The organism is Mesorhizobium sp. B2-3-7 (assembly GCF_006442695.1).
GTDB lineage: Bacteria > Pseudomonadota > Alphaproteobacteria > Rhizobiales > Rhizobiaceae > Mesorhizobium.
In genome coordinates, this window is the sequence record NZ_VFVV01000001.1 from 223,279 (window position 1) to 333,418 (window position 110,140).

Consider the following 110,140-nt stretch of genomic DNA (forward strand, 5'->3'; position numbering starts at 1 on the left):
TCCGGCAAGCGCGGCCAGGTGCTGAAGGGCGACGTGCTCGACGCCATCTCCAAGGGTGCGCCGTCGCAGCCGGCCGAAACGCCGAAGGCGGCTCCGGTCTCGGCGGCGCCTGTCTCTGCCCGTGCGCCGTCCTCAGGCGACGATGCGGCGCGCGAGGAGCGCGTGCGCATGACCAAGTTGCGCCAGACCATCGCGCGCCGGCTCAAGGAAGCGCAGTCGACCGCCGCCATGCTCACCACCTTCAACGAGGTGGACATGTCAGCGGTGATGGCGCTCAGGACCAAGTACAAGGACGTGTTCGAGAAGAAGCACGGCGTGAAGCTCGGCTTCATGGGCTTCTTCACCAAGGCCGTCACCCATGCCTTGAAGGAAATCCCCTCGGTCAACGCCGAGGTCGACGCCACCGATATCATCTTCAAGAACTACGCCCATATCGGCGTCGCCGTCGGCACCGAGAAGGGTCTGGTCGTTCCGGTGGTGCGCGATGCCGACCAGATGTCTATCGCCGAGATCGAGAAGGAGATCGGCCGGCTCGGCATCGCCGCGCGCGACGGCAAGCTGTCGGTCGCCGACATGCAGGGCGGCACGTTCACGATTTCCAATGGCGGCGTCTACGGGTCGCTGATGTCCACGCCGATCCTCAACGCGCCGCAGTCGGGTATTCTGGGCATGCACAAGATCCAGGACCGGCCCGTGGTGGTCGGCGGCCAGATCGTGATCCGGCCGATGATGTATCTGGCGCTGAGCTACGATCACCGCATCGTCGACGGCAAGGAAGCGGTGACCTTCCTGGTGCGCGTCAAGGAAAGCCTGGAGGATCCGGAACGGCTGGTGCTTGATCTGTGAGGCGGTCGGATGGCGGCTCGCGGTCGGAGTAGCCAATAATGGCCCTGTTCCCTGGGCCTGCCAGACCGATAGCGCTGGCGGCCGGTATGGCATTCGCCGCTGTCCACGCTAATGCCGCATGCCCGGCCGAACTCGCCGTCTACGGCGATGCCCAGAGCGGCAGTGAGATCAATTTTACGCCGACCGGCACGTCGGCGACCGTCACCAACACGTTCCGCTTGATCCTCGACAACGATGTGGTGCTGAACGGCATCGTCCAATGGAACGAAGGTGTTTCGCGACCGAACGGGGCGCTGATGTACAAATGCCCGGGAGGCGACGTTACCGGCACCGAGCTTGCCGCCTGCACCTTGTGGAACGGCGTCATCTATACGTCGGATGAAAAGGGCAGCATCGGCCTGTTGCCGGCCGAAGGCGTCGAAGCACCGAAGACGCTGATCCTGCCCGATCTCGGTCCGGTGTTGCATCAATCCACCGCCTATGGCGGCGCCGGGTTTTCGAAAGTGCCGTCGGACGTGTTTGCCTTGAAGGGATGCCAGGAATGAGCGGGACGCAAAAGGTGCTGCTGGTCACCGGCGGCAGCCGCGGCATCGGCGCCGCGATCTGCCGGCTCGGGTCGAAGGCTGGCTATCGCGTAGCGGTCAACTACACCTCCCACCAGACCGCCGCCGAGGCACTGGTCGGCGAAATCAAGGCCGCAGGCGGCGAGGCCTTTGCGGTCAGGGGCGATGTCGGCGTCGAATCCGATATCGTTGCCATGTTTGAAGCCGTCGACCGCGGCTATGGCCGGCTCGATGCTTTCGTCAACAATGCCGGCATCGTCGACGTCAAGGCGCGGGTCGATGAGATGGATGTTTCACGGCTGGAGCGCATGATGCGCATCAATGTCGTGGGGTCGTTCCTCTGCGCCCGCGAAGCGGTGAAGCGGATGTCGAGCCGTCACGGTGGGTCGGGTGGATCCATCGTCAACATCTCGTCGGCTGCGGCAGTTCTGGGCTCGCCGGGCGAATATGTCGACTACGCCGCGTCCAAGGGCGCGATCGACACCTTCACCATGGGGCTCGCCCGCGAGGTGGCGCTGGAAGGCATCCGCGTCAATGCGGTGCGGCCGGGCATCATCGATACCGAAATCCATGCCTCGGGTGGACAGCCGGACCGGATAGAACGCTTCCGCGATCTTCTGCCGATGAAAAGAGCCGGCACCGCGGATGAAGTCGCGGGCGCGGTTCTCTACCTGTTGTCCGATGCCGCGTCCTATACGACCGGCGCGATCCTGAACGTCAGCGGCGGCCGCTGAGCGCCCCAAGAAAAAGGGAAACAAACATGGCTTATGACGTCGTAATCATCGGCTCGGGACCGGGCGGCTATGTCTGCGCCATCAAGGCGGCCCAGCTCGGGCTGAAGGTCGCGGTGGTCGAGAAGAACCCGACCTTCGGCGGCACCTGCCTCAACATCGGCTGCATTCCGTCCAAGGCGTTGCTGCATGCCTCCGAGATGTTCGCCGAAGCCGGCCACTCCTTCGACACACTGGGTGTCGAAGTGACACCGAAGCTCAATTTGAAGAAGATGATGGCGCACAAGGACGCCACGGTGACGGCGAACGTCAACGGCGTCGCCTTCCTGTTCAAGAAGAACAAGATCGATAGTTTTCGCGGCATCGGCACGGTGGTCGCGGCGGGCAAGGTGTCGGTGACGAGCGAGGACGGCAAGGTCGAGGAAATCGAGACGAAGAACATCGTCATCGCCACCGGCTCGGATGTCGCCGGCATTCCTGGCGTCACGGTCGACTTCGACGAAAAAGTCATCGTGTCCTCGACCGGCGCGCTGTCGCTGGACAAGGTGCCCGGCCATCTCGTCGTGGTCGGCGGCGGCGTCATCGGGCTCGAGCTCGGCTCGGTCTGGGCGCGGCTCGGCGCCAAGGTCACCGTGGTCGAATTCCTCGACACCATCCTCGGCGGTATGGACGGTGAGGTCTCCAAGCAATTCCAGCGGCTGCTCTCCAAGCAGGGCTTCGAATTCAGGCTCGGCGCCAAGGTCACCGGCGTCGCCAAGGCCAAGAAGGGCGCCAGCGTCACTTTCGAGCCTGTGAAAGGCGGCGCGGCCGAGACGATCGAGGCCGACATGGTGCTGATCGCCACCGGCCGCCGCGCTTTCGCCGACAGCCTGGGCCTGAAGGAAGCGGGCGTCGAGGTCGATGAGCGCGGCCGGGTCAAGACCGACGCGCACCTCAGGACCAACGTACCAGGCATCTATGCCATCGGCGATGTCATCGCCGGGCCGATGCTGGCGCACAAGGCCGAGGATGAGGGCGTGGCAGTGGCCGAGACCATTGCCGGCCAGGCCGGCCATGTGAACTATGACGTCATTCCGAGCGTCGTCTACACCAGCCCGGAGATCGCTTCGGTCGGCAAGACCGAGGAAGAATTGAAGAAGGCCGGCATCGACTACAAGGTCGGGAAATTCCCGTTCACCGCCAATGGCCGGGCGCGCGCCATGCTGCACACCGACGGCTTCGTCAAGATCCTGGCCGACAAGGCCACCGACCGCGTGCTCGGCGTTCACATCGTCGGCTTCGGCGCCGGCGAGATGATCCACGAGGCGGCGGTGCTGATGGAATTCGGCGGCTCGTCGGAAGATCTCGCCCGCACCTGTCATGCCCATCCGACCATGTCGGAAGCAGTGAAGGAAGCGGCATTGGCGACGTTCTTCAAGCCGATCCATATTTAGAACGATCCAGGAAAATCATGAAACGGTTTTCCCGGGCAAGCGCGTAACGCTTCCCTTGAGGGAATTGCCTCCTTGCCTGCCCCAAACAGAACGGCCCACCGGAAGGCGGGCCGTTCTTCGTTGAAAGCCGTGGCCCGATTACTGGGCCGGTGCGGGAGCTGGGGCCGGCGCAGGAGCCGGTGTCGCCGGTGCAGGGGCCGGCGCGGGTGCTGGGGCAGGGGCAGGGGCAGGAGCCGGTTCGGCGGGCTTCATCGGCTCCGTGGGCGCTGGCGCCGGGGCCGGTGTGCTCGCGGCGGGCGGTTCGGTCGCCGGATGCTCACCACTTCTTCCGAAAACATAATACGCGACAATCGCCAGAATAACGACGACCAATGCAATCAGCCAAGGGCTGCCGCCGCCACCTGATCTGGGCGTGTCGTTTGATGGATTCGCCATAAAAGTGTCCTCCGTGGATGAAAATGATCAATCAACAGCCATCAACGCGCAACCGTTGATGGGGTTTCACGCTAGGGAAGGAAAGCGCCGAAAACGCGGCGCCTGATTCCTCCGCTGCCCACGCGACTCAATCGACAGCGGTGACAGTATAGCCGGCTTTGCGGAAATCCTCGACCAGGCCCTCGGGACCGGGCAGATGCAGCGCGCCGACGGCGATGAAGGCACTGCCTTTGGCGAGGAATGGTCCGGCATGATCGACCATCGCCTTGTTGCGGCTGGTGATCATGGTCTGCTCGAACGCCGCATAGCCTGTCGCGTCGCCCGTCTCGCCGGGCAGCACGGCGCGAAACAGCGGCCAAAACATGCCGGTCTCGCCGCGCTGGTAGAGCACGATCATGGTTTCGTTGACGTCGTTCATCTTGTCGCCGAGCTTCAGCGTGTCGACCAGTCCCTTCATGTGGAACGCCATCGGCAGCGAAGCCATGGCGCGCAGCTGGTCGACGACGGTTTCCAGCCCTTCGACGGATTTGCCGGAGGCCTTGGCATCCTCGGCAAGCTTGACGTCGAGCACCGGCGCGCCGCCCGCCTTGCGGGCGAGCTCGCAGGCTGGAAGCGCCACCATGGCCGACAGCATCCACGGCTTCATCTTGGCGACGGTTGCCGACGGGATGCCGCGTTCGTCGAGCGCCTTGTCGACCGCCGCGGCGTCGTCGGGCGACAGCAGCGACGACAGCGTGGTGCTGTCGGTGAACATCATCAGCTCCGGCTGCTTGAGCAGGGCCGCCATCATCTTCTGCTGGTCGAGCACTTCGGTGGTCTCGATGACGATGGTGCCGGCGCCGTCATAGGCCTTCTGCGCCGCCGGCGGCAGCGCTGTGACGCGCGGGTCGGTCATATGCATGGTGCCGAACAGGAAGGACGGCTGTTCGCCCGTCTTCTCCAGCTTCCACAGCAGGCCCTTGCCGTTCGGCGTTGCGGCGGCTTCCGCCTCGATCTTGCGGTAGGTGGACGGGTCACTTTTCTGCAACGCCGACAGCATGTCGGCGCCGGTGCAGGACGGGATTTCGGCATGCGCTTTGCCCGCCGCAAACAACAGGACGGCGAGCAGAGACAGGAAGAACAGCACATGGAACGCCAGGAGCAGCTTCAGCGAGAAGAGCGCAGCGCGGTCGGCGATGACGATGACCCGTTTCATGGTCCTTTCCTAAGCTGGAAAAACGGCAAAACGGTTAACCCGGAGAACGAAATTGTCTTCGGTTCAATCAGTTTTGACTATCGCTCGAATTACTGAACGGCTTGCGGTTGGTTGAGCCGCCCACCCCTCATCATCCCGTGGCGAAGTCCGGAAGCCTCGCGCAACCCCAATACTTCACGCCCTCGGGTGAGCCGATTCATAGATCTCCAACAGCCTCGACGTATCGACGCCGGTGTAGATCTGCGTGGTCGACAGGCTGGCATGGCCGAGCAGTTCCTGGATGGTGCGCAGGTCGCCGCCGCGGCCGAGCAGATGCGTGGCGAAGGAATGGCGCAAGGCGTGCGGCGTTGCGGTGTCCGGCAGGTTGAGCGCCGAGCGCAGCTTGGCCATCTCGCGCTGGACGATGGCCGGGTTGAGCGGGCCGCCGCGCGCGCCGCGAAACAACCGGCCCTTGGGGTCGAGATGGTAGGGGCACAGCCGGCGGTATTCGGCAACCGCCCTGAGCGCCACCGGCAGCACCGGCACCAGCCGCGTCTTGCCGCCCTTGCCGGTGACGCGCAGCACCGTGTCGGCCTCCGACGCCAGTTCGGCGCCGGCAAGGCCGAGCGCCTCGGAAATGCGCAGGCCCGAGCCGTAGAGCAGCGTCAGCACGGCGGCGTTGCGGGCGGCGATCCAGGGTTCCTCCGCCAATTGACCCTCGACGGAAACGACATGTTTTGCGTCACTGGCCGTCAGCGGTTTCGGCAGTGACTTTGGTTGGCGAGGCGCGCGCAGGGCCGCCGCGCCCGCTGCGTTGGCGAGACCACGCCGTTCCAGAAAGCGCAAGAGTGAGCGAATGCCGGCCAGCCCCCGGCCGAGCGTGCGGGCGCCTGCGCCTTCATTGCGGCGGGCGGCGAGAAAGCCGCGCAGGTCGGCCGGGCGCAGATCGGCGATGTCGGCTATGCCGGGCGGGCCGCCATTATGACCCGTCAGGAAATGCAGGAACTGCCTGGTGTCGCGCTCGTAGGCTTCCACCGTCTCGGGCGACAGCCGACGTTCTCGCGCGAGCATCTTGAGCCAGCTTTCGCGCGCCGCCTGGAGGTCGGGCTTTGCCGGGATAAGGAATTCCTGCATGGCGTCGTTCCGGTTCGCCGTCATTTTCCGGCAGCCGGGTTAGGAAGCGGTGAAGAGGCGTCATTGAAATGACAATCCGGTGGGGCTAGGAGTCGACCGGCGGCAAGTCAAAACCGTGGTGATTGGCCAAACGGGGTATCCGCAAATAGAGAGTTGCAGGAACGAAACCCGTGAGCCTTTCTGAACTGCCGTGGGTTTGATCACCGTAACGAATGGGTCCTCGGGTCTGCGCAGTCGCTTCGCGCCTGCTCCGCCCGTGGATGACGAAGGTAAAAGCGCGCCATGAGCAAGCCCCAGAACCCTGTCCAGATGGCCGTGATCGGCGCCGCTCACGGCATCAAGGGCGAATTGCGCGTCAAAACCTTTACCGGCGATCCGCTGGCGCTCGCCGATTACGGGCCGCTTTACGCAAGGGACGGCCGCGCCTTCCAGATCATGGACATAAGGCCCGCCAACACCGTGGTCGTGGTGCGCTTCAAGGGTGTCAGTGACCGCAACGCGGCCGAGGCGCTGGCCGGCACGGAGCTGTTCGTCGATCGCTCCATGCTGCCCGATGACGGCGAGGAGGACGAATTCTATCATGCCGACCTGATCGGTCTGGAGGTTCGGGACGATACGGGAGCCGTCCTTGGTAAGGTCGTCGCCGTGCACAATTTCGGCGGCGGCGACATCCTCGATGTGACGCTGGCCGGACGCAAGGGCGTGTTGATCCCGTTCACGCAGGCCGCTGTGCCCGAAGTGTCCATCGCCGAGGGTTTTGTGCGCGTCAACCAGGCGGCGGCCGGACTGGTCGAGGACGAGGACGGCGAAGCGCCGCGCGAGGAAGGCTTCGACCCGAAGGGCAGGCCGCGCGGCCCGAGGGACGCCGGGGGCAACCGGTGAGCTTCTCCGCCTCCGTGCTTACGCTCTACCCGGAAATGTTTCCGGGTCTGCTTGGCCTGTCGCTGGCCGGGCGGGCGCTGGAGGCGGGTACATGGTCGCTGCAAGCAATCCAGATCCGCGACTTTGCAACCGACCGCCACCGCACTGTCGACGACACGCCGGCCGGCGGCGGCGCCGGCATGGTGATGCGCGCCGATGTCTTGGCCAGGGCGATCGACCATGCCTCGCCCGAAGGCGATTTGCGGCCACGGCTGCTGATGAGCCCGCGTGGAAAGCCGCTGACGCAGGCGCGCGTGCGCGAACTGGCCGCCGGGCCGGGCGCCGTCATCCTGTGCGGCCGCTTCGAAGGCATCGACCAGCGGGTGATCGACGCGCGAGGATTGGAGGAAGTCTCGGTCGGAGACTTCATTCTGTCCGGTGGCGAGCCGGCGGCGCTTGTGCTGCTCGACGCGGTCGTGCGGCTGCTGCCCGGCGTCATGGGCAATGCCGTGTCGGGTGAAGAAGAGAGCTTTGAAAACGGCCTGCTCGAACACCCGCATTACACGCGGCCGCAGGATTTCGAGGGCCGGCCCATTCCCGAGGTGCTGACCTCGGGCAACCACGGCAAGATCGCGGCGTGGCGGCGGGCACAGTCGGAGAAGCTGACTCGAGAACGGCGGCCGGACTTGCTCGGCTCTCCTCAGCCCTTGGCGAAATAGTAGAAAGCCAGGAACAGCCCGACCGCGACGACGAAGCCACGCACCACGTTCTGCGGCACGCGCTTGGCGATCCACACGCCGGCATAGCCGCCCAACGCGCCGCCGGGGATCATGACGATCGCTTGCGGCCAGGCGACGACGCCACCCGAGACGAAGACGATGATGGCGACCGCTGCGATGACCATGGCCAGCATGTTTTTCAGCGCGTTCAGGCGGTGGTAGTCGCCGGCCTGGGTCAGGCCGAGCGTCGCCAGCATCATCACGCCCATGCCGGCCCCGAAGAAGCCGCCATAGATGGCGGTGACGAACTGCGCCAGCGAGCCGGCCAACGAGCCCACAGAAGCCTCATGCCCCGGCTTGGGTGCGGGCTTCAGCCACGGCCCGGCGGCGAACAGCGCCGTCGCGGCCAGCAGCAGCCACGGCACCAGGACGCGAAATGACGGATTGTCCAGCGCCAGCAGGATAAGCGCGCCGGCCAGTGCGCCGAGCGCCGATATCAGGCAGAGCAGCAGGGCGCCACGCCAGAAATGGCGGATGTCGTCCCGGTAGGCCAGCGTCGAGGTGATGTAGCCGGGAAATTGCGTCACCGAGGAGGTCGCGTTGGCGACGATCGGCGGCAGGCCGACCAAGGTCATGGCACCGAACGTGATGAAGGTGCCGCCGCCCGCGACCGCATTGGCGGCGCCGGAAAGAAAACCCGCCATGAATAGCAGGACCGCGTCGAAAAAGGACATGAGGATGCCGCCCGAGAACTATGGTTGCCTCGCCTTAGGCAGCTTGAAGGGCCCTTGCAACCCGGCAGTGGACAGATACGATGGTGCACGCGAGCAAAAAAGACGCGGCCAAGACGTGACAAAGCGTCGAAATAGCTGTATGTGCCCGCCGAACCGGGAGAAATCTGCCGGACCCGTCAACAATGGCGGTGTAGTCGCCCCTGCCCGATGTTTTCGAACAAAGGGCATAGCCGAGCGGTCATTGGAACTGCAAGGCGAGCGCCGGGCGCTCTGACTGTCGGAAGAACAAGAAGTGGATTATTGAGATGGATCTCATCCGTCAGCTCGAGGCCGAACAGGCCGCCAAGATCGAAGCCAAGCGCAAGCTTCCCGAATTTCAGCCCGGCGACACCGTGCGCGTCCAGGTCCGCGTAACCGAGGGCACCCGCACCCGCGTCCAGGCCTATGAAGGCGTCGTCATCGCCCGCGCCGGTTCGGGCTTCCAGGAAAATTTCACCGTCCGCAAGATCTCCTACGGCGAAGGCGTCGAGCGCGTCTTCCCGGTGTTTTCGCCAATGGTCGAAGGCGTCGAGATCGTGCGTCGCGGCAAGGTGCGTCGTGCCAAGCTCTATTATCTGCGCGACCGTCGCGGCAAGTCGGCCCGTATTTCGGAGAACACCGGCGTGCGCGCCCGCAAGCTCAACGATGAGGAGCGCGACGCGCTGAACGCCGAGAAGGCGCGCATCGAGGCCGAGAAGGTTGCCGCCGCGCAGGCGCTGGCCGCCGAGACGGCCGCCAAGGAAGCCGCCGAGAAGAAGGCCGCCGACGAGGCCGCCAAGGCTGCGGAAGCCGCTGCCGCCGAATAAGGCTTTCGACAGAGACTTCTGAAAAAGGCGGCTTCGGCCGCCTTTTTTTCGTTTCGGAGCCCGCCCTTTGCCACATGCGGGCTTCCAAAGCGGGATTGACTTCTATAATACGGTACACTAATTAATCGTGTACAAATTAATTTTGGAGACTTGATATGACCGCACTCTATTCGACCCAGGCGCGTGCCGTCGGCGGCCGCGCCGGCCACGTCCAGACCGATGACGGCCTGCTCAGCCTTGATCTCGCAATGCCGAAGGAGCTTGGCGGCAAGGGTGGCGCCACCAATCCCGAACAGCTTTTCGCCGCCGGCTATGCCGCTTGCTTCGAAAGCGCCATGCGGTTTCTCGCCGGCAAGCAGAAACTGCCGCTGCGCGATGCCTCGGTGACGGCCACTGTCAGCCTCCATCCCAACGGTCAGGGCGGTTTCCTGCTCGGCGTTTCCCTGGCGGCCGAGACGAAAGGTCTTGATCAGGCGGCCGCCGAAGCGCTTGTATCGGCAGCGCACCAGATCTGCCCCTACTCCAACGCAACCAGGGGCAATATCGAGGTGGCGATTTCGGCAAAGGCGACATGACGGCGAAAACCAAAGACACGGCCAACCAGGTCCCGGCGGGTGACGCCGGGACAAGCGCGGTCCCAAGGCTCAGCGACCAGCTCTGCTTCGCGCTCTATTCGGCGAGCGGATTGATGACGAAGCTCTACCGGCCGTTGCTCGATCCGCTTGGCCTGACCTATCCGCAATATCTGGCCATGCTGGCGCTGTGGGAGCGCGCGCCGAGCACGGTGGGCGAGCTCGGCGAGGCGCTGGGCCTCGATTCGGCGACGCTGACGCCGCTGCTCAAGCGGCTCGAGGCCGGCGGCCTGGTTACGCGCCGGCGCGATCCTGCCGACGAGCGCCGCGTGCTGGTCGAGCCGACAGCCAAGGGCCAAGCCTTGCGCGAGCGCGCCAGGGACATCCCCGCCGCCATGCTCTGCAGCATGCCGCTCGACCCAGCCGAGTTGAAGTCGCTGCATGGCACGCTGACCCGCTTCGTCGCCGGGCTGCGCGAGGCCGATGCCGGAGCGCCGCAGCGCGGCTGATCGGCCACGGCAAGGATCGTTTCCCAAAATCCCGGCCGAAAGTATCTATTTGCGTTTTTCGCCGGCCGTGGCGCAGCGGAGCGTCTTGCATGGCGCTTGCGGAGAGCTAAAGTCGGCGCCGGATTCCTTTGCAAGCCCGGCCCGTGTCCGGGCGCTTTCACTTCCGGGGAGTGTGTCATGACAAAATCGAAACTGCTGCTGGCCGGCCTGCTTGCCGTCATGCTTGCGCCCGTTGCCGCCTTCGCCCAGGCGCTGCCCGATCTCGGCGGCAAGAAAGTGGTGGTGGTGACGGAAAACGCCTATCCGCCGCTACAGTTCATCGATGCCAAGACCGGAAAACAGATCGGCTGGGAATATGACGCGATGAACGAGATCGCCAAGCGGCTGAATTTCACCGTCGAGTACCAGAACACGTCCTGGGACGCGATGATCCAGGCGGTTTCCGACAACCAGTATAACATCGGCATGACCGGCATCACCATCAAGGACGACCGCAAGCAGAAGGTGGATTTCTCCGACCCCTATATGCGCTCGGAACAGTTCATGTTGGTGCGCGGCGACGAGAGCCGCTTCACCGACGCCAAGACCTTCGGCGCCTTCAAGGACGGGCTGATCGGCGCGCAGGCCGGCACGACGCCCTTCTACACCGCTGTCTACAGCGTGCTGGACGGCAATGAGCAGAACCCGCGCATAAAGCTGTTCGAGACGTTCGGTGCCACCGTGCAGGCGCTGAAGACTGGCGACGTCGATGTGGTGCTCACGGACGGCACTGCGGGCAAGGGCTATGTCGACGCTTCCGAGGGCAAGCTGAAGCTGATCGGCGGCCCGCTCGGCACCGAGGATTTCGGCTTCATCTTTCCCAAGGGCTCCGACCTGGTGAAGCCTGTCAACGCCGCGATCGCCGCGCTCAAGGCCGACGGCACGTTCGATGCGCTGAACAAGAAATGGTTTCTTGATTACAAGATGGGGCAGTAGTTCGTCTTGATGCGGGCGGTGCGCGTGCGGGAACTCGCGCTGAGTTTGCGCTTGAACGCCCCCCTCTGCCCTGCCGGGCATCTCCCCCTCAAGGGGGGAGATTGGCAGCTTGGCCTTCGTCCCACATGCAGCATCGATGAAGATTGGCGAAGGTCGATGAGACATCTGATCTCCCCCCTTGAGGGGGAGATGTCCGGCAGGACAGAGGGGGGCGCCTTGGCGCCTGCCTTGCGCACTATGCACCTCGCCGGCCACGCCTGATGGCCCCCCCACCATCCTCCGTCAAACCTGAATTCCCCTGGTGGCTGGCCGCCGCCCTTGTCCTTGCCTTGGCCGCCGCGCTCGCCATCGCCGCCAGCGATCTTTATGCCCAGGTCTTCGCCACTGTCGCCAAGGGCATCGGCGTCACCGTCTTCGTCACCATTGTCGCCTTCGCGCTGGCCTCGATCATCGGCCTCGGCATCGCGCTGATGGGATTGTCGGGTTCGCAGTGGCTGCGGCAGATCGCGCGTTTCTATGTCGAGATCATCCGTGGCGTACCGATCCTGGTGCTTTTGTTCTGGATCGCGTTTGCCGGCGCACCGGCTTTCGTCGCAGCCTGGAACGCGCTGACCGCGCCGCTGCAGAGCACCGGCTATCTCGGCGAGTTGCAGGTGCGCGACGTCTCGCTCTTGTGGCGCGCCGTCATGGCGCTGACCATCGGCTATTCCGCCTTCATCTCCGAAGTGTTCCGGGCCGGCATCCAGGCGGTCGAGAAGGGCCAGATCGAAGCGGCCAAGGCGCTCGGGCTCACGCGGGCGCAACGTTTCCGGCTCATCGTCTTTCCGCAGGCGATCCGTACCATCCTGCCGCCGCTCGGCAATGACTTCGTCGCCCTGGTCAAGGATTCCTCGCTGGTCTCGGTGCTCGGTGTCGCCGACATCACGCAGATGGGCAAGGTCTATGCCGCCGGTTCCTTCCGCTTCTTCGAGACCTATTCGATAACAGCCTACATCTATCTCATCCTGACCGTCGGCTTGTCTTTGGCGCTCCGGGCGCTGGAACGGCGGCTGCGCCGCCAGCATCAGGAATAGTGTTTCGGCAAGGACGGCGTTACGCTCCGGTTGCGCACTGGAGGAGGAGCATGCCCATGAACGTCGACAAGGCCAATGCTGCGCTGGATTCGGTCTATACGGCCGATACGCCCGAAACCCTGGCGCAGGCCTATGCCGCATGGGCCGCGACTTATGACAGCGAGACCGCCTCGCTCGGTTATCTCCTGCCGTTCCTCATCACCGCCTGGGTGGCGCGCCACGTGCCTGCGGGCGAAGGGCCGCTGCTCGACGCCGGCTGCGGCACTGGCCTGTCCGGGCCGTCGCTGAGGGCGCTGGGCTACGGCGATATCGCCGGGCTCGACCTGTCGGACGACATGCTGAAGATCGCCGGCAGCCGCAACGCCTATGGCGAGCTGAAGCAGGGAATGCTGGGCGGCCCGCTGCCCTGGCCCGACGGCCATTTCCGCGCCTTCTTCTCGACCGGCGTGTTCACCATCAGCCATGCGCCGGCTTCCGGCCTGCACGAACTGGTGCGCATCACGAAGAAAGGCGGCCACGCCATCTTCACCGTGCGCGACCAGGTGTTCGAGAGCGGTGGTTTCCAGGCCGTCTTCGACGAGCTGGAACGCACGGGAAAATGGCGGCTGATGGAGCAAAGCCCGTGGTTCCGCTGCTATGCGATTGCCGAGCCGGATGCGCTGGTGAAGACGTTTGTCTTCGAGGTGCTTTGAACCGCGGGTCCGCCAAGCTTGGTGCGCATCCCCCGGAGGCGTGGACGCGAGGACGAGGAACCCAGGTCCCGCGCAGCCACCGCCAATTGCCGAAAAGCCAAAACATTGCTATCTACCCCGCCATGGAAGAGCTTTTTGGCGATCCGGCCTACAAGGGGTTCGTGCTGCAGGACAGAAAACGCCTGCCGTCGCGCTTCTCCGCGCGCGTCTGTGGCGCGCCGACCAGCCGACTTACGCGGGCCGACTGATCAACTCGTTTCGCCTGACATCTCGGCGTCTGCCCTTCCCTTTCTCATATCGACGGATTTACGCACATGAGCGCACCGCGCACCCTCTATGACAAGATTTTCGACGACCACGTCGTCGACCGCCAGGACGACGGCACCTGCCTGCTCTATATCGACCGCCACCTCGTCCATGAGGTGACCAGCCCGCAGGCCTTCGAGGGCCTGCGCATGAGTGGCCGCAAAGTCCGTCATCCCGAAAAGACGCTGGCCGTGGTCGACCACAACGTCTCGACCTCGCCCGAGCGCAAGTTCGGCATCAAGAACGAGGAAAGCCGCATCCAGGTCGAGGCTCTGGCCAGGAACGCCAAGGATTTCGGCGTCGAATATTATTCCGAGAATGACATCCGCCAGGGCATCGTCCACATCATCGGGCCGGAGCAGGGTTTCACCTTGCCCGGCATGACCATCGTCTGCGGCGACAGCCACACCTCCACCCACGGCGCCTTCGGCGCGCTGGCGCACGGCATCGGCACGTCGGAGGTCGAGCACGTGCTGGCGACGCAGACGCTGATCCAGCGTAAGGCCAAGAACATGCTGGTGCGCGTCGACGGCCAGTTGCCGGAAGGCGTCACCGCCAAGGACATTATCCTCGCCATCATCGGGGAGATCGGCACCGCCGGCGGCACCGGCTATGTCATCGAATATGCCGGCGAGGCGATCCGCTCGCTGTCGATGGAAGGCCGCATGACGATCTGCAACATGTCGATCGAGGGCGGCGCGCGCGCCGGCCTGATCGCACCTGACGAGACGACCTTCGCCTATGTCAAGGACAAGCCGCGCGCGCCCAAGGGCGCCGCCTGGGACGCCGCGCTCGCCTACTGGAAGACACTGCAATCCGACGAAGGCGCGCATTTCGACAAGGTGATCGTGCTCGATGCGGCCAAACTGCCGCCGATCGTCTCCTGGGGCTCTTCCCCGGAGGATGTTGTCTCGGTGCAAGGGATTGTGCCGAACCCGGAAGACATCACCGACGAAAACAAGCGCACCTCAAAGCAGCGCGCGCTCGACTATATGGGCCTGACGCCGGGAACGAAGATCACCGACATCGCCCTCGACCGTGTCTTCATCGGCTCCTGCACCAACGGCCGCATCGAGGATCTGCGCGCCGCCGCCAAGGTGGTCGAGGGCCGAAAAGTCAATCCGCGCGTCAACGCCATGATCGTGCCGGGCTCCGGCCTGGTCAAGGAACAGGCCGAGGCCGAAGGGCTGGACAAGATCTTCCTCGCCGCCGGCTTCGACTGGCGCGAGCCGGGCTGCTCGATGTGCCTTGCCATGAACGACGACCGGCTGAAGCCGCATGAGCGCTGCGCCTCGACCTCGAACCGCAATTTCGAGGGCCGGCAGGGCTTCAAGGGGCGCACCCATCTGGTGTCGCCGGCCATGGCTGCGGCGGCGGCGATCGCCGGCCACTTCGTCGATATTCGCGACTGGAAGTAAATCGCGGCTGGTTCGATCGAAACGCAAGGGCCCGGATCGCGATGCGATTCGGGCCTTCTGCTTGAGCGTTCAGAGCATGTTTGGAGCTTCACCGGTCGTCGCGGCGGATGATCTCGTGGAACTGCTCGCGGCGCCCGGGTTCTTCGGCGGCGACCACCAGGGCCAGCCCGCGTTCATCGAAGAGTTTGAACCATTCGTCCCACTCGACCAGCTCATAACCTCCGGCATTGATCGGGCGCTCCGGCTGGTCTTCGTCCTCATAGGCGTGCTGGCCGAATACCAGCCGCAGCATCGCCTGCGTGCCGGCTTCGGGCGACACGTCGACAATGGCCGGAAAGCCGGCGCGCGACGCGGCCCACGAACGGATTGCCTCGTGATCGGTCAGGGTGATTGTATTGGCCATTATCGGTTCCTCTTCTGCGCTGGACAAACGCAGGTCCGGCGCGCCGGTTCCACGTCACGCTCCGCACCAGCGTGACGCATATTCGCTTTCGCTTAACCGCTTGTTTGGGCTTGCGCCCTAAGGTCTTCCCTGACGTCAAGCGAGGGGAAGTCACGGTCTTTTGGACACCGGCCTGCTGATAGCGTTGTTAAACCCGACGATCGCGCTGGCCCTTGGCGCGGCGTTCCTCGTGCTTTGGTTCTATCAGCGCCACCGTCCCTATCTGGCCGTGCTGGCGGTAAGCTATTCGCTTGCGGCGGCCGGGTTCCTGTTCCAGCATTTCACGCTGCCCGTTGGCCTGGCACCGTCGAAGCTGCTCTCCAACCTATGCTTCTGCGTTGCCGGATCCTGCCTGGCCGGCGCGATCGTGGCGCGGCATGGCCAGCGAGTGCCCTATGCCGGGCTTTGCGTCTTGGCGAGCGGCGGCATGGCCGCCTTTTGCTGGTTCCTGTTCGTCCAGCCGGACCTGACATGGCGGGTCCTCGTCATCAATTTCGCGCTCGGCGGCATCAGCCTGGTGGCGGCCGCCGAATTGCGCAAGGTGCGTGGCAATGGCCCGACGGAAAATATCCTGTTCGTCCTGGCGTTGCTCGCGGGGCTGAATTTCTTCGTGCGCACCCTTGCCGTCATCGTCGCGCACGGGCCTTTCGCGACTTATGACGAGCTCTATACATCATCCTATTGGACGACGGCGTTGCTGTCGCATGCGCTGCTGTCGCTGCTGATCGCGCTTTGCCTGTTCTCCGCCGCCGCGCTCGACGTGATGAAGGCGTTGAAGGTCGAAACCTACACCGATCCGCTGTCTCGCCTCCTCAACCGGCGCGGCTTCGAGCAACGGGCGGCCCTGCTCTTGCAACGCTGCGCGGCGGCGAAATTGCCGGTGGCTCTTGTGTTGGCCGATCTCGACCACTTCAAGACGCTCAACGACCTCCATGGGCATGCCGCGGGCGACCGGGTGATCGCCGACTTCGCCGCCAAGCTTCGCGCCGCCGCCGGTACGCGCGGTGAGGCCGGACGTATCGGCGGCGAGGAATTCGCGGTGCTCCTGCCCTTGACCGATCTTGCCGCCGCGCGGCTGCTCGCAGAGGCCGTGCGCGTGGCCTACTCGGCCGGCGGCGTCGACGGACTTCCGCCCGGCACCAAGGTCACCGCCAGTTTCGGCGTGGCGGCGCGCAGCGGCGACGAAGCTCTGGAGCCGTTGATGCGCCGCGCCGACGAGGCCCTCTACAAGGCCAAGAAGAACGGCCGCGATAGCGTGCGCCTGTCCTATGAGCGGCCGGAAACGCTGTTCGTGCCGGAGCCGCTCAAAGCCGGCTGAAGGCGATCGGCCGACGCCTTCATCATCCAGGACCCGCGCCGCACCGCTTCGTTCCTTGCTTCGCCCTGAAGGGCGATGGCAACCATCCTTCGGCCAATCTCCGAGGCGTGCGCGAGCCTTCCGATATGACCTGACGTTAACTTCTTTTTCGCCCGTCGATGGTTTGCTGCCGTCAGGGGCTTGGGAAATCATGGGCGGCGCGGACTTCATCCTTGTCATCAATCTGTTCGTTGCCGGGCTGCTGGCGGCGGCCTTCATGGCGATTGCCGTCTATGACATCGGACGCGTCTCGGCACGCTGGCTGGCGTTCGGTTATGTGCTGGGCATGGCCTATTTCGTCGTGGAATTCAGCATCCCCGCCTTCGACAATGCGCGGCTGGTGGTCGTCGCAGCCTTTGCCGTTTTCCTTGGCGCCACCATCGCCTTCAACGGCGGGCTTGCGCATAGATACGGCGTGACGCCGCCCTGGTCGGCGATGCTCCTGATCCTGGCCGTTGCGTCTGTCGCGGTCTATTTCGCCCAGGATCTGCCGCGCCAGTCCCTAGTCAGCAAGATGGCCTACCAACTGCCCTACGCCGTCATGCAGCTTACCGGGTTCGGCATTGTCTGGTCGTCCAGGCAAAGGCGTGGCCGGCTCGATCGGATGCTGATGGCGGTGCTGGCGGCCAGCGCCATGCAGTTCGCCAGCAAGCCATTCATCGCCGATGCGCTTGGCGGCCGCGGCGCCGCCCCACAATCCTATCTGCAGACCAGCTATGCCCTGGTATCGCAATCGCTCGGCACCGTGTTCGGCGTGGCGCTGGCCTTGCTGGCGCTGGCCATACTGGTGCGCGACGTGCTCGCCGAGGCGACGTCGAAATCGGAAACGGACACGCTGTCGCGGCTCCTCAACCGCGGCGGCTTCGAGCATCACGCCGAGAGGGCGCTGGGGGAAGCGGCGCGCCGGGGCGTCCCAGTCGCGCTGGTCATCGCCGATCTCGACCGCTTCAAGTCCATCAACGACAATTACGGCCATGCCTCGGGCGACCGGGTCATCGAGGCCTTTGCCCGCTTCCTGCGCGAGGCCGCGGCCGACCACCATGTCGCCGGTCGTATAGGCGGCGAGGAGTTCGCCATCATCCTGCCAGGCACCAACCTTGCCGCCGCGCGGCTGTTCGCCGAAGGCGCGCGCAGCGCCTTCGGGACGCTGCCCATCGACGGGCTCCCCGCCGACAATCGTTGCACGGCAAGCTTCGGCGTCGCCGAGCTTCATGCCGGCGAGCATTTTTCCGATCTGATGCGGCGTGCCGATGAAGCGCTCTATCAGGCCAAGGATGCCGGGCGCGACTGCGTGCGCGCTTCCGCCGGGCCAGCCAGGCCAGAGGCCGTGGCGCTGTTCAGCGGCAGGGGCTGAGCTCGGGCATTTCGCCGTCGGAGAGGCCATACATATAACTGCGCCCCTTCACGAACACCGGCGGCCGATAGCAGTCGCCATAGCCCGACATCTCCTCAGCCCCGTTCTCGTAGATCACCTTGGGCTGGCCGGCGCTGGTATAGTCGGACAGCTGCTTGGCGAGCTTGCCTTCGCCGACGAGGATGCGCTTGTAGCCGGCGGCACTGTCGATGACGAGATTGCCGAAGGAATCGGCGTAGACCCGATCCTGGTGGCGTCCGTCCGCCAGCGCCGGCGCGGCGAAGCCGACGGCCAATACCGCCACTGTGAGCGCCGCAAGGCGCGATCTGCCCGAATTCGAACGCATGGCGTCCTCCATGTTGGAGACAAAGCCTCCTCGAATCGGAAATTAACCTTTTCTTAACCTTTGTTAAGAGGCTGGCGCGGTTCTCACCCATGTCTTGATAAACATGGTTAACGAGGCACATGACGCGATCGTGATCGACGGCCGCGAGGCGCTGGTGATGAAGGCGGGCTCGGCGCCGCTGACCTGCCGCTGAGCCGAAGCCCGCGCCGCCACATATATGCTGCACCGCAGCGAGAACGGGCCGGCTTGGCATCGTCACGCCTAATCGATTGAAGCCCGGACCTGCCTTTTAATCAGACTAAATTACGTTTTCGAAACGGTTTTCCGGCTTTGACGCGGTGCAAAAAGAGCATTAGAAACCGGCTGTCCGAAGTCGCAACCGGAAGCGGCAATGCCGCATTTCCACCTGAGGCTCCAGGAACGCCGAACTGGGGGAGCCATGAGCAAATCACCAGCCACCCGCGAATTCGCCAGACGTGAACGGCCGCTTTCGCCGCACCTCAGCGTGTATCGGCCGCCGATCACCATGACGATGTCGATCATCCATCGCATCACCGGCGGCGCGCTCTATTTCGGCACGCTCCTAGTCGCGATATGGCTGATGGCGGCGGCGAGCTCGCAAGCCACTTTCGATTGGGTGAGCTGGGCCTTCGGAACCTGGCTCGGACGGCTGATCCTGTTCGGCTACACCTGGGCGCTCATGCACCACATGCTGGGCGGCGTGCGCCACCTGATCTGGGATACCGGCGCCGGTCTCGAAAAGCATACCGCCTCCAAGATCGCCTGGGCGACCCTGGCCGGCTCGGTCCTGCTCACGCTGCTGATCTGGATCGCCGGCTATATGGCGCGAGGAGCCTGACCATGAGCACTGGAAAGACCGACATGCGCACGCCGCTGGCGAAAGTCCGCGGCCTGGGGTCCGCCCGCGAAGGCACCGGGCATTTCTGGCGCCAGCGCCTCACGGCAATCGCCAACATCCCGCTGATCCTGTTCTTCACCGGGTTCCTGGTCGCGCTCAACGGCGCCGGTTATGCGGAGGTGCGGGCAGCGCTCGCCAACCCGTTCGTGGCGCTGATGATGGCCCTTGTGCTCATCTCGCCGCTTTATCACATGCGGATCGGCATGCAGGTGATCATCGAGGATTACGTGCATGGCGAAGGCATGAAGCTGGCGCTGATCGCCCTCAACACTTTCTTCACCGTAGCGGTCGGCGTGGCTTCGCTCTTCGCCCTGCTCAAACTGGCATTCGGAGGCTGACGTTTTGGCCAAGAACGCGAAAGAAGCCAATACGGCAGGCTATACCTATGTCGACCACAAATTCGACGTCGTGGTCGTCGGTGCCGGAGGTGCGGGACTGCGCGCTACGCTGGGCATGGCCGAACAGGGCCTGCGCACCGCCTGCATCACCAAGGTTTTCCCGACCCGCTCGCACACGGTGGCGGCGCAGGGCGGCATTGCCGCTTCGCTTTCCAACATGGGCCCGGACTCCTGGCAGTGGCACATGTACGACACCGTCAAGGGTTCGGACTGGCTGGGCGATGTCGACGCCATGGAATATCTGGTGCGTGAAGCGCCGGCCGCCGTCTACGAACTCGAGCACTACGGCGTGCCGTTCTCGCGCACGGAAGAGGGCAAGATCTACCAGCGGCCGTTCGGCGGCCACATGATGAATTACGGCGATGGCCCGCCCGTGCAGCGCACCTGCGCGGCCGCCGACCGCACCGGCCACGCCATCCTGCACACGCTCTACGGCCAGTCGCTGAAGAACAACGCGCAGTTCTTCATCGAGTATTTCGCGCTCGACCTGATCATGGAGCCGGACGGCACATGCACCGGCGTCGTCGCCTGGAACCTCGACGACGGCACCATCCACCGCTTCTCGGCCAAGATGGTTGTGCTGGCGACAGGCGGCTATGGCCGCGCCTATTTCTCGGCGACCTCGGCGCACACCTGCACCGGCGACGGCGGCGGCATGGCCGCGCGGGCGGGGTTCCCCTTACAGGACATGGAGTTCGTGCAGTTCCACCCGACCGGCATCTACGGCGCCGGCTGCCTGATCACCGAGGGCGCGCGCGGCGAGGGCGGCTATCTCGTCAACTCCGAGGGCGAGCGCTTCATGGAGCGCTACGCGCCGTCGGCCAAGGACCTCGCCTCGCGCGACGTCGTCTCGCGTTGCATGACGCTGGAAATCCGCGAGGGCCGCGGCGTCGGCAAGAACAAGGACCATATCTTCCTGCACCTCGACCATCTCGATCCGGCGGTGCTGCACGAGCGGCTGCCCGGCATCTCGGAATCGGCAAAGATCTTCGCCGGCGTCGACCTCACCAAGGAGCCGATTCCGGTGCTGCCGACGGTGCACTACAATATGGGCGGCGTGCCGACCAATTACTGGGGCGAGGTACTCAACCCGACGATCCTTAATCCGGATCAGGTCTCGCCCGGCCTGATGGCGGTAGGCGAGGCCGGCTGCGCCTCGGTGCACGGCGCCAACCGGCTGGGATCGAACTCGCTGATCGACCTGGTCGTGTTCGGACGCGCGGCGGCGATCCGCGCTGGCCAGGTCATCGATCGCAAGTCGGCGATCCCGTCGCCCAACCAGGCCTCGGTCGACAAGATCATGGATCGCTTCGACCGGCTGCGCCACGCCAACGGCTCGACGCCGACGGCGGTTCTGCGCGAAAAGATGCAGCGTGCCATGCAGGAAGACGCGGCGGTGTTCCGCACGCAGGAATCGCTGGAGAACGGTTGCAAGCGCATTTCGCAGATCTGGGGCGAGCTCAAGGACATAAAGGTTTTCGATCGCTCGATGATCTGGAACTCCGACCTGGTGGAGACGCTGGAGCTGGAAAACCTGATGGCCAACGCCATCACCACGGTCTACGGCGCCGAGGCCCGCAAGGAGAGCCGTGGCGCGCACGCGCGGGAGGATTTCTCGGCCCGCGACGACGCCAACTGGCGCAAGCACACGCTCGCCCATCTGAGCGAGACCGGTGAGGTGACGCTCTCCTATCGTCCGGTGCACACCGAACCGCTGCTGGCCGAAAAGGACGGCGGCATCAGTCTCGCCAAGATCGCGCCCAAGGCCAGGGTGTATTGAAATGACGTCCAGCCGCGTCATCCGAAAGGACCTGAGGTAATGGTCGAACTCACGCTCCCCAAGAACTCGAAGATCCAGCAGGGCAAGACCTGGCCGAAGCCGGAAGGCGCGACCAATCTCAGGGAATATCGCATCTACCGCTGGTCGCCGGATGATGACGAGAACCCGCGCATGGACACCTATTTCGTCGACATGGACGATTGCGGGCCGATGGTGCTGGATGCGCTGCTCTGGATCAAGAACAAGATCGACCCGACGCTGACCTTGCGCCGCTCCTGCCGGGAAGGCATCTGCGGCTCCTGCGCCATGAATATCGACGGCTCCAACACGCTCGCCTGCACCAAGGGCTGCGACGACATATCGGGTGCTGTCAAGATCTACCCGCTGCCGCATATGCCCGTCATCAAGGACCTGGTGCCCGACCTCACCAATTTCTACGCCCAGCACGCCTCGATCGAACCGTGGCTGAAGACGGTCTCGCCGCAGCCCGCCAAGGAATGGCTGCAGAGCCATGAGGAGCGTGAGAAGCTCGACGGGCTCTACGAATGCATATTGTGCGCCTGCTGCTCGACCTCTTGCCCGAGCTATTGGTGGAACGGCGACCGTTATCTCGGCCCGGCAACCCTGCTGCAGGCGTATCGCTGGCTGATCGACAGCCGCGACGAGGCCACGGGCGAGCGGCTCGACAATCTCGAGGACCCCTTCCGGCTCTATCGCTGCCACACCATCATGAACTGCGCGCAGACCTGCCCCAAGGGCTTGAATCCGGCCAAGGCGATCGCGGAAATCAAGAAGATGATGGTGGAGAGAAGGGTTTAGGCGCTCGCTCGCGGCAGTCTTGAACGCAGCGATCCTTCGCGCCCCCTTTCTCCGGCAGGACAAAAGGGGCGCTGTCTTGCCAGCTTCAAAAAGGATTGCAATCCAATGACGGACCTCCCCATCCTGTCTCCTCCCGAAGCGCGTGTGCTCGGCTGCCTCATCGAGAAGAAGGAGCTGACGCCGGACGTCTATCCGTTGACCCTCAACGCAGCGCTTGCCGCCGCCAACCAGAAGACGGCGCGCGAGCCCGTCATGGCGCTGGAGCAGACAGAGGTGCACCGGGCGCTGAAGCTGCTCGAGCAGAAGGGGCTGGTGCGGCAGATGTTCGGCTCCCGCGTCGAGCGCTACGAGCACCAGATGGCGCAGCGCTTCTCGCTGACCACGCCTCAGACCGCCTTGGTCGGTCTGCTTTTGCTGCGCGGGCCGCAGACGGCGCATGAATTGTTGGCACGCAGCGAGCGCATGGCAAGGTTTTCATCGATCGAGGATTTGCGCGGTGAACTCGATATGCTGATCGGCCGTCGACCGCCGCTCGTTCAGGAAATCCCGCGCGGTCCAGGCCAACGCGAGGACCGCTATGTGCATCTCCTCGCCGGGCCGGTTGACGTTGCCGCCCTGTCGGCGCAGCGCACTGCATCGGCCGTGCCCGCTTCCGACCTTGAAGCGAGAGTGGAGGCGCTGGAGCAGGAAGTCGCAGCCCTTCGCGCCCGGCTCGACGCGCTGGGCGCCTGAGCGGTCGGGCGTGTCCGGCGCGACCATGCGCGCCGGGATGCCGGGGTCTCAGCCGAGCCTGGCGTCGAGCGATACGTTGATGGCGCCCAGCGCTTTGGAAACAGGGCATTCGGCCTTGGCCTTCTCGGCCAATTCCTTGAACTTCGCCGCGTCGATGCCGGGCACCTTGCCGACAAGGGTGATCGCGCTGCCCGTGATGCCGGTGCCGGGAACCAGCGTCACCACGGCCTTGGCGTCGAGCTCGGCCGCCGGGGTGCCGTTCTCGGCCAGGAAATGCGACAGCTGCATGGCGTAGCAGCCGGCGTGCGCGGCCGCGATCAGCTCTTCCGGATTGGTGCCGGATTTGCCGCTCTCGTCCTCGAAGCGTGCCTTGAACGAATAGGGCGTGCCGTTCAGGGTCCCGCTCTGGCTGTCGAGCGTGCCTTTGCCGTCCTTCAGATTGCCCTTCCAGACGGCGGTTGCGGTGCGGTCCATGAATTCCTCCTTGGTTGTCGTGAACTTGTCCAGGTGAGCCCAGCGTCCGGCCAACTATAACGCGGGCATGCGCGAAGACCACTGCGCTGTTTGGACCACGGCGTGATGACGGTTCATTCCTTTAGAAAAAAAAACCGCGTGCAAAAATGTCGGCTTCCATTCGGCCCGGCCGTCCTGCGGGCGACCACGGGATTGTGGCCGGATGGAGGTTCACATGGACAATCTGTTTTTCGCAATATGGAAGACCCCGGGCCGCAAGGCTCAACGACGGCAGGACTTCTGGCTGGAGCCACCGCCGTCCGGTGTCCGCAGGCTGCTGGCGGCTGTCGCCATCATCGCGGTCGCGGCATGCCTTCTCGACCATGCGGCAGCGGTCGAAGGCAAGGCTGACACGCTCGTCACCGCATCCTATGATTCATCGCAGCAAGGGAGCGCGAAATGAAATATGTCTGCCTGGTCTATGGTGAGGAGAAAGACCTCTACGCGCTCACCCCGGAAGGATCGGCCAAGCTCGACGCCGATTCGCTGGCCTATGACCGGTCCTTGGACCAACAAGGCAAGCTCATCGTCGCGCAGGCGCTGCAATCGGTGAAGACCTCGAAAACCGTGCGCCGTCGCAAGGGCAAGCGGCTGGTCACCGACGGCCCGTTCGCCGAAACCAAGGAGCAGTTGCTCGGCTTCGTCATGATCGAGGCGAAGGACCTCCAGGAGGCACTGGACATCGCCGGCGGCATTCCGCTGGCCGAACTCGGCACGATCGAGGTCCGGGCGATCTATGACGTGCCCGGGTCATAAGCGGCGCGGCGGGTCAGATCGCCTCGCCCTTCAAAAGGCGCGGCGTGCCGGCTGAAAGCCCCGACGCCTGGCGGATGAAGAATTCCTTCAGCCGTGGCATGCGCTCGACCAGGCCGAGGCCGATGTCGCGCACCGCGCGCAGCGGGCCGATATCGTTGGAAAACAGCCGGTTCAGCACATCTGTCGTGACGCCCATCTGCACCGTGTCGAAACGGCGCCATTGCTGGTAACGCTCGAGCACGTCGAGCGCGCCGATATCCTGGCCCAGCCGGTCGGCTTCGACGATCACCTCGGCCAGGGCGGCGACATCCTTGAAGCCGAGATTGAGGCCCTGGCCGGCGATCGGGTGGATGCCGTGGGCGGCATCGCCGGCAAGCGCCACGCGCGGCGCGACGAAGGCGCGCGCGATGGTAAGACCCAGCGGCCAGGCGCGCGGCTTGTCGGCGACGCGGATCTCGCCAAGCTTGAGGCCGAAACGCTGTTCCAGTTCGTGCTCGAAGAGGAGGTCGTCGCCGGCGACCAGCGTTTGAGCATCTTCCGACCGCTCGACCCAGACGATCGACGAGCGGTTGGAGCCGTCCGCGCCCGGCTTCAGCGGCAGCGTGGCGAAGGGTCCGGCGGGCAGGAAATGCTCTTCGGCGCGGCCATTGTGCGGCCGTTCATGTGCCACGGTGCAGACGATGCCGGACTGGCCGTATTCCCATTTCACCGTCTTGATGCCGGCCATGTCGCGCAGCTTCGAGTTGACGCCGTCGGCGGCGACCAGCAGCCGCGCCTTCAGCGTCGCGCCGTCGGCCAGATGCACGGTGATGCCCGCACCATTGGTTTCGAACCCTTGCACGGCAACGCCTTCGATGATGTCGACGCCGAGCTTTTCGGCGCTGCGGCGCAAGGCGCCGTTCAGCACCCGGTTGGCCACCATATGTGCGAAGGGCTCGCCCGGCGCCACCTCGCCGTCGAAAGTGAGGAAGACCGGGCGCACAGGATCGGCGGCACGCGAATCGGTGATGATCATCTCGGTGATTGCCTGCGCTTCCGGCGCGATCTCGGCCCAGACGCCGAGCCGCTCGAGCATGCGGCAGGCGGCCGCCGCAATGGCCGAGGCGCGCCCGTCCCTTTGCCAGGAGCCGGGGGGTGCGGCATCGACCAGGGCCACGGCAAGCTCCGGTTGCGCCTGTTTCAGCGACACGGCGGCAGCCAGGCCGACATAGCCGGCGCCGGCGACCAGAACATCGAGCCCGGACCTGGTTTTCGCCTCTGCCTTGCCTTCCATGGTCTTCGCTCCTTGCAAGCCAGCCTGCCATCCGCCCTTGACGGCCCGTCCTTCCTGTCGGAAACCCGCCGAGGAAATCTTGAGGCGAGGTCACGACACATGACGGCGGCCATGGACGAGCTTCTGCGCATTCTCGACCTCGAGAGGCTGGAACACAATCTGTATCGTGGTCGCAGCCCCCAGGTGGAGTGGCAGCGCGTGTTCGGCGGCCAGACCATCGCCCAGGCGCTGGTGGCGGCGCAGCGGACCGTCGAGCCCGACCGCTACGTGCATTCGCTGCACGGCTATTTTATGCGGCCTGGCGACATCAAGGTGCCGATCATCTACGAGGTCGACCGCATCCGCGACGGCGGCTCCTTCACCACCCGCCGGGTGCTGGCGATCCAGCACGGGAACGCGATCTTCTCGCTGGAAGCCTCGTTCCAGGTCGATGAGAAGGGGCTGGAGCACCAGTTCGCTTTGCCCGACGACGTGCCGCCGCCGGAAGGGCTGAAGACGCAGCGCCAACTGCTCGAAAAGGCCGACCGGGTGCCGGAAGCGGTGCGACGCTTCTGGGCGCGCGAGCGACCGCTGGAGCTCAGGCCGGTCAATCTCCAGCACTATGAAAGCCGTGACAAGCTGCCGCCCCGGCAGAATGTCTGGATCCGCCTCGCCGGTCCCGTCCCAGACGACCGCGCGCTGCAATCGGTGTTGCTCGCCTATCTCTCCGACATGACGCTGCTCGACACCTCGACCTTCGCGCATGGGCGCGGGCTGTTCGATCCCGACATCCAGGCGGCCAGCCTCGACCATTCGATGTGGTTCCACCGCCCGCATTCGCTCGACGGCTGGCTGCTCTACGCGCAGGACAGCCCCTCGAGCTCGGGATCGCGCGGATTCAGCCGCGGCACGCTTTATGCCCGCGACGGCACGCTGATCGCCTCGATGGCCCAGGAAGGCTTGATCCGGCTCAAGCGTTGAGCAGTCCTTTCGCCCAAAGCCTTCCAAATAGGCGTTTTCAGAAAATTGCTTAATTATTGAGCAGAAGCTGTGCCGCGCCCATCGGCACGGTGCGGTTGCGGGCGCGTCAATTCCTTTATTTACAACAGGTTAACACGCTGCTTCGGCAATTGGCACGGAGCTTGAATCCTCGTCGGCACTCTCCGGCTCCTCGGGATCGGTGAAGGTGTGCAAACGCGGGGGACCGCAACAGCAAAAGGGTGAAACCTTATGAAAATCGTGATGGCAATCATCAAGCCGTTCAAGCTCGACGAGGTACGCGAAGCGCTTACCGCCGTCGGCATCCAGGGCCTGACCGTCACCGAAGTCAAAGGCTACGGGCGTCAGAAGGGGCACACGGAAATCTATCGCGGGGCGGAATACGCGGTCAGTTTCCTGCCGAAGATCAAGATCGAGGTCGCGGTCAGCGCCGACATGGTCGACAAGGCCGTGGAGGCCATCACCGCAGCCGCCAAGACCGGTCAGATCGGCGACGGCAAGATCTTCGTTTTCGGCATCGACCAGGCGGTGCGCATCCGCACCGGCGAAACAGACACCGACGCGCTCTGAAGCGGCGAACACGTATTCCAATGGAGAGTTCAATGAATATTCCTTCCACCTTGAAGAAGACGGGACGCGCCGCCCTTTTTGGCTCGCTCGCTCTCGCAGCGTTGGGCAGCGTCGCCGCCCTCGCGCAGGAAGCGGCTCCGGCCGCGGCTGCCGCCGCCCCGGCCGCTCCCACCCCGGTGCTCGACACCGGCAACACCGCCTGGATGCTGACTTCGACGGCGCTGGTGCTGATGATGACCATCCCCGGCCTGGCACTGTTCTACGGCGGCATGGTGCGCAAGAAGAACGTGCTTGCCACCGTCATGCAGAGCTTCGCCATCACCTGCCTGGTGACGGTGCTGTGGTTCATGTTCGGCTATTCGCTGGCCTTTTCCGACGGCGGCGGCATGAATGCCTATCTCGGGGGCTTCTCGAAGTTCTTCCATCACGGCATCACCACCTCGACGCTGTGGGCGCCGGGCGTGGCCAACATTCCTGAATTCGTCTTTTCGATGTTCCAGATGACCTTCGCCATCATCACCCCGGCCCTGATCGCCGGCGCCTTTGCCGAGCGCATGAAGTTCTCGGCCCTGCTGATCTTCATGGCGCTGTGGCTGCTGGTCGTCTATGCGCCGATCGCGCATTGGGTCTGGGGCGGCGGCTTCCTCGGCGCTGCCGGCGTGCTCGACTTCGCCGGCGGCACGGTCGTCCATATCAATGCCGGTGTCGCGGGTCTCGTCTGCGCCCTGGTCCTTGGCAAGCGCGAAGGCTACGGCACCACCAACATGGCGCCGCATAACCTGGTCTATTCCGTGATCGGCGCTTCGCTGCTGTGGGTCGGCTGGTTCGGCTTCAACGCCGGTTCGGAACTCGCCGCCGACGGCCTCGCCGGTGCCGCGATGCTCAACACCCAGGTTGCCACCGCGGCAGCGGCGCTGGCCTGGATGTTCGCCGAATGGATCGTCGCCAAGAAGCCCTCGGTGCTCGGCATCATCTCCGGCGCCGTCGCCGGCCTTGTCGCGGTGACGCCGGCTTCCGGCTTCGTCAACCCGACGGGCGCCTTCATCGTCGGCATCGTCGCCGGCGTCGTCTGCTACATCTCGGCGGTCAAGGTAAAGCACATGTTCGGCTATGACGACTCGCTCGATGCCTTCGGCGTCCATGGCGTCGGCGGCGTGGTCGGCGCATTGCTGACCGGCGTGCTCGCCGACCCGGCAATCAACAGCCTGTCCTCGGGCGCGTCGATCGGCAAGCAGCTCTACGGCATCGTCTTCACCATCCTGTGGACGGCAATCGCCACCTTCGTCATCCTCTACATCGTCAAGGCGCTCGTCGGCCTGCGTCCATCGACCCAGGAAGAGGTCGAGGGTCTCGACATCAGCCAGCACGGCGAAGTGGTGCCGTAAGGCCTCTTTGCCATGGGACCGGCGGACCTCCTCCCGCCGGTCCCATCTCTTTCTGTAATCGCGTACGGAAAACCGCTGCACGTCTTCTGGAACTTGAAATCCCGTCGTGACGCTCCGCAAGGTGCTCACGCCTTGAGGCCCGGATCGCTCCGGGCCTCTTTTTTGGAGCCCGTTTGATTGAACGAGCGCAATCACGTTCGCGTGATTGAGATTTTCGAGGAAACATCGGACGTCTTGGCATCGAACTCCCGGGCACGACCACTGTTCGGCGGTCGTTGCAAACAATAGGGAAGGAAACTATCCAATGAACGTCAAGAATATCTGTCTCGGCGCGCTCGCTCTTTCCATGGTCAGCGGCATGGCATTTGCCGGGGCTCTCGACGAACCCGACAATATGGCCCCGTTCTTCACCGATTCCAGCATGAAAACCATGAAGCCGATGGCGGAATTCAAGACCGCTTTCATGGCCATGCCAATGGAAAAACAGGATACGATGAAGAAGGAATGCCAGGACGCGGCGATGAGCAAGCCGCACGCCGAGTTCTGCGCCAACGTCCAGGCGCTCGGCGGAGCCAACTGAGACCGCAGCGGATCAGGCCCACCGAGCCTGATCACCCTGCCGTTGCCGATGCAGAAATGGCGGGCCGTGAGGCTCGCCATTGTTATTTGCGGCAGGCGGGTGGGGCCCTTGCCATGGTTAATGCGGCCTTAACCTTCCCACGCATAGTCTGGCAGCCAAATCTGCCGAAGTGCGTCACGCGCTCGGGCCAGGCAATCACTGACGGGGAAGAGCATGCGTTCAGGGGCTTCAGCACCGCTCGCGCTGACCGATACGGGGCACGGCATCCAGGCATTCGCGCGACGCCAGGTCGGCCGGCTTGTCGGCGCCGGCATGTTCGCGTTCACCGCTTTCGGCGTCGCCAGCCTGGCCACCTGGAATGTCGCCGACCCGAGCTTCTCGCACGCCACAGCCAACACCGTCACCAATGCCATGGGCTATGCGGGTGCTGTCTTCTCCGACATCGCCATGCAGTTCTTCGGCCTTGCCGCCGTGGCGGCGCTGGTTCCGGCCGTGATCTGGGGATATCTCCTGTTTTCGGCGCGTGGCGTCGACAGGCTGCCCAGGCGCGGTCTGTTCTGGTTCGGCTTTGCCCTGCTGGCCGCTGCGATCGCCGGCTGCGTGGTGCCGCCCAAGACCTGGCCGCTGCCGACCGGGCTCGGCGGCGTGTTCGGCGACATGGTACTGAAGATTCCGGGCGTCGTCATCGGTGGCTATCCGACCGGGCTGGTGGCCAGCGTGCTCGCCATTCTGATGGCCGGTCCGGCGCTATGGCTGTTCGCCTACGGTTCGGCGCTGATCGCACGCAAGAACGGTTTCGCCGTCATGGAGGAACCGGCCGCCGCCGATCCGCGTGAGGATGAGCTGCTGTTCGACAATGACGAGGATGAAGGCGACGAAGGCATGCTGGCGCTCGGCGCAATGACCCATTGGTGGCTTTCGTTCCGCGCGTGGATGCACCGCCGCGCCGTGCGCCGCAGGCAGCGGCGGGACGAATTCGAGCCGGGAATGGAGCCGCGCGCCAGCGCCTGGCGGCGTGCCGCCGAACGGGTCGAATCGGCCGAGTTCGCCGAGCAGCGGATGAGCCCGGATGGCCGTGCCCGCGTCGAACCGGAATTCTTCGCCGCCATGGTCAACGACCGCAGCGTTTCCGTCGATCCGGACGATGACGTCTTCGACGATCGCTTCGACACCGGCGATGACGATGTCGATTTCGACGATGAACCCCTCGTCCAGCGTCGCGCGGCTTCCACCGCAAAGGTCCAGCCGTTCCGCTCGGATGCCGCCACGCGCGTTGAAGCGCCGGCGCCGCGCCCGGCTCCGGGTGCGCGCGTCCAGCGCGAGGCGCAGGCCTCGTTGATCGGCTCGGAAAAATTCGAGATGCCGTCGCTGCATTTCCTGTCCGAACCGAAGAACGTCGCGCGCGACCCGAGCCTCTCGAAAGACGCGCTGGAACAGAACGCCCGCCTGCTCGAAGGCGTGCTGGAGGATTTCGGCGTCAAGGGCGAGATCATCCATGTCCGCCCCGGCCCCGTCGTCACGCTCTATGAGCTGGAGCCTGCGCCAGGCATCAAATCATCGCGCGTCATCGGCCTCTCCGACGACATCGCCCGCTCGATGAGCGCCATCGCCTGCCGCGTCGCCGTGGTGCCGGGCCGCAACGCCATCGGCATCGAATTGCCGAACGCCAAGCGCGAGACGGTGTATCTCAGGGAAATCATGGCCAGCCGCGATTTCGAGACCACCAAGGCCAAGCTGGCGCTGGCGCTGGGCAAGACCATCAACGGCGAGGCGGTCATCGTCGATATCGCCAAGATGCCGCACGTCTTGGTCGCCGGCACCACCGGCTCGGGCAAGTCGGTCGCCATCAACACCATGATCCTGTCGCTGCTCTACCGGCTGACGCCGCAGGAATGCCGGCTGATCATGATCGATCCCAAGATGCTGGAGCTCTCGGTCTATGACGGCATCCCGCACCTTTTGACGCCTGTCGTCACCGACCCGAAGAAGGCGGTGGTTGCGCTGAAATGGACCGTGCGGGAGATGGAAGACCGCTACCGCAAGATGTCGAAGGTCGGCGTGCGCAATATCGACGGTTTCAACGCACGCGTCCAACAGGCGGAGAAGAAGGGCGAAAAGATCTCGCGCACGGTGCAGACCGGCTTCGACCGCCAGACCGGCGAGGCGATCTACGAGACCGAGAATCTCGACCTTGAGCCGATGCCTTACATCGTCGTCATCATCGACGAAATGGCCGATCTGATGATGGTTGCCGGCAAGGACATCGAGGGTGCCGTCCAGCGCCTGGCGCAGATGGCGCGCGCCGCCGGCATCCATGTCATCATGGCGACGCAACGTCCGTCTGTCGACGTGATCACCGGTACCATCAAGGCCAACTTCCCCACCCGCATCTCCTTCCAGGTAACGTCGAAGATCGACAGCCGCACCATCTTGGGCGAGCAAGGCGCCGAGCAGCTGCTCGGCATGGGCGACATGCTCTACATGGCCGGCGGCGGCCGCATCCAGCGCGTGCACGGCCCGTTCGTCTCCGACGACGAGGTCGAGAAGATCGTCGCGCATCTGAAGCTGCAGGGCGTGCCGGAATATCTCGACGCCATCACCGAGGACGATGATGAGGACGAGGACGAGCCCTCCGGCAAGGGCGGCTCGGGCGGCGGCGGCGGCAATTTCGAGGATTCCGACGATCCTTACGACCAGGCGGTGTCCGTGGTGTTGCGCGACGGCAAGGCCTCGACCAGCTACATCCAGCGGCGTCTGGGCATCGGCTACAACCGCGCCGCTTCGATCATCGAGAAGATGGAAAAAGAAGGCATTGTCGGCCCCGCCAACCATGCCGGAAAACGCGAGATCCTGGTGCCGACCGAAGAGGACAAATTCTGATCGCGACAAATACCGGCGGCAACTTTGAACCTTCTGGCGCGTTCAAGCGGTCAAGCAGTGTTCGCGCCGTCAAACTTCAGCCCAACTGGGGGTTCAGGACAACAACAAATCAGGACTCAAGATGAGAGTGACCGACATGAAAAACGATCTTTCCGCGCTCGGCGATCTTGCCCCGACGCGCCGTCAGTTGCTTGGCCTCGGCCTGGTGCTCGCGGGCGCTGCCGCCCTCAACGTGGTGCCCGGATTCGAGCTGCTGGCATCCGCGCAGGCGGCCGTGCCGGCGGCCGCGCAGAAGATCGCCGATCATTTTTCCTCGGTTAAGTCGATGAGCGGCGAATTCGTGCAGTTCGGCCCCAAGGGCGAACAGACCGGCGGCAAGTTCTTCCTGGAAAGACCGGGCAAGATCCGTTTCAATTATGACGGATCCTCGAATTTCCGGGTGATTTCGGACGGCAAGTCGGTGGTCATCCTCAACAAGAAACTGAACACGTCCGATCTTTATCCCTTGTCGAAGACGCCGCTGAAACTGTTGCTCGACGACCGGATCGATCTCTCCGGAAACCGCGTCAAGAGCGTCAAGGAAGAGGACGATCTCACCACCATCCAGCTCTCGGACAAGTCTGTGTTCGGCAATGCGCGTATCACCATGATGTTCGATCCGAAGACCTATGATCTGCGCCAATGGACGATCACCGATGCGCAGGGCAAGGACACCACGGTGATGATCTTCAACACCAAGGAAGGCGTGAGCTTCGCTCCCGACACGTTTGCCATCGATTATACCGCCAACCGTGAGCTGAATACGAAGACCAGATAGCTTTCCTGGCGAAGCCTTTCGTGCGGTTTCGGCGGCGCGGCGCCGACCTCCGCAACTGCTGCAATGCTTGTCTTTATGGCGCGGGGCTGGCAGTAGTTCGGCGATCTTTCGCCGGACCCGCCAAATGCCCTTTTCCATCGCCACCTGGAACATAAATTCCGTTCGCCTGCGTATGCCGATCATCGAGCGCCTGCTAGATGAATACGCACCCGATGTGCTTTGCCTGCAGGAAACAAAAGTTCCCGACGAGCTGTTCCCCGAAAAGGCCTTCCGCAGGCTCGGCTACGGGCACATCGCCTTTCATGGTCAGAAGGGCTATCACGGCGTGGCGACGGTCGCGCGCCGGCCGATCGCGGTGGTCGAGAAGCGCCGCTTCTGCGACATCGACGACAGCCGGCATTTGTCGGTGACCGTGCGGGCCGGCGGCAAGGCGATCCTGCTGCACAATTTCTACGTTCCGGCGGGCGGCGACGAACCGGACCCGGAAGTCAACCGCAAGTTCAGGCACAAACTCGATTTCGTCGCCGAGATGGCCGCAATCCGCGCCGAACACAGCGAAGTGTCCGCCTCGGTCCTGGTCGGCGACCTCAACATCGCGCCGCTCGAACACGATGTCTGGTCGCATAAGCAATTGCTCAACGTGGTCAGCCATACGCCGGTCGAGACGGAGAGTTTCGAGGCCATGCGGCTGGCCGGCGACTGGGTCGACCTGATGCGGCTCAACGTGCCATCAGAACAGAAGCTCTACACTTGGTGGAGCTACCGCGCGCAGGACTGGGAGGCATCCAACCGCGGCCGGCGGCTCGATCATGTCTGGTCGTCACCGAACCTGGTGCCTGATTTCACCGGCTACGAAATCCTGCGGGCGGCGCGTGGCTGGGAACGCCCCTCGGACCATGTTCCGGTCATCGCGCGGTTCAACCTGGACTGATCAGCCGGGCCGGCGCTTTTCCCACTCCGGCGACAATTGCGTCAAGCCGCTCGGTCGCCATGATGAAGGGCAGGTCATTTTCGGTGGCGCGAACCAGCCGGAACTCCACCTGTCTCTCCCGTTCACTCGGAAAAGCGCGGCGCCAGCTTCTCGATGCGGTGGATCATTGCCTGAAAGTCTTCCAGGATGCGCTGGTGGAGCTGTGCCGCCAAATCCGGATATTCCTCCAGGATGCGGCGGAACATCTTTCGGCTGAGCCGGATCACCTCCGAATCGACCGCGGCCGATGCACTGGTCAGCCGGTTGGTGTCGGCGATCAGCGCCAGTTCGCTCAGCATGGTGCCGGGGCTGGCCGTGCCGATAGGGATGCGTCCGCCTGCCTGTTCGCGGTAGAGCACGATCTCTCCGCTGACCACGATATAGGCCGAATCAGCCATATCGTCCTCGCGATAGAGCTTGTGGTCTGCCTGCAGCAGCATGGTCTCGGCGCCGAAGGCGAGCAGGCGCAATTGTTCCTGCGTGAAGCCCTCGAAAAGCCTCACGGCTGACAGGATGCGGATGTCGTCATCCAGCGCCATCTAGCTGTGTCCCCGAACGGTCAGTCCAATCCCTCCTCTGCGGTGCGATCCAGAATCCCGCTCCAACAGGATCGCACCCAAAAGCAGCCCCGCCCAGACCGCTTATTGGATAATAAAATGTTTAAGGAACCAGCTTGTAGCCACCGCTTTCTGTCACAAGAATTTCCGCATTGGAAGGATCGCGCTCGATCTTCTGGCGCAGGCGATACACATGGGTTTCTAGTGTGTGCGTGGTAACGCCGGAATTGTAGCCCCACACCTCCTCGAGCAGCACGTCCCGCGTCACCACCTTCTGGTCGGCGCGGTAGAGATATTTGATGATCGAGGCCTCCTTCTCCGTCAGCCGCACCTTTGCGCCGCGCGGGTCGATCAGCAGCTTCTGGCTTGGCTTGAAGGTGTAGGGGCCGACCGAGAAGGTGGCGTCCTCGCTTTGCTCGTGCTGGCGCAGCTGCGCGCGGATGCGCGCCAAAAGCACCGCGAAGCGGAACGGCTTCGTCACGTAGTCGTTGGCGCCGGCTTCGAGGCCAAGGATCGTGTCCGAATCGGTGTCGTGGCCGGTCAGCATGATGATGGGCGCCTTGTAGCCACCCTTGCGCAGGATCTTCACCGCTTCGCGGCCGTCCATGTCGGGCAGGCCGACATCCATGATCAGCAGGTCGATGAGGCCGCCACGCGCCGCGGCGACGCCTTTTGCCGCAGTGGACTCCTGCAGCACGTCGAATTCCTCATAAAGGGACAATTGCTCGACCAACGTGCCGCGCAGGTCGTCATCGTCGTCGACGATCAGGATGGTTCGTGAAGTCATGGATCAATCCGTTGTTTTGAAAAGAAAATTCAGTTGACCGCTGCCTGTTTATGCGGAAGCTGACCGGCACAACAGCCGATCACAGTGATTTGTTCCGTGGCACGATCATACAAGAAAAAACACGATCGCAATGCAGCCGGCGCAATTTTGCGAAAAGGACTGCGGGTGCTGACCGTGCGGGCAAGGCCCGGCCGTCCCAGCCAGGGGCTGCTGCAGGCGGGCAGAACGGTGTTTGCCTGCGCGCTGGGGCGTGGCGGCATCTCGGCGGGCAAGCGCGAAGGCGACGGCGCCACGCCGCTTGGCCAAATGCGGATCCTGTCGGGTTATTTCCGGGGAGACCACTTCTCCAGCGGCCGCATCACCCGGCTGGCGATGACGCCGATCGGGCCTGATCTCGGCTGGTGCGAAGTGCCCGACGACCGAAACTATAACAGGCCGGTCAAGATCCCCTACGGCGCCAGCCACGAACGCATGCGGCGCGACGACAGGCTCTATGATGCCTGCCTTGTGCTCGACTGGAATATAACGCCGCGCCGCCGCGGACGCGGCAGCGCCATCTTCTTCCACCTGGCGCGCCCGGGCTTCACGCCCACGCAAGGCTGCGTCGCGGTGACCGCACGCACGATGGCGCGCCTTTTGCCGCTGCTGTCGGACCGGACGGTGGTGAGGGTGGTAAGGTAGGGAATGGTGTAGGGAATAGGCAGTAGGCAGTAGGCAGTAGGGTTCTCTTTCTATTGCCTACTCCTAATTCCTATTCCCTTTCCTTACCTGCCAGCCGATGTCGAGCAGGCCCAGCCGGCCGAGTTCGCGGTCCATGGCGCGGGAGACGTCTTTGCGCGTGGCGCCAACATCGCGCAACTGGCGATCCGACAGGTCCTCGATGTCGTCCTGCGGCAGGCTTGCCGCGACCTTGGCCTGGCGGAGCCAGTCGAACGCGGCGGTCAGCCAGTTCAGCCGGCTCGCGGGAGCTCTCAAAGCTATGTGAGACAATGATACGGTTCCTTCCATCCGGACATAAAATCCGGTTTGATATTGGTTCGATAGTCGCATCATGCCCGATTGAAAGATTGGAGAGAAACGAGTAGTTCTTTCCGGATTATCAAGTTTTCTTTGAGGATCAGGACGCCATGACCGCGTCTGTTCTGGGGCCACGCTGATGGCCCGCCTGGTGCCGGGAACCCGGGCGCTGAGGACGCTGGAGGCAGCGGCCCGGCATCTCAATTTCACCCGGGCCGCCGACGAACTCGGCCTGACACCAGCCGCCGTCAGCCACCAGATCAAGGAGATCGAAGACCAGCTCGGCATCGTCCTGTTCACGCGCTCCAGCCGCAGCATCCGGCTGACGGAGGCCGGAACGGTGCTGTTCGAGGCCTCTGCCGATGCGCTCGACCTGCTTGGCAAGGCCGTCTCGCGGGCACAGAAGATGACGCGCGGCACGACGCTGCTGAAAGTGACGCTCGACGCCCAATTCGCGACGAAATGGCTGATGCGGCGGGTCGAGGATTTTCGAAAAAAACATGAAGGCATCGAACTCAGGTTCGACATCGCCTACGGATTGCGGGATTTCGACCTTGACGATGTCGATGTCGGCATCCGCTTCGGCGCCGGCAGATATCCGGGACTTTGCGCGCACCGGCTGTTCGACAACGTCATCATCCCGGTATGCAGCCCGAGCCTGCTGGCGTCAGGTCCGCCGCTGCGCGAACCGCGCGATCTCTTCCATCACACGCTTGCCCATATCGAATGGGCGCGTCAGGGCGTGACCTGGCCGAACTGGCGCATGTGGATGGCGGCAGCCGGCGTCGACGATTTCGACGACAGCCGCACCATCGTTTTCGGCACCTCGGCCGACGCGGTCCAGGCGGCGATGGAGGGCAGCGCCGTGGCGCTCGCCGATTTCGCCATGGTGGCCAACGACCTTTCCGAAGGCAGGTTGGTGCGGCCTTTCGAACTCGGCATCAAGGTCGCGCCGGAATTCGCCTATTTCCTGGTCTATCCCAAGGAACTGGTGAACGATCCGCGCATCGTTGCCTTTCGCACGTGGATTCTGGAGGAAATGGCAAAATCCCAAACCGCGGACCGGGTGTAGCGGAGGCCTTCAACTCGCTGCGGCGCCGAACCAGCCGACCACGGCGCCGACGATCAACAGCACGCCAAGCCAGTGGCCGCCGTCGATGATGGTCAGGTCCCAGCCGAAATTCTCGTAGCGATGATTGACCGACAGCGTGGTTGCGATGAAGCCGAGCCAAAGCACGAAACCGAAGACCAGTCCCGCCAGCAATGTCGGCTCGCCGCCAGTCACCGCGCCGACGACCAGGGCCATCACAAGCGCCATGACCAACTCGGCGATGAAAGAGATGAGAAACGGCAGCAACGATTTCTTCATGGTCGCCGGATCGAGTTTTGCAGCCTTCAGCCATGGCTTACTCAAACCGGTGTACCAGCCGGCGCCGAACAGCCACGCCAGGATTGCGGCGACGATCACCGCCAGCCAGTTAACCGCTGAAAAATCCATGATATTCCCCTCTGATACGGAGCTCATGGAAACGCCTGTTCAGTGGCGGCGTCAAGCCGGGCGCTCGGTGCTCCACCGCCAGACGGTGGTGCGTTTTATTTCGGCATCCTCGAGCGCCCGCGTCACCGGCACCTGGTAGACGCCAAGCGGTTCCAGCCCCGACCGCGGCAGATAGGAGCGGCCGGGATCGCCGATCAGGATATCGGCGCCGCGCCGCTTCAGAGCCGCGAACCAGGGCGTCAGCCGGTCTGCGAACGGCTTGTCGTAGAAGACATCGCCGGCAAGAACCACGTCCCAGTCCGCATCCGTTCCGACGCAGTCATCCTGGACGAATTCGACGGCGACGCCATTGGCTTGCGCATTGAGGCGGACCGCCGTGGCGCAGAACGGGTCGATGTCGGCGGCGGTCACCCCTGCCGCGCCGGCTTTGGCCGCGGCGATGGCGACGAGACCGGAGCCGGAGGCGAAGTCGAGCACGCGCTTGCCCCGCACCATGGCCGGGTTGTCGATGATATGGCGGGCAAGCCCCTGGCCGCCGGCCCAGGCAAAGGCCCAGAAAGGCGGCGGCAGCCCGATCTCGACCAGCTCGTCCTCCGTCCGCTGCCACAGATCATGCGCCTCGTCGGCAAGATACAGCGCAATCTCCGGCACATGCGGCGGCGCCATCAGCGCCGTATTGTAGAGGATGAAGCGTTCCGCGCTATGGCTCGTGAGAACCGTCACGGAGCCGGCGTCAGGCCACCCATGCGGCAGACTTCCTTCCATTCGGCCGGCGTCACCGGCTGCACGGAAAGCCGTCCGAGCCGCACCAGCGCCATGTCGGCGAGCTTGGGATTGGCCTTGACCTGCTCCAGCGTCGGCGGGTTCGGCACATCCTTGAAGGCGCGGATGTCGACGCATTCCCAGCGCGGATCGTCCGATGTGGTGTCGGGATGAGCCAGTGCGCACACTTCGGCGATGCCGACCACGTTCAGCCCCTCGTTGGAGTGGTAGAAGAAGCCGAGATCACCGATCTGCATGGCCTTCATGTTGTTGCGCGCCGCATAGTTGCGCACGCCGTCCCATTGCGTGCCTGCCTTCCCCTTGGCCTTCAACGCCTCGAAGGAGAACACCGAGGGTTCGGATTTGAACAACCAGTAGTTCATTCGTATTGCTCCTCCAGCCTTGTGCCGATTAATTAGCCGCCGGCTTGTTGAAGGTCCAGTTCCACTGGCGGACCTCGACGCTTTCGAACAGTCCCGCCTTGGCATAGGGATCGGCGGCCGACAGCGCCTGCGCGCCTGCCATGTCAGGCGCTTCGACGACGACGAGGCTGCCGTTGGACTTGCCGTCGGCGTCGAGGAACGGACCGGCGAAGGCCAGCTTCTTGTCGCTGTTCAGCCCTTCGAGAAAAGCGAGGTGCTCCGGCCGCGTATCGATGCGCACTTGCGTGCTTCCGGGCTTGTCCTTGCAAATCAACGCGAACAACATGTCTCTGTCTCCTGATGCTGGAATCAATCGTCGGTTTCGGTCTTCAGCGGCCGGGTCATCAAGGCCGCCACAGCCTGCCGGATGGTGATGGTGCCGTCCAGTATGGCGGCGACTGCGGCGATGATAGGCGCGTCGATGCCGCGCTCGGTGGCGATGCGGGCGGCGATCGCCGCCGTCGGCACGCCTTCCGCCAGCGGCAGCCCGCCAAGCGGCTTGCCCTGGCCGAGCGCCAGTCCGTAGGCAAAGTTGCGCGATTGCGTGGACGAGCAGGTGAGCAGCAGGTCGCCAAGGCCGGAAAGCCCCATCAACGTCTCGGGCCTGGCGCCGAAGGCGGCACCGATGCGGCGCAGTTCGACGAAGCCGCGCGTCACCATGGCGGCCTGGGCACTGGCGCCGAGCCCGGCGCCGGTGACGGCACCCGCGGCGATGGCGAAGACGTTCTTCAAGGCGCCGCCGATCTCGACGCCGATCAAATCATCATTCGAATAGCAGCGCAGATTTTCCGCCGAGAAGCGCGCGGCAAGCTTGGCCGCCAGCGCCTCGTCCCGGGCGGCAACCACTACCGCCGTGGGCAAGCCCCGGGCAACGTCCGTGGCGAAGCTCGGACCGGACAGAGCGGCGACCGGATTCACAGGCAGGATTTCCCCGACGATCGCCGACAGCAAAGCGCCGGTGTCGCGCTCGATGCCCTTGGCGCATAGCACCAGTGGGACGCCGGCCGGCATATGGCCGTTGGCGTGAGCAAGCATGGCCCGCAACGATTGCGCCGGCGTCACCGCCAGCACGCAATCGGCACCGTCGAGCGCGGCTTGGATGTTGCTCGTCGCCACGATGCCGGCCTGGAGCGCGATGCCAGGCAGATAGCGTCGATTTTCGCCGTGGTCGATTGCGGCGACGGTCTCCGGGTCGCGCGCATAAAGGCGGACGAAATGGCCGGCGCGCAGCATGGCCAGCGCCAAAGCGGTACCCCAGGCCCCGCCACCGAGCACGGCAACGCGCCAGCCGGTTGGCGCGATCTCGATGCCGCTCATGCCTTCTTCGCTCATGCCCTCCTTGCTCATGCTTTGGCCCCGCGCCGGCCCGAACCGATCATCGGCGCGGAGATGCTGTCCAGCGGCCAGCGCGAGCGCGGCACGAAATCGAAGCCGTTTTCTTGCGCCAGGCCTTCGCGCATCCGCTCGATGCCGGCCCAGGCGATCATTGCCGCATTGTCTGTGCAAAGTTTCAGCGGTGGCGCGACGAAGGCGAAGCGCGCCTCGGCGCACAGCCGTTCCAGCGTCGCCTTGATCGTATGGTTGGCGGCGACGCCGCCGGCGACGACCAGCGCCGGCGCGGCCGTGTCGGGGAATTCCCGGCGGAACCGGGCGAGCGCGCGCGAGACACGGTCGCCCAGCGCGTCGGCCACCGCCGCCTGGAAGGACGCGCAGATGTCGGCGACGTCCCGGTCGCTCAAGGGCTCGATCGCGCTCGCCGCCTGGCGCACAGCGGTCTTCAAGCCGGAGAACGAAAAATCGGGCTGCGCCGATCCCTTCATCGGACGCGGGAAGGCAAAACGACCCGCATCGCCCGATGCCGCCGCCTTCTCGACATTGGGACCGCCGGGATAGGGTAGGCCAAGCATCTTGGCCGTCTTGTCGAATGCTTCGCCGAGCGCGTCGTCGATGGTCGTCGCCCAGCGTTGGTAGTCGCCGACACCGCGCACGGCCAGGATCTGTGTGTGGCCGCCGGAGACCAGCAGCAGGAGATAGGGAAAGTCGAGCCCATCGGTCAGCCGCGCCGTCAAGGCATGGCCTTCGAGATGGTTGACGGCGATCAGCGGCTTGCCGGTTGCGGCCGCGATCGCCTTGGCCGTCATCAGCCCGACGATGAGGCCCCCGACGAGGCCCGGACCTGCGGTCGCGGCGATGGCGTCGATGTCGGCCAGCGCCACGCCCGAATCGGCAAGGGCTGCCTCGACAATGCCGTCCAGGGCCTCGACATGGGCGCGCGCGGCGATCTCCGGCACAACCCCGCCGAAGGCGGCATGCTCCTCGATCTGCGACAGCACGATATTGGACAGGATTTTGGGCGCGGCATCGCCCTCCAACGCCACGACGCTGGCGGCGGTCTCGTCACAACTCGTTTCAATGCCCAGAACGCGGATCAATTGGTCGCTGTCCCCAAGGATTGTGTATCGGGGCATTCCCCGGTAGGAGACGCCCGGAAAAGGCGACTTCGCTTGCCGGGGGGTTATCACGGACCGCGCGCCATGCAAACAATCTTGAAGATCGGAACACGCGGCAGCCCGCTGGCGCTGGCGCAGGCGCAGGAAACCCAGGCGCGGCTTATGGCGGCGCATGGTTTGCCGCAAGAAGCGTTCGAAATCGTCGTCATCTCGACCACCGGCGACCGCATCCAGGACCGGCCGCTGTCGGAAGCTGGCGGCAAGGGCCTCTTCACCAAGGAGATCGAGGAGGCGCTGCTCGCCCGCGCGATCGACATTGCCGTGCATTCCTCGAAGGACATGCCGACGCAGTTGCCCGATGGGCTGGAGCTGTCTGCTTTCCTGCCGCGCGAGGACGCGCGCGATGCTTTCGTCGGCAAGGCGGCTAAGACGATTGCAGACCTGCCGCGTGGCGCCAAAGTCGGCTCGTCGTCGCTCAGGCGGCAGGCGCTGATCCGCCGCATGCGGCCGGATCTCGACGTGGTGATGTTTCGTGGCAATGTGCAGACGCGGCTGCGCAAGCTCGATGAAGGCGTTGCCGCCGGCACCATCCTCGCCCATGCCGGGCTGAAGCGGCTCGGGCTCGGCCACGTGGTCACCGATCTGATCCCGCTCGACATCTTTCCGCCGGCGCCGGGCCAAGGCGCGATCGGCATCGAAACCCGCATAGGCGATGGCGACGTCGAACAGATGCTGGCGGCCATCCACGACCTGCCGACCGGACAGGCGCTGGCTTGCGAGCGCGCTTTCCTGGCGGCCCTCGACGGCTCCTGCCGCACGCCGATTGCCGGTCATGCCGTGATAGACGGCGCGGACCTTTCTTTCGCGGGATTGATCATCTCGCCTGATGGCACGCAGTCGCACATGGTCGAGATGAAAGGCCTGGCGCTGGATGCCGCCCGCATCGGTGAAGAGGCGGCAAGGACGGTGCGGGCCAGGGCCGGCGAGACATTCTTCGACGGCTGGGCCTGACGGTGCAGCGCGTTCTGGTGACGCGGCCTCAACCGGGCGCCTCCCGCACCGCGCGAATGCTCAAGGACATGGGGTTTCTACCGCTGCTTTTGCCGCTGACCGAGACGGTGGCCTTGCCGATCGATACGGACCTCGTCATCGGCAATGCCGTGGCCGTTGCGGTGACCAGCGCCAATGGCGTGCGCTTTGCGCCTAAGGAGGTCGTCGCCCGGCTTTCGGACTTGCCTTGCCATGCCGTCGGCAAGAGGACCGCGCAAGCCGCGCGTGAAGCAGGATTTTTGTCCGTCAGCGAAGGTCCCGGCAATGCCGAAGGTCTTGCAGGCAGTCTTGCCGGCGAATTCCAGGGCAAGACCATTGTCTATCTCTGCGGACGCGTGCGCTTCCCGGCATTCGAGCAGCGGCTGCAAGCTGCCGATGTCAGGGTCCGCCCCGTCGAGACATACAACACGCTCGCCGTGACCTATTCGGACGAGGCCGTGCTTGCCCGTCTGTCGGGGCAAACCGCGGATGCGGTGCTGCTCTATTCCGCCAGGGCGGCTGCCGCGCTGCAGGCCCTGGTCAGGCGGCCTGCGCTGCATGAAGCCTTTGACAAGACGCGGGTTTTTGCCCTGTCGCATCGCATCGCCGCTGTCCTTGGCGACGTCGCTGGCGACCGTATCCACATAGCCGCACGGCCCGACGAGGGTGCGCTGCTTTCGCTTTTGCGGCCCCGGTCCTGAGCCGCGTCATCACACCGCCCCTTTTCACCGCTTGGTGATGTGCTAGACCCTCTTTGAACCATCCCCAAGCGAATTTGCGGAGCCCAAGCATGGTGAAGACGCCGAAGATGCGACATTCGAAAAGCCGCCGCGAGCCGGTGACCATCGAACTTGAGCCCGGCGCCGTTTCCCGCATCGCCGACGAGAATGCCGCCAGGGCCGGGGCGCAAACCGACGAGGCCAAGGCGGAGGAAGCCGCGAACGCCTCGCGGCCGGAGGCGCCCGAAGAGCCTGTGCACGCCGACCAGACCGATCTAGAACCCTGGGAGCACGCCGAGGCGACAGCGCCCCGATCGGAACGCGCCGCCGAGGCGGACGAACCGGCGGCAGCCTACCCCGGTTCCCCGGACGACGCCGCTGGCAAGGCCGGCGCCTTCGACTACAGTTTCGAGGACGCATCGGCGAAGCGCGCCGAACCTGAACCGGCCGGGCCAGTGACCGGCGCCTCGGCGGGGAACGGGAAAACCGCATCCGCACCGCCACCGCCGAAGCGGGTCAACGGCATCGCGGCCGGCATCATCGGCGGTGTCATCGCACTGGTCGGCGCCGGCGGATTGCAGTTCGCCGGCCTGCTCGGCGCGCCGGGGTCCGCTCCCAGCGTCTCGCTCGAAGGCGTCAACGGCGAAATCGCCGCGCTCAGAACCGAGATCGCGGATCTGAGGCAAGCCGGCGACGGCGGTGCGTCGGCCAAGGTCGACGGGTTGTCCGCGGCGTTGGATCAGGTCAGGACGGATGTCGCAGCGCTCAAATCGGCGGTCGAGCAAGGCGGAGCGGGCGACAATGCCGGGCTGGCCGCGCTTGGCGACAAGGTCAGGCAGATCGAGACGGCGGTTGCGTCGCTAGGCAAGGCCGGCAACCCGGCTCCAGTCGATCTCGGCCCGCTCAATGAAAGGCTGGCTGGCCTCGATGCGCTGGTGAAATCGGCCGGCGAGGCGGCGGCGAAGCAGGACGGCCGGCTCACCGCGCTGGAGCAGTCGGTGGCGCAGCTTTCCGGCAAGGTCGAGGCGCAGGCCGGACAGCCGAAGGTCGCGCTCGCCATCGCCGCTTCGGCACTGAAGGCGGCGCTCGACCGTGGCGCGCCGTTCGGTGCCGAACTCGAGACCTTCGCCGCGATCGCGCCGGACGCGCCGCAGCTTGCGGCTCTGCGCGCCTACGCCCAAAAGGGCGTCCAGACCCGCACCGAGATCGCATCGCAGATGGATGCCGCCGCCAACGCCATGGTCGCGGCGGCCACGCCGGTCGACGAAAATGCCGGGCTGCTGCAGAACCTTCTGTCGAGCGCCGAATCGCTGGTCAAGGTCCGGCCGATCGGCGCTGTCCAGGGCGCCGGCGCGCCGGAAACCATTGCGCGCATGGAGGTGGCGGTCAATCAGGGCGACTATGCCAAGGCGCTCACAGAATATGAGACGCTGCCCGCGCCTGCAAAGGCGGCCGGCGCCGATTTTGCCGGCAAGCTGAAGGCACGCATCGAGGTCGAGACACTGATCGATGCGCTGATATCAGGCGCGATGAAGGCGTGAGGAACTGGCGATGATCCGAATCCTGCTCTTCCTCGCCGTCGTCTTCGCGCTGGGCCTAGGCTTTGCCTGGCTGGCGGACCGGCCGGGTGACATGGTCATCACCTTCAACGGCTACCAGTATCAGGTCAGCCTGATGGTGGCGGCGGTGGCGGTGGTCGCTGTCGTCGCGGCGGTGATGATCCTGTGGTGGCTGATCAAGTCGGTCTGGAACAGCCCCTACACCATTTCGCGCTATTTCCGGGTGCGGCGCCGCGACCGCGGCTATCAGGCGCTGTCGACCGGCATGATCGCCGCCGGCGCCGGCGACGGCGCGCTGGCCCGCAAGAAGACCAAGGAAGCGGCCAAGCTGATCCGCTCCGACCAGGAGCCATTGATCCATCTGCTCGAAGCCCAGGCTTCGCTGCTCGAAGGCGACCACGAAGGCGCGCGCCAGAAATTCGAGAGCATGCTCGACGATCCCGAAATGCGGCTGCTCGGCCTGCGCGGGCTTTATCTCGAAGCCGAGCGCCTGGGGGACCGCAATGCCGCCAGGCACTATGCCGGGCGCGCCGCCGGCATGGCGCCGCAACTGGCCTGGGCGGCCGAATCGACGCTTGAAGAGCTGACCGGGCGCGGCGACTGGGACGGCGCGCTGAAGCTGGTCGAGGCGCAGAAGGCGACCCGCCAGATCGAACGTGACGCCGCCAACCGCCGACGCGCCGTGCTGTTGACCGCCAAGGCGCAGTCACTCGCCGACAGCGATCCCGCAGCCGCCCGCACGGCGGCGATAGAGGCCAATCGGCTGCAGCCGGAGTTCGCGCCGGCCGCGGTCGCGGCTGCGACGCTGCTGTTTCGCCAGAACGACGTGCGCAAGGGCTCGAAGATCCTCGAGACAGCCTGGAGGGCCGAACCGCATCCGGAGATAGCGGAGCTCTATACCCATGCCAGGCCGGGTGACGCCGTGCTCGATCGCCTCAACCGGGCGAGGAAATTGCAGGAGATGAAGAAGAACCACGCCGAATCCTCGATGACGGTGGCGCGCGCCGCGCTCGATGCACAGGATTTTGCGACTGCCCGCCGCGAAGCCGAGGCGGCGATCCGGATGGACCGCCGCGAGGGCGCCTATCTGCTTTTGGCCGACATCGAAGAAGCCGAGACGGGCGACCAAGGCAAGGTGCGACAGCTCTTGTCCAAGGCGGTGCGGGCGCCGCGCGACCCGGCCTGGGTCGCCGACGGCGTCGTCTCGGAGCGCTGGGCGCCGGTATCGCCGGTCACCGGCCGGCTTGACGCCTTCGAGTGGCGCGCCCCGATGGAGCGTCTCGGCCAGCTGATCGACAGCCGTGACGATGCGCCGGACGCCCCGGCGGTGGCTATCGAGGCGCCGGGCAGGCCGGCGCAGGAAGAGTCGGTCGAGGTGATCGATCACGCTGGCCCGGGCGGCGAGACGGCCGGCAAGCAGGCCGAGAACGATCAGGACCACGTCAGGCCGGTGACGGCGCAGGCTTTCGCCGCGGTGCCCGCCGATGCCGAGGCCGTCGAACCGGCGCAGGAACTGGCACGCCTGCCGGACGATCCCGGCGTCGATCCGGATGATGCGGCGGAAAAGTCGCCGCGCCGGTTCCGGTTGTTTTGAGTTGGCTGGGTGGCCCGGCCGTTTGGGAATGGATCGATGTTCGAACGCGTTTTGTCGTTTCTGAGGGATTTGCCGACCGGCACCGGCGCCCGCGCCAGCGCCGATGATCCGCGCGTGGCAGCCTCGGCGCTGCTCTACCACGTGATGAGCGCCGACGGCGTGCGCCAGGACGTCGAGTGGGAACGGTTCAAGGCAGTGCTGGCGCAGGCCTATTCGGTCAGCGGCAACGAGCTCGACGCGCTGGCCGCCGCCGGCGAGCGCGCCGACAACGAGGCGATCGACCTCTATGCCTTCACCAGCGTGCTGAAGCGCCACCTCGATGCCGAAGGCCGCAAGGCTTTCATCGGCCTGATGTGGGAGATCGTCTATGCCGATGGCGAGCTGCACGAGTTGGAAGACAACACGGTCTGGCGCGTTGCCGAGCTGATCGGCGTCGAACGCCAGGATCGCATCGAGGCGCGCCGCAAGGCGGCGGCCGCGGCGCCGGGGGCCCGTGGAACGTCGAGCGACGAATAGGATCCATCCGCCGATGCCGCCGATGCCGCCGATGCCGCCGCGTTCGAAGCCGAGAATCCTGATCGTGCTGCATCAGGAGAATTCGAGCCCCGGGCGCGTCGGCCACATGCTTCTCGAAGAGGGCTTCGATCTCGACATCCGCCGCCCGCCGCTTGGCGATGCCTTGCCAGAGACGCTCGACGGCCATGCCGGGGCCGTGGTGTTCGGCGGGCCGATGAGCGCCAATGACGAGGACGAGTTCGTCCGCCGCGAGACCGACTGGCTTGAGGTTCCGCTGCGTGAGAACCGACCGCTGCTGGGTATCTGCCTTGGTGCGCAGATGCTGGCCAACCATCTCGGCGGCAAGGTCGAGGGCCATGGCGAAGGTCTGGTCGAGATCGGCTGGTATCCGTTGAAGGCGACCGAAGCCGGCAGAAAGCTGATGCACTGGCCCGAAATGGTCTATCAGTTCCATCGCGAAGGTTTTTCGCTGCCGAGCGACGCGACCTTGCTGGCGACCGCCGAGACCTATCCCAACCAGGCTTTCCGCTACCGCGACAATGCCTGGGGCATCCAGTTCCACGGCGAATTGACCAGGCTGATGATGCAGCGCTGGGTGGTGCGCGGCGCGCACCGCTTCGAATTGCCGGGCGCCCAGCCCGGCCGCGACCATCTCGGCGGCAGGCTGATCTGGGACATGCACCTCAAGCGCTGGCTGGACGAGTTCCTGGTGCTGATTTTCGGCGGCCGACGGCGCGGTCGCGGCACAACCATCCCCTGATGGCGGGTCGTTTAACACCTGCTAGTTCGAAAACGTCACGCTCACGCCGCGCTGACGAAAATAAGCCTGCATCAATTTGCGGCCCGAGCGGTTGTTCTGCGCCAGTTTGGTGGGATCGAACACCGCCTGCTTCATCCCCTCTCGTGCCAGCGCTGCCTTAAGCGTCGCGATATGGGCGTCGAGATCGGCATTATCGGCCCGCAGCGACACATAGATACTCTCGGTTGCCTCAGCCACGGTCGGTTCGCTCACAGTTATCGTCCTTTGATTGGTCGGGCGGCGGCTTAGCACAGATTCGCAGCCCGCCGATACCGGTGGACCTGAATTCGATCCCCGTCAGTTTCGTCCACTGAGGTGCCGCACCCTTCGGAGCGCCGGGAACAGATAGGCCCACAGGCCGGCAACGGCAATGGCGCCGACGCCGCCGATGACGACGGCAGGCACCGTGCCGATCAGCGCCGCCATGGTGCCGGCGCGGAATTCGCCGAGCTCGTTGGAGGCGCCGACGAAGACCTGATTGACGGCGTTGACGCGGCCGCGGACATGATCGGGGGTCCAGAGCTGGATCAACGTTTCCCTGATGTAGACGCTGAACATGTCGGTGGCGCCGAGGAAGGCCAATGCCAGGATCGACAGCCAGGTGAAGGTCGACAGGCCGAACAGCACCGTAAAGGCGCCGAACGCGGCCACGAAGCCGAGCATGATCAGGCCCGCGTGGTTTCGGATAGGATGACCAGCGAGCCAGATGGCGACACAGATGGCACCCACCCCTGGCGCCGAGCGCAGCAAACCAAGCCCCCAAGGGCCGAGTTGCAATATGTCGCGGGCATAGATCGGCAGCAGCGCCGAGGCGCCGGACAGGAGCACGGCGAAGAGATCGAGCGAGATGGCGCCAAGCACGATCTTCTCGCCCCAGATGTAACCGAAGCCGGCGAACAGGGTCTGCATGGTCGGCTTGTCGGTCTCGCTGCGTTGCGCTGGCCTCGGTATGGTGAAGATCAGCAGCCCGGCGACGAGCATCAGCGCCGTGGCCGTGCCATAGGCCACCTCGGCCGATACGCCGTAGAGCAGGCCGCCGGCGACCGGCCCGACGATGGTCGCCGTCTGCCAGGCCGACGAGTTCCAGGCGATGGCGTTGGCGAAATCCCGGGGCGGCACCAGATTGGCGAACAGCGACGACGAGGCCGGTCCGAAGAAGGCGCGGGCAATGCCGAACATGGCGAGCACGATGAAGATTGGCAGCGGGCCGCTGATGCCGCGCAGGGTCAGGATGAGCAGCGCGAGCGCGCAGATCGCCTCGAGCAGCACCGCCAGCGCCATGATCAGCCGGCGGCCGAAACGGTCGGCAACGACCCCCGTGACCAGCACCAGGAGCAGCGCAGGCAGGAACTGGACGATGCCGACAAGCCCGAGATCGAGCGGGTCGCGGGTCAGGTCGTACATCTGCCAGCCGACCGCGACGGACACGATCATGGTGGCGAATGTGGTGAGGAAGCGCGCCGCCCAATAGCTCAGGAAGGAGCGATGGCGGAACGCGGCATAGCGCTGGTCCGGTGATATCTGTTCGGAGGTCATGGAACGAGGCCCCGTTAGAAGGATGGAGGCCGGCGGGGCACTTCCACGATGGACGCTGGTCCGGCCGGGGAACCCTTTAGCCCAGTTCGACGTATGACGCGCGCAAAAAACAGGTTCTGGATCAAGGATTTTCTGACGTGTTCCATCGAACGCACACGAAACTCACCCGCCAAGACCCGGCGGGACAGGAAAGCCTATCGGGTGTCTCGAAGACCGCATGTCTCCCCCATCGTGCACGCGATAACCTTGAAAGCCGATCCGTGAGCAGCATTCTTTTGGCCTGCCCACTGGCCTGGCCGAAACCTACCGATACATTGGGTTTTGGCGATAATGTCGAGCGTAACTTCACCCTTATATATCGTCGTCCCTTGTGAATTGGAACAATAGACCATTCCATATTGGAATAATGCGAAAAGCGTACGCGTAACCAGCAATCTTTTTGCTGGCGCCTTTCTGTCATTGCATTTAAGTATTTGCTAAATCAAGCAGGGTGCTTACTGGATTATTAAGCATTTCCAAAACAGAACTCAAGACCGGGCAATTTTTCCTTGCTAGCCGGGGACATCGGTTACAACCTATGGATACATCAACCGCGCCGGCGGATCGCTGGCATGCTTGGGCGGATGGGCGCTAGGCATGAAGAGGGAAATGGACATTCGCCAAGGCGGCTCCCGCTGGGAGCGCTCCCCTCGACTTGAGGAATTGCGACGGCCGGCCGCAAAGTCGTCGAATGCATGGGCCACAGCCCGGCAATCCAAGCTTCGATACGCAGGGCAACTATCAGGGGTGCAATGGCATCGGCTGCCAGGTCGATGCGCCTGACGATGACAATTCGTCCGATGACGACGATTCCGACTGACAGCCACACTCCGCAAAGGAAGAGGAAAACCACCTATGTCTGAATTCGGCGACTTGGTTCGACGGCACGCCAAAATCGTCATGATCGGGCTGGCGGGATTGATACCGACATCTGCTTTCGCGAACGATGCCTGCGACGGCGTCGAGGTCGAAGTGACGAAGGCGCGCAAACAGGAATATGCACCGCTCGTCGCTTCGGCGATGGACAATAAGTTCAAGCCCGCCCGCGCCAAGTTCATCACCATCTTAGAAAGCGGCAACTGGAGCGCCGCGTATGTCTCCACGCCTGTTAGCGATGACGGCGTGATGTTCTTCCAGATGGTCGACGGAAAGAAGCAGTTTCGTGACGTATGGGGCGGCTATGCCGATCCATCGGAAAAGCCTGGACTGGTATCCTGGGCGAAGAAGCTTGGAGCACCGGAAAAGCTGGCCAGGTGCTTCGCCGAAACCGTTACGGAATGACGATGCCGCTCACCTGCAAAGAGGACGAGAACCGATGAAAACCGCAATTCTGACCACCGCCGTGGTTCTGGCCATGCCGGCTTTCGCTTTTGCCAAGGACAAGTGCGCCGACGCCAAGGATCAGGCCACCATGAACCAGTGCGCCGATGCTTCGTTCAGGAAATCCGACAAGAAGCTCAACGAACTTTACAAGCAGATCGAAACCCGCCTGAAGGACGACGCGGATACCAAGAAGCTTCTTGTCCAAGCGCAGCAGGATTGGATCAAGTTCCGCGACGCCGAGTGCAATTTCCAGACCGCGGGAGCGGCCGGAGGCAGCGTGGTCCCCATGCTCCTCTCGATGTGCATGGATGGCCTGACGCAATCCCGGGTCAAGGATTTCGACGGTTACCTGAACTGCAAGGAAGGCGATCTGAGCTGTTCCGTTCCGGCAGCGAACTGAGCTTTCCTGCCTGCCTGCAGGCGGGGTGGAAAATCATTCCCTCAGCGCGGCGGAGATGGCGTCGAGCCCCCCTGCAATTGCGCGCTCGCCGTGGAAGAGCGCAAGATCGGGCAGCGACAGGCCGAGGTCGAATAGCTTCTGGTCGGCGATCGAATTTCGGAGAGATTGTAACGGATGCGGTCGTAGCCGTATTCCTGCGGCGCCTCTTTCTCGATCACCAGCCTGGTGTAGTTCATGGCTTTCCCAAGGCCTGTCTGCACATCCAAGCCACAAAAGCATGAAGCCTGCCAAGACGGACCGCCGGCAGGCCTCAATCAAACCATTGGCTCAGCGCCGGAATGCGCGCTCAGGCCGAGACCTTGGCTTTCCTGCCCCTGGCCGGCGCTTTCGGGGCGACGGCCTTGCGGCCGAGACCGATCGACTTCGCCAGTTCCGAACGCGAGGCCGCGTAATTGGGAGCGACCATCGGATAGTCCGACGGCAAGCCCCATTTGGCGCGGTAGGCGTCCGGCGTCAGGCCGAAATGCACGCCCAGATGACGCTTCAGCGATTTGAACTTCTTGCCATCCTCCAGGCAGATGATGAAATCCGGCGTCACCGACTTCTTGGGATTGACCGCCGGCACGAGCGGCGCCGCCACGGGTACGGCCGGCTGGCCGAGCCCGCTGATCGAAGCGCTGACGCTGGCGATGAGGTCGGCCAGGCCGGAGGCGGGCAGGCGGTTCTTCTCGACGTAAGCCGACACGATATGGGCGGTCAGCTCGAGAAGGTCGATATCCTTGCGAGCGTCGTTGCTGTCGTCGGTCAATCTATTTTCCTCCGTCTATGGCGTATGGGGCCCGAAATCGGCACAGTTTCGGATGGGATGATGCGCAAAGTTAAAGTCCGGCGGCGTCTTTGCACGTCCCTCGCGGTTCGTCGCGATGTAGTGCGCCGGAATTCCTAGTCGGCAAATCTGCGCAATGCAACGACTTGGCCCCGCGTCACACATTATTTTGAATAACTATACTGAACTGTAATATTATCAGACGATCAGGGCCTTGTCTCGCCACAGACGAAATCCGCCTTCGAAGGCGCGTGTGTTGTCGCCGCGCCTGCTGTCGGCGGGCAAATCGTCGAGCTTGTCGACATTGCCGCCGCCGATGACGACATAATCGGGCTGCATGGCGGCGCGCAGCCGGTCGACGACGTCGAAGACGGATTTGCGCCACTTCTTCTTGCCGCGTTTTACCAGGCCGCGCTCACCGACATAGTCCTCGAAGCTCTTGCCCTTCTTGTAGGGAAGATGGGCGAGTTCCATCGGTTGGGCGACGTTGTCGACGATCATCGCCGCACCCAGGCCGGTTCCCAGCCCCAGGAACAGCATGCGGCCGCCTTCATAGCTGCCGATGGCCTGCATCAGCGCGTCGTTGACCACCTTGACCGGCTTGCCGAACTGCGCGGCGAAGTCGAAGCCGGCCCAGCCCTTGCCGAGATTGGCGGGATCGAGCAAGGGCCTGTTGTGATGCACCGGGCCGGGATAGCCCATCGAGACGACGTCGTAGGACAGCCCGTCGGCCAGCGCCGTCACGGCATCGATCATCTGCTGGGGCATCAGATCCGGCCCGGAATCGGCGCGGCGCTCAGCACCGCCTGAGCTGGTGAGTATCTTGACGTGCGAGCCGCCGATGTCGATCGACAGCACGATCGGATCGCCGCTCGCCGCTTTCGGCCTTGCCGCCCTGGCCATGCTGCCCTCTCCCAGCCTATTTCGATGGATTGATCCAGCCGTTCGGCGGCCCGAAGCCGTTCATTGCGGCTGCCGGCCCCCAGGTCTTCGGTTCATAAAGATGTGGCGGCGTGGTGTCGCCGAGCACCGGCCCGACGATGCGCCAGGCGAGTTCGCTGGCGTCCTGGCGGGTAAAAAGCTGGCCATTGCCGTTCATGGCATCGCCGATCAGCCGTTCATAGGGCGGCATATCGCCCTTGCTGTCGTCGAGCGCCGTCAGTTCGACCTGTTCGCCGACCATGTCGTCGCCCGCTGCCTTGCGCTGGGCGCCGATCGAGATCGCCACCTGCGGGTCGATGCGGAAGCGCACATAGTTGGCGTCGTTCGGCTTGATCGGGTCGAAGACATCGAGCGGCGGCCGCTTCAGCCGCACGATCACCTCCGTGGCATGCACCGGCATGTTCTTGCCGGCGCGGATGAAGAACGGCACGTCCCGCCAGCGCCAGGTGTCGACGAGGAAGCGCACCGCCGCGAAGGTTTCGACCGGCGAGTTGGGCGCCACGCCGGGCTCGGCGAGATAGCCGTCGAATTGGCCACGCACGATATCGTCCTTGGTCAGGGTGCGGATCGCGCGCAGCACCTGCACCTTCTCGTCGATCAGGTCGTCGGCGGAACGGCCGACCGGCGGTTCCATCGCCAGCAGCAGGAGGATGTTGAGCAGATGGTTCTCGATGACGTCCCTGACGCAGCCGACCTCGTCATAGAAGCGGCCGCGCCCATCGATGCCGAAATCCTCGGCCATGGTGATCTGCACGCTCTCGACGAAATTGCGGTTCCAGATCGGTTCCAGGAAGGAATTGGCGAAGCGGAAATAGAGCAGGTTCTGGATCGCCTCCTTGCCGAGATAGTGATCGATGCGGAAGATCGACTGTTCGTCGAACACCAGATGCAGCACTCGGTTCAGCCAGCGCGCCGATTGCAGGTCATGGCCGAAGGGCTTTTCCACCATCAGCCGCGCGCCGCGCGCCGTGCCCGATTGCTCCAGGCCCTGGACCACCGTCTCGAACATGGTCGGCGGCACCGCCATGTAGTGCAGCGGCCGCTGGGCGGTGCCCAGCGCGCTCTTCAGTTTCTCGAACGTGGCCGGGTCGCGATAGTCGCCGCTGACATAGCGCAGCAGCGAAGCGAGTTTGGCGAAGACCTTCTCGTCGATCTTGCCGAGCGTATTGACGATGCCGTCGCGCGCGCGGTCCTGCAATTTCCTCAAATCCCAGGCGTCGAAGGCGACGCCGATCACCGGTTCGCTGAGCGTTCCCTTGGCGACCATGGCGTAGAGAGACGGAAATATCTTCTTGTGGGCGAGGTCGCCGGTCGCCCCGAAGAGCACCAGCGTATCGGACCGTTCCGGGCTCATGAGTGCGTCTCCCCTGCCGCCGTCACTTGCCGGCCTTCGGTTTTTCGACATGGCCGCCGAATGCATAGCGCATGGCCGACAAGAGCTTGTCGGCGAATTCGGATTCGCCTTGCGAGGAGAAGCGGTCGAACAGGGCCGAGGACAGCACCGGCGCCGGCACGCCGGTGTCGATGGCCGCTTTCAGGGTCCAGCGGCCTTCGCCGGAATCGGACACCCGGCCGCCAAACTGGGTCAGGCCGGGATCGCTCTTCAACGCGCCGGCGGTGAGATCAAGCAGCCACGAGCCGATGACGCTGCCATGCCGCCAGACCTCGGCCACTTCGGCAAGGTCGATGTCAAACTGGTAGTATTCGGGGTTCTGCAACGGGCTGGTCTCGGCATCGGCCTCGCGCTTGACCTTGCCGGCATTGCCGGCCTTGAGAATATTCATGCCTTCGGCATAGGCGGCCATGACGCCGTACTCGATGCCGTTATGGATCATCTTGACGAAGTGGCCGGCGCCGCTCGGGCCACAATGCAGATAGCCGAAGGGCGCCGTGCCGGCCGTCTTGTCGGGAGCGGGCGCACCGGCATCCGCGCCGGGCGCCAGCGTGGCGAAGACCGAATCGAGATGCCGGACCGCGTCATCGGGCCCGCCGATCATCAGGCAGTAGCCGCGATCCAGGCCCCAGACGCCGCCGCTGGTGCCGACATCGACATAGTTGAGGCCCTTGGCGGCGAGCTTGGCGGCCCGGTCGACGTCGTCGTGATAGTAGGAATTGCCGCCGTCGATGATGATGTCGCCGGGTTCCATCAGCGCCGCCACCTGATCGACGATCTTGCCGGTGATGGCCGCAGGCAGCATCAGCCACACGCAGCGCGGCTTGGCGAGCTTGCCGACGAATTCCGCCATCGATGCAGCCCCCGAGGCGCCGTCGCCGACCAGGGCCGCGACGCTTGCCGGGTTGATGTCGTAGACGACGCATTCGTGGCCGTCACGCATCAGGCGCCGGACCATGTTGGCGCCCATTCGGCCCAGTCCCATCATTCCGATCTGCATGGTCTCATCCTTGTGTCTTGAAGAGGATCTGCCGGGAAGGATCTACAGTCTGTCCTGTTCACCAATGATGACGGAGAAGTCGACATTCTCCCAATCGCCGCTGCCGGGCCAGAAAAAAGTGAAGATCAGCGTGCTCCCCTCGGGCAGGCCGGCGACCGGCAGATCAGCAACATGGACGCCGAAGGCATTCTCGCTGGTCGCGCTGTCATGCACGGTCGCCCAATTGTCGACGCTCCAATGAACGGTTGCCTTCGCCAAAAGCTCGACGCGCATTGTCTTGCCGGCCGGCATGGAACGGATCTTGTTGTTGAAGCGCCATGTCCGGAACGGCGAGACGGTCCTATTGTCGATATAGCGTTCGACGCCTTGCGGCGGCATGTCGAACACCGCGCCGTCGCGCAGCGAGCGCAGCAGCTTGATATGTTCGGAATGCGCCCAGACCAGCGGCATGGCGCTGCCCGAGGGCTTGCCATGCAGCAGTTCGCGCTCGGGGAGGTCGGCGCCGTCCCAGATCTGCTCCGGCAACAGGCCGCCCGGTCCGGACGAGCCCTCCATTGCCGCCAGCAGCGAGGTCGCCTTGTCCTTGCGTCCGGCCGCCAGCTCGTAATGGGCCCGTTCGCCGGCGAGCAACGGCCAGGGGCGGCCCTGGCCGGTGCCGTCGAATGGCGCGCCGTCCTCGTGCTCGCCATAGCCGTCGCCGGTGTAGCGATACCAGAGCGGCCCCTGCGGCAGTTGCCGGCGCAGCTGCGCGTCGATGACCTTGACCGTGTCGACGATGCGCGGATCGTCGGCTGCCCTGAGGCCAAAGCGCACCAGGGCAAATGCGTCCGGGCTGACGATTTCCTGCGCCGGCCGGTCGGCATCGCCAGGCGGGCGGTTTTTGATCGGCACATAGCCGTCCTTCGGCGAACCGGCCTCGGCGCTGTCGGGCGGTGCGATGCGGACATAGTAACCCGCGACGCCGGTCGCCTCGCAGCTTGCCGTGCCGGTGACATAGGTCCAGCGCTCGACCTGGTCGTTCCAGCCGTCGGTGGTCTCGCGCAGATAGCTTGCTGCGTCCTGCTTGCCGCAGGCCTCCAGCATATCCGCGGCGGCAAGCAGCGCCGCGATCTCAACGGCGAGCGTGAACGGGCTGTAACCGGAATCCTCCTCCCAACGGTCCTCGCCGGTGACGGGTCCATTGCGCACGACATAGGCTGCGGCGCGCTCGATCATTGGCAGGAAGGCCAAAAGCCTGGCGCGCGGCAAATGGCCCTGGCGCCGCAGCGCATCCGCCAGCAGCAGCGGAAAGGCGCATTCGTCCATCTGGATGCCCGGCCAATAAGCTGTCCCATCGAGCCAGGCGTTCTGCGGCCAGTGGCCATCCGGCTGCTGGATGGAGCAGAGATAGTCGAGGGTTTGCAGGGCCGAAGCGGCATCGCCGGCGGCGAGAAAGCCGCCCGCCGTCTCGACCAGATCGCGCGGCCAGACCAGATGATAGCCGCCGAGATCGTCGTCGCCCTTGTCGAAGCCCCATGGGATAGACAGGCTGGCGACCGCCGCGCCCGGCATGAGCGATGACCGGTGCGTCGCCAGGACGGCGGTGGAGATCCTGTAGCTGTTCACTCCGGACGCGCCACGGCGGTCCAGCCGCAGCAGGCCAGCCTGCCATTCGCGCCATCGTTCGGCGTAGGAAGTCGCCGCCGCCGCGAAACCCTGCCTGAGGCTGGCGAAGGCATTTCGAGCGGCCTCTTCGGACGTCGCCCCGAAGCCCAGCGCCAGTACCGTTTTGGTGCTGTTGGCGGAAAACCCGATTTCGCCGGTCAGCGCTACATTGCCGTCCTCGGCTTGCTGAAAGGCTGGATCGAGCCGACCGGTGTTGCGCAGTTGCTGCCAGCCGTCGGAGACGCCGACATATCCCGCCGAGCCGTTCCGCCAGGGCAGCGATGAGGCCAGCGCAAGGCAAGTGCCGCGGCCCGAGGCGAACAGCACAGGCTCTCCCTCATGGTCGCCGACCCAGGCGGTGTTGCCCATGCCGGCATTGACCAGATGCGGCGCCAGCAAGGCGTGGACGCGGTAGTCGCCCGGCGCGCCCTTGAGCGGCGTGAAGGTGATCTCCTGCAGCAAGGTGGGTCGTGCAGGGTCGGCCAGGATACGCTTCTCGATCCGGTAGGCGCCGTCATCAGCGGTGTTGACCAGCCTGTAGGCTGGCACGCCTTCTTCGAACGGTTCGATGCCATGCGCGGCATCACGTTTTTCTTCCGAGAAATATCCGTTCGGGCCGGTGACAATCAGGCCGAGGTCGCGGGTGCAGGCACTGTCGACACCGGGATAGTAGATCTCGTTCAGGATGCCATGGCTGACCGTGAACCAGACGCGGCTCGACGGCGAAAGCGCCGCGCCGACGCCGCTTTTGGCGCTTGACGTCCAGCGCGCCGGAATTCCCGGAGCCCCCGGGGGAACGATCGGCGTCACTGCCATGCGTCTGCGGCCTCCTGCCCGCATGCCTAGCCCATCCACCGAAGCCTTTTCAATCGTCGCACCGCAATGTGATCAGCGGCATCTTATGGATTGCAGTTGACAGCTCGCCGGCCTTCTGCACTTTTGTCTGACAATAGATAAAAAACAGGTACGCAAGCGCGATAGTCACCAGCAGCCATCAAGACCAGCAACTCGGGAGGAGTATGACATGAAGAAACTGTTCGTCCTGGGCACCCTTGCAGCGGTGCTCGCAGCCGGTACGGCGTTTGCCGACACCAGCGGCAAGAAGATCGCTTTCTCCAACAATTACGCCGGCAATTCGTGGCGGCAGGCGATGCTCGACAGCTACAACGCCGTCACCAAGAAGGCGGTGGCCGACAAGGTGGTCGGGGCCGCCGATGTCTTCACGACGGCCGACAAGGAAGTGCCGACCCAGGCAGCCCAGGTGCAAAACCTGATTCTACAGGGCTATGACGCCATCGTCATCAACGCCGCCTCGCCCGACGCGCTGAACGGTGCCATCAAGCAGGCCTGCGACGCCGGCATCGTGGTCGTTTCCTTCGACGGCATCGTCACCGAACCCTGCGCCTACCGCGTCGTCGTCGACTATAAGGACATGGGCAAGCAGGAAGTCGAGCATATGGCCAAGTTCCAGCCCAAGGGCGGCAACCTGCTCGAGATCCGTGGCCTCGCCGGCACCTCGATCGACGACGCCATCCATGCCGGCATCCTCGAAGGCGTGGCCGCCCATCCCGAGTTCAAGATCGTCGGCTCGGTGACCGGCGACTGGGACCAGACGACGGCGCAGAAGGCGGTGGCGACCATCCTGCCCTCGCTGCCCGAAATCGTCGGCATCGTCGACCAGGGCGGTGACGGCTATGGCGCCGCGCAAGCCTTCGCCGCCGCCGGCAAGCCGCGCCCGACCATCATCATGGGCAACCGCCAGGACGAGCTGAAATGGTGGAAGGAACAGAAGGAAAAGGACGGCTACCAGACCTGGTCGGCCTCGATCGCGCCCGGTGTCTCGACGCTCGCCTTCTGGGTGGCGCAGCAAGTGCTCGACGGCCGCAAGGACATTCCCCACGACCTGCTGGTGCCGTATCTCGCCTTCACTCAGGACGATTTCGAGGCCGCTCTGCCGAAGATCAAGGAGGGCGGTGTCGCCACGCACGAATACACACAGGAAGATGCCATCGCGGCCATCAAAGCCAATATCAAGTAAATGTCGCACACGCGTTGCCGTGCACATCGCCGACCGGATATCGTTGAGCATGCCTGAAGGGAACGCGGACATCATCAGACTGAGCGGCGCCGAAAAACACTTCGGCGCCGTTCGCGCGCTTGGCGGCGTCGACTTCACTGTCGGGCCCGGCGAGTGCGTCGGCCTCGTCGGCCACAACGGCGCCGGCAAATCGACGCTCATGCACATGGTGGCGGGCACGCTGACACCCGACAGCGGAACGATCGGCGTGCATGGTGAGGCCGAGGAGAACTACTCGGTGTCGCGGGCACAGCAGCTCGGCATACGCTGCGTGTTCCAGGAATTGTCGCTGTGCCCCAATCTCAGCGTCGCCGAGAACACGCGCATCAACCACGCCTCGCTCACCGGCTTCGGCTGGCGGCGCAAGGCGGCCGAGCTGATCACGGCCAAGCTGGACGAAATCTTTCCCGACCATGGCATTTCGGCGGCCGACATCGCCGGTGACCTTTCAATCGGACGGCGACAGATGGTGGAGGTGGCGCGCGCGTTCACGCTGACCCGCGAGCCGCTCCACCTGGTCATCCTCGACGAGCCGACGTCCTCGCTCGACGCGCACACGGCGGGGCAGTTGCTTGCCTTCGTGCGCCGCTTCGTCGCGTCGGGTGGGAGCTGCATTCTCATCTCCCACGTGCTGGGCGAAGTGCTGCAGAACGCCGATCGCATCGTCGTGATGCGCGACGGCAAGGTTGTCGGCGCCGACGCGGCGAACGCTTTCGACCGCGATAGGCTGGTCGCCACCATGGGCGGCGCCGAAGGACATCGGAGGACCGCCACCGAAATCCGGAAAGCCGAGGCCGGCCCGTTGCGCGTGCGCGCCCGGCCGGCGCGGCAGCAGGACGGCAAGGAGCTGGTGGCCCGCGCCGGCGAGATCATCGGACTTGCCGGCCTGGCCGGCCATGGCCAGACCGACCTGCTGCTGGCGATCTTCGCCGCGGCATCGCGCGCCAAGGCCGGCGTCGAGGTCACCGCACCGGTGGCGCTTGTGGCCGGCGACCGCCAGGCGGACGGCATCTTTCCGCAGTGGTCGATCGCTGAAAATATCGGCATCCGCTCGCTGGCTCGGCTGCGCAACGGGCTGCTGATCTCGCCGCGGCGAGAGGCCGAACTGGCCGGGTTCTGGCAAAAGAAGATCGGCATCCGCACGCCGGATATGAACAACAACATCTTTTCGCTGTCGGGCGGCAACCAGCAGAAGGCTTTGTTCGCCCGGGCTCTCGGCTCCGACGCCGGGATCGTGCTGATGGACGACCCGATGCGCGGCGTCGACATCGGCACCAAGCTCGAGGTTTACGATCTCGTGCGCGAGGAGGCCGGCAAGGGCCGCACCTTCCTCTGGTACACCACGGAAACGGAAGAACTCGACAATTGCGACCATGTCTATGTCTTCAAGAACGGCCGCATCGTCGCCAATCTGACGCGCGACGAGCTGACGGAAGAAAAGATCATCCAGTCCTCCTTCGGCGACGCGGCCTGAGATGACGGCCGTCTCTGTTCAAAACGGTTCGAAGACTTTTGGGAGCGGAGCGGCACGCGCCCGCCTGCTGCGCGGGCTGCTGCCGGCGCTGTCGCTGGTGCTGGTGCTGCTCGCCATCGCCTGGCTCAATCCGCGCGCCATCAGCTATTTCGGCTTCGGCCTGATGCTCAACCTGGCGATCCCGATCGCGCTGGCGACGATCGCGCAGATGTTCGTCATATCGGGCAACGAGCTGGACCTGTCGATCGGCACCTTTGTCGGTTTCGTCGGCTGCGTAACCGCGACCTGGTTGAAGGACGCACCGCTCATCGGCGTCCTCGTCCTGCTCGGATCGATCGGCGTCTATGCGCTGCTCGGCGCGCTGATCCACCTGCGCAATTTGCCATCGATCGTAGTGACGCTGGGCATGAGTTTCGTCTGGCAGGGGCTGGCCATTCTCGTCCTGCCCAAGCCCGGCGGCAAGGCGCCGGACTGGCTGCTGGCGATCATGGCGTTCAAGCCGCCCTTTGTGCCCTTCCCGATCATCGCGGCGCTGCTGATCGGCCTCATTGTCCATTTCGGCCTGATGCGCACCTCCTATGGCGTGATCCTGCGCGGCTCGGGCGGCAACCCTGCTGCGCTCAAACGTGCCGGCTGGTCGCTGCTCAAGACCAAGGTCGTGTTGTTCGCGCTGACGGGTCTGTTCGGCGTGCTGTCCGGCATGGCGCTGATCGGCATCACCACTTCGGCCGATGCCAATATCGGCAATGGCTACACGCTGCTTTCGATCGCCGGCGTCATCCTCGGCGGCGGCGAATTCGTCGGCGGACGCGTGTCGCCGATCGGCGCGGTGATCGGCGCGCTGACCTTGGCGCTGGCGGCATCGCCGCTGCTCACCTTCATGCACATCCCGCCCGACTGGCAGGTGGCGGCCAATGGCGCCATCCTGATCATCGTGCTGGCGGCGCGGGTGCTGATCAGCCGCAAGGAGAGGTGAGCGATGACGCTGGTTAGATCGCTGGCTGCCAAACCCTGGATCTGGTCGTTCGTCGGCGCGCTTGTGGTGTGGCTGGCGACGATCGCCTTCACCGGCGGCTATGGCGCCGGCGGCATGGTAACCGCTGCCCTTTCGCTCGCGGTGTTCATCGTCATCGTCGGCGTCGGCCAGATGTTCGTCATCACGCTTGGGCCGGGCAATGTCGACCTGTCGCTACCGGCCAATATCGGGCTCGCCAGCGCGGTCGCCATGAAGGTGATGGGCGGCAGCGATGCCATGATCGTGGTCGGGCTGCTGGCCGCGCTTGCCTGTGGTGCCGCGATCGGTGCCGTCAACTATCTGCTGATCTGGGCGCTGCGAATACCGCCGATCATCGCCACTTTGTCGGCGAGCTTCATCATCCAGTCGGTCGACATCAGCTATGGGCGCGGATTGCAGATCAAGCCGCCGCCGGGCTTTGCCGATTTCGCCAACCGGCAGGTTCTCGGCATTCCGGTGCTGGCGGTTCTCACCGTGCTGTTTACCATCGGTGCGGCCATCGCCTTGCAGCGCATGATCTATGGCCGCTCGGTGCTGGCGATAGGCCAGAACATCCGCGCCGCCTGGCTCGCCGGCGTCAATGTCGGCCGCGTCCGTTTCCTCACCTACACGCTGTCGGGCGCGCTCGGCGGCATCGACGGCGCGCTGCTCGCCGGTTATTTCCGCGGCGCCAATGTCGATATCGGCAACGAGTATTTGCTGGCTTCGATCGCCGTGGTGGTCATCGGCGGCACCTCGGTGGCCGGCGGCAAGGCCAATGTGCCCGGCGTCTGGGGCGCGGCGCTGTTCCTGGTGCTGCTTTTGACCATGCTCAACACATTCGGCGTCAGCGCCGGCGTGCGCCTGCTTTTGACCGGGCTGATCATAGTCGGCGTCATCACGGCGGCAGGCGGGGAGAAGGCGGTGCGGTGATATTCGCTTCTCTTCAACCGCAACTCGCCAGCGTGCCGTCTTACAGCCTGTCCTGACAAGTCCTGTGCCAGTGCGGCACGCGGTTCCCATTCGCGGCGCAGCCTAGTAAACCCTCCGGATCGCAGCCGGTGTCGGGAGGGTCAACTTGTCCAATTTTGTCAGCGTCGCCAGGGACAGCGACGTCGCCATCGTCGCCATCGACAATCCGCCGGTCAACGCGCTGAGCTTTCATGTCCGCGAACCACTGATGCACGCGCTGGCTGCCTTGCGTGACGACGCATCGGTCGGAGCCATCGTCGTCGCGTGCGCGGGCCAGACCTTCGTCGCCGGCGCCGACATCACCGAATTCGGCAAGCCGGTGCAACAGCCCGAGCTGCGTGCCATCATTGGGACGCTGGAAACCATCGCCAAACCTACGGTCGCCGCCATCCACGGCACCGCGCTGGGCGGCGGGCTGGAGCTGGCGCTCGGCTGTCACTTCCGCGTTGCCGATGCCGACGCCAGGCTCGGCCTGCCCGAGGTGAAGCTTGGACTGCTGCCGGGCGGCGGCGGCACGGTGCGGCTGCCGCGCCTCGTCGGCGCGATCAAAGCGCTCAGGATGATCGTTTCCGGTGCGCTGGTCGGTGCTGATGAGGCGCATGAAGCCGGACTGGTCGATGCTGTGTTCGAGAGTAACGTGATCACGCATGCCGTGAACTTCGCCAGGGAGATCGCTCGCAAGGGCGGGCCGTTCACGCCGGTGCGCGATCGCGATGACGAGATCAAGAAAACCGAGCTGGCCGCTTTCGATGCCGAGGCGGCGGATCTCGCCAGGAAGGCGCGCGGCCTCGACGCACCGATCGCTTGCGCGCAAGCGGTGCGCAACACCGTCACGATGTCGTTCGAGGAAGCTCTGGCTGCCGAACGCGCGCTGTTCATGAAGCTGGTTGCCGGCGATCAGTCGCGGGCGCAGCGGCATCTGTTCTTCGCCGAGCGTGAAGCCGCAAAGATCCCGGGCAAGGACCTTGTCCGGCGCAGGATCGCCCGCGTCGGCGTCATCGGCGCCGGCACGATGGGCGGCGGCATCGCCATGGCCTTCGCCAATGGCGGTTTTCCAGTCACCTTATTGGAGACCAGCGAGGAAGCCTTGCAGCGCGGGCTCGGCATGATCGACAAGAATTATGCCGCCTCCGTTTCGCGCGGCTCCTTGACCGAAGATGCCAGGCGCCAACGCCTCGCTCAATTCAAGGGCTCCACCGACTATTCCGACCTCGCCGATTGTGACCTGATCATCGAGGCGGTGTTCGAGGACATGGCGGTCAAGAAGGAGGTGTTCGGCAAGCTCGACGCCGCGGCCAAGCCGGGCGCCATCCTTGCCACCAACACCTCTTATCTCGATATCGACGAAATCGCCGCCTCGATCTCGCGCCCGCAGGACGTGCTCGGCCTGCACTTCTTCTCGCCGGCCAATGTCATGAAGCTGTTGGAGATCGTGCGGGCCGACAAGACCGCGCCGGACGCGCTGGCGACAGTTGTCGACGTGGCGCGCAAGATCGGCAAGGTGGCCGTCGTCGTCGGCGTCTGCCATGGGTTCGTCGGCAACCGCATGCTGGCCGCGCGCGGCTCCGAATCGGAAGCCTTGCTGCTGGAGGGCGCGACGCCCAGCCAGATCGATAACGCCTTCACCGATTTCGGCTGGCCGATGGGGCCGTTCCAGATGGGCGATCTCGCCGGCCTCGACATTGGCTGGCGCAACCGCAAGGCGCGAGGCCAGACGGCCGTGATCGCCGACACGTTGTGCGAACAGGGGCGTTTCGGCCAGAAAACCGGTCGAGGTTATTATCTTTACGAGAACGGGTCACGTATGCCGGTCCCGGACCCGCAGATCGATGCGCTGATCCGCGGTAAGGCAGCCGAGAAGGGCATCGCGTCGCGCGAAATCAGCGCGGAAGAAATCATCGAGCGCACGCTCTATCCCATGGTCAACGAGGGGGCCAAGATTCTGGAAGAAGGGATAGCCGCCCGCGCCTCCGACATCGATGTCATCTGGGTCAACGGCTATGGCTTTCCCATCGGCAAGGGCGGTCCGATGTTCTGGGCCGGCCTCGAAGGCGCGCCCAGGATCGTCGAGCGGCTCGAATATTGGCACCAGCGGACGGGCAAGGATGTTTTCAAGCCGGCGCGGCTGCTGAAACGGATGGCCGAGACCGGCTCCTGGGAGGCTGGCGCAAGACCTTGATCGAAAGGCGGTTGAAGGCCGTCGGAATTATCTTATCCGCGCGTCGATGATTTCGACAAAGCGGGCAAAAAGGCCGGCCTGCGATTTGATCTTGAGCTTGCGATAGATGTTGCGGCGATGGACCTTCACCGTCCCCGGCACGATGCGCATGGCCCGGGCGATTGATTCGGTGGAATGCCCTTGCAGCACTAGATCGACGACATGCTTTTCGCGCGGCGTCAGGGACAGGCTCTTCCAGATATGGGCGCGATCGAACTCGTTGACCGCCGCCAATGCATCGTCTTGCCTGGCCTCGGCCGGCTCGTCGGCGGGAAGGGCGGGCCAGCGCAATCGGGCGAAGGCGACCACCGCCGGCGCCATGTCGCGCAGCAGTCTGGCGTCGGCGGTCCCGAACGGACCTGAAGCGCGCAGCCGCATCAGCGACAGCACCAGCGCATCCTTGCCCGGCAGCGGAACGAAGAAGCCGACCTCCTCGGCCAGCCTGGTCTGGCTGTAGTAGGAGCGAAAATATTCGCTGGCGTAGAAGCGGTCGGGCGCCAGCTCGCGCATGCGCCAGAACCCTTCCTTGCGCTCGACCGCCGCATGGTGGAACGGATCCAGCAGGTATGGGCCTTCCTGGTAAAGCGCAACGAAGACATGGCTCTCGGCCGACGAGAAGGTCTCGAACAGCAGCGGCGGGCGTGCAGCGCCGCGATAGCCGAAGACCACGCAGTGGTCGAAGCCGACATGCTGCCGCAGCCAAGCGACCATCGCCTTGCCGAAGACGTCGCCGCTCGTCTCCCGCGTCGCCGCGACCAGCGCGGCGAGCTGGCTGTAGTCGTCGCTGCGGGACATCCAATACCCCCTTAAACAAGAAAATAGGTCAGATATACCACCTGCGAGGTATATACTAGCTGCCATTGGCTCTGGTAGCGTCCCGAAATCGCATCGTCCTGTCGCTGGAGCCCGCAGCCTTGACCGCAGTGCCCGACATCGAGTTTCGCGGCGTCACCAAGCGCTATGGCGCGGTGACCGCGGTCAGCGGCATCGATCTGGCCGTGCCGCCCTCCGCCTTCGTCGCCCTGCTCGGACCATCCGGCTGCGGCAAGACGACCTGCCTGCGCATGATCGGCGGCTTCGAACAGCCGAGCGAGGGCAAGGTGCTCATCCGCGGCCAGGACATGGCCGACACGCCGCCCTACAGGCGGCCTGTCAACATGGTGTTCCAGCAATATGCACTGTTCCCGCATTTGGACGTGAACGACAATGTCGCCTACGGGTTGCGCCAGGCACGACCGCGGCTGTCGTCGCGCGAGATCGGCCTGCGGGCAGGCAAAGCGCTGGAAATGGTGCGGCTCGCCGGTTATGGCGGCCGCAAGGTCCACGAACTGTCCGGCGGCCAGCAGCAGCGTGTCGCTCTCGCCCGCGCGCTGGTCAACAAACCGGCGGTGCTGCTGCTCGACGAGCCGCTGGCGGCGCTCGACAAGAAGCTGCGCACCGACATGCAGATCGAATTGCAGAACCTGCAACGCGAGATCGGCATCACCTTCGTGCTGGTCACCCACGACCAGGAGGAAGCGCTGTCGATGAGCGATTTCGTCTGCGTCATGAATGGCGGCCGCATCGTTCAGCTTGGGCAGCCGAGCGAGATTTATGACGAACCGGCCGACCTGTTCGTCGCCGATTTCGTCGGCAAGACCAATCTCTTGAGCGGCGCCGTCGCAGGGCATTCGGGCGATCTGGTGGATGTGAAGCTGGCCGATGGCACCGTCATCGCGGCGCGCAAGCGGGTGGATTTGCGGCAGGGCGAAACCGTTTCGGTCAGCCTGCGTCCTGAATCGCTCAGTCTCGGTGGCCCGACTAGCGGCCCGCTCAAGGGCATCGTCCGCAACCGGATCTTTCTGGGCTCCACGGCGGAATACGCAGTCGAGGTCCAGGGCATCGGAACGCTGCTGGCCAAGGCCGACCACATGATCGGCCAGGGCAATCTCTTCAAGCCGGGTGAACCCGTCGCCATCGGCTTTGCCGCCGGAACGCCGTTGGCGTTCGCGGATCCAAAGAACAACGGGACCAACCAGAGGGTAGAAAAACATGTCGAAATCATATCGTGACGGACTGCCGATAAGCCCCGAGAATTTCGTCGACCAGCTAATGCGCCTCAAGCGCGGCTCGATCGGCCGCCGCGACTTCCTTGGCCTCACCGGCCTCGGCATCGCGACGGCGGTGATGGCGCGCGAGATCGGCATCATGCCGACGCCGGCCTTTGCCGCCGAGAACCTCGGCGACCGCATGTCGATTGCCACCTGGCCCAACTATCACGACCCGCAGACCTTCGAGAATTTCAAGAAGGACACAGGCGTGGCCGTCGAGGTCAACGTGTTCGGCTCGAATGAGGAGATGCTGGCCAAATTGCAGGCCGGGGCGTCGGGCTGGAGCCTGTTCGTGCCGACCAATTACACCATCTCGACCTACAAGAAGCTCGGCATCATCGAGCCGTTGGACATGGCCAAGCTGCCGAATTTCGACAGCACGCAGGAAGACCCGCGCTTCACCTCGGAAGGCACGATCGACGGCACGATCTACGCCGTGCCGAAGAATTGGGGCACGACAGGATTTGCCGTCAACACCAAGAAGCTGACCAAGCCGCTGACGAGCTGGAAGGAATTCTGGGACACCGCCATGACCGAGGGCGACGGCCGCACTATGGTGCACGACTATCAGCTGACCACCATCGGCAATGCGCTGAAATATTACGGCTACTCCTTCAACTCGCTGAAGCAGGACGAACTCGCCAAGGCCGAGGAATTGCTGCTCAAGGTCAAGCCGCATCTGTTCGCGGTGTCTTCCGACTACCAGCCGGGCATGCGCGCGGGCGATGCCTGGATGACGATGTGCTGGACCAATGACGGTGCGCAGCTCCATCGCGACATTCCGGAGATCGCCTATGTGCTGGGCAAGGAAGGCGGCGAGATCTGGACCGACTTCTACGCCATCCCGAAGGACGCGCCGAACAAGCCGGCCGGCTACGCCCTGCTCAACTATCTGATGAACCCGCAGGTCGCGGTCAAGGAACACCTCGCCAACGGCGCGCCCTCGACCGACGCGCGCGTCAACAAGCTGCTGCCCAAGGAAGTGCTGGACAATCCGATCCTCTATCCGGCGGCCGACCTGTTGACGCCGCTGGAATTCGGCGCTGCTGCAACGCTGACCGATCCGGGCCGCGCCGAGCTGATGGCGCGCTTCAAGTCGGCTTGAGCCAGGCGGGCAACAAATCCCATTCGAGACAACTTGACCGGCGGGCCCAGACCCGCCGGCACCGGGGCAATCCTTCGATGCGCGGCATTCGCAAAAATCTGCTGACGGCCATGCTGCTCGGGCCGGCGGCCGCCTGGCTCGTCGTGTTCCTGGTGCTGCCGTTCATGGCCATCGCCGTCTTCAGCGTCGGCGAGCGGGCGCCGGAGGGCGGCTATCAGGCGGCCTTCACCCTGGCGCAATATGCCAATCTTCCGGCGCGGGCGACCGCGTTCTGGAACACGATGGTGCTGGCTCCGGTGGGCGCGCTCGCCTGTCTGCTCGTGGCCTATCCCGTCGCCTATTACCTCGCCCTGCGGGCGCCGCAGCGCTGGCGGTTGATCCTGCTCGCGCTGGTCGTCATACCGTTCTGGACCAGCCTTTTGATGCGTACCTATGCCTGGATGTACATTTTGGGTGGACGCGGCATCCCGGCGCTGCTCGCGCTTGCCGGCATCGAGGACGTCAGGCTGATCAACACGCCGGGCGCCGTCCTGCTCGGCATCGTCTATGGCTATCTGCCGCTGATGATCCTGCCGATCTATGTCAGCCTCGAGCAGCTCGATCGCCGCCTGCTGGAGGCCTCCGCCGATCTCGGCGCGACGCCGCTCTCCACTTTCTTGGGCGTGACCTTGAAACTGTCGCTGCCCGGCGTGATGACCGGCTTCTCGCTGGTGATGATCCTGCTGCTCGGCGAATACCTGATTCCGACGCTGCTTGGCGGCGGCAAGGTGTTCTTCATCGGCAATGCGCTGGTCGACCTGTTCCTGCAGTCGCGCAACTGGCCGTTCGGATCGGCCATCGCGATCACGCTGGTGCTGGTTTCGGTTGTAGTGCTGATTGCCGCCAACCGCATCTCGACCCGCGTCTCGGGCGCCCGCCGGGTGGATCTGATCTGATGCGCGTCTTCGTCGTAGCCGTCTTCGCCTTCCTCTATCTGCCGATCGCGTTGGTCGTGCTGTTCTCCTTCAACGCCGGCCATCATGCCAGCGAGTTCACCGGTTTTTCGGTGCAATGGTACGGCAAGGCGCTGGCGAACCCATTCCTGGTCGAGGCGCTGAAGAACAGCCTGTTCATCGCCACCACCAGCGCCTTGCTGGCGGCGGTGTTCGGCACCGCGGCCGCGCTCGGCCTGGCACGCGTCGGGGTGCGGACCCGCGCCGTCTTCGACGCCTTGCTTGGAGCCGCAATCGTCGTTCCCGGCGTCGTCATCGGCATTTCGACACTGGTCGCACTCGTCCAGCTGTTCGCCGTCGTCAATCCGTTCCTCGCCTCGATCTGGCCGGACGATCAGCCGCCGCGCCTGTCGCTCGGCTATGGTTCGATCATCGCCGCGCACGGCCTGTTTTCGATGGCGCTGGTGACGATGATCGTCGGCACGCGGCTGGGCAGCCTTGATCGCAACTTGGTCGAGGCATCCAGCGATCTCTACGCCACGCCGCTGACGACGTTCCGTTCCATCGTCCTGCCGCAGATCTTGCCGGCGGTGGTCGCCGGCTTCCTGCTCGCCTTCACCTTCTCCTTCGACGATTTCATCGTCGCCTTCTTCGTCGCCGGCGCGCAGACGACGCTGCCGATCTATGTCTTTGCGTCGATCCGGCGCGGGGTGACGCCGGAGATCAATGCCATCGCGACGATCGTGCTCGTCGCCTCCGTCCTGCTCGTGGTGCTTGCCCAATGGCAGCTGCGCCAGCGCAAGCCGTCAAACTAAAGGTCGCATCATGATCCTCGAAGACCGCATCGCCGTGGTGACAGGCGCCGGTTCCGGCATCGGGCGCGCCGGCGCCATGATCATGGCCAGGGAAGGCGCGGTGGTCGTCATCGCGGACAGGGATCGGACCAGCGGCGAGGCGACGGCTTCGGATATACGCGCCGCGGGCGGCCGGGCGGAGGCGGTCGCCACCGACGTCTCGGACGACAATGCGGTCGAGCAGCTCCTTGCCGGTACGCTCGACCGGCATGGGCGCATCGACATCCTGCACAATCATGCAGGTATCCAGGTCGGCGGCACGCTGACCGAGGTCGAGACCGGCGGCATGGACGCTTCCTGGCGGGTCAATGTGCGGGCGCAGTTCCTGGCGGCAAGGATCGTCATGCCATCGATGGTCGCGCAGGGCGGCGGCGTCATCCTTAATACGGCTTCGAATTCAGGCGTGTTCTACGACCGCGAGATGATCGCCTATGCGACCTCGAAACATGCCGTGGTGGCGATGACCAGGCAGATGTCGCTCGACTATGCCCGCCACAATGTGCGCGTCAACGCGCTCTGCCCCGGCTGGGTCGACACGCCGTTCAATGGACCGTTCATCGCCCAGATGGGCGGACGCGAGGCAATCGAAGCCTATGTCCGCACCAAGATCCCGATGGGGCGCTGGGCCAGCGCCGAGGAGATCGCCGAGGCGATCCTCTTCCTCGTGTCCGATCGGTCATCCTTCATGACCGGCCAGGCGCTGGTGATCGACGGTGGCGAAAGCATCGGCTGAACCAGCCGTCTTGGCCTTCGGCCGATTGGTGAAAAGCGCCGTCGCCTGCGCGTTTCGGCGCTGGGTCCGCGTCACCGGCCGGCAGCGCCGAAATCAACTCTGACCGACAGTTCGGACCATGGTCCGACCGGCATGGGACCTCAGTACCACAGCCGTTCAAAAACGTCGATTTCTGTTGGATATCAAGCATTTGCCGTACCGACAGATTCCCTGCTCTCTTATTGAGACAGTCTTTGTCTAAAGTTTACTGCGCATAATTAGCGGCTTCTCATACGAACTTACCATAGCAGCGGGCACAGGGCGGCGTTTCCCGAGGAGACTATCATGACAAACTGGAAAACTGCGTTGGCGGCGCTAGCCGCATTGGCGCTTCTGGCGTCTCCGGCACTGGCCGGCAATGGACACGGCGGAGGCAATGGCGGTGGTCACAGCGGCGGCAATGGCAATGGTGGCGCCCACGGCAACAGCGGCGCTGCGCACGGCAAGTCCTCGTCGGCCCGCGGGCAGGTAGCCAAGGCGACAAGGGACGCAACGATCACGGTCGATACGAAGACAAAGGTTTCGTCCCTGCCCAAGGAAAAGAACCTCCACGCCAAGCTCGGCCGGCTGAACTCGCTGCAGCGCAACGTCAACGCCTATATGAATTCCAAGAGCAGGAAATTCGCTGCGCTTCAGGCCTTCGTGACGCAGTCGGCAAAAGCCAAGGTCGCACAAACCCAGCTGGACGCCCTGAATTCACAGCTGGACGCACTGACGTCGCTGACGCCGGACCAGATCGCCGCCATGACCCCCGAGGAGCAGGCGGCCCTGCCTGGACAGATATCGGCTCTGCAGGACCAGATCGCCGCACAGCAGGAAGCGGTCGATGAGGCGGCGGTCGGCACCGACCCGGCCGCACTCGACGCGGCGTTGACCGATATGGCCAACAAGCCCGTCGACGCCGAGGTCACCGCTTGGGCCCAAGGCGTCCTTGCCGGCAAGATCGACGAGACGGCCGCTGCCATGCAACCGACGCCGTAGCATCGCCAGCGACAACGGGGCAGCCGGCCTCACACGTGTTTGCGGCCAATCGCTTCGTGGCCGATACGTTGTCCGATCACCTTAAGCTGCGGCGGCTGCCGGCATCTATGCCGGTGGTCGCCAATGTCTTTCGGCTGCGGCAATCGCTGCGCGAACATCTGAAAGCACTCGACCAGCTCGAAAGCCGGCAGTATTAGGTTACTGCCGATCTGCTTCGCGTCCATCTGCGGCTCTCGCAGACTGCGACCGCAAGCGGCCGGCCGCGGCGCTCTCGCGCCGTTCGGCATGACCAGCCGGCCGGAATGAAGAGGAAATAATTGACGCGTAAAGCCAGCCCGACCATCGCGCTGTTTCCCGAAGCAGGCTTCGGCGCGGCGTTGAATTGCGTCGGCATCGCGCAGGCCGTGCGGGGCGCCCGCCCCGTCTTCATCTCCCAACCCGGCCTTTCCGGTGTCTTTGCCGACAAGCTGCCGGCGCGCTTCATCGTCAATGTCGGCGGCCTGCGCGACGCCTACCGAGCGGTGCCCGACAATATCTATCTCGACCCCTGGTTTCCGCAGTCCTCGGCGGTGGCGAAGTTGGATTTGTTCATCCACCACGGCGGCAACACCGGCTTTTGCGAGGCGCTGCGCTTCTGTGTGGCGTCGCTGATCATGCCCTATTGCCGGGACGGCCACGACAATGCACCTCGCGCCGAAGAGACCGGCACCGGCGATCATATCGGCCGTGACGGCTGGACCGAAGGAGTATTGGAGAGCGCCATTCCCGGCCTTCTGGCCGACGACGCCATGCGCGCCCGCCTCAAGGGAAATGCAGCCCAGATGGCGCTGAACCCCGGAACGGACGTGGTCGCGCAAGCCATACTCTCTCTGATACGGACTCGAACAAAATGCTTGAGAAGAACACGAATACCGCGCCCTCCACCGATCCCAAGGCCTGGTTGGCGCAGCACGGCATCAACGAGGTCGAATGCCTTGTGCCCGACATGAACGGCGTGCTGCGCGGCAAGGCGCTGCCGACGGCAAAATTCCTCAAAGCGCTGGAAGACCGTGCGCTTTATCTGCCGAGCAGCGCCTTCCTGGTCAGCATAGACGGCCGCTATTCCGGTTCCATCGACGAGGGTTTTGCGTATTCGGACCCCGACATGCGCATGGTGCCCGATGTCTCGACGCTTTGCCTGGCGCCGGGCGCCGGCGCTGGCAAGGCCTACGTCTTCGCCGACGCCTTCCACATGGACGGCCGGCCATGGATGGCCTCGCCGCGCCATGTTCTGCGCGCCGTGCTCGATCTCTACCGGCAGCGCGGCTGGCGGGCGGTAGTGGCGCCGGAGCTCGAATTCTACCTGACCGCGCCCAATCCCGATCCCGACAAGCCGCTGACCGCGCCGACCGGCGGCAATGGCCGCGCCGAGGCCGTGCAGCATCCTTATGACATGGCGGCGCTCGAGGAATACGAACCGGTGGTTCGGCGCATCTATGACTATGCTGCGATCGCCGGACTGCCGCTCGATACGCTGATTCATGAATCGGGACCGGGGCAGTTGGAGATCAACTTCCTGCATGGCGACGCGCTGCCGCTGGCCGACAAGGTGCTGCTGTTCAAACGGCTGACGCGCCAGGCCGCCCAGCAAGACGGCATGCACGCCACCTTCATGGCCAAGCCGATTGCCGCACAGGCCGGCAGCTCGATGCATCTGCACATGTCCGTCATCGACGAGGCCGGCAACACGTTGTTTGCCGGCAGCGATGATGCCGATACCGCGATGTTCGGTTATTTCATCGGCGGCCTGCAAAAATACATTCCCGAAATCATGCCGCTGTTCGCGCCCAACGTGAATTCGTTCCGACGCGTTAGACCAAACCACAGCGCGCCGGCCAACATCGAATGGTCGCATGACAACCGTTCCTGCGGCCTGCGCGTGCCGGCCGGCGGGCGCGCCGCGCGGCGGGTGGAGAACCGGCTGCCGGGTGCCGATTGCAATCCGTATCTGGCGATCGCCGGCTCGCTTCTGGCCGGCTATCTGGGCGTCGAACAGAAGCTGGCGCGCTCGGCGGAAGCATCCGGAAATGCCTACAAGATCAAGAGCACGCTGCCGAAAACGATGGAGGAGGCGCTGGATCGTTTCGAGGCCTGTGAACCGGTGCGCAAACTGCTCGGCGAGGACTTCTTCCAGACCTATCTGCGCGTGAAAAGCGTCGAGCTCGACCTGTTCCAGAGCGTGGTGACGAGCTGGGAACGCGACCACCTGCTCTTGAAGGTGTGATCATGGCATCTTCAACGGGTTTCAATTCCGGTCTCGACATCGGCAAGTCCTACTATGTCGCCACCGCCAATCCGGCGCCGGACCATCCGGCACTTATCGGCGATGTCGAGGCCGACCTGGTGGTCGTCGGCGGCGGCTGCACCGGTCTGTCGGCCGCTCTTCACGCCGCCGAACGCGGGTTGAAGGTGGTGCTGCTGGAAGGCGGCAAGATCGGCTGGGGCGCTTCGGGCCGCAATGGCGGCCAAATGATCCCCGGCCTGCGCAAGGGCGCCAAGGGCCTGGTCAAGCTTTATGGGCCTGAACGGGCAAAGGCGCTGTTCGATCTCGCCTTCGAGGCGCGCAGCCTGGTGCTCGACATTATCGAGCGCCATACGATCGACTGTGATCTCAGGCTGACCGGCCATCTGGTCGGCGCGGTCAACGGCTCCGATCTCAGGGATTTGGAGGAAGAGGCGAAATGCCTAGAGAGCGTGATGAAATCCCGCGACGTCGAGATCCTGTCGGCGGCGCAGGCCCGGGCCAAGGTCGACACGCCCTATCACGGCGCGATGTACGAGCCGCTCGGCGGCCACATGCATCCCTTGAATTACACGCTCGGGCTTGCCCGCGCTGCAAGCGCGGCCGGCGTCGTCATCCACGAGAATTCGGTGGCCGTGCGGCTTGAGCGCGAGCCTTCGATCCGGGTCTCGACGTCAAAAGGATCGGTGCGCGCAAAGCATGTCGTGCTGGCTGGCGACGCGCTGCTCAATGGGCTGGAGCCGCGCGTCAACAGCCGCATCATGCCGGTCGGCAACTACATCGTCGCCACCGAGCCGCTGGAGGGCTCCCGCAACGTCATTCCTGCCAATGTCGCGGTGTCCGACACGCGCTTCGTCGTCAACTATTACCGCATGTCGGCCGACGGTCGCCTGCTGTTCGGCGGCGGCGAGCGCTACACGCCGTCGCCGCCGGCCGATATTGCCGGTTTCGTGCGGCCGCACATGGAAGGCACCTTTCCGCAGCTCAAGGGCTGCCGGATGGACCATGCCTGGGGTGGGCTGGTGTCGGTGACGACGTCGCGACTGCCGCATGTCGGGCACTATGGCGAGGTCTATTACGCGCACGGCTATTCCGGCAAGGGCGCCATCCTGTCGACGCTGTCGGGCAAGCTGCTCGCCGAAGCCATCACCGGCGACGCCTCGCGGCTGGACCTGTTCTCGACGCTGACCCCGATGCCCTTCCCCGGAGGCACGGCGCTGCGCGGGCCGCTCTATGTGCTGGGAATGCTGTGGTATGCGATGAGGGATCGGATGAAGCATTGAGCTCGCGGCCAACCGGCTGATCGTGGCGCTGCATCCAAGCGTGATTCGCCAGCAGGGCAGGAGAGCTGTGGCTGGGTGGTTAAGTTCGCGCAGGCGCTTGACGAAATGCCGGCGCCAAGCGAACCGAGCTACGACATTGCGCGACCTGCACGCGTCGCACCAAGGCGGCGCATGAGGGAAACGGGAGAGCTGACTGACATGGCCGAAGCCTATATCTGCGACTATATCCGCACGCCGATCGGCCGCTTTGGCGGCTCGCTGTCCTCGGTACGCGCCGACGACCTCGGCGCCATTCCGCTGAAGGCACTGATCGAGCGCAATGCCGGCGTCGACTGGCAGGCGGTCGACGACGTTGTCTACGGTTGCGCCAACCAGGCCGGCGAGGACAACCGCAACGTGGCGCGCATGGCGCTGCTGCTGGCCGGCCTGCCGAAGGAAATCCCCGGCTCGACCGTCAACCGCCTGTGCGGCTCGGGCATGGATGCGCTGACCATCGCCGCCCGTGCAATCAAGGCCGGCGAGGCCGAGCTGATGATCGCGGGCGGCGTCGAATCGATGAGCCGGGCGCCCTTCGTCATGCCCAAGGCCGAGACGGCGTTTTCACGCAATGCCGAGATCTACGACACCACGATCGGCTGGCGCTTCGTCAACCCGCTGATGAAGAGTCAGTATGGCGTCGATTCCATGCCGGAGACGGGCGAAAATGTCGCCGAGGATTTTTCGGTTTCCCGCGCGGACCAGGACGCTTTCGCGGTGCGCAGCCAGGACAAGGCCGTCGCCGCGCAGTCCAATGGCCGGCTGGCCAAGGAAATAACCGCGGTGACCATTCCGCAGCGCAAGGGCGATCCGGTTGTCGTCTCGAAGGACGAGCACCCCCGCGCTGGCACCACGATAGAGGCCTTGGCCAAGCTGCCGACGCCGTTCCGGCAAGGCGGCACGGTGACCGCCGGCAATGCCTCGGGCGTCAATGACGGGGCGGCGGCGCTGATCGTCGCTTCGGAAGCGGCGGCCAGGAAATACGGCCTGACGCCGATCGCCCGCATCCTCGGCGGGGCCGCCGTCGGCGTCGCGCCGCGCATCATGGGCATCGGCCCGGCGCCGGCGACGCAAAAACTGTGCGCACGGCTTGGCCTGACGCCAAAACAGTTCGATGTCATCGAGCTCAACGAAGCCTTCGCCTCGCAAGGCATCGCAGTGCTGCGCCAGCTCGGCATCGCGGTGGATGCGCCGCACGTCAACCCGAATGGCGGCGCCATAGCGCTCGGCCACCCCTTGGGCATGTCGGGCGCGCGCATCTCCGGCACGGCGGCGCTGGAGCTGCGCGAACGCGGCGGCCGCTATGCGCTGGCGACCATGTGCATCGGCGTCGGCCAAGGCATCGCCATCGTGCTCGAACGGGTCTGAACAACCGCTCTCCCGGCTAGTCCAGGAGAGTGGATATGATCGATCTGCCAAATTTGACCATGTGGACAAAAGTCCGGACCCGTTCCATAGTTCCTCGTCTGATTTTTAGAACGGCCGGCTCGACACGGCTGTCGAACAGAGGGGACTGCAATGGAAAACCGGAAGAACAAATCTCATTCAACGCGCGAAGGCCTTTCGCGGCGCAACGTGCTGGAGCTGGGCGCGCTTGGCCTGGCCGCCGCGATGCTGCCGGGCGGCGCCTTCGCCAAGGACAAGAAGCTGAAAGTAGCGGCGATCTTCGCCACGCCCATCGAGGAGCCGTGGGACAATCAGATCCATGTCGCTTTGCAGAAGGCCGAGAAGGAACTCGGCATCGAGTATAAATGGTCGGAGAAGGTGCAGACCGCCGACTTCAGCCGCGTCATGCGCGAATATGCACAGGGCGGCTATGAACTGGTGCTGGGCGATGCCTTCGCCGCCGAGCGTGAATCGCGCCGTACCGCCAAGCAGTTCCCGAAGACTGCTTTTCTGTTCGGCTCCGGCGCCGGGCCGGCGGAGCCCAATTTCGGCGTCTTCGACAATTGGATCCACGAGCCCGCCTATCTCTCCGGCATGATCGCCGGCAAGATGTCGAAGTCGGGCACGGTCGGCGCCGTCGCGGCGATGGGCATTCCGGAAGTGAACCGGCTGGTCAACGCCTTCTTCGCCGGCGCCAAGGAGGTCAATCCGAACATCAAGAAGAAGGTCGCCTTCATCGGTTCCTTCTTTGATCCTCCCAAGGCCAAGGAGGCGGCCGTCGCTCAGATCGACGCCGGCGTCGACGTCATCTATGCCGAGCGCTTCGGTGTCATCGAAGCGGCGGTGGAGAAAAAGATCTACGCCATCTCCAATATGTCCGACCAGTCGAGCCTTGGCCCCGACACCGTCATTACCGGCCCGGTCTGGGATATGTATCCCACCGTCGAACAAGCCATAAAACTGGTCAAGGCCGGCGTCTTCACGGCGCAGGACTATGGCGATTTCTCGCGCATGGCCAAGGGCGGTTCTCACCTGGCGCCCTACCATAAGTTCGACAAGACGCTGCCGGCCGAGGTCAAGGACATGGTCGAGAAGAAGAAGGCCGAAATCCTTGAAGGCAATTTCCGCGTCGACGTGGACGAGAACACACCGGTTTCGGATTGAGTTTCTCACCCTCCCGCTTGTAGGGAGGGTCGATCCGCGAAGCGGAGCGGGGTGGGGTCTTCGGCGCCGCACCCCCGTCTTACGATCTTCGCTTCGCTGCGATCGCAAACCAACCCTCCCCACAAGGGGGAGGGTGAAGCAGAGCCATCTCCGCAGGAGCGCCCTTGCCCGCCCCACTCATCGAAATGCACGGCATCACCAAGAGTTTCGGCGCCGTCAAGGCGAACGAAGCCGTCGACCTCAGCGTGGCGCCCGGCGAGATCCTCGGCTTGCTGGGCGAGAACGGCGCCGGCAAGACGACGCTGATGAACGTGCTGTTCGGCGCCTATGCGCCCGACGCCGGCGAGATCCTCATCCAGGGCCGGAAGGTGCGGATCACCAGTTCGGCCGATGCGCTGGCCGCGGGCATCGGCATGGTGCACCAGCATTTTCACCTGGCGCCACGGCTTACGGTGCTGGAAAACCTGCTTATCGGCATACCAGGCAAATCCGGGCGGATCGACCGCGCCGGCGGACTGGCGCGGTTGGCTGAAATCAGCCGCCAGCACGGGCTGACGCTCGATCCCAGCCTGCCGGTCTCGGCGCTGTCTGTCGGCGAGCAGCAACGTCTCGAGATCGTCAAGGCGCTGTTTCGCGGCGCAAAACTGCTGATCCTTGACGAGCCGACCGCGGTGCTGGCGCCGAGCGAAGTCGACGGGCTGTTTTCGGCCTTGCGGTCGATGGCGGCGCAGGGCCTGGGCATCATCTTCATCTCGCACAAGCTCAACGAGGTGCGCGCGCTCACCCATCGCTGCACGGTGCTGCGGCATGGCCGCGTCGCCGGCCGCGTCGACGATCCGGCCAACACCACGTCGGCGGAAATGGCGCGACTGATGTGCGGCCACGAGATCGTGCCGCCGGCCAAGGGGCCGTCGACGCCGGGGGCAGCGGTGCTCACTCTCGACGGCATTTCCACCTCGAGCCATTCGGGCACGCCGCTGCGCGATGTGTCGCTTTCCGTGCGCGCCGGCGAGATCCTCGGCATTGCCGGTGTCTCCGGCAATGGCCAGCGGGCACTGGCGGAGGTGATCTCGGGCGTGCGAGCCCCGGATGCCGGCCTGATGACGATTGCGGGACAGAAAGTGTCTCGCTTCTCGCCGCGCGAGGTGCAGGCGCTGGGCCTTGGCCGCATCCCGGAAGACCGCATGACGACGGGACTGGTCACCAATTTGCCGCTCGCCGATTCCATGGTGCTGCCGCGCATCGGCACCGCCGCTTTCAGCAGCAAGGGCCTGCTCAAGCCGGATGCGATCCGCGCCTTCGCCGAGGCGCAGATCAAGGCCTATGATATCAGATGCCCCGGGCCGATGACGCGCGCCGGCGCCCTGTCCGGCGGCAATCTGCAGAAGGCGCTTTTGGCGCGCGAGCTCGCCTTCGATCCGAAGGTGCTTATCGTCTCGCAGCCGACGCGCGGCCTCGACATCGGAGCCGCCCGCTTCATCCATGAAAAATTCCTCCACATGCGCGCCAAGGGCTGCGGCATCATCGTCATCGGCGAGGATCTGGAAGAGTTGCTCGTGCTCTGCGACCGCATCGCGGTGATGTATGAGGGCCGCATCGCCGGCACGCTTCCCAGCGCCGAGGCGACGATCGCACGGCTGGGGCTGCTGATGACCGGGGCGGAGGGCCATAGCTGATGTTCCGCCTCGAAGTCCGCAGCTCGACGCCAGCCTGGTTCAACCTCGCATTGCCGCTGCTGGCGATCGGTGCCGCGCTGGTGCTGTGCAGCGGCCTGATCGCGCTGGCCGGCGCCGGCGTGCTCGAATCCTACGGCGTTATGTTCACGGCTTCGCTCGGCGACAGCTATGCGATCACCGAAACGCTGGTGCGCGCCGCGCCCATGATCTTCACCGGGCTGGCGGTGGCTGTCGCCTTCCGCGCCAAATTCTGGAACATCGGCGCCGAAGGGCAACTGCTTGCCGGCGCGGTGGCGAGCTGCTTCGTCGGCGCGATTCCGATGCCGGGACCGCTCGCCATGCTTTTGATGGCAGTGGCAGGCGCCGCGGCCGGTGCAGCCGTCGCGCTCGTGCCGGCAACGCTGCGGGTGAAATTCAAGGTCGACGACGTCGTCAGTTCGCTGCTGCTCAATTCGGTCATCTATTACGCGCTGATGGCGCTGATCGAAGGGCCATGGAAGGATAGTTTCAGTGGCTATCCGATCTCGCCTCCGATTGAGGATTCGGCCAATTTTCCGGTGCTGATCGAGGGCACGCGGCTGCATCTCGGCGTCATCGTGGCGCTTATCGCGGCACCGCTGATCTGGTTCCTGATCGTGCGCACCACGCTCGGCTTCCAGATCCGGGTCACCGGCGAAAATCCGGAAGCGGCCAGATATGGCGGCATCAATGTCCAGCGGGTGCTGCTCTCGACGGCGTTGCTGTCCGGTGCGCTAGCCGGGCTCGCCGGCGTCGGCGAGGTTGGCGTGCATTTTCAGGTGATGAGCGACATCTCGCCGGGCTACGGTTATTCCGGCATCGTCGTTGCAATGCTGGCGCGGCTCAACCCGCTCGGCGTGGTGCCGGCGGCAATCTTCCTGGCTGCCGTGATGACCGGCGCCGAGGCGATGTCGCGCGCGACCGGCGTGCCGGCCTTCCTCAGCGATGTCATCCAGGGCACGGCACTGCTTGCCATGCTGGTGGCGCTGCTGTTCACCGCCTATCGCATCCGCCGCGTCGGAGCCGCCCAATGAGCGCGGTGTTCGAACAGATCTTCCAGGTCGGCTTCTTGGCCGCCATCATCCGCATCGCCACGCCCTTGGCTTTCGCCACGCTTGGCGAAATGTTCTCCGAGCGCGCCGGCGTGCTCAATCTCGGCATCGAAGGCATCATGCTGTTGTCGGCAATGGCCGGCTTCACCGCCGCCAGCCTCAGCGGCAACCTGTGGCTGGGCGTCCTGGCGGCGGTGCTGACCGGCATGCTGATGGGGGCGCTGCATGCGCTGTTCACGGTGGCGCTGGGCTTAAGCCAGCATGTCTGCGGCATCGGCGTGACGCTGCTTGCGTCGGGTCTGGCCTATTTCCTCTACCGGCTGATCTTCGGCCAGCAATCGGTGCCGCCGAGCATCAAGGGTTTTCAGACGCTGCCGATCCCGGTCCTCTCCGAGATTCCCGTGCTTGGGCCGGCGGTGTTCAACCAGTTCGCGCTGGTCTACATGGCGATCCTGGCCATCCCGATCGCCGCCTTCGTGCTCTACCGCACGCCATGGGGGCTGTCGGTGCGCATGGTCGGCGAAAACCCGCGCGCCGCCGACTCCGCCGGCGTCAGCGTCATTGTCACCCGCTTCCAGGCGGTCATTCTCGGCGGGGCGCTGATGGGGCTGGCCGGCGCCTTTCTGTCGATGGCGCAGTTCAACGCCTTCACCTTCGGCGTCATCTCGGGGCGCGGCTGGGTGGCGATCGCCCTGGTCGTGTTCGGCCGCTGGGACCCGTGGCGCTCGGCGGGCGCCGCGCTGCTATTCGCCTTTGTCGATGCCTTGCAGTTGCGCATGCAGGCGAGTGGTCTCGGGCATATTCCCTACGAGGCGTTCCTGATGCTGCCTTTCATCTTCACCATCGTCGCCATGGCGGTGATGTCGCGCAACGCGGTGGCGCCGTCGGCGCTGCTGAAGCCGTTTCGACGGGAAGAACGATAGACGAGTAGGGCTTGGGACGAAGACCCTGGACCTTTGGGACACCTCACATCGCGGTAAAACCATTGTCGACGAACAGATGGGCCCCGTTGACGAAGCTCGATTCGTCGCTGGCGAGGTACAGCGCCGCCTTTGCCACCTCTTCCGGTTCGCCGATCCGCCCCTGCTGCGCAGCCAGCGCCGCGTCGGAGACATCGACGCCGAGCTTGCCCAGATCGGCGACCTCGCGCAGCCCATGCGGTGTGCGGATGAAGCCGGGGCAGACGGCGTTGCAGCGGATGTTGCGGTCGCGGAATTCCACGGCGATGGCGCGCGCGAACATGTGACAGGCGCCCTTGGTGGTGTCATAGAGCACTTCGTTCGGCGTCGCCGCCACCGCCGAGATCGACGAGGTGCAGACGATCGAGCCGCCGCCGGCCGCGATCATGCCGGGCAGCACGGCGCGGGTCATCAGGAACATCGAGCGCACGTTGACGGCATGCAGCCAGTCCCATTCCTGCACGCTGGTCTCCAGGAACGGCTTTATCACGATGGTGCCGGCATGATTGAACAGGACGGTAACCGCGCCGAACTTCTCGGCCGCGCCCTTCACGGCCGCCTCGACCTGCGCCTCGTCGGAAACGTCGGCGACAAAATGCTCCGCGATTTGGCCGCGCGCCCGGATCGCCGCGGCGGTGGCTGCCGCCGCTTCGCCATTGCGGTCGATGATCGCCACCTTTGCGCCTTCCGCCGCGAACAGTTCCGAGGCCGCCCCGCCCATTCCCGTCGCGCCGCCCGAAACGATGGCGACCTTGCCGGCCAGTCTTGCTCCCATTTCCTTGCTCCTCCCAAATGTCCTTTGGACGATCTCGCATTGTCGCTCTGCCGCGATGCTATCCTGCCCGCGCGGGGCAGCCAATGCACGAATGGATCGGCAAGTGAAGCGCCGTCGAGCGCCGGAAGTGAAACCGACGCTGCCATGTCCGTCGATCACGCCGATGCCGCTCTGCAGCAACTCAGCGCCAGTTCTCACGGCGCTGTTAGAAAAAAATTCTGCGCATGGCCGAAAAATAGCAATCGACAAAGTCTACAACTTTTATAGATTAACCGGCGAGACGGAGGTCGACATGTCCTATATGCAGAACACCGAGACCCGCAGCAGCGGCCAGAGGCTGGCCAATGCCCAGAGCTTCCGCCCGGCCTATGCCGGTGCTTTCGCCTATGTCGTCTTTGCCCTTGCGTTCGTGTTCACCGGGGCTGTTGTTCTGGGCCTCATTCCCTGAGCCGTGGTCCGGCCAGGCTGACGACCCACCGCCTTCAGGCAATCGGAGTTGAATGAACCGGATCGCGGTGCGCTTTCGCGTGCGCCATTGATTCGTATTTGACCGCATCCGTGATTCCAGAGATGGAGGAGATGGCAATGCCGATCGAATTCACGCATGTGCCCGGCAAGACCTATCCTGCCGATAGCGCAGTTTCCTTTTTCTACGACTTTGCCGAGACGGCGACCAGGCTGGCGCTGATCGAGGATGGCGGTTTCCGCAACCTCGTCGTCGACGATCCGGCCGGCCTGCTGACCAATATGGATCTTGCCGCCCAGGTGCTGGACCGCAGCTCGTCGCTGGAAGTGGTCCTCACCCATTGGGCCGGCGTGGTCGAACCGACCGTGGCGGCGCGGCAGCTTGCCTCGATCGACGCCCGCAGCGGCGGCCGCCTGGCGCTCAGGATGATCAGCGAGCCGTTAAGCGACGACGATGCCGAAGCGCGTCCGGTCGGACACGGTGTCCTCTGGCAGCGCATCGACGAGTATCTGGTTCTGTTGAAGCGGCTATGGTCGAACGAGCGGCCTTTCGACCATGAAGGCGCGTTCTACAGCATCAAGGGCGGCTATGTTCCGCGCAAGGGGCCTCATGGTGCCGACCTCGTCATCCGCATGGGCGGGCAGTCCGGCACGGCACTGAAAATGGCCGGCCGGCATGCCGACGTCTTCGAACTGGCGCCCGGTTCGATCGACGATGTCAGGCAGTTGATGGAGCGTGTGCGCGGCGCCGCCGCCGAACATGGCCGGGCCGCCAGACTACGCTTCGCCCTTCCGGTCCGCATCCACCGGGGAATTTCCTCGGCAGGGCACAAGGCGGTCGATGTCTCCGGTCCGCCGGCCCAGGCCGCCCTGTCGCTGCTTGCTTACGCGGCTCTCGGCATCGATGAATTCATGATCGTCGGTGTCGACACGCCGCGCGAGATCGCGACAGTCGGCCGCGAGACGATCGCGCTGCTGCGCAATTCGCTGGCGCGGCGTGAAAGCGGCGAGTTCCAGCATGGGGCTTTCGCGCAGCGCACGGGACTGGAAACACGGGCAACGGGCTGAACTGCGGAGAAATTTCCTTTCCAACCGCTCTGGCCTGCCGGAGGGTGCTATCCTGCCGTGTCTATGACGTGCGAGGCTGCTCTGCGGTACCTAATCCTTTAACGCGCCTTGCTACCCAGCCGTGACAGGCCTTCAATGACTGCACCAGAATCCGCCAGCACGCCGAAGACGCCGTCTTCGACCGTCACCATGTGAAGGGCCGCCTCATGCGCCCGTCTGTCGCCGCTGGCGCAGGCGTCGGAGATCGTCAGGCACTGGAAGTTGCGATCGCAGGCTTCGCGCAGCGTCGTGTGCACGCAGACATCCGTAGTGCATCCGCAAAACAGAAGATGCGTGATGCCTCGCGCGCGCAGCACGAGCTCGAAATCCGTATAGGTGAAGGCGCCGTTGCAGGTCTTGTCGACGATGATGTCCTGCGGCGCGACGTTGATCTCCGGAACGATCTGAAAACCCGGACCCGAACGAAGCAGGATCTCGGTGCCGTCGAGGCCGGCCCGCCTGCGGCGCCATTTCTCGTACGGCGTCATGTCGGCCATGTCGGCCCGGTAGCCCTGCCTTGTATGGACGATGCTGACGCCCGCCTCGCGGGCAGCGGCGATCAGCCGGCTCACCGCGAGCAGGATCGCTCTCAACGGCGACGGATCATATCCCTTCCTGGCGAAGTAACCCGTCGTCGACAGGAAATCCTGCTGCAGGTCGATCACGACCAGCGCGGTGTTCTCGGCCACCAGCCTGCCGTCATAGGGAAAATCGAAGGGTGTCGCCTTGATCATGCGCGGTTTCCTGTTTCAGCGAAGACCTTAGAGCGGTTCATCGCTTCACGGAAACGCTTCCTTGCCTGAAATTCGAAGCGGCATCAGGCGTCACGATGTTTTGTTGATGCAAAAACTCAACTTCATTGTTGACTAGTAAAGTCATGTTTCATAGTCAACCGGGCACGGCTGCCGAAAACCGGATTGATGACATGCCCGCAGCCGTACTGGAGACGGACCTTGACCGGAATTGACACCCAGACTGCTTTCCACATCGACGCGTTGCGCTTTGCCGTGGGCGAGCGGACGCTGCTCGGTCCGGTTTCGCTCGAATTGCAGTGTGCGCGCGTCTACGGGCTGATCGGCCACAACGGGTCCGGCAAGTCGACGCTGGTCAAGCTTTTGGCGCGCCAGCAGCCGGCAAGCTCTGGCGCCATCACCTTCGCCAGGCGGCCTTTGGCCCAGTGGGGTGCGCGCGAACTGGCGCGGGCGCTTGCCTATCTGCCGCAGACGACGCCGGCGGCGACCGGCTTGACCGTGCGCGAGCTGGCGGCGCTCGGACGTTATCCGTGGCATGGCGCGCTCGGCCGCTTCGGCCAGGACGACAGACGGCATGTCGAGGAAGCGCTGGCCCTGACCGACATGGCCGGCTTTGCCGACCGGCTGGTCGACGAGCTGTCGGGCGGCGAGCGCCAGCGCGCCTGGCTCGCCATGCTGGTGGCGCAGAATGCCGGCGTCATGCTGCTCGATGAGCCTATCTCGGCGCTCGACATCGCCCATCAGGTCGAGGTGCTTGGGTTGGTCAGGGATCTCAGCCGCAAGCGCGACCTTTGCGTCGTCGTGGTGCTGCACGATCCCAACATGGCGGCGCGCTATTGCGACGAGCTGATTGCCCTGAAGGACGGCAGGCTGCTGACGCGCGGCACGCCCGGCGAAATCATGCAAGGCGATGTGCTCAAGGGCATTTTCGGGGTCGAGATGGGCGTGTTCGCGCACCCCGTCACAGGCCAGCCCGTCGGCTACGTCCAGTGACGCTTCAGCGCCACGGCGGGGGAGACCGGCGGCTGTGAGAACGAGGAAGAAGACGATGTCGAGAACCGGTTTGGTCGCAGCGCTGTTTGCATCCGCCATGCTGGCGGCCGCCAGCGCGCCGGCGCAGGAGCAGCCGGCAAGCGGCACGCCCGCCACCATTACGGCGCCAGCACCATCGCCGGCCGCGCCCGCCGCTCCCGTGGGAGCCCTAGCGCCTGCACAGCCGCAAGCCGGGGCCGGTACGGCGGCCGAGCCCTCGCCGGCGCTGAGCTTGCCGCACGATCTGTCGCCATGGGGCATGTTCATGGCTGCCGACATCATCGTCAAGGCGGTGATGATCGGGCTGGCCTTCGCCTCGCTCGTCACCTGGACGATATGGCTGGCCAAGTCGCTGGAAGTGCTTGCCGGCAAGCTTGGCGCTCGTCGCGCCGCGCGGGCCATCGGCAATGCCGCGACGCTGAAGCAGGCGAGCCGCGCGCTCGGCCGCAACGGCGGCACCGGCGCCCTGCTGGTGCGGGCGGCGGAGGAAGAATCGGCGCTTTCGGCCGGCGCGCTCGACCATGCCGGCGGCGACGGGCTGAAGGAGCGGGTCGCCTCGCGCCTGACACGCATCGAGGCGGCGGCGGCGCGACGCATGTCGCGCGGCACCGGCCTGCTGGCGACAATCGGCTCGACCGCGCCTTTCGTCGGTCTGTTCGGCACCGTATGGGGCATCATGAACGCCTTCATCGGCATTTCGCAGGCGCAGACCACCAATCTGGCGGTGGTGGCGCCGGGCATTGCCGAAGCCCTTCTCGCCACCGCAATGGGGCTCGTCGCCGCGATACCGGCCGTCGTCATCTACAACGTCTTTGCGCGCTCGATAGCCGGCTACCGGCAGATCCTCGCCGACGCCTCGGCTGGCGTCGAGCGGCTGGTCAGCCGCGACCTCGATTTCCGCACGGTGGCGCCGGCAACGGCGCTGGCGGCGCAGTAGCGGGGCAAGACCATGGGCAGCCGCATCCGTCAGGCCATGGACGACGATCTCGAGGAAAGCCACGAGATCAATGTCACGCCCTTCATCGACGTCATCCTGGTGCTGCTGATCATCTTCATGGTCGCAGCACCCCTGGCGACGGTTGATGTCAATGTCGACCTGCCGGGCTCGACCGCGACGCCGGCGCCGCGGCCGGAGACGCCGCTGTTCCTGACGTTGAAGGATGACCTCTCGCTAGCGATCGGCAATGACACCGTGCCGCGCCAGGTTTTCGCCGCCACGCTGGACGGCAGGACCAAAGGCGACAAGCAGACGCGCATCTTCCTTCGCGCCGACAAGGCGGTTGCCTATGGCGACCTTATGGAGGCGATGAACCTGCTGCGCGGCGCCGGCTATCTGAAGATCGCCCTGGTCGGCCTGGAGGCTGCGCCCGCCGGCGGTGCTCCCGCAGCGGATCCAGGCGGAGCCGCTGGTCCATGACCGGGCAAGCGGCCGCCTCGCCCACGGTGGAGCTGTCGCGCCTCGGCTGGCGCGACCTCGGCCTGTGGGCGGTTGCGGCCGCGCTGGTGCTTGGGGCGCATGTTGCCGTCGCCTATGCGGTGCAGAGCTTCAGCCCGGTCGACCCGGCGGATGGCGGGGCGCCGCCGGCGCTGGCCATCGAGATGGCGCCGATGGTCGCGACGCCGGCCGTGCCCGAACAAGCCGCGATGTTGGACGCCGCTGTGCCCGACCAGGCCGAGCCGGTCGAGGACACCGAAAAGGCCGCCGAAGCCGAGCCCGAGAAAATGGTCGAGCAAGCGGAGCCCGTTGCCGAGCCGGATGCAACGCCGCCTGACACGACCGAACCGACTGAAACGACGCGGGCTGAGCCGGCCGACCAACCCCCGCTTGAAGAGATCGTCCCTGACATGGTCGAGACGGTCGCGCCTGACGTCGTCGTGCCGCTGCCGCAGCCGAAGCCGGTCGAGACGCCCAGGGAAAAGAAATCCGTCCAGGCCAAGGTGAAAAAGCCCGTCGAGAAGCCCAAGCCGAAGAAGGATAAGGCGCCGCCGCCGAAGACGGTAACCGCCGCGAGCGCGGAAGCAAAGCCCGCCGCCAGGACAGCGGCGCCGAAATCGGCGTCCGGGGCGTCCGGCGTCAGCCCGGCCAATTGGGAATCGCGGCTGCTGTCATGGATCAAGCGGCATACGCGCTATCCGAGCGCCGCGAAATCGCGACGCTCGCAAGGCAATGCGAACGTCACCTTCACGGTGGACGCCTCAGGCCGGGTGACGTCGGCGCGCGTCGTCCGCTCCTCGGGCGATCCCGACCTCGACCGCGCCGCGCTCGCCGTGCTGCAGGGCGCCACCGTGCCGCCGCCGCCGCCGGAGCTGGGTTCGCGCGTCAGCCGCACGGCGCCATTCGTATTCAGCCTTCGGAACTGATGCATGTCGCCCAAGACTGAACCCGGTTCAGGAGAAACGACATACACGGATCAAAGCAAGGTCGAACGGTCGGCCTACCGATAGCTCATCGACAGACACAGGGCCTCGACCTGCTCGAGGTAGAAGCGGCATCTCATGCGCAGGATCCTGAGGTTCGGATCGTCGGCGCCGTTGATCTCGATGGTCTGCATCATGAAGTCGAAATGGGCATGGAAGGCATCCACCGCGCCCCAGAGACTGTCGGCCTGCCAGGTCTCGGCTATCGCCGTGGAAACCAGTTGGCGCGCTTGCAGGCGCGCCGCATCCGGCGATGCCGGCCGGCTGGCGATCAGGGCATGGAGGCGGCTGAAGACATTTTCACCGACATCGGCGCTTTTGATGGCTGCGATCATGTTCATTTGTGGGTTCCCCTCAGGTCGTCGTGCATAAAGGCCGGTTCGGCGGGCTGCGGGCGATCATTGCAGGGATCGCGGCGGCATCGGCCGGCCGGCGTTGGATGATGTTGCCTCTGCGCCCGCGTGTTCCAACCAATCGGCCATCTCGATGCGGTCAAGCCGACGGCGGCCTTCCTCAAGGACGGCAGCAGGCCTTGCCGCGCACGTCCCGGGGCACGCCACAGAGATGATGGCTGCATCTGGCTATGCCCTCCTCGGCTGGACGCGATTGTCTTTCGCCTGCGTCCTGGGGTGCATCGAATTGCCGCTGAGCTGCGGATGCCTGGCCGGCCGGGCGCCGCGAAGGACGTCGAAGGCCTCGGCATAAGCCATGCCCAGCAGATAGGAGATCATGGGGAAACGGCTTGCTTCGGCCATCTGCACCAGCTCATTGGCCATCGACGCGATATATTGGAGACTATCGATCTCGGACTGGCGTAGGGATTGGTTGGCCACGTGCTGCTCCTGTGATGTGGTGGAATTCAGGGGACCCCCTCACCGGGCACTCTGAACATAATCAATCGGCTAATTGATTGACCGCGCTGCCAGGCGCGGATTGGTTTCCGGGATAGACAGGGTCAAGGCGTAGATGGGCGCGTCGGTGAGCCGGTCGAGGCCGAGCAAGCGCTTGATCGCCGAGTGGCTGAGCGCCGCGGTCGGGCAGGCCGACAGGCCGTGCCTGGTCGCTGCAAGCATCATGTTCTGGCCGATATGGCCAGCTTCGATCAGCACGACACGATAGGCGTTGGCGTCCTCATACTTCCACATGGTGCGGTCGAGCCTTGCGCAGAGCAGGACCAGGCAGGGCATGGGGTCGGCCCATTCCTGTCCGCCGACCAGCTCGGAGATTTTCGGCAGGTGGTTCGCCGAAATCCTTTCAAGATCGTGTCCGACAGCCGAGTAGTGATAGACGCCGGGTTCCAGCCCTTCCACCGCCGGCGCGACCACATAGGCTTCGTAGGGATTTCTCGCGCCGCCGGAAGGGGTCATGCCCAGCGGCAGGGCGCCAACGCAGTTGCTGGTCTCGCCGGTGATGCCCATGCCCGCGAACAGACAGTCGGAAAGCTGTTTCGCGGTGATGGTGGGCGCCGCCGCCGTTCGGTTCGTGCGACGCTGCGCCATCAGGGCAATGAGTTCATTGTCGTCCAGCGCGTCCGGCAGCCGGATGGCCGCCGCGGAATTCCTGAGCACGAGGTCGGGCTGCACGGTGTGACCGGCGCGTTCGATCTGCCGTGCCTCCGCCTGTTCGATGGTCATGAACTCGCTGTCCTGGACGCAGAAATGCATCAGCGCGGTCGGAATGCCCCAGTTCCATTGTCCCGAGAATTGGCTCTCCTGTTCGGCCAGTTGCGACCCGGCGGTCACCAGTGCGGAAAAATCGAGCAATTGGGGGATGACGGCATCCAGCTCTGATCGCGACCATCCGTGGTCCCGCGCGATCTCCGCGGCGGATGCCCATTTGTCCCAGGATGCGAGAAGACCGATCACCTCGGAACTGCATTCGAAGACGCTTCTGGTCAGGAAATTGCACGCCGTGACCTTGTTGGCGCCGGGGTAGAAGACAAGCGTTTTTGCGGAGCGCATTTTCATGATGCCGAAAGCCGAATGCAGAAATGTCATTGCGAAGGCGAGGCGCCGACGAACAACCGTCGCCGGCGCCTCGGGCAGCTCAGCGCTTGTTGTAGTGCATGCCCTGCGAAAAGAAGACGGTCTGGGTGCCTGCGGCAATCGTCAGCTTCGGAGCAGTGTTCACTTTCTTCGCCATTTTCATCCCTTCCTGACCCCCAAATGGGATCTGTTGAAAAGATCCCCAAAAACGGGATCCACGGGCGGAAGGTAAGATCGAAAGAGTTAATGGTTTGTTAAAATGGTAGTAAAACTGCATTAATCTAAATTATCTTTCTTAGCCCTAAAGTACAAAAAATCGATTTTACTCACATACGGAGTAGATGACTGCCGGCATACGCTATTTCCGGATAGAGTTATTCTTATTTAGCGTAAAAGGGAAGATTCTGACGCGATCAGTCCAGCCCCTCCCGAGCGAGGCTGACCACGAGCTGGTCGAGGCTCGGGTCGTCGAGCTTGACGACGTGCGCCATGCGGATCGCCTGCCGCGGGCCGATGGATACGTCCTGCCGCATGATGACCGACACGAAGGCCGGCCCGGCTTCCGTCAGAAGCATGGCCTTGCCAATCAGTACCGGTTCCGAGATGGGAGCCCACTGCACCGAGATCAGCGATGGTTCACCGGTCTGGCGGCGATTGACGCCGCTGAAGTAGATCCAGTTCAGGCGCGAGATCGCCACGCCGTAATGATTGCCGCGCGCCCGCGCCCACGTCGTTCCCCGGCGCTCCGACCATCCGGTAACCCTTCGGAACGTCACCAGCTCGGCGTCGCGCCGCACGAAGGTCACCGACCGCATCAACAGGTCGGGGCGGGCCGGGATCGAAAAATAGGTGAAGTAGGTGCCGCCCGCGATCGACGGGGCGGGCGGCCGGATCATTTGGTTGAACAGGCTTTCGGAAATCGGTGGCAGGCCACGAACCGCAGGCTTCGGCGCGCCCGGTTCCCGGTACAATTCGGCTTCGTCGATGCGGAAATAGTCGCAGATCAGCTTGGCTGTCGCCTTGTTCGGAACGGTCTGTCCCTGAAGGTAGCGTTCGAACTGCGTGCGATTGATGCCCAGTTCCCGGCATACCGCGCTTACCGAGGCATGCTCCTTACAGAGCCGTCTGAGATTTGCAGCGAGATACTCGCGAATTGACACGTTTTGCTTCCGCGGGCGGGTTCTTCATATCGACTTCCAAATCCGTATAGCGCCGTCAGCCGCCCCCACCGAAACGCCTTGCTACAACACACAGAAAAAACTGATTTGGTAATGTCACTCTAATGGGGTGGATTCCAAAAAAAATAGCGCGATTCCATAGCGATCACCGCCATAAGTCCAATTGACAGGCGTTTGCCCCGGAAGGCTCTCGCAATCCTTCATGATGGACGGAAAAGGGCGCCAGTGTCGTGACATTTCGCACCGTAGCCACCGACGTGGGTTCGGCTGTTGCAATGCAGCGAAGAGAAGAAAACGACTATCCCGCTGGTGGAGCTGAGGGGGATCGAACCCCTGACCTCGTCATTGCGAACGACGCGCTCTCCCAGCTGAGCTACAGCCCCGTCCAGCGGATGGCGCATTTATCGGGCACGGCAGTTTTCTGTCAAGGCGACGTTTTGCCGAAATCCTGGCGGCCGAAGCCTGCCCTTGCCGGTTTCGCGCGCAATGGCTACATGTCGGCAACAATTGGAGACCGGCATGCTCGCCCTCATTCAAACAATCGTCATGGCGCTCGACCTCTATTGGTGGGTCATCATCATCTCGGCGATCTTTTCCTGGCTCTATGCCTTCAACGTCGTCAACTCGCGCAACCAGTTTGTCGGCAGCATCGGCAATATGCTCTACCGGCTGACCGAACCGGCGCTCAGGCCGATCCGACGTTTCATGCCGGACCTTGGCGGTATCGACATCTCGCCGATCATCCTGCTGCTGATCCTGTTCTTCCTCAGGCAGTTCCTGCTCACCACCGTGGCACCGCTGGTGCTGTGAACCCGATGCTCGCATGAGTGCCCCGTTCCGCATCCGCGAGAACGGCATCGAATTGTTCGTCCGGCTGACACCGAAGTCTTCCATGGACAGGTTCGAAGGCATAGAGAGATCGGCTGATGGGCGAAGCCATTTGAAGGCACGGGTCCGCGCCGTGCCCGAAAACGGCGCCGCCAATCAAGCGCTGGAGAAGCTGGCCGCCAAGACGCTTGGAGTGCCGGCCTCGGCCGTTTCGGTTGTCGTCGGCGGCACGGCACGGCTCAAGACGCTGCGCGTGACGGGTGAACCCCAGGTGCTGATGCAGCGTATCGAGGCGCTCAGTGCTTCGGCCTGAAGTTCAATCGCCCAGCGGCAAACGCGGATCGTCGACCTTCAGCGTGTTCACGCTCTGCTTGATGCGGCGCAAATTCTCCAGCACCTTCGGGCCGCGCGTCTCGGCCACCGACGTGACGATCATGTCGACGATCGCCAGCAGCGCATAGCGCGACGATGTCGGCTTGTAGATGTTGCCGTCCTCGAGCGGCTGCAAATGGATGACGGTGTCGGCGGCCCTGGCCAATGCCGAGTCCGGCGCGGTGACGGCGACCGTTGTGGCGCCATATTGCTGCGCGACCTGCACCGCCTCGATGACCGACCGTGCATAGCCGGAAACCGAGAAGGCGACCAGCGTGGTGTCGGGCGTGGCCACGGCGGCGTACATGCGCTGCAATTGCCCGTCGATCTGCGCCAGCACCGGCAGGCCCAGCCTGAACAGCCGGTTCTGCATCTCGGTCGCCATCATCGAGGAAATGCCGCCGGAGCCGACACACAGCACGTTGCCTGACGTGGCAATGCGCGCGGCGACATCGACCAGCGTCGTCATGTCGAGGTTTTCGCTGGCGCGCTGGATGGCCGATATCGCCGCCTCGGTGATGGCCGATGCGATGCGCTGCTCGCGGGCGTCGCGGCTCAGCGGCTCGGGCGACAGATACTGTCCGCCAATGGCGATCGCCTGCGCCAGATAGAACTTGAAGTCGCGCAGGCCTTCGCAGCCGAGATTGCGGCAGAAGCGGGTCACCGTCGGCTCGCTGACGCCGACGCGCGCGGCGATCTCCGAGATCGCCGCCTTGGAGGCGAAATCGAGATCGGACAGGACCAGGCCCGCCAGCCGGCGATCCGACTTGGTGCCGTCCTGCGACATCAGCTGCAACCGGGTGATGATGTCGGCCGGTGTCTTCATGCCGGTGTCTTCACGCTTGTGCTTTCATAGAGGCAGGCCCGTCGCCTTGTCGAAAAGATGGACGTTGCGCGGCTCGACCGAGACCGGCAGGCGGTCGCCGGGCTTCACCTGCATCCGGTCTCGGAAGACGACGCGCACCGTATCGTTGCCGATAGCGCCGTAGACATGCGTTTCGGAGCCCGTCGGCTCGACGACGTCCACCTTGATGGTCATGGCATCGGCAGCTTCGCCGATGACAAAATGTTCGGGCCGGATGCCGGCCTCCACCGCGCCGCCTGTCCGCACCTCTTTGCCGGCAAGCGCAAGCTTTCCGCCGCCGGTCGATTCGAACCAGCTGTTCGTGGCCGTCGTCTTGAGGGACCCGGAAACGAAACTCATCGAGGGCGAGCCGAGAAAGCCGGCAACGAACTTGTTGGCCGGCCGGTCATAGAGCTCCAGTGGCGGCCCGACCTGCTGGATCCGGCCGCGATCCATCACCACGATGCGGTCGGCCATGGTCATGGCCTCGATCTGATCGTGGGTGACATAGACGACCGTCGATCTCAGTCTCTGGTGCAGCGCCTTGATCTCGGTGCGCATCTGCACCCGCAATTGCGCGTCGAGGTTGGATAGCGGTTCGTCGAACAGGAAGACCGAGGGTTCGCGCACGATGGCGCGGCCCATGGCGACGCGCTGGCGCTGACCGCCCGACAATTGCCGGGGGTAACGGTCGAGATAGGAGAACAGGTTGAGGACGCCGGATGCCTTCTTGACCTTGTCCTCGACCGCGGCGCGGCTCTCGCCGCGGATTTTCGGTCCGAAGCCGATATTGTCGGAGGCCTTGAGATGCGGAAACAGCGCATACGACTGGAAGACCATGGCGATGTTGCGCTGCTGCGGCGGCAGGTCGTTGGCGCGCACGCCGCCAATGACGAGATCGCCCGAGCTTATCGTTTCCAGTCCGGCCAGCATGCGCAGCAAGGTCGACTTGCCGCAGCCGGACGGGCCGACCAGCACGACGAATTCGCCGCTCTCGATGTCGAGGTCGATGTTCTCGAGGATGCTGTGCTGGCCGAAGGATTTCGAAAGGTCGCGGAACTGGACGTCGGTCATGGTCACGCTCCCACTATGTCGTCGATGAACGGCAGGCAGCCGGCGGTCAGGCCGGCATCCACCGGCATCACCACGCCCGTTACGCCGGACGCCCGGTCGGAGGCAAGAAACGCCACGGCTTCCGCCACCTCCGAGGCATTGACGATGCGGCCGAGCGGATAGAGCCGCTGGAGCTTGCCGAGAATGTCGGGGTTCTTGGCCAGGCGATGGTCCCAGGCGGCGGTACGGATCGATCCCGGACAGACGACATTGGCGCGAACGCCGCTGCGGCCGAGCTCGACGGCGATCGCCTTGGCATAGGCGTTGATACCGGCCTTGGCGGCGGCGTAGGCAGGATTGCCGAAATGGGCGATGGCGTTGACGGAAGAAATGAAGACGACGCTGCCCGAACCGCGCGCCGCCATCGCCTTCACCAGCGGGTCGGCAAAAGTCATCACGCCGGTCAGGTTGAGGTCGAGTTCCTGCTCTATCCTGTCGGCCGTCAATGCGCCGAGCGTCTCCGCGCGCGTCCAGCCGGCATTGTTGATCAGGATGTCGGGCACGCCGTCCTTGTCGAGCACGGCCGCGACGGCTGCCTCGACCGAAACCCGGTCGAGAAGGTTGAAGACATGGCGCGAGGCGAGGTGCGGGCTTGCCAGCGCCTCCTCCGATTGATCGCAGCCGATCACCCGCGCGCCTCTTCCGGCCAGCAATGCGACGATCGCCGAGCCGAGGCCACCGCCGGCGCCCGTGACAACGACAGTGCGGCCTTCGAACTCGGCTTTCGAAACCACGGCGCTTGCTTCTCCGGCAGTTCGAGCGATTCCAGGAAAGTGTATACGGTTTTCGGTCCGGAATTGCGTCAAAACAAAGAGTTAGAGTGGTTCTCCGTTTCCGTGAAACGGTGAACTGCTCTAGGCAGATGTCGGCAGGCTAGTGAATGGAATGTAATTAAGCAACACGATAATCTGCTTGCGTGCGGCCAGATCCTCGATAATGTAGGAAAGTCACATAATCCTGCGCCAACATCGGCGTGAGGAGCGCAAAAGCGCGGAACAAAATGGGAGAGATCGGATGAGCATTGCGAAATGGACTGTCGGCTTGATGGCCGGAATGAGCATGCTGGCCTTCGCGGCACAGGCGCAAGCCGGCGAGGTGCGCGTCACCGTCGCCGAATACAGCGCCAAGACCGCCCCCTACTTCGAGGAGGTCAAGAAGGAGTTCGAGGCAAAGAACCCCGGCATCACGGTCAAGTTCGAAGTGGTGCCGTGGGATGTGCTCTTGCAGAAGCTGACCACCGACATCACCGCCGGCACCAATGCGGATCTCTCGATCATCGGCACGCGCTGGCTGATCGACTTCGTGCAGCAGGACGTCGCCGAGCCGCTCGACAGCTACATCACGCCAGACTTCAAGGGCCGCTTCATCGACACGTTCTTGTCGCCCTCGATCATGGACGGCAAGACCTACGGCCTGCCGATCGCCGCTTCGGCGCGCGCCATGTATTACAACAAGGAGCTGTTCGAGAAGGCAGGCATCGCCAAGCCGCCGGCCAATTGGACCGAGCTGCAGGAGGACGCCCGCAAGATCAAGGCGCTGGGGTCCGGCACATTCGGCTTCGGCCTGCAGGGCAAGGAGATCGAGACCGACGTCTACTATTACTATGCGATGTGGTCATACGGCACCGAGATCCTCAACAAGGACGGCACATCGGGCTTGAGCACGCCTGGCGCGCTCGAAGCCGCCAAGCTCTACAAGTCGATGATCGACGAGGGCCTGACGGAGCCCGGCGTCACCTCCAACAACCGTGAGGACGTTCAGAACCTGTTCAAGCAGGGCAAGGTCGGCATGATGATCACCGCACCCTTCCTGTCCAACCAGATCAAGGACGAGGCGCCGAGCCTCAAATACGGCGTGGCGGCTATACCCGCCGGCCCGACGGGCGCGCGCGGCACCTACGGCGTCACCGATTCCATCATCATGTTCAAGAACTCCAAGAACAAGGACGAGGCCTGGAAGCTGCTCGACTTCCTGTTCACCACGGAGCAGCGCGCCAAGTTCACGCAAGGCGAAGGCTTCCTGCCGGTGAACAAGGAAGAGGCCAAGATGGACTATTACGTCAACAATGCCGACCTCGCCGCCTTCACCGCGCTGTTGCCCGATGCGCGCTTCGCGCCGGTCATTCCGGGCTGGGAGGAGATCGCCCAGATCACGTCGGATGCGATCCAGAAGATATACCTCGGCGGCGACCCGGAGGCGGGTTTGAAGGATGCGGCGGCGAAGGCCAACGCCGTGCTGAAGAAATAGGGCGTATCTCCCTGCGCCCGTGGCGCGCCCCACTCAGGCGGGGCGCGCCACATCTTTGGTCTCCCGATCCGAAATCCGCATAAGCAGAACCTTCCGATCCCGTGCGCCGAGGTTACAGGCCAGCCGATGCAAAATCGTTTCCTGCCTTATCTGCTGACCTTGCCCAGCCTGTTCCTGGCGGCAATCGTGATCTTCTGGCCGGTCTGGGACCTGATCCAGATCGCCACGCATGACGTCAACCGTTTCGGCCAGCTGCGCGAATTCAGCGGTCTTGCCAATTTCGCCGCCCTCACCGCCGATCCCGATTTCGTCGCCGCACTGTGGCGCACGGGGATATGGACCGTTCTGGTGGTTGGCGGCGCGCTGCTTCTGTCGATCCCGGTCGCCATCATCCTCAACACCGATTTTTACGGCCGCGGCCTTGCCCGCGTCATCATCATGCTGCCCTGGGCGGTGTCGCTGACCATGACGGCGGTGGTCTGGCGCTGGGCGCTGAGCGGCGAAAGCGGCATGCTGAATTCGGCGCTGCTCGGCCTCGGCCTGATCGATCACAATGTCCAATGGCTGGCCAGCGCCGAGACGGCGTTCCCGATGCAGGTGCTGATCGGCATATTGGTGACGGTGCCGTTCACCACGACGATCTTCCTTGGCGGCCTGTCTTCGATTCCGGACGATCTCTACGAGGCCGCCGCGCTCGAAGGAGCGACGCCGGCACAGCAGTTCCGCGAAATCACCTTTCCGCTCCTGAAACCGTTCATCAACATCGCCATCGTGCTCAACACCATCTACGTCTTCAATTCCTTCCCGATCATCTGGGTAATGACGCAGGGCGGGCCGGCCAACTCGACCGACATCCTGGTCACTCACCTCTACAAGCTTGCCTTCCGCATCGGCAAACTGGGGGAGGCTTCCGCCGTGTCGCTGGTGATGTTCGCCATATTGCTGGTCTTCACCATGATCTATGTGCGCCTCGCCATGCGGGAGCAGCGCGTATGAGGAGCAAGCTGAAACGTACCGTCATCGCCTGGCTGCTGCTGGCGCCTTTGATCGTGGTGACGGTCTTCCCCTTCGCGGTGATGTTCCTGACCGCGGTCAAGCCGCGGCAGGAGGTGCTGTCGCCGACCTGGTGGCCGAGCGAATTCCGCTGGTCGAATTTTGCCGACATGTGGGTGGCGACCGGCTTCGGCCGGGCGCTCGCCAATTCGCTCTATGTCTCGGTGATCGCCACCGTCGGCGCCATCCTGATCTCCGTGCCGGCGGCCTATGCTATGTCGCGCTTTCGTTTTGCCGGCTATGGCGCCTTCCGCCAGTTCCTGCTGATCTCGCAGATGATCTCGCCGATCGTGCTGGTGCTCGGCCTGTTCCGGTTGATGGCCGCCTGGGGGCTGGTCCAATCGACGACCGCGCTCGGCTTCATCTACATGGCCTTCAACGTCGCCTTCACCGTGTGGATGCTGCAGAGTTATTTCGACACCATCCCGCGCGATCTCGAGGAGGCGGCCTGGATGGAAGGCGCCGGCCGCTGGCTGACGCTGCGCAAAGTGTTCCTGCCGCTCTGCCTGCCGGCCATTGCCGTCACCGCCATCTTCACCTTCATCAACGCCTGGAACGAATTCGTCGTGGCGCTCACCATGCTGCGCAGCCAGGAGAGCTACACGCTGCCGATCCAGGTGTTCTCGCTGGTCGCCGGGCGCTACACCATCGAATGGCACCACGTCATGGCCGCCACGCTGCTGGCGACGCTGCCGGTGGCGATCCTGTTCATCTGGCTGCAGCGCTACCTCGTGCGGGGGCTGGCGCTCGGAGCCGTCAAATAGCAATTCCATGAGAAAGTATATGGCGGTTTTTCAGTCCGGAATTGCGAGAGCGAAGAGTAACCTGTCCACGGAGCTTTCATGCGCATCTTCACCGCCTCGCTGGCGACGGAAACCAACACCTTCTCGCCGGTGCCGACCGACAGGGCATCGTTCGAGATGGCCTTCTATGCCGGGCCGGGCAAGCATCCGGAGACGCCGACGCTGTGCTCCTCGCCGATCGTCGCGCTGCGCCGGCGCGCGGCCGCAGAGGGATTGACCGTCATCGAGGGCACCGCCACCTGGGCCGAGCCCGGCGGGCTGGTGCAGCGGCAGACCTACGAGGCGCTGCGCGACGAGATTCTGGGCCAGCTCCGAGCAGCGCTGCCGGTCGAGGCCGTCATTCTCGGCCTGCATGGCGCCATGGTGGCGCAGGGCTATGACGACTGCGAGGGCGACCTGCTCGAACGGGTGCGCGAGATCGTCGGGCCTGGCGTGGTGATCGCTTGCGAGTTCGATCCGCACAGTCATCTCACGCCCAAGCGCGTGGCGGCATCTGATATCATGGCCTATTTCCTCGAATTCCCGCACACCGACTTCTACGAGCGCGGCGAGCATGTCGTCGAGCTCGGCCTTGCCGCGGCGCGTGGCGAGATCAAGCCCGTCATCTCGACCTTCGACTGCCGCATGATCCAGGTGCTGCCGACCAGCCGCGAGCCGATGCGCTCCTTCGTCGACCGCATCAAGGCGCTGCACGGCAACAACGGCGTGCTGTCGGTCTCGGTCATCCATGGCTTCATGGCCGCGGATGTGCCCGAAATGGGCACGCGCATCCTCGTCGTCACCGACAATGACAAGGCCAAGGGCGACGCGCTGGCCGAAACGCTGGGACGCGAACTCTACGCGATGCGCGAAAAGACGGCGATGACGATGCTGAGCGCCAAGGACGGCATAGAGCGGGCGCAGGCCGTATGCGCCGAAAAGCGCGGCAGGCCGGTGGTCATCGCCGATATCTGGGATAATCCGGGCGGCGGCGTGCCGGGTGACGGCACCATCGTGCTGCGGGAGCTTTTGGCCCGCGGCATCGACAATGTCGGCGTGGCGACGATCTGGGATCCGGTCTCCGTGACCTTCTGCCGGGCCGCGGGCGAGGGCGCCGTCATCGACCTGCGTTTCGGCGGCAAGGCCGGTCCTCAGGCCGGCGAGCCGATCGACGCCCGCGTCACAGTGCTGAAAGTTCTCGCCGAAGGTTGGCAGAGCTTCGGGCCGAGCCGGGTGACGCTCGGGCCCGCCGCGTTGATCCGCATCGAGGGCACCGAGGTCGACATCATCCTCAACACCAACCGCACGCAGACCTTCGAGCCGGACATTTTTTCCAACATCGGCGTCGATCCGCTGGCCAAGGACATGCTGCTGATCAAATCGACCAACCATTTCTACGCCGGCTTCGAACCGATCGCCGCCGAGATCATCTATCTCTCGGCGCCGAGCGCGTACCCCAGCAATCCGGCGGTGACGGATTACAGGAAACTGAAGCGGGCGATCTGGCCAAGGGTGGCGGATCCGTGGAAGCAGCCGATCTCCCCCACAAGGGGGGAAATTGGCTGATCACACCAGCCCCCGCTTCACCATCATGGCTTCCGGCGACGGCATCTTGCCGCGAAACGCGGTGTAGAGTTCTTCCGGATCCTTCGAGCCGCCGGCGGCATAGATGTTCTTTCTCAGCCGCTCGGCCAGCGCGGGATTGAAGGGGTCGCCCGTCTCCTCGAAAGCGGCGAAGGCGTCGGCGTCGAGTACTTCCGACCACATGTAGGAATAGTAGCCGGCCGAATAGCCCTCGCCGGCAAAGACATGGCCGAAATGCGGCGTGCGGTGGCGCATCGCGATGGTGTCGGGCATGTCGAGTTTTTCGAGCGTTTCGGCCTCGAAACGAAGTGGCTCCTCAGGCGCGTCGGGCCTTGCATGGAAGGCCATGTCGATCAGCGCCGAGGCGGTGAATTCCACCGTGGCAAAGCCAGCCCCGAAAGTGCGCGCCGCCAGCATCTTGTCGAGCAGAGCCTTCGGCATCGGCTTGCCGGTCTTGACATGCAAAGCGTGCTTTTCCAGCACCGCCGGCACGGTCAGCCAGTGTTCGTAGAGCTGCGAGGGCAGTTCGACGAAATCGCGGCTGACGGAAGTGCCCGACACCGAAGGCCAGGTGACATCGGTCAGCATGCCGTGCAGGGCATGGCCGAATTCATGGAACAAGGTCTTCGCCTCGTCCACCGACAGCAGCGCCGGCTCGCCCACGGGCGGCTTGGCGAAATTCATGATGTTGTAGATGATCGGGCTCGCGCCGGGGCCCAGGCGGTAGCCTGATTTCAGTGCGCTCATCCAGGCCCCGGAGCGTTTCGACGGCCGCGCGAAATAGTCGGCCAGGAACAGGCCGCGCTCGCTGCCATCGGCATTCTTCACCACGAACACACGCGCGTCCGGATGCCAGGCGGCAATGCCTTTCCTCTCTTCGAAGGTGATGCCGAACAGTCTTGTCGCGACGTCGAAACAGGCATCGATGATCCGGTCGAGCTGGAGATAGGGCTTCAATTCCGCCTCGTCGAAGGCGAATTTCTCCGCGCGCAGCTTCTCCTGGTAGAAACGCCAATCCCAGGCGGCGAATTTTTCGTTGCTGCCGGCTTCCGCCGCCAGCCGTTCCAGCTCCTTTTGGTCGGCGGCGGCCTTTTCCAACGCCTTTTCCCAGACGGGATCGAGCAGGTCGTGCACCGCCTTGGGCGTCTTGGCCATGGTGTCGTCGAGCTTCAGCGCCGCGAAGGAGCCGTAGCCGAGCAGCTTCGCCTTCTCGGCGCGCAGCTTCAGCATGTCGCGCACGACGGCTGTATTGTCCGTCGCGCCGCCATTCTGGCCGCGCATGGTGAAGGCGCGGAAGGCGATCTCTCGCAAGTCGCGGCGCTCCGAGAAGGTCGAGAACGGCTCGTAGATCGAGCGCGACAAGGTGACGGCGTAGCGGCCTTTCTGGCCGCGCGTCTCGGCGGCTTCGGCCATCGAGCTCTTCACGAAATCCGGCAGGCCGGCCAGGTCGGCCTCGTCCAGGAACAGCGCCCAGTCGCGTTCGTCGGCAAGCACGTTCTGGCCGAAGCTGGTGCCGAGCGACGACAGCTCCTCGTTGATCCCTGCCAGCCGCTTCTTGCCATCCGCGTCGAGTTTCGCGCCCGAGCGGACAAAACCCTTCCAGGTCTTTTCCAGCACCCGCAACGTCTCGGCATCGAGCTTGAGCGTCTCGCGGCGCCGGTAAAGGTCGTCGATGCGGGCAAAGAGCCTTTCATTCATCGAGATCGCCGAGAAATGCCTCGACATCCTTGGCGAGATGTCGCGCTCCAGCGCCTGGATGTCCTCGTTGGTGTGGGCCCCGGCACGGCACCAGAAGATCGACGAGACATGGTCGAGCGCTTCGCCGGCGAGCTCCAGGGCTTGAAGCGTGTTCTCGATGGTCGGCGTATCCTCGTTCGCGGCAATGGCCTCGATCTCGGCCTCATGCGCCTTCAGCGCCGCGTCGAAGACGGGTGCGAACTCGTCGTCGCCAAATCGGGCGAAATCGGGCAGGCCGAGTGGCCCTTGCCACGTGGTCAGCGGATGGGCGGCGAGGTCGACGGCTTTCGTGGCGGGCATGGATTGTCTTTCGGGCTGGCAGGTCGGGAGGGGCTGAAATCACCGATGTAGGGCGCTCGTCCGGCGCGCGCAACAGCGCTGCCGGTCAGTAGGCTTCGCAGCTTTCCGCAAGCGCTTTCTGCGTGCTGGCCGTGATGCGGTCGCCCGCTATGGCGAAGGTCTCATGCATCAGCATGTCGTTGTCGGGGAAGTCGTAGCAGGCGATCACCGTGGTGACGCCGCCTTCGTTCTTCTCGATCCGGTGTCGGATCGCGGCACCAGCAACCGCACCTTTCCATTCGTCGAGCGCGGCGATGAACTCCTGCTTTCCCTGCACGATGCCGAGGTCGTCGAGTTCGATGCGCACATTGTCGGCGAGCAGGTCGGAAAGTTCGGTGCGGTCGGCGACCAGCAGGGCCGAATACCAGCGGCTGATGATGGCGCCGTCATCGGCACGGGCGGCCATGATCGCCATCAGCAGTGCGGCGGCGGTGAACATGACCGGCCGGATGTTCATTGCCTGGCGTGCCGTTTCGGTCACTCCAGCACCGGGCGCTCGAAATCGCCGGTTTCCTTGTTCATCACCCAGAGCTCGCCGGTCGAAATGTCGAACCAGGCACCGTGCAGCGACAGCCGCCCCTTGCCCTCAAGGATCGAGACGCAGGGAAAGGTCCTGAGATTGGCGAGGGAATAGCGGATCGAGATGCGCTCAAGGGCCGTCTGGCGCTCCGTCGCAGTCATGAAGGTGCTGGCCGACACGGTCTCGGCGGCCGGCGCGATCAGGCTCATCCATTTGCCGATGAAATCGCCCGGCGACAGTGGCGCGGAATTGGCGTCGAGCGCGGCACGGATACCGCCGCAGCGGCCATGGCCCATGACAACGATGTTCTTGACCTTGAGGCTCTGCACCGCGAATTCGAGCGCGGCCGAGGTCGAGTGGAACTCGCCGTCCGGCTCGTAAGGCGGCACCAGATTGCCGACATTGCGCAGCACGAAGAGTTCGCCGGGCCCTGCGTCGAAGATCGCCTCGGGAGCCGAGCGGGAATCGCAGCACGCGACGATCATGGTTTCCGGCGCTTGCCCCTCCCGGGCGAGCTCGCGATAGCGGCCGCTCTCGGTGAGATAGCGACCGTTCATGAAATTGCGGTAGCCGGCAAGAAGGTGGTCGGGAAGGTGAGGCATGGGCGGCTTTCCGGGTTGGAGGCGGCAGCTCGTTGCGGTCGAGAAAACGCTCTAGCGGTAAAAGCCCGTCGCGAGCAATGCAGAATTGTGGGGTTGGTGAGAAATGCCCTGCGTCAGGCGCAAAGCTGGGCAATGTTGTCACGCCCAGATGGCGACCGGTATGCCAAAGCCGTCGGTAAGTGGCGGGTCGGGAAACGGCCGTGCCGTGCAGGCGGCGATGCGGCCGGCGATCAGCATCATCGCCGCCGCATCGAGGAAATCGTCAGCGGCCGCACCGCGCGGCGGCGCCTGATCGAGGAAGTCTATGGCATAGCCGTGCCGGCTAAGCAGCGCCTTGCGTTCCGCCATGCCGGCCGGATTGATGCTGCCCTTGACCTTCTTCGGCAGCAGCATGGCCTGCCCGCCGTTGAGCCGACAGAAAGCCACTTCCGGATGCGATTCGAAGACGCGGCCACGCAGTTCGGGCCGCGAGATCAGCAACGTATCGATCTCGCGTATTTTGCCAAAGATGCCGAATGCCTGGATCGAAACGCCGCGCGGCGGATCGGATGTCGTCCTGGCCACGTCGCTCGCCCGGCGGTGCGCGGCGTACCAGGCTTCGATCGAAGTGAACTCGGCGGTATCGGCGTAGAGTGCCGCACGAGAGGGGATCGAGAAGACGCTGGATTGGCGTGGCCCGAGCAGCGACCTGACCTGCGCCTCCGGTCCGCGCCCGCCCTTGCTCGAAAATTCAGGCAGGCCGATCGGCATGTCGACGGCGACGATCGCGTCGTCGGGAACCGCAGCGAGCAGCATGGCGAAGCTGGCGAAAATTTCGACGGAGGGCAATGAGCCGGGTGCACGTCGAACGACGATCCAGCCGGCCTTGCAGCCGTCGACGCCGGCAACAACGACTTCGGCCGATGTCACGCGCGGCGGTCCCGCCCCGGATGCGTGAGACGGCGAAGCTGCACCATCGCCATCGGGTGCGACAGGCTCTGCGCATCGGTTTCGAGCTGCAATTCGTCGCCGCCGCGTTTGGCCGTGCGCGCCAGGATCTCGTAGACCGCCGCCGTCGTCGATTGCAGCGCCTTGATCGCCGGCTGGCCGGAGAGGATGCGCGCCAGGTAGACCGCCGCTGTCAGGTCGCCCAAACCGTTCGGCGGCTTGTCGATGACGCGGTGCTCGGCGAGCAGCGCCTGGCTGCCGTCGAGCAGAAGATTCCCGGTGCCGCCTGAAATCATCGACGGCGCCGAGGTGACCAGCATGGTTGAAGGCCCCGCATGGAGCGCCGCGGCCATCACCGACTTCAGGTCGGGCAACGGCACGCCGGCCATCCATTCCAGCTCATAGCGGTTAGGGGTAGCAATGTCGGCGATCGGCATCAGCCGGTCGCGCATGGCGATCGCCGTCGGCTCCGGCACATAGAGCCCGCCCGAATCGCCCATTACCGGATCGCAGATATAGACGGCGTCGGGCGTCCTCGCCTTGACCGCAGCGACCAGCGAGGCGACGGCTTCGGCCTGGCCGGCCTCGCCGAGATAGCCCGACAGCACCGCCCCGACCTCGCCCAGCCACGGCGCGCGCTCCAGATCGGCCATCAATGCCTTGAACTGATCGAGCGGCGGCACGATGCGGGTCGCGCGCCCATGGCCGGGATGCCAGGGCAGGATGATTGTCGGCACCGCCCATACCGGGAAACCCAGCGATTCCAGCGCAAAGACGGCGGCGCGATTGCCGACCGAGCCGCGTGCGACATGGCTGGAAATGACGATGACCGCGCGCGGCGCGTCGGCTTGCTCGGTGCTCATTGGAATCCTAACTGCCCCGGGTGAGGAAAAGCACGAGCCAGACCATCAGGCCCAGCGCCAGCAGCAGCCCAATTATCCTACCAATGCGCGTGCCCCAGACTTCGATCGGATCGGCGCGGTCGGCATCGGCCGCCGCGACGTGGTCGCGAACGGCCTTCGCGGTCCGCGCCGCGAGCGAAGTGGCGGCCGGATCGGTTTCGCGCGCGACGCGCTCGAGGATGCGGCGCGATTCGGTGTCGCTGTCCTGGCGCTGCGCCATGATGCTGTCCTGTTTCGGGGCGACCTTACCGCGTTCGCCCCGTCAATTACAGCGCCTTGCGACCGACCGTAATCCGATCGGTAACCGTCTGCGCCGAGGTCGTTTTCTTGCGCGCCGATTGTGGTAATGCTTCGCATGCAACTTCTACCGAGGGGACCGATCATGTTTGCCCAGCGCCTTGCTTTCCCGACATTCCGCACGCTGCCCGCCTTGCTGGTGATGGCCGTCATGCTGCCGCTGCTTGCCGGCTGCGGCTACAACACCATCCCGACGGCGGAGGAGAACGCCAAGGCGGCGTGGAGCGAGGTGCTGAACCAGTATCAACGCCGCGCCGACCTCATCCCCAACTTGGTCGAGACGGTCAAGGGCTACGCCTCGCACGAAAAGGACACGCTCGACGCCGTGGTCGAGGCGCGCGCCAAGGCGACGCAGGTCACGGTAACGCCAGAAACGTTGAAGGATCCCGAAGCCCTCAAGAGGTTTCAGGACGCCCAGGCAGGGCTGACCAGCGCGCTGTCGCGGCTGCTCGCTGTGTCGGAGGCATACCCGGACCTGAAGGCCAACCAGAACTTCCTGGCGCTGCAGGCGCAGCTCGAAGGCACCGAGAACCGCATCGCGGTGGCGCGGCGTGACTACATCCAGGCGGTCAGGGACTACAATCTGACGCTGCGGACCTTCCCCTCGGTGCTGTGGGCGACGTTCTGGTTCCGCGGCAACGAGCCCTTCGCCAATTTCACGGTCGAGGAGGACAAATTGCAGACGCCGAAGGTCGATTTCGGCACGAAACAGGGCGGATGATTGCCGGATTCCGACGTGGTGATCCTGCTCGCCAATGAGGGACGACGCGCCATGTATCGCGTCGCTGTCCTGCTCCTCGTTCTCGTGGTGCCATTTGCGGCCCTCGCCGCCGAGCTCCCGGCGCTGACCGGCCGTGTCGTCGACAATGCAGGCATCATCGATGCGGCGACCAGGGCGGCACTGACGCAGAAGCTTGCCGATTTCGAGACGAAGGGCTCCGATCAGATCGTCGTCGCCACCATTCCCAGTCTCGGCGGCGAGGAGATCGAGCCCTATGCCAACCGGCTGTACCGGTTCTGGAAACTCGGCCAGGCGAAGGAGAACAACGGCGTGCTGCTTCTGGTCGCGCCGAACGACCGCAAGATGCGCATCGAGGTCGGCTACGGGCTGGAAGGCACGCTGACCGACCTGCACACCAAGCTGATCATCGAAAACGACATGGTGCCGGCCTTCCGTGCCGGCGATTTCTCCGGCGGCATCACCAAGGCCGTCGACGACATGATCATGGTGCTCAACGGCAATCCCGAGGAGCTGGAAGCACGCGGCAAGCGCAACCAGCAGGCGCCGTTCAATTCCGACGATTTGTTCTTCGCCATCTTCATCGGCATCTGGGCGCTCATCTTCTTCGGCAGCATAGCGGCCTCGGTGTTGCCGCCGATCTTCGGCCAGAAGATCGGTCCCGGCCGTTACCGCTGGCTCGGCATGACGTTCGAGCCGAGCCGGCGATCGTCGGGTGGCGGCTGGTCGTCAGGTGGCGGCGGCTGGTCGGGCGGCGGCGGCTGGTCCTCGGGCGGTAGCGGCGGTGGTTTCTCCGGCGGTGGGGGCTCTTCCGGCGGCGGCGGCTCTTCGGGAAGCTGGTGAGAGGGATCATGGCGATACGACCGATCAGCCCGCAGGACCATGAGCGCATCGCCGGGGCGATCCGCGCCGCCGAATCAAGGACCGACGGCGAAATCTACTGCGTGGTGGCGCATGCCAGCGGCAACTACTTCTTTCCGGCTGCCTTCGTGGCGGCTCTCGCCACGCTGCTGGTCAGCCTCGCCGTCGCCTATGGGCTCGAGGCCTGGTGGCTAACCATCCGTCTGCCGCACTTCGTCATTGCCCAGCTTCTGGCGCTGGCCTGCTTTCTTTTGCTGTTATGGGCCTTTCCGGGGCTGCGCATCCATATGGTGCCGAGACGGCTGCGCTATCAGACCGCGCATGACAACGCACTGAAGCAGTTCCTGGCCCGCAACGTCCACCGCACGACCGCGCGCACCGGCGTGCTGGTCTTCGTCTCGGTCACCGAGCGCTACGCCGAGGTGGTCGCCGATTCAGGCATCGACGCCAAGGTCGGCCAGCATGTCTGGGACGATGTGGTGCGCGAGCTTACCGCACATGCCGGCGACGACCGGCTTGCCGACGGCTTCGTCAAGGCGATCCGATCGGTTGGAGCGGTGCTCGCCGAGCACTTCCCGGTCACGTCGGGCGACACCAACGAGCTCGACGATCATCTGGTCGAGATTTGAGCTCCACCGACAGCCTCGAACGCGCATCGCGCAGGCGATGACGGCCTGTGAGAAAGCGTCCTCCGGACTGCCCGGACTCTTGCATTCGAGCGATGCGGGTTTATGGTTAACAAATCATGAATACGCTGAGCATCGATATCCGCAAAGCCGAATCGCGCGACGCCGCGGCGATCGCCGACGTGCATTTGCAGGCTTGGCGCGGCGCCTATAGCGGCATCATCCCGCACCGCACCCTGACATCGATGATCAACCGTCGCGGCGCCGACTGGTGGGCCAATGCCATCCGCCGCGCCGCTACCGTCCTGGTGATCGAGATCGGCGGCACGGTTGCCGGCTACGCCACGATCGGCAAGAACCGGGCCCGCGAACTCAAGCAGCAGGGCGAGATCTATGAATTGTACCTGCGGCCGGAATATCAGGGCATCGGGCTCGGCAGCCGGCTTTTCAAGGCGGCACGGGCGCGGCTTGCCGACCACGGATTGAAGGGCACGGTGGTGTGGGCGCTGGAAGACAATCAGAACGCGCTCGCCTTCTATTCCGGCGCCGGCGGCCGCGATATCGCCGAAGGCGTCGAGATATTCGAGCAGAAGGCGCTGAAGAAGGTTGCTTTCGTCTGGGAATGACCGGCGAGGAACGATCGCGTAAGCGGCGCGAGCGCAACCTACGCAATCACGACACTGAAACATCTTCTGCTAATGATTGAACGCATTGAATGCCATTGCGTCTTGCTGGGCGTTCTTGAGCACCATTCGCCGCATTGCACCATTTTGCGCCGCCCGCTATCGGTCTGCCAATCGAGAGAGGGATAAGTCATGCGTATTGAAGCCATCGCCACCGGAAAGAATCCGCCCGAGGACGTCAACGTCATCATCGAGGTGCCGATCGGCGGCGAGCCGATCAAATACGAGATGGACAAGGAGGCCGGCACGCTGTTCGTCGACCGTTTCCTGCACACCTCGATGCGCTATCCCGGCAATTACGGCTTCGTTCCGCACACGCTGTCTGGCGACGGCGATCCGATCGACGTGCTGGTCTGCAACACGCGCGCGCTGGTGCCCGGCTGCGTCATCAATGTGCGGCCGATCGGCGTGCTGATCATGGAAGACAATGCCGGCCAGGACGAGAAGGTCATCGCCGTGCCGTCGCCGAAGCTGACGTTGCGTTACGAGAACGTCACCGAATACACGCAGCTGCCCGAGATCACCCGCGATCAGGTGCAGCACTTCTTCGAGCACTACAAGGATCTCGAACCCGGCAAATGGGTCAAGATCGAGGGCTGGCACGATTCCAAATACGCCAAGAAGATGATCGTCGACGCGATCGAGCGGGCCAAGGCAAGCAAGTAGGCCGGCCAGTCGCCTCAGTTCGGCGCGGCCAGCGCCTTCTCGATCTGCGGCAACAGCAGCGTCCGAGCCGTCTCGGCCGTCAGCGGGCCGACATGCTTGTAGGCTATTTTGCCGTCCTTGCCGATGACGAAGGTTTCCGGCACGCCATAGACGCCCCAGTCGATCGCCGTGCGGCCGGCCTCGTCGACGCCGATCGCCTGGAACGGATTGCCGAGATCGCCGAGGAATCGGCGGGCGTTTTCCGGCCGGTCCTTGTAGTTCAGCGCCGCCATGGTGAAGCGCCTGTCCTGCGCCAGCCCCAAAAGCACCGGGTGCTCTTCGCGGCAAGGCGCGCACCATGAGGCGAAGACGTTGACCAGCGTCACCTTGCCGGCAAACGATTTCGAATCGAGTCCCGGCAGGTTCGTGCCGTCCAGCGGGGGCAGGTTGGTCGGCGGCGCCGGCAGGCCGATCAGCGCCGACGGCACCTCCGAAGTGTCGCGCCCCGACAGGAGCTGCGCCAGGAACAGCCCCGCCAGCCCGAGGAAGACCAGCAGCGGCAACAGCACGAACAGGCGGCGCCGGGCCGGCGCCGGCGTTGGCATATCCGTGCTCATGACACGCGCTCCCCGCCCTTGTCGGAGCGTCGGCGCACGCCCGCCGCCTCGAGTTCGGCCAGTTCGCGCTTGCGGGCCCGTTGATCGAGCAGGATCCAGCCGATCAGCCCGGCCAGCGCAATCGCCGTGACGGCATAGGCGGCGGTGACGTAGAGCGCATGCGGGCTCATGCCGGCTGCCTCGTCGGCATGCCGCCCGCCAATTCGATCCTTCCGCCGTGCTCGATCATGCCTTCCCTTAGCCCCGCGCCGGTGACCGCGCAATTGGCCGCCGCGCCGCAGCCCCTGCCGGTCGTGGCCGCCTCAATCCGTGCCATGGCGCAGCGCCAGCGCCGCCGCCAGCGGTCCGAGCACGGCAAGAAACAACGTCAGCGCGGCAAGAATGAGGAAAGGCTGCAGGAACGGATCGGGATTGGCCGTCGCGCCGTAACTCGCCGAAACCCCGAAGATCAGCACCGGGATGGTCAGCGGCAGCACCAGCACCGAGATCAGGAGTCCGCCGCGCGGCAGCGCCACCGCCACCGCCGCGCCGACGGCGCCGATGAAAGTGATCGCCGGCGTGCCGACCAGCAGCGTAAGCGCCGTGGCGCCGATGGCGACCGGCTCCATGTTCATGAACAGGCCGAGCAGGGGCGCGGCGACCACCAGCGGCAGCACGCTGCCCGCCCAATGGGCCAGGCATTTGGTGAGCACCGTCAGCGCCAGCATGTGGCGGTCGTTGCCAAGCACCAGGAGATCGAGCGAGCCGTCCTCGCGGTCGGCCTGGAACAACCGGTCGAGGCCGAGCAAGCAAGAGAGCAGTGCTCCGATCCACAGGATCGCCGGGCCGATGCGGGCTAGCAGTCTCAGGTCCGGCCCGACGCCGAAGGGAATGGTGGCGATCACGGCGAGGAAGAAGATCACGCCCGTCAGCGCCCCGCCGCCGGCCCGAATCGAAAGGCGGATATCGCGGAGGAGGAGGGCTAGCATGATATGAGATACTCGCGCTTGAGCGCCCCCCTCTGTCCTGCCGGACACCTCCTCCGCAAGGGGGGAGATCGGATGTCACCCCGGCCTTCGCCGATTTTCAACGTTGGAAAGCGGGCG

General features: G+C 64.5%; 120 protein-coding genes and 1 tRNA gene (1 of these 121 cut by a window edge). 75 read left to right on the forward strand and 46 right to left on the reverse strand.

What is annotated here, in order from left to right; translation table 11 throughout:
- The 4 genes from odhB to lpdA all read left to right on the forward strand — a co-directional run.
- Window positions 1-846: the 3' portion of a 2-oxoglutarate dehydrogenase complex dihydrolipoyllysine-residue succinyltransferase gene (gene odhB / locus FJ940_RS01090; protein ID WP_140654910.1), read on the forward strand. 441 nt of this gene lie to the left of the window's left edge; only the last 846 of its 1,287 coding nucleotides appear in the window; its start codon lies beyond the left edge, outside the window; its stop codon occupies window positions 844-846.
- A gap of 86 nt (window positions 847-932) precedes the next feature.
- A complete protein-coding gene (locus tag FJ940_RS01095) occupies window positions 933-1,391 on the forward strand; it encodes a hypothetical protein (protein ID WP_181165200.1) in 459 nt (152 codons plus the stop codon).
- Window positions 1,388-2,143, forward strand: a complete 756-nt coding sequence (locus FJ940_RS01100) for an SDR family oxidoreductase (protein WP_140554849.1) — start codon at window positions 1,388-1,390, stop codon at window positions 2,141-2,143. The genes FJ940_RS01095 and FJ940_RS01100 overlap by 4 nt, the downstream gene beginning before the upstream one ends.
- Window positions 2,144-2,169: 26 nt before the next feature.
- A complete protein-coding gene (gene lpdA / locus FJ940_RS01105) occupies window positions 2,170-3,573 on the forward strand; it encodes a dihydrolipoyl dehydrogenase (protein ID WP_140566666.1) in 1,404 nt (467 codons plus the stop codon).
- A 562-nt stretch (window positions 3,574-4,135) separates the two neighbouring features.
- Here the strand turns inward: lpdA and FJ940_RS01115 are convergent.
- Both FJ940_RS01115 and FJ940_RS01120 read right to left on the reverse strand, forming a co-directional pair.
- Window positions 4,136-5,203 (reverse strand): TraB/GumN family protein, encoded by a 1,068-nt coding sequence (locus FJ940_RS01115; protein ID WP_140554847.1) that lies wholly within the window; start codon window positions 5,201-5,203, stop codon window positions 4,136-4,138.
- A 174-nt stretch (window positions 5,204-5,377) separates the two neighbouring features.
- Entirely contained in the window at window positions 5,378-6,316 is a 939-nt protein-coding gene (locus FJ940_RS01120; protein ID WP_140492761.1) for a tyrosine recombinase XerC, read from the reverse strand.
- A gap of 282 nt (window positions 6,317-6,598) precedes the next feature.
- On the opposite strand from FJ940_RS01120, the gene rimM reads away from it, so the two are divergent.
- Window positions 6,599-7,198: a ribosome maturation factor RimM gene (gene rimM, locus FJ940_RS01125; RefSeq protein ID WP_140524678.1), complete on the forward strand. Its 600-nt coding sequence runs from the start codon at window positions 6,599-6,601 to the stop codon at window positions 7,196-7,198.
- Complete coding sequence (trmD, locus tag FJ940_RS01130) at window positions 7,195-7,896, forward strand: tRNA (guanosine(37)-N1)-methyltransferase TrmD (RefSeq protein WP_140492755.1); 702 nt, start codon at window positions 7,195-7,197, stop codon at window positions 7,894-7,896. The genes rimM and trmD overlap by 4 nt, the downstream gene beginning before the upstream one ends.
- Here the strand turns inward: trmD and FJ940_RS01135 are convergent.
- Window positions 7,878-8,630, reverse strand: a complete 753-nt coding sequence (locus FJ940_RS01135) for a sulfite exporter TauE/SafE family protein (RefSeq protein ID WP_140492752.1) — start codon at window positions 8,628-8,630, stop codon at window positions 7,878-7,880. The two genes, trmD and FJ940_RS01135, sit on opposite strands and share 19 nt — an antisense overlap.
- Before the next feature lie 305 nt (window positions 8,631-8,935).
- Here FJ940_RS01135 and rplS point away from each other — a divergent pair, with 305 nt between their 5' ends.
- The 7 genes from rplS to leuC all read left to right on the forward strand — a co-directional run bounded on the left by rplS (window position 8,936) and on the right by leuC (window position 15,020).
- Complete coding sequence (rplS, locus tag FJ940_RS01140; protein WP_140492749.1) at window positions 8,936-9,475, forward strand: 50S ribosomal protein L19; 540 nt, start codon at window positions 8,936-8,938, stop codon at window positions 9,473-9,475.
- A gap of 155 nt (window positions 9,476-9,630) precedes the next feature.
- A complete protein-coding gene (locus FJ940_RS01145; protein ID WP_140492746.1) occupies window positions 9,631-10,050 on the forward strand; it encodes an organic hydroperoxide resistance protein in 420 nt (139 codons plus the stop codon).
- Complete coding sequence (locus FJ940_RS01150) at window positions 10,047-10,556, forward strand: MarR family transcriptional regulator (protein WP_140518092.1); 510 nt, start codon at window positions 10,047-10,049, stop codon at window positions 10,554-10,556. The genes FJ940_RS01145 and FJ940_RS01150 overlap by 4 nt, the downstream gene beginning before the upstream one ends.
- 177 nt (window positions 10,557-10,733) lie before the next feature.
- The gene (locus FJ940_RS01155; RefSeq protein WP_140492740.1) at window positions 10,734-11,531 is read left to right on the forward strand and encodes a transporter substrate-binding domain-containing protein; all 798 of its coding nucleotides are present in this window, start codon (window positions 10,734-10,736) and stop codon (window positions 11,529-11,531) included.
- Between the two features lie 260 nt (window positions 11,532-11,791).
- A complete protein-coding gene (locus tag FJ940_RS01165) occupies window positions 11,792-12,604 on the forward strand; it encodes an amino acid ABC transporter permease (protein WP_140492737.1) in 813 nt (270 codons plus the stop codon).
- Between the two features lie 56 nt (window positions 12,605-12,660).
- Complete coding sequence (locus FJ940_RS01170) at window positions 12,661-13,296, forward strand: class I SAM-dependent methyltransferase (RefSeq protein ID WP_140654913.1); 636 nt, start codon at window positions 12,661-12,663, stop codon at window positions 13,294-13,296.
- Window positions 13,297-13,610: 314 nt separating this feature from the next.
- A complete protein-coding gene (gene leuC / locus FJ940_RS01180) occupies window positions 13,611-15,020 on the forward strand; it encodes a 3-isopropylmalate dehydratase large subunit (protein WP_140524672.1) in 1,410 nt (469 codons plus the stop codon).
- 88 nt (window positions 15,021-15,108) lie between these two features.
- Here the strand turns inward: leuC and FJ940_RS01185 are convergent, their stop codons facing one another.
- Window positions 15,109-15,423, reverse strand: a complete 315-nt coding sequence (locus FJ940_RS01185) for a hypothetical protein (RefSeq protein ID WP_140654917.1) — start codon at window positions 15,421-15,423, stop codon at window positions 15,109-15,111.
- Window positions 15,424-15,583: 160 nt separating this feature from the next.
- Here FJ940_RS01185 and FJ940_RS01190 point away from each other — a divergent pair, with 160 nt between their 5' ends.
- Together FJ940_RS01190 and FJ940_RS01195 are read left to right on the forward strand one after the other, a co-directional pair.
- Window positions 15,584-16,780: a GGDEF domain-containing protein gene (locus FJ940_RS01190; protein ID WP_140524671.1), complete on the forward strand. Its 1,197-nt coding sequence runs from the start codon at window positions 15,584-15,586 to the stop codon at window positions 16,778-16,780.
- Window positions 16,781-16,970: 190 nt separating this feature from the next.
- Window positions 16,971-18,173 carry a GGDEF domain-containing protein gene (locus FJ940_RS01195; protein WP_140654920.1) on the forward strand — a complete coding sequence of 401 codons (1,203 nt, stop codon included), beginning with the start codon at window positions 16,971-16,973 and terminating at the stop codon, window positions 18,171-18,173.
- On the opposite strand, the gene FJ940_RS01200 is transcribed toward FJ940_RS01195, so the two are convergent.
- Window positions 18,157-18,519: a hypothetical protein gene (locus tag FJ940_RS01200; protein WP_140654923.1), complete on the reverse strand. Its 363-nt coding sequence runs from the start codon at window positions 18,517-18,519 to the stop codon at window positions 18,157-18,159. The two genes, FJ940_RS01195 and FJ940_RS01200, sit on opposite strands and share 17 nt — an antisense overlap.
- Before the next feature lie 439 nt (window positions 18,520-18,958).
- Between FJ940_RS01200 and sdhC the strand changes: the two genes are divergently transcribed.
- The 5 genes from sdhC (at window position 18,959) to FJ940_RS01225 (ending at window position 23,167) form a co-directional block, all read left to right on the forward strand.
- On the forward strand, window positions 18,959-19,378 hold the full coding sequence (gene sdhC / locus FJ940_RS01205; protein WP_140518100.1) for a succinate dehydrogenase, cytochrome b556 subunit: 420 nt from the start codon (window positions 18,959-18,961) through the stop codon (window positions 19,376-19,378).
- 2 nt (window positions 19,379-19,380) lie between these two features.
- A complete protein-coding gene (gene sdhD / locus FJ940_RS01210; RefSeq protein ID WP_140492709.1) occupies window positions 19,381-19,776 on the forward strand; it encodes a succinate dehydrogenase, hydrophobic membrane anchor protein in 396 nt (131 codons plus the stop codon).
- A gap of 4 nt (window positions 19,777-19,780) precedes the next feature.
- A complete protein-coding gene (sdhA, locus tag FJ940_RS01215) occupies window positions 19,781-21,616 on the forward strand; it encodes a succinate dehydrogenase flavoprotein subunit (protein WP_140654926.1) in 1,836 nt (611 codons plus the stop codon).
- Window positions 21,617-21,655: 39 nt separating this feature from the next.
- Complete coding sequence (locus FJ940_RS01220) at window positions 21,656-22,435, forward strand: succinate dehydrogenase iron-sulfur subunit (protein ID WP_140518103.1); 780 nt, start codon at window positions 21,656-21,658, stop codon at window positions 22,433-22,435.
- 105 nt (window positions 22,436-22,540) lie between these two features.
- Window positions 22,541-23,167, forward strand: a complete 627-nt coding sequence (locus FJ940_RS01225; RefSeq protein WP_140559263.1) for a DUF480 domain-containing protein — start codon at window positions 22,541-22,543, stop codon at window positions 23,165-23,167.
- Between the two features lie 48 nt (window positions 23,168-23,215).
- On the opposite strand, the gene FJ940_RS01230 is transcribed toward FJ940_RS01225, so the two are convergent.
- Window positions 23,216-23,641: an OsmC family protein gene (locus tag FJ940_RS01230; protein WP_140492697.1), complete on the reverse strand. Its 426-nt coding sequence runs from the start codon at window positions 23,639-23,641 to the stop codon at window positions 23,216-23,218.
- A gap of 214 nt (window positions 23,642-23,855) precedes the next feature.
- Here FJ940_RS01230 and FJ940_RS01235 point away from each other — a divergent pair, with 214 nt between their 5' ends.
- The gene (locus tag FJ940_RS01235; RefSeq protein ID WP_140554839.1) at window positions 23,856-24,083 is read left to right on the forward strand and encodes a hypothetical protein; all 228 of its coding nucleotides are present in this window, start codon (window positions 23,856-23,858) and stop codon (window positions 24,081-24,083) included.
- Complete coding sequence (locus tag FJ940_RS01240) at window positions 24,080-24,436, forward strand: YciI family protein (RefSeq protein ID WP_140492691.1); 357 nt, start codon at window positions 24,080-24,082, stop codon at window positions 24,434-24,436. The genes FJ940_RS01235 and FJ940_RS01240 overlap by 4 nt, the downstream gene beginning before the upstream one ends.
- A 13-nt stretch (window positions 24,437-24,449) precedes the next feature.
- On the opposite strand, the gene FJ940_RS01245 is transcribed toward FJ940_RS01240, so the two are convergent.
- The gene (locus FJ940_RS01245) at window positions 24,450-25,709 is read right to left on the reverse strand and encodes a ubiquinone biosynthesis hydroxylase (RefSeq protein ID WP_140654929.1); all 1,260 of its coding nucleotides are present in this window, start codon (window positions 25,707-25,709) and stop codon (window positions 24,450-24,452) included.
- A 99-nt stretch (window positions 25,710-25,808) separates the two neighbouring features.
- Here FJ940_RS01245 and tesB point away from each other — a divergent pair, with 99 nt between their 5' ends.
- The 7 genes from tesB to FJ940_RS01280 all read left to right on the forward strand — a co-directional run bounded on the left by tesB (window position 25,809) and on the right by FJ940_RS01280 (window position 33,850).
- Window positions 25,809-26,669: an acyl-CoA thioesterase II gene (tesB, locus tag FJ940_RS01250; RefSeq protein ID WP_140524665.1), complete on the forward strand. Its 861-nt coding sequence runs from the start codon at window positions 25,809-25,811 to the stop codon at window positions 26,667-26,669.
- Between the two features lie 249 nt (window positions 26,670-26,918).
- Window positions 26,919-27,257 (forward strand): P-II family nitrogen regulator, encoded by a 339-nt coding sequence (locus FJ940_RS01255; protein WP_013528889.1) that lies wholly within the window; start codon window positions 26,919-26,921, stop codon window positions 27,255-27,257.
- Window positions 27,258-27,289: 32 nt separating this feature from the next.
- Window positions 27,290-28,642 carry an ammonium transporter gene (locus FJ940_RS01260; RefSeq protein WP_140492683.1) on the forward strand — a complete coding sequence of 451 codons (1,353 nt, stop codon included), beginning with the start codon at window positions 27,290-27,292 and terminating at the stop codon, window positions 28,640-28,642.
- A 304-nt stretch (window positions 28,643-28,946) separates the two neighbouring features.
- Entirely contained in the window at window positions 28,947-29,222 is a 276-nt protein-coding gene (locus tag FJ940_RS01265) for a hypothetical protein (RefSeq protein ID WP_140492681.1), read from the forward strand.
- Window positions 29,223-29,435: 213 nt separating this feature from the next.
- Window positions 29,436-32,102, forward strand: coding sequence for a DNA translocase FtsK (locus tag FJ940_RS01270; protein WP_140492677.1), 2,667 nt, complete (start codon window positions 29,436-29,438; stop codon window positions 32,100-32,102).
- Between the two features lie 136 nt (window positions 32,103-32,238).
- Window positions 32,239-32,919, forward strand: a complete 681-nt coding sequence (locus tag FJ940_RS01275; protein ID WP_140513951.1) for an outer membrane lipoprotein carrier protein LolA — start codon at window positions 32,239-32,241, stop codon at window positions 32,917-32,919.
- 124 nt (window positions 32,920-33,043) lie between these two features.
- A complete protein-coding gene (locus FJ940_RS01280) occupies window positions 33,044-33,850 on the forward strand; it encodes an exodeoxyribonuclease III (RefSeq protein ID WP_140654931.1) in 807 nt (268 codons plus the stop codon).
- Between the two features lie 122 nt (window positions 33,851-33,972).
- Here the strand turns inward: FJ940_RS01280 and FJ940_RS01290 are convergent, their stop codons facing one another.
- Window positions 33,973-34,428 (reverse strand): cyclic nucleotide-binding domain-containing protein, encoded by a 456-nt coding sequence (locus FJ940_RS01290; protein WP_140524662.1) that lies wholly within the window; start codon window positions 34,426-34,428, stop codon window positions 33,973-33,975.
- A 121-nt stretch (window positions 34,429-34,549) separates the two neighbouring features.
- On the reverse strand, window positions 34,550-35,233 hold the full coding sequence (locus FJ940_RS01295) for a response regulator transcription factor (protein ID WP_091576052.1): 684 nt from the start codon (window positions 35,231-35,233) through the stop codon (window positions 34,550-34,552).
- 144 nt (window positions 35,234-35,377) lie between these two features.
- Between FJ940_RS01295 and FJ940_RS01300 the strand changes: the two genes are divergently transcribed.
- Entirely contained in the window at window positions 35,378-35,914 is a 537-nt protein-coding gene (locus tag FJ940_RS01300; RefSeq protein WP_181165209.1) for a L,D-transpeptidase, read from the forward strand.
- A gap of 63 nt (window positions 35,915-35,977) precedes the next feature.
- On the opposite strand, the gene FJ940_RS01305 is transcribed toward FJ940_RS01300, so the two are convergent.
- Window positions 35,978-36,223, reverse strand: a complete 246-nt coding sequence (locus tag FJ940_RS01305; RefSeq protein ID WP_140554835.1) for a hypothetical protein — start codon at window positions 36,221-36,223, stop codon at window positions 35,978-35,980.
- A 166-nt stretch (window positions 36,224-36,389) separates the two neighbouring features.
- On the opposite strand from FJ940_RS01305, the gene gcvA reads away from it, so the two are divergent.
- On the forward strand, window positions 36,390-37,322 hold the full coding sequence (gcvA, locus tag FJ940_RS01310; protein WP_140492662.1) for a transcriptional regulator GcvA: 933 nt from the start codon (window positions 36,390-36,392) through the stop codon (window positions 37,320-37,322).
- 9 nt (window positions 37,323-37,331) lie between these two features.
- Here the strand turns inward: gcvA and FJ940_RS01315 are convergent, their stop codons facing one another.
- The 6 genes from FJ940_RS01315 to tsaD are packed head-to-tail and all read right to left on the reverse strand — an operon-like array spanning window position 37,332 to window position 41,361.
- Window positions 37,332-37,748 (reverse strand): DUF1761 domain-containing protein, encoded by a 417-nt coding sequence (locus FJ940_RS01315; protein ID WP_140654934.1) that lies wholly within the window; start codon window positions 37,746-37,748, stop codon window positions 37,332-37,334.
- Window positions 37,749-37,799: 51 nt separating this feature from the next.
- On the reverse strand, window positions 37,800-38,471 hold the full coding sequence (locus tag FJ940_RS01320) for a methyltransferase (RefSeq protein WP_140654937.1): 672 nt from the start codon (window positions 38,469-38,471) through the stop codon (window positions 37,800-37,802).
- Window positions 38,468-38,893 (reverse strand): EVE domain-containing protein, encoded by a 426-nt coding sequence (locus FJ940_RS01325; RefSeq protein WP_140492656.1) that lies wholly within the window; start codon window positions 38,891-38,893, stop codon window positions 38,468-38,470. Before FJ940_RS01325 ends, FJ940_RS01320 begins: the two co-directional genes overlap by 4 nt.
- A gap of 28 nt (window positions 38,894-38,921) precedes the next feature.
- The gene (locus FJ940_RS01330; protein WP_140492651.1) at window positions 38,922-39,218 is read right to left on the reverse strand and encodes a YciI-like protein; all 297 of its coding nucleotides are present in this window, start codon (window positions 39,216-39,218) and stop codon (window positions 38,922-38,924) included.
- Window positions 39,219-39,241: 23 nt separating this feature from the next.
- A complete protein-coding gene (locus tag FJ940_RS01335; RefSeq protein ID WP_246671685.1) occupies window positions 39,242-40,279 on the reverse strand; it encodes an NAD(P)H-dependent glycerol-3-phosphate dehydrogenase in 1,038 nt (345 codons plus the stop codon).
- Entirely contained in the window at window positions 40,276-41,361 is a 1,086-nt protein-coding gene (tsaD, locus tag FJ940_RS01340) for a tRNA (adenosine(37)-N6)-threonylcarbamoyltransferase complex transferase subunit TsaD (RefSeq protein WP_181167281.1), read from the reverse strand. Before tsaD ends, FJ940_RS01335 begins: the two co-directional genes overlap by 4 nt.
- A gap of 105 nt (window positions 41,362-41,466) precedes the next feature.
- Between tsaD and hemC the strand changes: the two genes are divergently transcribed.
- From hemC to FJ940_RS01370, 6 genes are all read left to right on the forward strand, one after another.
- Window positions 41,467-42,393, forward strand: coding sequence for a hydroxymethylbilane synthase (hemC, locus tag FJ940_RS01345; RefSeq protein ID WP_140554831.1), 927 nt, complete (start codon window positions 41,467-41,469; stop codon window positions 42,391-42,393).
- Between the two features lie 2 nt (window positions 42,394-42,395).
- A complete protein-coding gene (locus FJ940_RS01350; RefSeq protein ID WP_140628185.1) occupies window positions 42,396-43,112 on the forward strand; it encodes a uroporphyrinogen-III synthase in 717 nt (238 codons plus the stop codon).
- Between the two features lie 89 nt (window positions 43,113-43,201).
- Window positions 43,202-44,671, forward strand: a complete 1,470-nt coding sequence (locus FJ940_RS01355; RefSeq protein ID WP_140654940.1) for a mitofilin family membrane protein — start codon at window positions 43,202-43,204, stop codon at window positions 44,669-44,671.
- 10 nt (window positions 44,672-44,681) lie between these two features.
- The gene (locus FJ940_RS01360; protein WP_140513961.1) at window positions 44,682-46,283 is read left to right on the forward strand and encodes a heme biosynthesis protein HemY; all 1,602 of its coding nucleotides are present in this window, start codon (window positions 44,682-44,684) and stop codon (window positions 46,281-46,283) included.
- Window positions 46,284-46,319: 36 nt separating this feature from the next.
- On the forward strand, window positions 46,320-46,799 hold the full coding sequence (locus FJ940_RS01365; protein ID WP_140492633.1) for a TerB family tellurite resistance protein: 480 nt from the start codon (window positions 46,320-46,322) through the stop codon (window positions 46,797-46,799).
- Between the two features lie 22 nt (window positions 46,800-46,821).
- Window positions 46,822-47,559, forward strand: a complete 738-nt coding sequence (locus FJ940_RS01370; protein WP_224655818.1) for a glutamine amidotransferase — start codon at window positions 46,822-46,824, stop codon at window positions 47,557-47,559.
- Window positions 47,560-47,580: 21 nt separating this feature from the next.
- Here the strand turns inward: FJ940_RS01370 and FJ940_RS01375 are convergent, their stop codons facing one another.
- Window positions 47,581-47,811, reverse strand: coding sequence for a hypothetical protein (locus FJ940_RS01375; protein ID WP_140492627.1), 231 nt, complete (start codon window positions 47,809-47,811; stop codon window positions 47,581-47,583).
- Between the two features lie 84 nt (window positions 47,812-47,895).
- Window positions 47,896-49,134 (reverse strand): MFS transporter, encoded by a 1,239-nt coding sequence (locus tag FJ940_RS01380; protein ID WP_140628191.1) that lies wholly within the window; start codon window positions 49,132-49,134, stop codon window positions 47,896-47,898.
- Window positions 49,135-50,028: 894 nt separating this feature from the next.
- Here FJ940_RS01380 and FJ940_RS01385 point away from each other — a divergent pair.
- Window positions 50,029-50,454 (forward strand): hypothetical protein, encoded by a 426-nt coding sequence (locus FJ940_RS01385; protein ID WP_140654942.1) that lies wholly within the window; start codon window positions 50,029-50,031, stop codon window positions 50,452-50,454.
- A 34-nt stretch (window positions 50,455-50,488) separates the two neighbouring features.
- Window positions 50,489-50,896: a lysozyme inhibitor LprI family protein gene (locus tag FJ940_RS01390; protein ID WP_140513964.1), complete on the forward strand. Its 408-nt coding sequence runs from the start codon at window positions 50,489-50,491 to the stop codon at window positions 50,894-50,896.
- Between the two features lie 41 nt (window positions 50,897-50,937).
- Here FJ940_RS01390 and FJ940_RS01395 read toward each other — a convergent pair whose 3' ends face one another.
- The 6 genes from FJ940_RS01395 to FJ940_RS01420 form a co-directional block, all read right to left on the reverse strand.
- A complete protein-coding gene (locus tag FJ940_RS01395) occupies window positions 50,938-51,132 on the reverse strand; it encodes a hypothetical protein (protein ID WP_224618118.1) in 195 nt (64 codons plus the stop codon).
- Between the two features lie 110 nt (window positions 51,133-51,242).
- Window positions 51,243-51,704 carry a MucR family transcriptional regulator gene (locus tag FJ940_RS01400; protein ID WP_140492615.1) on the reverse strand — a complete coding sequence of 154 codons (462 nt, stop codon included), beginning with the start codon at window positions 51,702-51,704 and terminating at the stop codon, window positions 51,243-51,245.
- Between the two features lie 216 nt (window positions 51,705-51,920).
- A complete protein-coding gene (locus FJ940_RS01405; protein ID WP_140625402.1) occupies window positions 51,921-52,625 on the reverse strand; it encodes an ROK family protein in 705 nt (234 codons plus the stop codon).
- Window positions 52,626-52,641: 16 nt separating this feature from the next.
- The gene (gene zwf, locus FJ940_RS01410) at window positions 52,642-54,018 is read right to left on the reverse strand and encodes a glucose-6-phosphate dehydrogenase (RefSeq protein WP_140654945.1); all 1,377 of its coding nucleotides are present in this window, start codon (window positions 54,016-54,018) and stop codon (window positions 52,642-52,644) included.
- A gap of 22 nt (window positions 54,019-54,040) precedes the next feature.
- The gene (gnd, locus tag FJ940_RS01415; RefSeq protein WP_140654948.1) at window positions 54,041-55,057 is read right to left on the reverse strand and encodes a phosphogluconate dehydrogenase (NAD(+)-dependent, decarboxylating); all 1,017 of its coding nucleotides are present in this window, start codon (window positions 55,055-55,057) and stop codon (window positions 54,041-54,043) included.
- Between the two features lie 42 nt (window positions 55,058-55,099).
- On the reverse strand, window positions 55,100-57,517 hold the full coding sequence (locus FJ940_RS01420; protein WP_140654951.1) for a glucan 1,4-alpha-glucosidase: 2,418 nt from the start codon (window positions 57,515-57,517) through the stop codon (window positions 55,100-55,102).
- A 208-nt stretch (window positions 57,518-57,725) separates the two neighbouring features.
- Between FJ940_RS01420 and FJ940_RS01425 the strand changes: the two genes are divergently transcribed.
- The 5 genes from FJ940_RS01425 (at window position 57,726) to FJ940_RS01445 (ending at window position 64,397) form a co-directional block, all read left to right on the forward strand.
- Window positions 57,726-58,739: an ABC transporter substrate-binding protein gene (locus FJ940_RS01425; protein ID WP_140492600.1), complete on the forward strand. Its 1,014-nt coding sequence runs from the start codon at window positions 57,726-57,728 to the stop codon at window positions 58,737-58,739.
- Between the two features lie 49 nt (window positions 58,740-58,788).
- Window positions 58,789-60,252, forward strand: a complete 1,464-nt coding sequence (locus FJ940_RS01430) for a sugar ABC transporter ATP-binding protein (protein ID WP_140559251.1) — start codon at window positions 58,789-58,791, stop codon at window positions 60,250-60,252.
- Window position 60,253: 1 nt separating this feature from the next.
- Entirely contained in the window at window positions 60,254-61,228 is a 975-nt protein-coding gene (locus FJ940_RS01435; RefSeq protein ID WP_140559250.1) for an ABC transporter permease, read from the forward strand.
- Between the two features lie 3 nt (window positions 61,229-61,231).
- Window positions 61,232-62,179 (forward strand): ABC transporter permease, encoded by a 948-nt coding sequence (locus tag FJ940_RS01440; RefSeq protein WP_140654954.1) that lies wholly within the window; start codon window positions 61,232-61,234, stop codon window positions 62,177-62,179.
- Window positions 62,180-62,324: 145 nt separating this feature from the next.
- Window positions 62,325-64,397 carry a 3-hydroxyacyl-CoA dehydrogenase NAD-binding domain-containing protein gene (locus FJ940_RS01445; protein ID WP_140654956.1) on the forward strand — a complete coding sequence of 691 codons (2,073 nt, stop codon included), beginning with the start codon at window positions 62,325-62,327 and terminating at the stop codon, window positions 64,395-64,397.
- Window positions 64,398-64,424: 27 nt separating this feature from the next.
- Here FJ940_RS01445 and FJ940_RS01450 read toward each other — a convergent pair whose 3' ends face one another.
- Window positions 64,425-65,231, reverse strand: coding sequence for a LuxR C-terminal-related transcriptional regulator (locus tag FJ940_RS01450; RefSeq protein WP_140524652.1), 807 nt, complete (start codon window positions 65,229-65,231; stop codon window positions 64,425-64,427).
- A 119-nt stretch (window positions 65,232-65,350) separates the two neighbouring features.
- Between FJ940_RS01450 and FJ940_RS01455 the strand changes: the two genes are divergently transcribed.
- From FJ940_RS01455 to FJ940_RS01480, 6 genes are all read left to right on the forward strand, one after another.
- Window positions 65,351-66,487: an ABC transporter ATP-binding protein gene (locus tag FJ940_RS01455; RefSeq protein WP_140513973.1), complete on the forward strand. Its 1,137-nt coding sequence runs from the start codon at window positions 65,351-65,353 to the stop codon at window positions 66,485-66,487.
- A complete protein-coding gene (locus FJ940_RS01460) occupies window positions 66,468-67,631 on the forward strand; it encodes a spermidine/putrescine ABC transporter substrate-binding protein (protein ID WP_140654959.1) in 1,164 nt (387 codons plus the stop codon). Before FJ940_RS01455 ends, FJ940_RS01460 begins: the two co-directional genes overlap by 20 nt.
- 77 nt (window positions 67,632-67,708) lie before the next feature.
- Window positions 67,709-68,566 carry an ABC transporter permease gene (locus FJ940_RS01465; protein ID WP_140654962.1) on the forward strand — a complete coding sequence of 286 codons (858 nt, stop codon included), beginning with the start codon at window positions 67,709-67,711 and terminating at the stop codon, window positions 68,564-68,566.
- Window positions 68,566-69,378 (forward strand): ABC transporter permease, encoded by an 813-nt coding sequence (locus FJ940_RS01470; protein WP_140654964.1) that lies wholly within the window; start codon window positions 68,566-68,568, stop codon window positions 69,376-69,378. The genes FJ940_RS01465 and FJ940_RS01470 overlap by 1 nt, the downstream gene beginning before the upstream one ends.
- A 10-nt stretch (window positions 69,379-69,388) precedes the next feature.
- Window positions 69,389-70,150 carry a glucose 1-dehydrogenase gene (locus tag FJ940_RS01475; protein WP_140492572.1) on the forward strand — a complete coding sequence of 254 codons (762 nt, stop codon included), beginning with the start codon at window positions 69,389-69,391 and terminating at the stop codon, window positions 70,148-70,150.
- 324 nt (window positions 70,151-70,474) lie between these two features.
- Window positions 70,475-71,170, forward strand: a complete 696-nt coding sequence (locus tag FJ940_RS01480) for a hypothetical protein (RefSeq protein ID WP_140654967.1) — start codon at window positions 70,475-70,477, stop codon at window positions 71,168-71,170.
- Between the two features lie 29 nt (window positions 71,171-71,199).
- Here the strand turns inward: FJ940_RS01480 and FJ940_RS28350 are convergent, their stop codons facing one another.
- Entirely contained in the window at window positions 71,200-71,394 is a 195-nt protein-coding gene (locus tag FJ940_RS28350; protein WP_181168303.1) for a hypothetical protein, read from the reverse strand.
- A gap of 297 nt (window positions 71,395-71,691) precedes the next feature.
- Here FJ940_RS28350 and FJ940_RS01490 point away from each other — a divergent pair, with 297 nt between their 5' ends.
- The 8 genes from FJ940_RS01490 (at window position 71,692) to FJ940_RS01525 (ending at window position 80,989) form a co-directional block, all read left to right on the forward strand.
- Window positions 71,692-72,159, forward strand: coding sequence for a nucleotide disphospho-sugar-binding domain-containing protein (locus FJ940_RS01490; RefSeq protein ID WP_348641149.1), 468 nt, complete (start codon window positions 71,692-71,694; stop codon window positions 72,157-72,159).
- Complete coding sequence (locus tag FJ940_RS01495) at window positions 72,060-73,433, forward strand: glutamine synthetase family protein (RefSeq protein ID WP_140563930.1); 1,374 nt, start codon at window positions 72,060-72,062, stop codon at window positions 73,431-73,433. The genes FJ940_RS01490 and FJ940_RS01495 overlap by 100 nt, the downstream gene beginning before the upstream one ends.
- A gap of 2 nt (window positions 73,434-73,435) precedes the next feature.
- Window positions 73,436-74,734, forward strand: coding sequence for an FAD-binding oxidoreductase (locus FJ940_RS01500; protein ID WP_181171731.1), 1,299 nt, complete (start codon window positions 73,436-73,438; stop codon window positions 74,732-74,734).
- A 198-nt stretch (window positions 74,735-74,932) separates the two neighbouring features.
- Window positions 74,933-76,138, forward strand: a complete 1,206-nt coding sequence (gene pcaF, locus FJ940_RS01505) for a 3-oxoadipyl-CoA thiolase (RefSeq protein ID WP_140554814.1) — start codon at window positions 74,933-74,935, stop codon at window positions 76,136-76,138.
- A gap of 150 nt (window positions 76,139-76,288) precedes the next feature.
- Window positions 76,289-77,320 carry a BMP family protein gene (locus FJ940_RS01510; RefSeq protein WP_140625395.1) on the forward strand — a complete coding sequence of 344 codons (1,032 nt, stop codon included), beginning with the start codon at window positions 76,289-76,291 and terminating at the stop codon, window positions 77,318-77,320.
- Between the two features lie 164 nt (window positions 77,321-77,484).
- Window positions 77,485-78,996 carry an ABC transporter ATP-binding protein gene (locus FJ940_RS01515; RefSeq protein ID WP_140625394.1) on the forward strand — a complete coding sequence of 504 codons (1,512 nt, stop codon included), beginning with the start codon at window positions 77,485-77,487 and terminating at the stop codon, window positions 78,994-78,996.
- Window positions 78,996-80,048, forward strand: coding sequence for an ABC transporter permease (locus FJ940_RS01520; RefSeq protein WP_140654969.1), 1,053 nt, complete (start codon window positions 78,996-78,998; stop codon window positions 80,046-80,048). The genes FJ940_RS01515 and FJ940_RS01520 overlap by 1 nt, the downstream gene beginning before the upstream one ends.
- The gene (locus FJ940_RS01525) at window positions 80,045-80,989 is read left to right on the forward strand and encodes an ABC transporter permease (protein WP_140654972.1); all 945 of its coding nucleotides are present in this window, start codon (window positions 80,045-80,047) and stop codon (window positions 80,987-80,989) included. Before FJ940_RS01520 ends, FJ940_RS01525 begins: the two co-directional genes overlap by 4 nt.
- Before the next feature lie 43 nt (window positions 80,990-81,032).
- On the opposite strand, the gene FJ940_RS01530 is transcribed toward FJ940_RS01525, so the two are convergent.
- On the reverse strand, window positions 81,033-81,800 hold the full coding sequence (locus FJ940_RS01530; RefSeq protein ID WP_140492551.1) for an SDR family oxidoreductase: 768 nt from the start codon (window positions 81,798-81,800) through the stop codon (window positions 81,033-81,035).
- Window positions 81,801-82,092: 292 nt separating this feature from the next.
- On the opposite strand from FJ940_RS01530, the gene FJ940_RS01535 reads away from it, so the two are divergent.
- Window positions 82,093-82,248 carry a hypothetical protein gene (locus tag FJ940_RS01535; protein ID WP_140492547.1) on the forward strand — a complete coding sequence of 52 codons (156 nt, stop codon included), beginning with the start codon at window positions 82,093-82,095 and terminating at the stop codon, window positions 82,246-82,248.
- A gap of 137 nt (window positions 82,249-82,385) precedes the next feature.
- Window positions 82,386-83,333 carry an LLM class flavin-dependent oxidoreductase gene (locus tag FJ940_RS01540; RefSeq protein ID WP_140559241.1) on the forward strand — a complete coding sequence of 316 codons (948 nt, stop codon included), beginning with the start codon at window positions 82,386-82,388 and terminating at the stop codon, window positions 83,331-83,333.
- Between the two features lie 98 nt (window positions 83,334-83,431).
- On the opposite strand, the gene FJ940_RS01545 is transcribed toward FJ940_RS01540, so the two are convergent.
- Window positions 83,432-84,106, reverse strand: a complete 675-nt coding sequence (locus FJ940_RS01545) for an isochorismatase family cysteine hydrolase (RefSeq protein ID WP_140654975.1) — start codon at window positions 84,104-84,106, stop codon at window positions 83,432-83,434.
- 219 nt (window positions 84,107-84,325) lie between these two features.
- Here FJ940_RS01545 and FJ940_RS01550 point away from each other — a divergent pair, with 219 nt between their 5' ends.
- The 4 genes from FJ940_RS01550 to FJ940_RS01565 are packed head-to-tail and all read left to right on the forward strand — an operon-like array spanning window position 84,326 to window position 87,517.
- Window positions 84,326-85,117, forward strand: coding sequence for an ATP-binding cassette domain-containing protein (locus FJ940_RS01550; RefSeq protein WP_181167272.1), 792 nt, complete (start codon window positions 84,326-84,328; stop codon window positions 85,115-85,117).
- A 55-nt stretch (window positions 85,118-85,172) separates the two neighbouring features.
- Window positions 85,173-86,093, forward strand: a complete 921-nt coding sequence (exbB, locus tag FJ940_RS01555) for a tonB-system energizer ExbB (RefSeq protein WP_140654978.1) — start codon at window positions 85,173-85,175, stop codon at window positions 86,091-86,093.
- A 12-nt stretch (window positions 86,094-86,105) separates the two neighbouring features.
- Window positions 86,106-86,573 (forward strand): TonB system transport protein ExbD, encoded by a 468-nt coding sequence (gene exbD / locus FJ940_RS01560; RefSeq protein ID WP_140554807.1) that lies wholly within the window; start codon window positions 86,106-86,108, stop codon window positions 86,571-86,573.
- Window positions 86,570-87,517, forward strand: coding sequence for an energy transducer TonB (locus FJ940_RS01565; RefSeq protein WP_140654981.1), 948 nt, complete (start codon window positions 86,570-86,572; stop codon window positions 87,515-87,517). Before exbD ends, FJ940_RS01565 begins: the two co-directional genes overlap by 4 nt.
- A gap of 74 nt (window positions 87,518-87,591) precedes the next feature.
- Here FJ940_RS01565 and FJ940_RS01570 read toward each other — a convergent pair whose 3' ends face one another.
- The 5 genes from FJ940_RS01570 to FJ940_RS01595 all read right to left on the reverse strand — a co-directional run bounded on the left by FJ940_RS01570 (window position 87,592) and on the right by FJ940_RS01595 (window position 91,120).
- The gene (locus FJ940_RS01570; RefSeq protein WP_140654984.1) at window positions 87,592-87,915 is read right to left on the reverse strand and encodes a hypothetical protein; all 324 of its coding nucleotides are present in this window, start codon (window positions 87,913-87,915) and stop codon (window positions 87,592-87,594) included.
- Between the two features lie 240 nt (window positions 87,916-88,155).
- Complete coding sequence (locus FJ940_RS01575) at window positions 88,156-88,407, reverse strand: hypothetical protein (protein ID WP_140492525.1); 252 nt, start codon at window positions 88,405-88,407, stop codon at window positions 88,156-88,158.
- Between the two features lie 69 nt (window positions 88,408-88,476).
- The gene (locus tag FJ940_RS01580) at window positions 88,477-89,571 is read right to left on the reverse strand and encodes a SagB/ThcOx family dehydrogenase (RefSeq protein ID WP_246670968.1); all 1,095 of its coding nucleotides are present in this window, start codon (window positions 89,569-89,571) and stop codon (window positions 88,477-88,479) included.
- A 401-nt stretch (window positions 89,572-89,972) separates the two neighbouring features.
- Window positions 89,973-90,719, reverse strand: a complete 747-nt coding sequence (locus FJ940_RS01590; protein WP_140524635.1) for a helix-turn-helix transcriptional regulator — start codon at window positions 90,717-90,719, stop codon at window positions 89,973-89,975.
- Window positions 90,720-91,044: 325 nt separating this feature from the next.
- A tRNA-Ala gene (locus FJ940_RS01595) sits at window positions 91,045-91,120 on the reverse strand.
- Window positions 91,121-91,256: 136 nt separating this feature from the next.
- On the opposite strand from FJ940_RS01595, the gene FJ940_RS01600 reads away from it, so the two are divergent.
- The gene (locus FJ940_RS01600) at window positions 91,257-91,547 is read left to right on the forward strand and encodes a YggT family protein (protein WP_140492518.1); all 291 of its coding nucleotides are present in this window, start codon (window positions 91,257-91,259) and stop codon (window positions 91,545-91,547) included.
- 13 nt (window positions 91,548-91,560) lie between these two features.
- Window positions 91,561-91,878: a DUF167 family protein gene (locus FJ940_RS01605; RefSeq protein WP_140654987.1), complete on the forward strand. Its 318-nt coding sequence runs from the start codon at window positions 91,561-91,563 to the stop codon at window positions 91,876-91,878.
- A 3-nt stretch (window positions 91,879-91,881) separates the two neighbouring features.
- On the opposite strand, the gene FJ940_RS01610 is transcribed toward FJ940_RS01605, so the two are convergent.
- Genes FJ940_RS01610 through FJ940_RS01620 form a run of 3 tightly spaced genes read right to left on the reverse strand, consistent with a single transcriptional unit; the run spans window position 91,882 to window position 94,628 of the window.
- Window positions 91,882-92,763 carry a MurR/RpiR family transcriptional regulator gene (locus FJ940_RS01610; protein WP_140492512.1) on the reverse strand — a complete coding sequence of 294 codons (882 nt, stop codon included), beginning with the start codon at window positions 92,761-92,763 and terminating at the stop codon, window positions 91,882-91,884.
- Between the two features lie 24 nt (window positions 92,764-92,787).
- Entirely contained in the window at window positions 92,788-93,855 is a 1,068-nt protein-coding gene (ugpC, locus tag FJ940_RS01615) for a sn-glycerol-3-phosphate ABC transporter ATP-binding protein UgpC (RefSeq protein ID WP_140492509.1), read from the reverse strand.
- Window positions 93,856-93,857: 2 nt separating this feature from the next.
- A complete protein-coding gene (locus FJ940_RS01620) occupies window positions 93,858-94,628 on the reverse strand; it encodes an SDR family oxidoreductase (RefSeq protein ID WP_140554803.1) in 771 nt (256 codons plus the stop codon).
- Between the two features lie 280 nt (window positions 94,629-94,908).
- On the opposite strand from FJ940_RS01620, the gene FJ940_RS01625 reads away from it, so the two are divergent.
- The 4 genes from FJ940_RS01625 (at window position 94,909) to FJ940_RS01640 (ending at window position 99,542) form a co-directional block, all read left to right on the forward strand.
- Entirely contained in the window at window positions 94,909-96,141 is a 1,233-nt protein-coding gene (locus FJ940_RS01625; protein WP_140654990.1) for a sugar ABC transporter substrate-binding protein, read from the forward strand.
- Window positions 96,142-96,267: 126 nt separating this feature from the next.
- The gene (locus FJ940_RS01630; protein WP_140554801.1) at window positions 96,268-97,137 is read left to right on the forward strand and encodes a sugar ABC transporter permease; all 870 of its coding nucleotides are present in this window, start codon (window positions 96,268-96,270) and stop codon (window positions 97,135-97,137) included.
- Window positions 97,134-97,958: a carbohydrate ABC transporter permease gene (locus FJ940_RS01635; RefSeq protein ID WP_140654993.1), complete on the forward strand. Its 825-nt coding sequence runs from the start codon at window positions 97,134-97,136 to the stop codon at window positions 97,956-97,958. Before FJ940_RS01630 ends, FJ940_RS01635 begins: the two co-directional genes overlap by 4 nt.
- Window positions 97,959-98,036: 78 nt before the next feature.
- Window positions 98,037-99,542, forward strand: coding sequence for a M81 family metallopeptidase (locus FJ940_RS01640; protein ID WP_140654996.1), 1,506 nt, complete (start codon window positions 98,037-98,039; stop codon window positions 99,540-99,542).
- Here the strand turns inward: FJ940_RS01640 and FJ940_RS01645 are convergent, their stop codons facing one another.
- From FJ940_RS01645 to FJ940_RS01670, 6 genes are all read right to left on the reverse strand, one after another.
- Complete coding sequence (locus tag FJ940_RS01645; protein WP_140654999.1) at window positions 99,543-101,597, reverse strand: M3 family metallopeptidase; 2,055 nt, start codon at window positions 101,595-101,597, stop codon at window positions 99,543-99,545.
- Between the two features lie 85 nt (window positions 101,598-101,682).
- Window positions 101,683-102,093: a nuclear transport factor 2 family protein gene (locus FJ940_RS01650; RefSeq protein ID WP_181169588.1), complete on the reverse strand. Its 411-nt coding sequence runs from the start codon at window positions 102,091-102,093 to the stop codon at window positions 101,683-101,685.
- Between the two features lie 20 nt (window positions 102,094-102,113).
- Entirely contained in the window at window positions 102,114-102,758 is a 645-nt protein-coding gene (locus FJ940_RS01655; protein ID WP_140492485.1) for a carbonic anhydrase, read from the reverse strand.
- Window positions 102,759-102,896: 138 nt separating this feature from the next.
- Window positions 102,897-103,667 carry a DUF429 domain-containing protein gene (locus FJ940_RS01660; protein WP_140524621.1) on the reverse strand — a complete coding sequence of 257 codons (771 nt, stop codon included), beginning with the start codon at window positions 103,665-103,667 and terminating at the stop codon, window positions 102,897-102,899.
- Complete coding sequence (pdxY, locus tag FJ940_RS01665) at window positions 103,664-104,548, reverse strand: pyridoxal kinase PdxY (RefSeq protein ID WP_140524619.1); 885 nt, start codon at window positions 104,546-104,548, stop codon at window positions 103,664-103,666. The genes FJ940_RS01660 and pdxY overlap by 4 nt, the downstream gene beginning before the upstream one ends.
- Before the next feature lie 7 nt (window positions 104,549-104,555).
- Window positions 104,556-104,807 carry a hypothetical protein gene (locus tag FJ940_RS01670; protein ID WP_140514005.1) on the reverse strand — a complete coding sequence of 84 codons (252 nt, stop codon included), beginning with the start codon at window positions 104,805-104,807 and terminating at the stop codon, window positions 104,556-104,558.
- Window positions 104,808-104,969: 162 nt separating this feature from the next.
- Between FJ940_RS01670 and FJ940_RS01675 the strand changes: the two genes are divergently transcribed.
- From FJ940_RS01675 to ppa, 5 genes are all read left to right on the forward strand, one after another.
- The gene (locus FJ940_RS01675; protein ID WP_140514006.1) at window positions 104,970-105,605 is read left to right on the forward strand and encodes a LemA family protein; all 636 of its coding nucleotides are present in this window, start codon (window positions 104,970-104,972) and stop codon (window positions 105,603-105,605) included.
- Window positions 105,606-105,656: 51 nt separating this feature from the next.
- Window positions 105,657-106,466, forward strand: a complete 810-nt coding sequence (locus FJ940_RS01680) for a YgcG family protein (protein WP_181165206.1) — start codon at window positions 105,657-105,659, stop codon at window positions 106,464-106,466.
- 8 nt (window positions 106,467-106,474) lie between these two features.
- Window positions 106,475-107,113 carry a TPM domain-containing protein gene (locus tag FJ940_RS01685; protein WP_140514007.1) on the forward strand — a complete coding sequence of 213 codons (639 nt, stop codon included), beginning with the start codon at window positions 106,475-106,477 and terminating at the stop codon, window positions 107,111-107,113.
- A 116-nt stretch (window positions 107,114-107,229) separates the two neighbouring features.
- Window positions 107,230-107,736 (forward strand): GNAT family N-acetyltransferase, encoded by a 507-nt coding sequence (locus tag FJ940_RS01690; RefSeq protein WP_140492466.1) that lies wholly within the window; start codon window positions 107,230-107,232, stop codon window positions 107,734-107,736.
- A gap of 189 nt (window positions 107,737-107,925) precedes the next feature.
- Entirely contained in the window at window positions 107,926-108,459 is a 534-nt protein-coding gene (gene ppa, locus FJ940_RS01695) for an inorganic diphosphatase (protein ID WP_140492463.1), read from the forward strand.
- 14 nt (window positions 108,460-108,473) lie between these two features.
- Here the strand turns inward: ppa and FJ940_RS01700 are convergent, their stop codons facing one another.
- Genes FJ940_RS01700 through ccmB form a run of 4 tightly spaced genes read right to left on the reverse strand, consistent with a single transcriptional unit; the run spans window position 108,474 to window position 110,023 of the window.
- Window positions 108,474-109,055 carry a DsbE family thiol:disulfide interchange protein gene (locus FJ940_RS01700; protein WP_140492460.1) on the reverse strand — a complete coding sequence of 194 codons (582 nt, stop codon included), beginning with the start codon at window positions 109,053-109,055 and terminating at the stop codon, window positions 108,474-108,476.
- The gene (gene ccmD / locus FJ940_RS01705) at window positions 109,052-109,225 is read right to left on the reverse strand and encodes a heme exporter protein CcmD (protein WP_140492264.1); all 174 of its coding nucleotides are present in this window, start codon (window positions 109,223-109,225) and stop codon (window positions 109,052-109,054) included. The genes FJ940_RS01700 and ccmD overlap by 4 nt, the downstream gene beginning before the upstream one ends.
- Window positions 109,222-109,371, reverse strand: coding sequence for a hypothetical protein (locus tag FJ940_RS28355; RefSeq protein WP_181167271.1), 150 nt, complete (start codon window positions 109,369-109,371; stop codon window positions 109,222-109,224). Before FJ940_RS28355 ends, ccmD begins: the two co-directional genes overlap by 4 nt.
- Window positions 109,358-110,023, reverse strand: a complete 666-nt coding sequence (gene ccmB, locus FJ940_RS01710) for a heme exporter protein CcmB (RefSeq protein ID WP_140492261.1) — start codon at window positions 110,021-110,023, stop codon at window positions 109,358-109,360. Before ccmB ends, FJ940_RS28355 begins: the two co-directional genes overlap by 14 nt.
- Window positions 110,024-110,140: the final 117 nt, after the last annotated feature.

Bases quoted from the DNA above. Each gene is read 5' to 3' on its own strand.
- FJ940_RS01610 (WP_140492512.1), bottom strand. From the start codon at position 92,763: ATGAAGACACCGGCCGACATCATCACCCGGTTGCAGCTGATGTCGCAG.
- hemC (WP_140554831.1), top strand. From the start codon at position 41,467: ATGCAAACAATCTTGAAGATCGGAACACGCGGCAGCCCGCTGGCGCTG.
- FJ940_RS01570 (WP_140654984.1), bottom strand. From the start codon at position 87,915: ATGAACATGATCGCAGCCATCAAAAGCGCCGATGTCGGTGAAAATGTC.
- FJ940_RS01565 (WP_140654981.1), top strand. From the start codon at position 86,570: ATGACCGGGCAAGCGGCCGCCTCGCCCACGGTGGAGCTGTCGCGCCTC.
- FJ940_RS01580 (WP_246670968.1), bottom strand. From the start codon at position 89,571: ATGACATTTCTGCATTCGGCTTTCGGCATCATGAAAATGCGCTCCGCA.
- FJ940_RS01520 (WP_140654969.1), top strand. From the start codon at position 78,996: ATGTTCCGCCTCGAAGTCCGCAGCTCGACGCCAGCCTGGTTCAACCTC.
- FJ940_RS01395 (WP_224618118.1), bottom strand. From the start codon at position 51,132: ATGAACTACACCAGGCTGGTGATCGAGAAAGAGGCGCCGCAGGAATAC.
- tesB (WP_140524665.1), top strand. From the start codon at position 25,809: ATGACGGCGGCCATGGACGAGCTTCTGCGCATTCTCGACCTCGAGAGG.
- FJ940_RS01655 (WP_140492485.1), bottom strand. From the start codon at position 102,758: ATGCCTCACCTTCCCGACCACCTTCTTGCCGGCTACCGCAATTTCATG.
- FJ940_RS01480 (WP_140654967.1), top strand. From the start codon at position 70,475: ATGACAAACTGGAAAACTGCGTTGGCGGCGCTAGCCGCATTGGCGCTT.
- FJ940_RS01425 (WP_140492600.1), top strand. From the start codon at position 57,726: ATGAAGAAACTGTTCGTCCTGGGCACCCTTGCAGCGGTGCTCGCAGCC.
- ugpC (WP_140492509.1), bottom strand. From the start codon at position 93,855: ATGACCGACGTCCAGTTCCGCGACCTTTCGAAATCCTTCGGCCAGCAC.
- FJ940_RS01185 (WP_140654917.1), bottom strand. From the start codon at position 15,423: ATGGCCAATACAATCACCCTGACCGATCACGAGGCAATCCGTTCGTGG.
- gcvA (WP_140492662.1), top strand. From the start codon at position 36,390: ATGGCCCGCCTGGTGCCGGGAACCCGGGCGCTGAGGACGCTGGAGGCA.
- pdxY (WP_140524619.1), bottom strand. From the start codon at position 104,548: ATGAGCACCGAGCAAGCCGACGCGCCGCGCGCGGTCATCGTCATTTCC.
- FJ940_RS01700 (WP_140492460.1), bottom strand. From the start codon at position 109,055: ATGAGCACGGATATGCCAACGCCGGCGCCGGCCCGGCGCCGCCTGTTC.
- FJ940_RS01155 (WP_140492740.1), top strand. From the start codon at position 10,734: ATGACAAAATCGAAACTGCTGCTGGCCGGCCTGCTTGCCGTCATGCTT.
- FJ940_RS01245 (WP_140654929.1), bottom strand. From the start codon at position 25,709: ATGGAAGGCAAGGCAGAGGCGAAAACCAGGTCCGGGCTCGATGTTCTG.
- FJ940_RS01170 (WP_140654913.1), top strand. From the start codon at position 12,661: ATGAACGTCGACAAGGCCAATGCTGCGCTGGATTCGGTCTATACGGCC.
- rimM (WP_140524678.1), top strand. From the start codon at position 6,599: ATGAGCAAGCCCCAGAACCCTGTCCAGATGGCCGTGATCGGCGCCGCT.
- FJ940_RS01475 (WP_140492572.1), top strand. From the start codon at position 69,389: ATGATCCTCGAAGACCGCATCGCCGTGGTGACAGGCGCCGGTTCCGGC.
- FJ940_RS01430 (WP_140559251.1), top strand. From the start codon at position 58,789: ATGCCTGAAGGGAACGCGGACATCATCAGACTGAGCGGCGCCGAAAAA.
- FJ940_RS01195 (WP_140654920.1), top strand. From the start codon at position 16,971: ATGGGCGGCGCGGACTTCATCCTTGTCATCAATCTGTTCGTTGCCGGG.
- FJ940_RS01470 (WP_140654964.1), top strand. From the start codon at position 68,566: ATGCGCGTCTTCGTCGTAGCCGTCTTCGCCTTCCTCTATCTGCCGATC.
- FJ940_RS01200 (WP_140654923.1), bottom strand. From the start codon at position 18,519: ATGCGTTCGAATTCGGGCAGATCGCGCCTTGCGGCGCTCACAGTGGCG.
- FJ940_RS01270 (WP_140492677.1), top strand. From the start codon at position 29,436: ATGCGTTCAGGGGCTTCAGCACCGCTCGCGCTGACCGATACGGGGCAC.
- FJ940_RS01500 (WP_181171731.1), top strand. From the start codon at position 73,436: ATGGCATCTTCAACGGGTTTCAATTCCGGTCTCGACATCGGCAAGTCC.
- FJ940_RS28350 (WP_181168303.1), bottom strand. From the start codon at position 71,394: ATGGACGCGAAGCAGATCGGCAGTAACCTAATACTGCCGGCTTTCGAG.
- FJ940_RS01645 (WP_140654999.1), bottom strand. From the start codon at position 101,597: ATGCCCGCCACGAAAGCCGTCGACCTCGCCGCCCATCCGCTGACCACG.
- rplS (WP_140492749.1), top strand. From the start codon at position 8,936: ATGGATCTCATCCGTCAGCTCGAGGCCGAACAGGCCGCCAAGATCGAA.
- FJ940_RS01510 (WP_140625395.1), top strand. From the start codon at position 76,289: ATGGAAAACCGGAAGAACAAATCTCATTCAACGCGCGAAGGCCTTTCG.
- pcaF (WP_140554814.1), top strand. From the start codon at position 74,933: ATGGCCGAAGCCTATATCTGCGACTATATCCGCACGCCGATCGGCCGC.
- FJ940_RS01605 (WP_140654987.1), top strand. From the start codon at position 91,561: ATGAGTGCCCCGTTCCGCATCCGCGAGAACGGCATCGAATTGTTCGTC.
- FJ940_RS01690 (WP_140492466.1), top strand. From the start codon at position 107,230: ATGAATACGCTGAGCATCGATATCCGCAAAGCCGAATCGCGCGACGCC.
- FJ940_RS01095 (WP_181165200.1), top strand. From the start codon at position 933: ATGGCATTCGCCGCTGTCCACGCTAATGCCGCATGCCCGGCCGAACTC.
- FJ940_RS01390 (WP_140513964.1), top strand. From the start codon at position 50,489: ATGAAAACCGCAATTCTGACCACCGCCGTGGTTCTGGCCATGCCGGCT.
- FJ940_RS01530 (WP_140492551.1), bottom strand. From the start codon at position 81,800: ATGGGAGCAAGACTGGCCGGCAAGGTCGCCATCGTTTCGGGCGGCGCG.
- FJ940_RS01450 (WP_140524652.1), bottom strand. From the start codon at position 65,231: ATGTCCCGCAGCGACGACTACAGCCAGCTCGCCGCGCTGGTCGCGGCG.
- FJ940_RS01685 (WP_140514007.1), top strand. From the start codon at position 106,475: ATGGCGATACGACCGATCAGCCCGCAGGACCATGAGCGCATCGCCGGG.
- exbD (WP_140554807.1), top strand. From the start codon at position 86,106: ATGGGCAGCCGCATCCGTCAGGCCATGGACGACGATCTCGAGGAAAGC.
- FJ940_RS01535 (WP_140492547.1), top strand. From the start codon at position 82,093: ATGTCCTATATGCAGAACACCGAGACCCGCAGCAGCGGCCAGAGGCTG.
- gnd (WP_140654948.1), bottom strand. From the start codon at position 55,057: ATGCAGATCGGAATGATGGGACTGGGCCGAATGGGCGCCAACATGGTC.
- FJ940_RS01230 (WP_140492697.1), bottom strand. From the start codon at position 23,641: ATGGACCGCACCGCAACCGCCGTCTGGAAGGGCAATCTGAAGGACGGC.
- FJ940_RS01380 (WP_140628191.1), bottom strand. From the start codon at position 49,134: ATGACCTCCGAACAGATATCACCGGACCAGCGCTATGCCGCGTTCCGC.
- FJ940_RS01460 (WP_140654959.1), top strand. From the start codon at position 66,468: ATGTCGAAATCATATCGTGACGGACTGCCGATAAGCCCCGAGAATTTC.
- FJ940_RS01315 (WP_140654934.1), bottom strand. From the start codon at position 37,748: ATGGATTTTTCAGCGGTTAACTGGCTGGCGGTGATCGTCGCCGCAATC.
- zwf (WP_140654945.1), bottom strand. From the start codon at position 54,018: ATGAGCCCGGAACGGTCCGATACGCTGGTGCTCTTCGGGGCGACCGGC.
- FJ940_RS01120 (WP_140492761.1), bottom strand. From the start codon at position 6,316: ATGCAGGAATTCCTTATCCCGGCAAAGCCCGACCTCCAGGCGGCGCGC.
- FJ940_RS01525 (WP_140654972.1), top strand. From the start codon at position 80,045: ATGAGCGCGGTGTTCGAACAGATCTTCCAGGTCGGCTTCTTGGCCGCC.
- lpdA (WP_140566666.1), top strand. From the start codon at position 2,170: ATGGCTTATGACGTCGTAATCATCGGCTCGGGACCGGGCGGCTATGTC.
- FJ940_RS01630 (WP_140554801.1), top strand. From the start codon at position 96,268: ATGCAAAATCGTTTCCTGCCTTATCTGCTGACCTTGCCCAGCCTGTTC.
- FJ940_RS01275 (WP_140513951.1), top strand. From the start codon at position 32,239: ATGAAAAACGATCTTTCCGCGCTCGGCGATCTTGCCCCGACGCGCCGT.
- FJ940_RS01145 (WP_140492746.1), top strand. From the start codon at position 9,631: ATGACCGCACTCTATTCGACCCAGGCGCGTGCCGTCGGCGGCCGCGCC.
- FJ940_RS01385 (WP_140654942.1), top strand. From the start codon at position 50,029: ATGTCTGAATTCGGCGACTTGGTTCGACGGCACGCCAAAATCGTCATG.
- FJ940_RS01635 (WP_140654993.1), top strand. From the start codon at position 97,134: ATGAGGAGCAAGCTGAAACGTACCGTCATCGCCTGGCTGCTGCTGGCG.
- FJ940_RS01405 (WP_140625402.1), bottom strand. From the start codon at position 52,625: ATGGCCAGGGCGGCAAGGCCGAAAGCGGCGAGCGGCGATCCGATCGTG.
- FJ940_RS01335 (WP_246671685.1), bottom strand. From the start codon at position 40,279: ATGAGCAAGGAGGGCATGAGCGAAGAAGGCATGAGCGGCATCGAGATC.
- FJ940_RS01290 (WP_140524662.1), bottom strand. From the start codon at position 34,428: ATGGCGCTGGATGACGACATCCGCATCCTGTCAGCCGTGAGGCTTTTC.
- FJ940_RS01435 (WP_140559250.1), top strand. From the start codon at position 60,254: ATGACGGCCGTCTCTGTTCAAAACGGTTCGAAGACTTTTGGGAGCGGA.
- exbB (WP_140654978.1), top strand. From the start codon at position 85,173: ATGTCGAGAACCGGTTTGGTCGCAGCGCTGTTTGCATCCGCCATGCTG.
- FJ940_RS01680 (WP_181165206.1), top strand. From the start codon at position 105,657: ATGTATCGCGTCGCTGTCCTGCTCCTCGTTCTCGTGGTGCCATTTGCG.
- FJ940_RS01260 (WP_140492683.1), top strand. From the start codon at position 27,290: ATGAATATTCCTTCCACCTTGAAGAAGACGGGACGCGCCGCCCTTTTT.
- FJ940_RS01640 (WP_140654996.1), top strand. From the start codon at position 98,037: ATGCGCATCTTCACCGCCTCGCTGGCGACGGAAACCAACACCTTCTCG.
- FJ940_RS01545 (WP_140654975.1), bottom strand. From the start codon at position 84,106: ATGATCAAGGCGACACCCTTCGATTTTCCCTATGACGGCAGGCTGGTG.
- FJ940_RS01325 (WP_140492656.1), bottom strand. From the start codon at position 38,893: ATGAACTACTGGTTGTTCAAATCCGAACCCTCGGTGTTCTCCTTCGAG.
- FJ940_RS01100 (WP_140554849.1), top strand. From the start codon at position 1,388: ATGAGCGGGACGCAAAAGGTGCTGCTGGTCACCGGCGGCAGCCGCGGC.
- leuC (WP_140524672.1), top strand. From the start codon at position 13,611: ATGAGCGCACCGCGCACCCTCTATGACAAGATTTTCGACGACCACGTC.
- FJ940_RS01240 (WP_140492691.1), top strand. From the start codon at position 24,080: ATGAAATATGTCTGCCTGGTCTATGGTGAGGAGAAAGACCTCTACGCG.
- FJ940_RS01465 (WP_140654962.1), top strand. From the start codon at position 67,709: ATGCGCGGCATTCGCAAAAATCTGCTGACGGCCATGCTGCTCGGGCCG.
- FJ940_RS01650 (WP_181169588.1), bottom strand. From the start codon at position 102,093: ATGAACATCCGGCCGGTCATGTTCACCGCCGCCGCACTGCTGATGGCG.
- FJ940_RS01675 (WP_140514006.1), top strand. From the start codon at position 104,970: ATGTTTGCCCAGCGCCTTGCTTTCCCGACATTCCGCACGCTGCCCGCC.
- FJ940_RS01600 (WP_140492518.1), top strand. From the start codon at position 91,257: ATGCTCGCCCTCATTCAAACAATCGTCATGGCGCTCGACCTCTATTGG.
- FJ940_RS01370 (WP_224655818.1), top strand. From the start codon at position 46,822: ATGCCGCCGATGCCGCCGCGTTCGAAGCCGAGAATCCTGATCGTGCTG.
- FJ940_RS01255 (WP_013528889.1), top strand. From the start codon at position 26,919: ATGAAAATCGTGATGGCAATCATCAAGCCGTTCAAGCTCGACGAGGTA.
- FJ940_RS01135 (WP_140492752.1), bottom strand. From the start codon at position 8,630: ATGTCCTTTTTCGACGCGGTCCTGCTATTCATGGCGGGTTTTCTTTCC.
- sdhC (WP_140518100.1), top strand. From the start codon at position 18,959: ATGAGCAAATCACCAGCCACCCGCGAATTCGCCAGACGTGAACGGCCG.
- FJ940_RS01440 (WP_140654954.1), top strand. From the start codon at position 61,232: ATGACGCTGGTTAGATCGCTGGCTGCCAAACCCTGGATCTGGTCGTTC.
- FJ940_RS01235 (WP_140554839.1), top strand. From the start codon at position 23,856: ATGGACAATCTGTTTTTCGCAATATGGAAGACCCCGGGCCGCAAGGCT.
- ppa (WP_140492463.1), top strand. From the start codon at position 107,926: ATGCGTATTGAAGCCATCGCCACCGGAAAGAATCCGCCCGAGGACGTC.
- FJ940_RS01365 (WP_140492633.1), top strand. From the start codon at position 46,320: ATGTTCGAACGCGTTTTGTCGTTTCTGAGGGATTTGCCGACCGGCACC.
- FJ940_RS01355 (WP_140654940.1), top strand. From the start codon at position 43,202: ATGGTGAAGACGCCGAAGATGCGACATTCGAAAAGCCGCCGCGAGCCG.
- FJ940_RS01280 (WP_140654931.1), top strand. From the start codon at position 33,044: ATGCCCTTTTCCATCGCCACCTGGAACATAAATTCCGTTCGCCTGCGT.
- FJ940_RS01150 (WP_140518092.1), top strand. From the start codon at position 10,047: ATGACGGCGAAAACCAAAGACACGGCCAACCAGGTCCCGGCGGGTGAC.
- FJ940_RS01265 (WP_140492681.1), top strand. From the start codon at position 28,947: ATGAACGTCAAGAATATCTGTCTCGGCGCGCTCGCTCTTTCCATGGTC.
- FJ940_RS01625 (WP_140654990.1), top strand. From the start codon at position 94,909: ATGAGCATTGCGAAATGGACTGTCGGCTTGATGGCCGGAATGAGCATG.
- FJ940_RS01295 (WP_091576052.1), bottom strand. From the start codon at position 35,233: ATGACTTCACGAACCATCCTGATCGTCGACGACGATGACGACCTGCGC.
- FJ940_RS01330 (WP_140492651.1), bottom strand. From the start codon at position 39,218: ATGTTGTTCGCGTTGATTTGCAAGGACAAGCCCGGAAGCACGCAAGTG.
- FJ940_RS01220 (WP_140518103.1), top strand. From the start codon at position 21,656: ATGGTCGAACTCACGCTCCCCAAGAACTCGAAGATCCAGCAGGGCAAG.
- sdhD (WP_140492709.1), top strand. From the start codon at position 19,381: ATGAGCACTGGAAAGACCGACATGCGCACGCCGCTGGCGAAAGTCCGC.
- FJ940_RS01115 (WP_140554847.1), bottom strand. From the start codon at position 5,203: ATGAAACGGGTCATCGTCATCGCCGACCGCGCTGCGCTCTTCTCGCTG.
- ccmD (WP_140492264.1), bottom strand. From the start codon at position 109,225: ATGAGCCCGCATGCGCTCTACGTCACCGCCGCCTATGCCGTCACGGCG.
- FJ940_RS01360 (WP_140513961.1), top strand. From the start codon at position 44,682: ATGATCCGAATCCTGCTCTTCCTCGCCGTCGTCTTCGCGCTGGGCCTA.
- FJ940_RS01495 (WP_140563930.1), top strand. From the start codon at position 72,060: ATGCTTGAGAAGAACACGAATACCGCGCCCTCCACCGATCCCAAGGCC.
- FJ940_RS01670 (WP_140514005.1), bottom strand. From the start codon at position 104,807: ATGGCGCAGCGCCAGGACAGCGACACCGAATCGCGCCGCATCCTCGAG.
- FJ940_RS28355 (WP_181167271.1), bottom strand. From the start codon at position 109,371: ATGGCACGGATTGAGGCGGCCACGACCGGCAGGGGCTGCGGCGCGGCG.
- ccmB (WP_140492261.1), bottom strand. From the start codon at position 110,023: ATGCTAGCCCTCCTCCTCCGCGATATCCGCCTTTCGATTCGGGCCGGC.
- FJ940_RS01165 (WP_140492737.1), top strand. From the start codon at position 11,792: ATGGCCCCCCCACCATCCTCCGTCAAACCTGAATTCCCCTGGTGGCTG.
- FJ940_RS01225 (WP_140559263.1), top strand. From the start codon at position 22,541: ATGACGGACCTCCCCATCCTGTCTCCTCCCGAAGCGCGTGTGCTCGGC.
- FJ940_RS01540 (WP_140559241.1), top strand. From the start codon at position 82,386: ATGCCGATCGAATTCACGCATGTGCCCGGCAAGACCTATCCTGCCGAT.
- FJ940_RS01420 (WP_140654951.1), bottom strand. From the start codon at position 57,517: ATGGCAGTGACGCCGATCGTTCCCCCGGGGGCTCCGGGAATTCCGGCG.